We start from the raw sequence: 115,343 nt of genomic DNA on the forward strand, positions 1-115,343 counted from the left end.
GAGCGAGCTCGACGAGACCGTGGACGAGCGGGCCGCCCGCGAGGTCGCCGACGGCGCCTCCGGCGAGCGGGTCGCCGCGTCGGCGGAGATCGACGAGGAATCGGGCGTCGTCCTCGAAGGCGCCGACGTCGAGAACACCGGCCTGTCCGCCGACAGCGGTGAAGGCGAGGTGGCGGAGACCTCGTCGTCCGCGCCGGAGGAGAACGCGGAGCGGGTGCGGAATGGCGGAGCCTGAGCAGGTCTCGCTCCCGGCGGTGCACGGCGCCAGCGCCCTCACCGGTGACCTGGCGCTGCCGCACGACGAGGCGCCGCTGGTGATCTTCGCGCACGGCAGCGGCTCCTCCCGGCACAGCGAGCGCAACCGGTGGGTCGCCGCGCGGTTGCAGGAAGCGGGCTTCGGCACGCTGCTGATGGACCTGCTCACCGACGAGGAGTGCGAGCGCGACGCGCACGGCGAGATGCGCTTCAACATCCCGCTGCTCACGGTGCGGGTGCTCGGCGTCCTCGACTGGTGGGGGCGACCGGCCGGGCTGTTCGGCGCGAGCACCGGTGCCGCCGCGGCGCTCGGCGCCGCCGCGCGCAGGCCCGACGGGGTGCGAGCGGTGGTGTCCCGAGGGGGCAGGCCGGACCTCGCGACCGGGCCGCTGGCCGAGCTGCGGGCGCCGACGCTGCTCATCGTGGGCGGTGCCGATCCCGAGGTGCTGGAGCTCAACCGCCGGGCCGCCGCCGGGCTCACCGCGCCGCACGAGCTCCACGTCGTCGACGGCGCGACCCACCTCTTCGAGGAGCCGGGCGCGCTCGACCGGGTCGCCGGGGAGGCCTGCGAGTGGTTCACCGCCCACCTGGCCGCGCCGTCGCCGTCGAGGTGACCGCGCCGCCGCCTTGAGTGCCCCTTCTTGGAATCCACTTCCCGATCTGTGTAGACTTTCCATATAGAAAGTCAACACGACGGGAGACCGCCCGATGTCTGATTCACCCGAGCTCGACCAGGTCGCCGAAGTGCGCCGCAAGCTCGCCGCCCACGCGCAGTACCCCCTGCTCTACTGGGCGCTGCTCGGCGTCGTCGTGATGCTCGTGTCCGGCCTCCCGATCTGGTCGGCCTGGCTGCCCGACGGCGGCTACTACCTCCAGTGGGCGATGGCCGCGATCGCCCTCGGCTCGGCCCTCTACGCGCGGCGGCGGCGGAGCCGCACCGGCGTCCACCTCCCCAAGCGGTCCGGTTCCTACCCCAGCGCCTGGCCGTTCTGGGTGATCAGCCTCGTGATCTTGGCCGTCGGGTTCGCGGTGGTGACCGTGCTGGTCCGCCACGACCAGCTCGTGATCGCGCTGCTGGTGCTCCCGATCCTGGCGGTCGGCGTGGTCGCCACCGAGTTCAAGACCCGGGCGATGATGGCCCGCGACATCGAAGAAGGCCGGGTCCGGTCGTGAGCGGAGACGACCGGGCCGACGGTCGCGAACCGGTCTTCGAGACCGGACCCCGGCTGGCGCTGTGCGCGCTGCTGCAAGGCGCAGACTGGGTCGAGTTCCGGACCGCCCGCGACATGCTGGGCGTCAGCGACTCCGCGATCTCCAAGCACAGCCGCACCCTCGAAGACGCCGGCTACCTCGAAGTCCGCAAGGGCTCGGTGGGCCGCAAACCCCGCACCTGGTTCCGGCTCACGCCGTCCGGGCGGGACGCCCTGCGCGGCCACCTCGACTGGCTCGCGCAACTCCGCCACGCCCTCGACCCGAACTGAGCGCGGGGTTGCCGCGGGCAGTGCGCGGGTAGGCCGGGGCCGTGCCAGAACTGCCGGACGTCGAAGGATTCCGCCGGGTCGCCGAGCGCGCGACGGGGCGGACCGTGTACGAGGTCGAAGTGCGCGACGCGCAGGTGCTGCGCGGAGTCTCGGAATCCGAGTTCCGCGCGGCGATGCGCGGAACGCGGCTCGGCACCCCGTGGCGGCACGGCAAGTGGCTCGCACTGCCCACCGGTGAGCGGTTCCCGCAGCTGCTGCTGCACTTCGGCATGACCGGCCGCCTGCTGTGGTGCGACCCCGGCGACGAGCTCCACGCCCACGACCGCGTGCTGCTGCGCTGCGACGGCGGGGACCTGCGGTACCGGGACATGCGCAAGCTCACCGGACTGCACCTGGCACGCGAGCGGGCCGACGTCGACGCGCTGCTCGGCGACCTCGGCCCGGACGCGCTCGCCGCCTCCGCCGCCGACTACCGGCGCCGGATCACCCGCACCAGGCGCGGCGTCAAATCCGCGCTGATGGACCAGGCGGTGCTCGCGGGTCTCGGCAACCTCACCGTCGACGAGGTGCTGTGGCAGTCGCACATCCACCCCGCCCGCGGCACCCGCGAACTCAGCTCGGACGACCTCTCCCGGCTCAGCAGGCGAGCCCACGCGGTGCTGCGCCAGTCCGCGAAGGTCGCGCACGTCCCGGACCGGCCGTCCTGGCTCACCGGTCACCGCGACGAGCCGGACCCGCACTGCCCGCGCTGCACCACCGCACTCACCCGGAGCACCACAGCAGGCAGGACCACCTACCACTGCCCCCACTGCCAACCCCTGTGAGTCGCCCGGCTTGCGCAGGGGTCGTTTGGCGGGTTCTCAGGTTGCTTTGGTGGTCGCTGCTCAGCGGCTTCGCCGCTGACAGGACAACCACCGGTCGCGACGATCACCTGGGAAGCCAAGGTCAAAGGTAGGTGGTCAGGTGGTGGGCGCGTCTTGGGTGGAGAGTTCTTCTGCCAGTTCCATGCAGCGCAGCCGGGCCGGGGAGATGTCGTAGGGCAGCTTGGTGGTGGCTTCGAACGCGCTCATGGAGTCGGTCTCGTCCTCGGCGGGGTGCGCGGCGTCCCAGGCTTCGAAGAGGGCATCGTCGTCCTCGTCCAGACCGGATCGCTCGATGGCGGCGTGCAGGGCGCTCTCGAAGGCGTGCCGCTCGGCGGCCACTTGCGCCACTCGCGGATCGTCGACGGCGACGCCGTCGTCGAGCGCCTCCTCGGCCGCGTCGACGCGGTCGGATTCCTCCCGCAGCGCGGGGTGCGCGGCCAGCGCGATGAAGCGGGTGGCCCGGACGGCCGCACCGAGCGGGCCGAAGATCCGCTCGGTGACCAGCAGACCGTCCAGGTCCTCCTGGCGCAGGGAGTCCGCGGGCAGGCCCTTGAGGCGATCGGTGACGAAGTCGGAGAGCAGGCCCAACCGGCTTCCTTCGGTGCGCATCCGCTGCACGGCGGTCCGCTGCCGCCGCAATTCCGCCTCCTGCGCGGCGAGGGTCCCCGCCAGCCGTTCCAGGACGCCTGCGACGCCCGCTTCGCCGTCCGCGCCGGTGGTAGAGGCGGTGCGGATGTCGTCCAGGGCGATGCCGGCGTCGGCCATCTTGCGGATCCACAGCAAGCGGATCATGTCCTCGTACCCGTAGCGGCGGCGGCCGTCGCCACCCCGCTCCGGCTCGGGGAGCAGGCCGATCTCGTGGTAGTGGCGAATCGCCCGCGGCGTGGTGCCGACGAAGGCCGCCGCGTCACCGATCTTGACCTGACGGGGCGGCATGAAAGACGAGTGCACGAGCGGGAACCCTTCCTCACGGCATCGGGACGTCGAGTCCACCGGACCACATGCCGTCGCGGAAGGTGCAACCCCGAACGCGCCCGCCGACGCCTGCGCCCCCGCGTTGCGCCGTGGCACCGGTGCGCTTCCCGGCGGCGATCAGCGACGACAGCCCCTGCCACGCCTCCGCTCGCCCATCGCGAGTCGGCGCGGCGAGCCGTTCACCCCGGGGAGCTCGGCAGGGTCGCCGGGCCGCGGTGGCGGAAGTTGCCGCGCCAGGTGGCGGTCTCCGGGGTGACGGCGAGGGAGAGTCCGGGGCGGGCCTCGCGCAGCGCCTCCACGGCCGCCACCGCGATCACCCGGGTCAGGGCCGATGCGGGGCAGGCGTGGATGCCGTGGCCGAGGCTCAGGTGCGGGTTCGGGGAGCGCTCCGGGGAGAACGCCTCCGCGTCGTCGAAGACGTGCTCGTCGCGGTTCGCCGAGGCCAGCGACAGCAGCAGCGTGTCCCCGGCGGGAACGGTGACGCCGTCGACGGTCAGCTCCGCCAGCGCGTAGCGGGGAGCGGCGAGCAGCTGCGGCGGGTGGAAGCGCAGCACCTCCTCCACGCCCTGATCGAGCGAGGCGCCGGTCCCGAGCAGGCGCAGCACCGCCGACGACACCGCGTGCACCATGATCTCGTACCAGACGAACAGCAGGTAGAACACCATGCTGGTGAGCTCGTCGGAGTCGAGCCGCTCTCCGGCGCGAGCGGTGAGCAGCCCGGACAGCAACGTCCCATCCGGCGGTGCGGACCCCAGCGCGCCGCCGATGATCCGCCGCATGTCGTGCATCGTGTCCCGCGCGCGCGGCTCCGAACCGGGGGAGTGGCGCAGCAGCGCGTCCGCCCACGCCGCGAAGTCCCGCCGCGCCTCGGCGGGCAGCGGCAGCAGCTCGGCGATGACCCGCACCGGCAGCACCACGGCGAAATCGGCGACCAGGTCCACGTCCGCGGGCAGCGAACGGGCGAGTTCTCCCGCCACCGCACGCACTTCCGGCGCCATCGCTCGCACCCGCTGCGCGGTGAAGCTCGGCGCGATCTCCCGGCGCAGCCGGGTGTGCCGGGGCGGATCGCTGTTGAGCAGGTGCGCGTCCAGCTGCGGCGGCAGGTCGAAACCCGCGTAGTCCGCGCCGTTCGAGTGCTCCCGGTTCAGCGCGAGCCGCTGATCGCCGAGCAAGCCGCGCACGTCGGCGTAGCGGGTGAGCAGCCACGCCTCCGGGCCGTCCGGGGTGCGGACGCGGTGCACCGGGCCCGCGGCGCGCAGCTCGGCGAGCGCGGCGAACGGATCGGACGCGGTGAAGAGGTCGGTCACGAAGGGGATTCCGTTCCTGCCGTGGGACGAGCCGGGGCGAGTTCGGCCAGCACGTCCCGGACCACCGGGTGCGGGCCGGTGAAGGCCTCGCCGATCAAGCACAGCCAGTGCAGCTCCTCGGCCAGATCACGCCGCGGATCCTGCTCCGGGAAGCGCCACACCGCTGCTTCGGCACCGTCCATGCCGACGTCCTCGCGGATCATGGCGCTGCCCGAACCGGGCCGCTCACCGGCTTCGTGGGCGCGCAGCCCGGCGGCGATGCGCGCGGCCTCGATCGTCGCGGCGCGCTCATCGCCGGTGAGGCCGGCGCGGTCGGCGTGGCGCTCGGCCACCGCGACGACCCGCGGATCCAGGTACGGGCGCAACTCGCGCAGCAGGTCGTCGGTGGCGATCAGCCAGCGGTACTCCGCCGACTCCAGCCGGGTGTTGCGCACCAGCTCCGGATCCAGCGGGCGCAACGCCTGCAGCATCGGGCGCAGGTACCGGCGGGCCCGCCAGCGCCGCAGCAGACGCGGCATCGACGGCAGCACGTAGCCCACCGCCATCACGCTCGCCCCGGCGGTCGCGCTGACCGGCGCCACCACCGTGCTCACCACGGCCAGGTCCCCGCCGAGCCACGTGGCCGCGACCGCGACGACCTTCAGCGCCGAATACCCCAGGCCGAGCGCGACGCCGATCGGCACCAGCGTCACCCCCAGCCGCAGCCAGCGATCCCGCGCGTGCGGGCGGATCCGCAGGCAGATCAGCGCGCTGCGCACCAGGCCCAGCGAGTACGCGCCCAAGTACACCGCGAGGAAGACGGCGATCTCCGCGACGCCCGAGTAGTGCGCGTCGAAGTCCAGCACGTGCGCCGCGTCGTGCACCGGGGCGACCGCGAACAGCAGGGCCATCACGACCAGCACCGCCGTCGTGCCCAGCACCAGCGTCCGGCCCGCGGGCACCGCCGACTCCCTGTCCCGCGCCAGGTTCACCGAGCACACCTGCAACGACGCGGTGCACAGCACGATCGACGAGTACACCGCCAGCGTCGACAGGTTCGGCACCCCGGACGCGGCGCCGACCGCCAGGTACACACCGGGGATGGCGAAGTTGAACCCCGACGCCACGAACAGCAGCGCCAACGTGATCGCGCCCAGCCGCGGATCCCGCGGATCGCGCAGGAAATCGCGCAACTTCCAGAGGAACGCGCTCAACTGCAGCAGCAGGGCCAGCGGGTACAGGACGGAGAACACCGGATCACCCGAGGGTCGACTGGAAGCGGCGCAGGATCTCCCGCGCCTCGTCGGGCACCTGCTGCGCCTGCGGCGACTCCCACGAGCTGATCCGCCGCATCGCGACCGAGGCCATCATCTCCGCCGCGGCCTCCTCCTGCGCCGAACAACCCGTGCGGGTCAGCACGCGGTCGAGCACCTCCGGCGGCAGCTCGCCGAACAGCGAACGCAGCGCAGGAGCGGGATCGGACAGCGGACGCCCGACGTGGCCCCACAGCAGGTGCATCAGCTCATGCAACCAGATGTGCCAGCGGTGCCAGCGAGTGGTGCGCGCGTCCGCCACGATGATCACGCAGCCCTCCGGCAGCAGCGCCAGGCCGCTCGGAGCGCGCGGCGGCAGTTCCACCGCCGCGAAGTAGATGTCGCGGCCCAGGTGCTCGCGCGCCCGCTCCAGCAGCTGCTGCGCGGTGAACCGGCGCGGCAGGCCGAGCGCGTCGAGCCGCTTCCCGCTGCGCCACCGCAGCAATCGGCGCGAACCGCTCCACGCCGAGCTCTTCCCGTCGTCCCACACCAGCAGTCTCACGACCGCCCCGGAGCCGGCGGGTCCGGTTCACCTCGTCCGTCCGCGGCGCGCAGCGCCTTGAACCCCTGCAGCACGCCGAGGATGGCGTCGGTGACGTGCGGCCGGTCCTGCTCGGGGAACTGGTCGGTGAGCTGACGCAGCGCGACCTCTTCCACGCCGTGGCTGCGCAGCTGCCCGGCCAGGCGCCACTGCGCCAGCAGTTCGGGCGCGATCGCCGGGTCGAAGAAGTCCAGGCCCACCCCGAAGAACTCGGCGAACGCCACGACCTCGGTGAGCCGCGGCACGGCGCGACCGGTGCGCAGGTGCCACATGTGCGTGCCGGACATGCGCACCCCGCGGCCGGTCAGCAGCGCGGCCATCCGCTCGCTGCTGTAGGGCTTGCCGGTCTCCGGGTCGGGCTGGCCCTGCAGCAGTTCGGTCAGGCGCTCGGAGAACACGTGCACGCTGATGGAGCTGCCCGAGGCCGGGCCGCCGTCGGAACCGGCGTCGGAGGAGTCGGAGGGGTGCCGCACGTCTCGACTGTAAGGGGTCACGATCTCCGTGACACCGCCGATGTCGTGAACGGGTTCATCCACACAGATGATCGGAAACAGTGGATCTGTCCATCGGCGTTGATGTACGATGACGGCGCCCAGGGGGTCAGGGTGTGAGTCGGGGGGCTTGGGGGAAATCGGGAAGTCGGGCCGGGAACGTGCGGCCCGACTTCTTGAACCGAACTCGCACCGCTCGACGCCCCGCGCTCCCGGACCGCCCGTTCCCGGCTCGTCCGCCGCTGTTTCCGGGTGTCCTACAGCACCTTGTACCGGTCGGTAACCGTTCGTCCTGACATCATCGCGGCGTTGGTCGACAGCGACCCGACGACGAAGTCGAGGACGGAAGGATCGGTGTGGTGACGGGAATCGAACGCGTAGGCGTGGTGGGCTCCGGGCTCATGGGTGCGGGCATCGCGGAGGTCAGCGCCCGCAGCGGGCTGGACGTCATCGTCTCGGAGGTCAACGAAGACGCCGCCGAAGCCGGCCGGGTGCGCATCACCAAATCCCTGGACCGCGCGGTGAGCCGGGGCAAGCTCGCGGAAGCCGAACGGGACGCGACGCTGGGCCGCCTGCGGTTCACCACCTCGCTGGCCGACCTCGCGGACCGGCAGCTGGTCATCGAGGCCATCGCGGAGAACGAACAGCTCAAGACCGGCGTGTTCGCCGAACTGGACCGAGTGGTCACCGACCCCGCCGCGATCCTCGCGTCCAACACCTCCTCCATCCCCATCGCGAAGCTCGCCGGCGCCACCCGGCGGCCCGCGCAGGTCATCGGAGTGCACTTCTTCAACCCGGTGCCGGTGCTCAAGCTCGTCGAACTCGTGCCCTCGCTGGTCACCTCCGAAGAAACCGTGCAACGCATCGAGACCTTCGCCGCCGACGGGCTCGGCAAGCAGAGCATCCGCGCCAAGGACCGCTCCGGATTCGTGGTGAACGCGCTGCTCGTGCCGTACCTGTTCTCCGCGATCCGGATGTACGAGAGCGGCATCGCCACCGCCGAGGACATCGACAACGGCATGGTGCTCGGCTGCGCCCACCCGATGGGGCCGCTGACCCTGTCCGACATGGTCGGGCTCGACACGCTCAAGGCCATCGGCGACTCGATGTACGGCGAATACAAGGAACAGCTCTACGCCGCGCCGCCGCTGCTGGAGCGCATGGTCGACGCAGGCCACTACGGCAAGAAGTCCGGCCAGGGGTTTTACTCGTACTCCTGATCTCGTTTTGCTCTGGTGTCCGGGTAGCGGAACCTCAGCTGTCTTCTCGCTGCGGGATCTTTTTCCCAAGTGGCTCCGCCACGAGGGAAAAAGCTGTCCTCGCGAGAAGACAGCTGAGAACCCGCCGGTGAGGGCTTTTCGACGTGGGCTATGTGCTTCGCACATACAGGCACGGCCTTCGGCCGCCAGGCAGGCTTGCTTCGCCGCCCACGGCACGGCTTCGCCGCTGAGCACGGCTTCGTTTTGCGGGGTGCGTTGTTTGGGTGGGGGTTCGGGTCAGATGGGGGTGCCGATGGTGTGGCGGAGTGAGTCGACGGCGTGGTTGCGGTGGTCGGCGAGGAGGGTGACCAGGCGGTCGGCGTCGGCTTCGGTGGCCGCTCGGACGATGGCGTCGTGCTCTGCTCGGACCCGTTCCCGGTTGGTCTCGGAGTTGTAGTACACCGCGCGGTAGGCGTCGGTGGCGTCCCACAAGGTCCGCACGATCCGCAGCAGGCGCGGCATCCCGCACGGCGTCAGCAGCGCGAAGTGGAAGCGGCGGTTCGCCGTGATCATCTCCACCAGGTCGGCCGCCTCGGCCGCGCGCTCCACGTCCCGCGCGGCCTCGCCGATCACCTCCAGGTCCGCCGCGGTGAACCGGCCCGCCGCGACCGCCGCCGCGTCCGATTCCAGCAGCCCGCGCAGCCGGTACACCTCCAGCAGGTCGTCCAGCGACAGCTCGGCCACCGCGTACCCGCGGTGCGGCCGGTAGACCACCTGCCCCTCGGCTTCCAGCGTCTTGAGCGCCTCCCGCAGCGGGACGCGGCTGACGCCGAGCTCCGCGGCGATGGCGTCCTGGCGGATCGGCCTGCCCGGCGCCAGCGAACCGGTGGTGATCGCCCGCCGCAGCGCGTCCAACACGAAGGCCTGCGTCGTCGGTGGTCTTTCCGGCGCGTGCCAGCGCAGATCGGCGCGCGGCGCCGCCTCGCGGTCGTCGGGTCGCGGGTTCGGGTCTGCTGGCATCGGCTCCCGCCGGTCGGTCGTCGCTGCTGGTCCGGAGTCGCGGTCACCGGCCTCGCGATCACTCCTTCGATAAGCGCGAACCTTGTTGACCTGACGCCCGATCACTGTATATTGGATCCAATTCCGAAATCGCGCAACACCGGTGCGCGCGAGCACCGGAAACGGGAACCGGGAAGGTGAGCGATGGGGCGCGCGCTGCCGATGGACGGTGTCGTCGTGGCGGACTTCAGCAGGGTGCTGGCCGGTCCGTACGCGACGATGGCGCTCGCCGACCTCGGCGCCACCGTGATCAAGGTCGAACGGCCCGGTGCAGGTGACGACACCCGCGGCTGGGGACCGCCGTGGACCGACCGCAGCTCCGCGTACTTCGAATCCGTCAACCGCAGCAAGCGCAGCGTGGTGCTCGACTTCGACGACGAGCAGGACCGGGCCGCCGCGCGGGAACTCGCCCGCCGCGCCGACGTGCTGGTCGAGAACTTCCGCCCCGGCGTGCTCGACCGCTGTGGGCTGGACCCGGAGTCCGCGCTGGAGCTCAACCCCCGGCTGATCTACGCCTCCGTCTCGGGCTTCGGCAGCGGACCCGGCGCGGACCTGCCGGGCTACGACTTCGTCGTGCAGGCCGTCGGCGGGCTGATGAGCATCACCGGCGCACCGGACGGGCCGCCGACGAAGGTCGGGGTGGCCGTCGTCGACGTGCTCACCGGCAAGGACTTGAGCCTCGGCATCCTCGCCGCGCTGCGGCAGCGCGACGCCACGGGCCAGGGCCAGCGCGTCGAGGTGAACCTGCTCTCCAGCCTGCTCGGGTCCCTGGTGAACCAGATGAGCGGCCTGCTCACCACCGGCATCGCCCCCGAGCGGATGGGCAACCGGCACCCGAGCATCGCCCCGTACGAAACGCTGCGCTGCGAGGACGGGCTGCTGGCCGTCGCAGTCGGCAACGACGAGCAGTTCCGCCGGTTCACCGAGGCGCTCGGCCTGCTCGGCCTGGCCGACGATCCCCGGTTCGCCGCGAACTCCGAACGGGTCGCGAACCGGGCCGCGCTGGTCGAAGCGCTGGAGAACGTGCTCGGCGCGCGCCGAGCCGCCGACTGGCAGGCCCGGCTGCACCGCGCGGGCATCGCCTGCGGCCAGGTCAACGACCTGGCCCGCGCCGTGCACTACGCCGAATCGCTGGGCCTGAACCCGGTGGTCGACCCCGGTGACGGGGGCGTGGCGCAGGCCCGGATGCCGATCGAGTTCTCCGGTATCGACGTGGCCGAACCGCTCGCGCCGCCGCGGCTGGGCGAGCACACCGACGAGGTACGCGCCTGGCTGGCCGGTGATCCGTCTCCGCTGGCGCCGCTGTCCGACGATCCGTCCCGAGGAGGTCACCGATGAGCGCCCGACCCGACTTCGATCCCCGCGACCCGCTGGGCATCGACGCCGAGCTCACCACCGAACAACTCGCGCTGCGCGACAGCGTGCGCGCCCTGTGCCGGGACCTGGTGCGGCCGAACGTGGCCGACTGGTTCGAGCGCGGCGAGCTGCCGCAGGCCAGGGAACTCGCCCGCGAACTGGGGAAGCTCGGCGTGCTCGGCATGCACCTGGAGGGCTACGGCTGCGCGGGCGCCTCCGCCGTCGACTACGGCGTCGCGTGCGAGGAGCTGGAAGCCACCGACTCCGGGCTGCGGTCGCTGGTCTCGGTGCAGGGATCGCTCGCCATGTACGGGATCTGGCGCTGGGGGTCGGAGGAGCACAAGCAGCAGTGGCTGCCGAAGATGGCCGCGGGCGAGGCCATCGGCTGCTTCGGCCTCACCGAACCCGACCACGGCTCCGACCCGGCGTCGATGACCACCCGCGCCCGCCGCGACGGCTCGGACTGGGTGCTCGACGGCCGGAAGATGTGGATCACCAACGGCAGCATCGCCGACGTCGCCGTGGTGTGGGCGCAGAGCGAGGACGGGGTGCGCGGTTTCGTCGTGCCGACCGACACGCCGGGCTTCTCCGCGCCGGAGCTCAAGAAGAAGCTGTCGCTGCGCGCTTCGGTGACCAGCGAACTGGTGCTGGACGGCGTCCGGCTGCCGGAGTCGGCGGCGCTGCCCGAGGCGGTGGGCCTGCGCGGGCCGTTGAGCTGCTTGAACGAGGCGCGCTTCGGCATCGTGTGGGGCGCCACCGGCGCCGCCCGCGACTGCCTGGAGACGGTGCTGGACTACGCGGGCACCCGCGAGCAGTTCGGCAAGCCCCTCGCCGGATTCCAGCTCACCCAGCAGAAGCTCGCCGACATGGCGGTCCGGGTGCACAACGCGCGACTGCTCGCGCTGCACCTCGGCAAGCGCAAGGACGCCGGAACCCTGCTGCCGCAGCAGGTCAGCTTCGGCAAGCTGGACAACGTGCGCGGCGCACTCGACGTGGCCCGCACCGCCCGCACCATCCTCGGCGCCAACGGGATCTCCCTGGAATACCCGGTGATCCGGCACATGACCAACCTGGAATCAGTGCTCACCTACGAAGGCACCAGCGAAATGCACGCCCTCACCATCGGCCAGGCCCTGACCGGTACCTCCGCCTTCCGCTGACGGAGTGCGCCGCCGTCTCGGCTCCGTGCGGGCGGGGGCGATCCCCGCACGGAGCCGGGTAGCCGCACGCCACGTTCGTGGCGATGCGCGCTGCTAGCGGGAAGTCAACGTCCCGGCGTCCGGTAGCGGGTCGCCGGGACGCGCGTGCTGCTTGTGATAGGCCGTGGGCGTCGTGCCGACCTCCCTGCGGAACAGGGCGCGGAGGTTCGGCGCGGTGCCGAATCCGGTTTGCTCCGATGCACTCCACGGACCAGTCTGAGGTTTCCAGGAGCCTGCGGGCGCTGAGGATTCGCTGTCGAGCAACCCAGCGCATCGGCGGCATCCCCACCTCCCGTTCGAAACGCCGGATGAAGGTCCGCCGGGCAAACCCGCTGCGATCCGCCATCCGCTGCACCGTGATCGGGTCCCGGATGTTCTCCAGCACCCACTCGCGGGTCGCGCGCAGCCCCGCCCGGTCAGGGGCGTTCGGATCCACGTACTGCGGTTCGGTGGAACCGCGGGCGGAGGAGAAGACGAGTTCCTTCGCGACCACATCGGCCGCCGTGGCACCGAAATCGGCCCGGACCACGTGTAGGCAAGCGTCGATCAACGCACCAGCACCCGCCGAGGTCACCACCGTCCCGGTTTCCACGAACACCCGGTTCTCGACCACGTCGACCAGCGGATGCCGCCGGCGCAGCAGGTCGGTGTGCTGCCAGTGCGTGGTCGCGGGCCTGCCGTCCAAGATCCCGCCGGCCGCCAGCGCGAACGTCCCCGTGCAGGCCGACACGATCCGGGTGCCCCGCTCGGCGACCCCGTGGATCGCCGCCACGTGCTCGTCCGGAACGGGCAGCTCCGGATGCTCGTAGCTCGGCACCACCAGCAGGTCGGCGCGTCGCAGCTCGGCGAGGGAGTGCGTCGGGCGGATTCCCCCGGTCGCCTCCGAGCCCGTCCCGCACACGAGCAGTTCGTAACCGGGATGCGTGCCCAGCACGTGCGCGGGAATGCTGAAATCCAGCGTGATCAGCCGCGGCAGCACGAGAATCGCCGCGACCTTCCTGCCGTCCGCTGCAACCAAGGCCGCTCCTCCGGTCCACCTCGAACCAGATTACGGGGCAGCGGACCGTCCTCGGCTTGGCACGATGCTGTCCAGAACTGGCACGCGAACGACTGGCAACCCGTTGACCAGCGTCGATACCGTTCGTCTCGGCGTCACCGAGGCGCCTCGACGATCGGAGCGTGATGAGCATGGGGTTTCGGACCGAACGCCACGGGGTCTCGTGGGAAGACGTCTTCGGCTACGTGCAGGCCGTCCAGCGTGGGGACACCATCTACATCTCCGGCCAGCTGTCGCACGACGGCGACCGGCTCGTCGCTCCGGCACCGGTCGCCGACGACGGCTCGGTCACCGACTTCGGCAACATGGGCGAGCAACTCCGGCGCAGCTACGCCAATGCCGCCGAACTGCTGGGGCGCTTCGGCGCCTCGCTGGACCACGTCGTCGAAGAGGTCATCTACGCGCTCGACTGCGACGCGCTGTTCGCGGTGGCCGGACCGGTGCGCAAGGAGGCATACGGACGGCCGGACCCGCAGGTCGCGAGCACGATGCTCGCCACGCCGCGGCTCGCGTTCCCGGAGCAGCTGGTCGAAGTGAAGTTCACCGCCCGCGTGTGAGCGTCGGGAACCCGGCCGGTCGTGATCGTCGACCAGGACCGGCCGGGAAGCCGGCGCGAGCACCTCACCAGATGGTGAAGCCGCCGTCGGCGACGACGTTGCTGCCGGTGACGAAGCTGCTGGCTTCAGAAGCGAGGAACACCGCGACGGGGCCCAGTTCCTGCGGCGTGCCGGCCCGGCCCATCGGGGTCTGCTCCATCCAGCCGTCGAACAGCTCCGGGTCCTTGTCCCGCACGCCCTGCAGCAGGTCGGTGGCGGTGTAGCCCGGCGAGATCGAGTTGACCCGCACGCCGCGACGGCCCCACTCGCCGGCCAGCGACTTGGTCAGCATGATGACGGCGGCCTTGGAGGAGTTGTACGAGGCCTGCGGCTGCGGGTGGTTCGAGATCATGCCCGACATCGACGCGATGTTGATGATCGAACCGAAGCCCTGCGCGAGCATCTGCTTGCCCGCTTCGCGGGAGCAGTAGAACACCCCGTCCAGGTTCAGCCCGATGACCTTGCGCCAGGATTCGTCGCTCATCTCCTCCGCGGGCTCGTTGCGGACCATGCCCGCGTTGTGCACGGAGATGTCGAGGCGGCCGTGATCGGCCACGATCCGCGCGATCCCGGCGGCGACCTCGGCGGAGTTCGTCACGTCGAGCGGGAGGAACTCACCCTCGACCTGCTCGGCGGCGGCCTTGCCGGTCTCCGGGTTGATCTCCCCGATCACCACGTGGGCCCCGGCCGACCGCAGCGACTTCGCGATCTCCAGACCGATGCCCTGCCCGGCGCCGGTCACCAGCGCCACCTTGTCCTGCAGGGAAAAAACCTCGGTACCCAATTGTCACCTTCCCGAAATGCCGACCTATCGGGGTGCAGCCTTGCACATCTTCGCCGCAGTTCGAAAAACCCGTCGCCTCCACGCGTTTTGTTCTCAGAAATGCGCTGACTTCGTGAGAAATCGAGGGCGGTGCGCGTCCCCGCGCCGGCCTTCGCGCTGATCGGGAGGCCACCGACGCGCCCGTTCAGGTCAGCGGCGGCGGGAGGACCGTGTGCACCCAATCGCTGGCCTGCTCGTAGGCGTGGCCGAGTTGCAGCAGCGACCATTCGCCGTGCCCCGGCCCGATGAGCTGGACGCCGGTGGGCAACCCCGAATCGTGGAAACCGGCGGGCAGGTTCAGCACCGGATGCCCCGACAGCGTCCACGGCGCCGTCGTCTCCATCCAGCGGTGGTAGGTGTCCATCGGCCTGCCGTCGATCTCCGCGGGCCAGCGCAGCTCCGCGTCGAACGGGAACACCTGGGCGCTGGGCGCGAGCAGGAAGTCGTAGCGGTCGAACAGGTCCGAGACGCGGCCGCGCCACTCGTCGCGCCCCGCGCGGGCCGCCGCGATGTCGTGCACCGTCAGCTCCAGGTAGCCCTCGACCTCGAACCGCGCCTCCGGCTTCATCCTGTCCCGCGCGGTGGGGGAGCGGTACACCTCGTGCAACTTCTCGCCGACCATCCAGCGCCGCCACAGCAGGAACGTCTCCCACGCCCGCTCCACCGGCAGCCGCGGTACCGGTTCGACGACGCAGCCCAGCGACTCGAACAGCCCGGCAGCGTCCCGGCACAGGTCGAGCACGCCCGGCTCGGTCGCCAGGTAGCCGTCGAAGTCGCCGATCCAGCCGATCCGCAGCCCGGACACGTCGCGCTGCGGCGCCCCGGTGAACAGCTCCGGGTCCTGCGGCATGCTCAGCGGCGACCGCTCGTCCGGTCCGGCCATCGTGGACAGCAGCATCGCCAGGTCCCGGACGGTGCGCGCCATCGGGCCCGGCACCGACGGGTCGCTGAGGAAACCGGGCGCGGGGATCCGGCCGAAACCGGGGCGCAACGACAGCACGTTGCAGAACGCGGCGGGATTGCGCAGCGAGCCCATGAAGTCGCTGCCGTCGGCGACCGGCAGCATCCGCATCGCCAGCGCCGCCGCGGCCCCGCCGCTGCTGCCGCCCGCGGTGCGGGTCTGGTCGTAAGGGTTCGTCGTGGTGCCGAACAGCGAGTTGAAGGTGTGCGAGCCGAGCCCGAACTCCGGCACGTTCGTCTTGCCCACGACGATCGCGCCCGCTTCCTTCATGCGGCGCACGAACAACGCGTCCTCGGTGGCGTCACCGGAGCGCTGGAACCCTTGCGTGGTGGGAAAACCGGCCGCGTCGCTGAGGTCCTTGACCGCGATCGGGAAGCCGTGCATCCACCCGGCGTGCTCGCCGCGGTCCAGCTCGTCGTCGCGGGCGCGGGCCTGCGCTAGCACGTCCTGCTCGTCGGCGCGGGACACGAGGGCGTTGACCAGCGGGTTGAACCGGTCGATCTGGGTCAGGAACGCTTCGGCGACCTGCACGCAGGACAGCTCCCGCTGCCTGATCGACCAGGACAGCTCGACCGCGTCCAGCCGCACCGGCTCGGGCACGCTCGCCGACGGGATCCCGCTCAACTCGGTCCCCACCCGGCCTCCCACCCGAACCGCCCGTTGTGACCGGATTCGGTCACCCGTTGACCGTGTCGTGCGCACGGGTACTCCGTCAAGGCCGAGTGCGAGCGCATTCGAGTGCTCGCTCCGGAGGCATGCGTCACGTTAGCGTTGCTAAACGCTTCGCCGGTTCACACGCTGGTGACGAGCCTGCCCGGCTCCGAACAGAGGAGGACCGATGCCCGCAGCGGTGGTCAACGGCAGTCACCCGCGCGCACTGCCGGTCGGACCCGTTCGGGTGCTGTCCTCGGTCGCGGCGGTCGTCACCGTCGGCGTGTTCCCCGTGTTCCTCGTCGGTGGTCTCGGCGTGCAGCTGCAACGCGAACTCGGTTTCGGCGCGGCGCTGCTCGGCGGAGCCGCCGCCGGGTTCTTCGCCGTCGCGGCGATCGCCTCCCGCTTCATGGGCTGGGTCGTGGAACGCATCGGTTCGCGCCTGGGCATGCGCATCGGCGCCGCTGGCAGCGCACTGTGCCTGCTGGGCATCGCCTCCGTGCAGAACTCGGGCTGGTTGCTGGCGTTGCTGTGCCTGTCGGGGCTGCCGAACTCGTTGGCGCAGCCCGCCGCGAACCTGCTGATCACTCAGGGCGTGCCCGCGAACCGGCGCGGCATGGGCTTCGGCGTCAAGCAGTCCTCCATCCCGGCCGCGACGCTGCTGGCCGGGGTCGCGGTGCCCGCCATCGCGCTCACCATCGGCTGGCGCTGGGTGTTCGTGTTCGCCGGCGTGATCGGCCTGCTCGCCGCGCTCGCGGTGCCGTCGCTGCCCGCGGCGGAGCGGTCCACCAAGGCGTCCTCGACCGCGGCGAGCGCGGAGTCCCGGTTCGGTGCGCTGCTGCTGATCGCCATCGCGGGCGGTCTCGGTTCGGCCGCGGCCAACGCGCTGGGGGCCTTCGTCACCACCACCGCCGTCGACGTGGGGTTCAGCCCGTCGGCGGCCGGGCTGGTGCTCTCGCTGGGTTCGGCGGCCGGGCTCACCATCCGGCTGCTCGCCGGAGTGGTCGCCGACCGGTGGGACGTGAACCTGCTGCGGCTCATCACGATCATGCTGATCGTCGGCTCGCTCGGGTACGGGCTGATGGCGCTGGATTCCCCGGTGCTGTTCCTGATCGGCGTGTCCGTCGGCTTCGGCGCCGGCTGGGCGTGGCCGGGGCTGCTGAACTTCTCCGTCGCCAAGATCGCGCCGGACCGGGTGGCGAGCGCGACCTCGTTCACGCAGACGGGCATCTACTTCGGCGGTAGCGCGGGCCCGCTGCTGTTCGGGTTCCTCGGCGAGCACGCGGGCCTCACCTCGGCCTGGCTGGCCGCGGGCGTCGCCGCGATCGTCGCCGGGATCCTGCTGCTGTTCGTGCGGCCGACCGGGTCGGCGGGAACGCCCTAGCGGGGTTTGCGCGCGACGCCGCCGTGCATGATCCGGTAGCGCGGATGCCGGTGGGCCGGCTGGTCCGGCTCCGGGCGCCAGTCGCCGATGTAGCAGGCGCCGGGTGCCTGCGGCTCGAACCCGGCGAAGCACTCCGCGATCCACTCCGCCGGGCGGGCCACCATCGGGTCCGCCGTCTCCGAGTAGAACGCCGTGAGCAGGTTCATCGGCTCCGGTTCCTCGCTGCCGGTCAGGTGCGAGATCATCAGCGCGCTGCCGGGCGCGACCGCGTCCTGGTAGGTGCGCACCAGCCGGAGCGGATCGTCGGCGTCGTCGAGGAAGTGCAGCACCGCCGACATCACCAGCGCCACCGGCTGCTCGAAGTCGATCAGGTCCGCAGCCTCCGGTGACCGCAGGATCGCCTCCGGCTCCCGGATGTCGGCGTGGATGATCGCCGCGCGCGGCTCGTCGTCGAGCAGCGGCCTGCTGTGCGCCACGGTCAACGGCTCGTTGTCCACGTACAGCACGCTGAACCGCCGGGTGCGGCGGAGCGCGACCTCGTGCACGTGACCGATCGTGGGGATGCCGGAGCCGAGCTCCACGAACTGCCGCACGCCGCGCGCCAGCAGGTGCTCCACGGTGCGGCGCAGGAACGCGCGGTTCTCCCGGAAGACCCCGGCGACACCGGGCATGGCCGCCTGCAACCGCTCGGCGAACTCGCGCTCCACGCCGAAGTTGTGGCCACCGCCGAGGAACGCGTCGTAGATCCGCGCCGCGCAAGGCCGGTCGATGTCCATCTCCCTGGACAACAGGCGTTGCGCGTCGACCATGGTGTGCTCCTCGTTCTCCGTCGGCGACACCGTACAGTAGTCGCAGGTTCACACAACGTGTCGAAGCGGCCCTGTCGCGCGGCGCGTTCCCACAGACGGAACCGCAGTCGAGCGCCCGGGGGCTACGGCCGATCGGGGGGTATGGTCGGTGATCGTCCGGAGATGTCGATATGCGCATTTCCGGCCATGTTCGCGACAGCGCCCGCGACCGGCCCGTTCCGGCCGGACAAGCAGCGGAAAACACAGTTCTGGAGGTGTTCGTGACCGAGGTTCGCGCGGTCGTGGCGACCGGCAAGGGAGCGCCGGTCGAGGTCGTCGACATCCGCGTCCCCGATCCGGGACCGGGTGAGGCGGTGGTGCGGGTGCAGGCGTGCGGCGTCTGCCACACCGACCTGCACTACCGGGAAGGCGGCATCAACGACGACTACCCGTTCCTGCTCGGGCACGAAGCGGCCGGTGTCGTGGAGGCCGTCGGCGACGGTGTCCACGACGTCGAACCGGGCGACTTCGTGGTCCTCAACTGGCGCGCGGTGTGCGGCGTGTGCCGCGCCTGCAAGCGCGGACGTCCGCAGTACTGCTTCGACACGCACAACGCGTCGCAGCCGATGACGCTCACCGACGGGACTCCGCTGTCCCCCGCGCTGGGCATCGGCGCGTTCGCGGAGAAGACGCTGGTGCACGCGGGCCAGTGCACCAAGGTCGACCCGGCGGCGCGGGCGGCCGTGGTCGGCCTGCTGGGCTGCGGCGTGATGGCCGGCATCGGAGCGGCCGTCAACACCGGCGGCGCGGGTCCGGGCGACACGGTCGCCGTCATCGGGTGCGGCGGCGTCGGCGACGGCGCGGTGGCCGGGGCGAACCTGGCCGGCGCGCGGCGGATCATCGCGGTGGACACCGACCCGGCGAAGCTGGAGTGGGCGAAGCAGTTCGGCGCGACCCACACCGTCAACGCCTCCGAGGCGGACACGGTGGCGGCGATCCGCGACCTCACCGGCGGGTTCGGCGCGGACATCGTGATCGACGCCGTCGGCGTCCCCGCGACCTACCAGCAGGCGTTCTACGCCCGCGACCTCGCGGGAACCGTGGTGCTCGTCGGGGTGCCCACCCCGGACATGAAGCTGGAACTGCCGCTGCAGGACGTGTTCTCGCGCGGGGGCTCGCTGAAGTCGTCCTGGTACGGGGATTGCCTGCCCAGCAGGGACTTCCCGATGCTCACCGAGCTCTACCAGCAGGGCAAGCTGCCGCTGGAGAAGTTCGTGACCGAGGAGATCTCGCTGGACCAGGTCGAGTCGGCGTTCGCCAAGATGCACGACGGCGAAGTGCTGCGTTCGGTGGTGGTCTTCTGATGGCCGCGCGGATCGACCACACCACGACGTCCGGCACGTTCTCGCTGGACGGCCAGACCTTCGACGTCGACAACAACGCGTGGGTCGTCGGCGACGACACCGAGTGCGTCGTCATCGACGTCCCGCACGACGTCGAGGCGATCAAGGAGCTGATCGCCGGGCGCACCGTGCTGGCGATCCTCGCCACGCACGCCCACGACGACCACGTGCGCAAGGCGCCGGAGCTGGCCGCGGAGGTCGGGGCGCCGATCTTCCTGCACCCGGAGGACCTGGAGCTGTGGCGGCTCACCCACCCGGACCGGGAACCGGAGCGCGGGCTCGCGGACCGGCAGGTGATCGGCGTCGCGGGCACCGGGCTGCAGGTGCTGCACACGCCGGGTCACGCGCCGGGTTCGGTGTGCCTGTACTCGGCGGACCTGGGCACCGTGTTCACCGGTGACACCTTGTTCGCCGGTGGGCCGGGTGCGACCGGGCGTTCCTACTCGGACTTCGGCGTGCTCGTCGAGTCCATCCGGGACCGGTTGCTGACGCTGCCCGAGGTCACCACCGTGCACCCCGGACACGGGGAGAGCACCACGATTGCCGAGGTTTTGCCCCAGTTCGACGATTGGGTCGCCCGCGGCTACTGATTATCGCGGGTTCGTGTGCGCATACTGCTGGGCGTGCCGAATGCCTTGGTGAAGCGAGCGTTCCTGCTCGACCTCGCGATGGTCGTGCTGTTCACCGTGATGCACGCGCTGATCCTGCATCTCGAATCACCAGGGCCGCCGGGTCGTCCCTGGTGGTCGATGATGCTGATCAGCGTGTCCGCGTTCACGCTGCTGATGGTGCGGCGCAAGTGGCCGTGGGTGTCGCTGCTGGGCTGCCTCGCCGCGGCCACGACGCTCACCCTGGTCGGGGTGCCGGAGAACCCGCTGAACTTCGCGATCCTGGTGGGCGTGTACTCGGTCTGCCAGCGGGGTGGGATCGTGGGTGCCGTGGTGGCCACCGTTCTCGCGATGCTCTGGCCGGTGCTGTACTCGTGGGGCGAACCGCCGCTGTCCGCGGTCGTGAGCACCGTGATGGCCTCCATCGACCTGTTCATGGTGGTCGGGCTCGCCTACGCGGTGCGGCTCGGCCGACGGCGGGCGGCTCAGCTGGAGCACACGGTGGAACTGCTCGACCAGGCGCGGGACCAGCTCGCCGCGGAGGCGGTCGCGGGGGAGCGGGCGCGGATCGCCCGCGAGTTCCACGACATCGTCTCGCACAACCTGTCCGTGGTGGCGTTGCGCGCGGGTGTCGCCCGCGCGCTCGTCGACCGCGACCCGGGCCACGCGGAGCAGACGTTGCGGGAGCTGGAGCACACGTCGCGGGCCGCGCTCGGCGAACTCCGCGGCCTGCTGGGCCGGTTGCGCGAGGACCCGGAGCCGGGGTCGGCCGTCGGCGCCGACGACGGACCCGGACGGCAGCCCGCGCCCGGTCTGCACCGGGTGGACCACCTGGTGGAATCGGTGCGCGGCACCGGTGTGGTGTGGCGGCTGGACCGGCGCGGTGAGGTGCGCGAACTGGGGCCCGGTGTGGAGATGGCCGCGTACCGCATCGTGCAGGAGGCGGTGACCAACGTGCTCAAGCACGCGGGCACCGGGTACGCGCGGGTGCTGCTGGACTACGGCAACGGCGGCCTGCGGCTGGAGGTCACCAACCACGCCACCGGCCCGGACAACTTCGCTCGTTCGCTGGCGGTGAAGGTGCCCGCGCTGTCACCGGCTCGCGGCGGCGGTTCCGGGCGGGGCCTGATCGGGCTGCGGGAACGGGTCGCGTTGCTGGGCGGCACGTTCACTGCGCACCCGGTTTCCAACGGATTCCACTTGGCGGCCGTGCTACCGTGCCCGGAACATTCGGACCTTGCCTGACCCGTAAATACGCCGGTTCCGACCGGCGAGCGGCGGCCCGAACGGAGGAGGTCCGTGGTGGAGTCCCCCGCGGAAACGACCGTGCTCGTCGCCGACGATCAAGCGATGATCCGCGCGGGCCTGGTGGCGCTGCTGTCCGCCGAACCCGATCTGCGAGTCCTCGCCGAAGCCGAGGACGGCGCCGCCGCGGTGGCGGCGGTGCGCAGGCGCCGCCCGGACGTGGTGCTGATGGACGTGCGGATGCCCGGGATGGACGGCATCACCGCGGCCCGCGAGATCCTGACCGCCACCGAGGGGGCGACCTCGGTCATCATGCTCACCGTGCACGACCTCGACGAGTACGTGTACGCGGCGCTGCGGGCCGGGGCGAGCGGATTCCTGCTCAAGGACGCCCCGCCGGAGGAACTGGTCCGCGCCGTGCACACGGTCGCCGCCGGGGAGGCGCTGCTCGCTCCGCGCGTGACGCGGCGGCTGCTCAACCGGTTCGCGTCGTTAGGGGTGCGGGACGCGTCGACGGAGCTCAGCGGGCTCACCAACCGCGAGCTGGATGTGCTGCTGGAGGTCGCGCGCGGCGGGTCCAACGCCGACATCGCGCGGAACCTGGGACTGGCCGAGCTGACGGTGAAATCGCACCTGTACCACGTGATGCAGAAGCTGCACCTGAGCTCGCGCACCCAGCTGGTGATCACCGCCTACGAGACCGGGCTGGTCTCGCCCGGCCAGGTCAACGGCCCCGAAGCCCCGGTCTGACCCTCGGCGACCAGCGGCCCCGATCAGCACGTCCACACCCGAGCGGCGGCCTTCGCGGGCACTGAGGGTGACGGGTGCTCGATGTGGTGGTCGTGGTGCCGGGGAGCGTGCGCGGTGGGTGGTGGGTTCGAGGGGCGCTCGGGGGCGTGCTTGATGTAATGGCGGCATGAGTGCTGCGCTGCGGGTCGGATTGGTCGGGTACGGGATCGCCGGGGCGGTGTTCCACGCGCCGCTGATCGCGTCGAACCCCGGACTGGAACTGTCCACAGTGGTCACCAGGAATCCGGAGCGGCGCGCGGAGATCGAGTCCCGCCACCCGGGCACCGCGGTGGTCGACGACGTGCCCGCGATGCTGGCGCGCGGCGACCTGGACCTGGTCGTGGTGGCCAGCCCGAACCGGCTGCACGTCGAGCACACCACCGAGGCGTTGCGCGCCGGGCTGCCGGTCGTGGTGGACAAGCCGTTCGCCCCCACCGCCGCGGCGGCGCGCGAACTCGTCGCCGAGGCGCGGCGCCGGGAGCTGCCGCTGACCGTGTTCCAGAACCGCCGCTGGGACAACGACTTCCGCACCCTCGCCGGGCTCATCGACGCCGGGGAGCTCGGCCGGGTGCACCGCTTCGAGTCCCGGTTCGAGCGCTGGGTGCCGCGGCCGAAGGCGGGCTGGCGCGAGTCGGGCGGCCCGGAGGAGGCGGGCGGCGTGCTCTACGACCTGGGCAGCCACCTGATCGACCAGGCGCTGGCGCTGTTCGGCCCGGTCGCGTCCGTCTACGCCGAAGTGGACGCCCGCAGGCCCGGTAGCGAGGTCGACGACGACTCGTTCGTCGCGCTCACCCACGTCGGCGGTGTGCGGTCGCACCTGTGGGTCGGCAAGTTCACCGCGCAGCACGGCCCCCGGCTGCGAGTGCTGGGCGACCGCGCCGGTTACACGAAGTTCGGCCTGGACCCGCAGGAAGCGGCGTTGCGGGCCGGTGAACTCCCCGGCGCGGACTGGGGCGTCGAACCCGAGCACCTGCACGGCGAGCTCGGCACCGTCGAGGGCTCCGCGCCGGTGCGCACCGAGCCGGGCGCCTACCCGGAGTTCTACGACCTCCTGGTCACGGCCCTCCGCGACGGCGCCCCGCTGCCCGTCGACCCGTCCGACGCCATCGCAGGCCTGGAGATCATCGAAGCGGCCCGCCACTCCGCCACCAAGGCAGAAGTCGTCCACCTCACCTGACACCACCGCCCCGGCCGCCCCAAGTCCGAGCGAAGCAAGGCGCCCCCGCAGCAGAACTCGACGCCCCACCCCGCACAACGAGCCACAGGCCAAGACAAAGCCACACCTCCCGCAGCACTCCCCAACAACCCCGAAGCCGCCAGGCGAGAGACGAAGCATGCCTGCTTAGCGGCCAAACGCCGTGCCTAACGGCGAAGCCGTGCAGTGGGCGGCGAAGCAAGCCTGCCTTGCGGCCGTAGGCCGTGCTTCGCGGCGTAGCCGTGCCTTGGGCGGCGGAGCACGCCTGCCTTGCGGCCGTAGGCCGTGCTTCGCGGCGAAGCCGTGCAGTGGGCGGCGGAGCACGCCTGCCTTGCGGCCGTAGGCCGTGCTTCGCGGCGTAGCCGTGCCTTGGGCGGCGAAGCAAGCCTGCCTTGCGGCCGTAGGCCGTGCCTGTATGTGCGAAGCACATAGCCCACGTAAGCAAGGTGACCACCCGCGGGTTCTCAGTCGGTCTCTCGTGAGGACGGCTTTTTCCCTCGTGGCGGAGCCACTTGGGAAAAAGATCCCGCAGCGAGAGACCGACTGAGGTTCCGCCACCCGGACACCAAAGCAAAACGACCGGCTCCGATTGCCCCAACACAATCCGGGGAACGCTGCGGGGTGAAGGACACCGAACGGCCGTTCCCCGGAGGTCCCGGATGGGCATTCCGACCCTGTCAGCCGACGCTCCCGACCACCTCGACGCCCGCGAGCTCCAGCGCGTGGACACGTGGTGGCGGGCGGCGAACTACCTCTCCGCCGGGCAGATCTACCTGATGGGCAACCCGCTGCTGCGGGAACCGCTGCGGCCGGAGCACGTCAAACCCCGGCTGCTCGGGCATTGGGGCACCACACCGGGGTTGACGTTCCTGTACGCGCACCTCAACCGGGCGATCCGCGCCCGCGACCTGGACATGATCTACGTGACGGGGCCGGGGCACGGTGGTCCGGGCGTGGTGGCCGCCGCTTGGCTGGAGGGCACCTACAGCGAGATCTACCCGGACGTCGCGCAGGACGAGGAGGGGCTGCGGCGCCTGGTCACGCAGTTCTCGTTCCCGGGTGGCATTCCGAGCCACGCCGCACCGGAGACACCGGGCTCCATCAACGAGGGCGGTGAGCTGGGCTATTCATTGGCGCATGCGTTCGGCGCGGCTTTCGACAACCCGGACCTGACCGTGGCGTGCGTGATCGGCGACGGTGAGGCGGAGACGGGGCCGCTGGCGGCGAGCTGGCACGCGAACAAGTTCCTCGACCCGGCGCGGGACGGCGCGGTGCTGCCGATCCTGCACCTCAACGGCTACAAGATCGCCAGCCCGACGGTGCTCGCCCGCATCCCGGAGGACGAGCTGGTGAGCCTGCTGCGCGGCTACGGCTACGAGCCGCACCTGGTGTCGGGTTCGGACCCGGCGACGATGCACCAGCTGTTCGCGACGACCCTCGACACCTGCCTCGACGAGATCGAGCGGATCCGCCGCCGCGCCCGCGAGGACGGCGACGGTCAACGGCCTCGCTGGCCGATGATCGTGCTGCGCACGCCGAAGGGCTGGACCGGGCCGGACGTCGTGGACGGGCAGCAGGTCGAGGGCACTTGGCGCGCGCACCAGATCCCGCTGGGCGATCCGCGCAACGATCCGGACCACCTGCGGCAGCTGGAGGACTGGTTGCGCAGCTACGCGCCGGACGAGCTGTTCGACGCCGATGGGGCGCCGGCGCGCGAGGTCCGGGAGCTCAATCCGCGCGGTGCCCGGCGGATGAGCGCCAATCCGCACGCCAACGGCGGTTTGCTGCTGCGCGGGCTGCGGTTGCCGGACTTCCGCGAGTACGGACTGCCGGTGGCGGAACCGGGGTCGACGACGGGGGAGGCCACCCAGGTGCTCGGCGCGTTCCTGCGCGACGCGATGCAGCTCAACGCTTCCGCCGCGAACTTCCGGGTGTTCGCGCCGGACGAGAACAATTCGAACCGGCTCGGCGCGGTGCTGGAGGCGACGTCGCGGGCGTGGATGGCGGAGTCCGAACCGGGCGACGCTTCGCTGGCGCCCGACGGGCGGGTCATGGAGGTGCTTTCCGAGCACCTCTGCCAGGGCTGGCTGGAGGGCTACCTGCTCACCGGCAGGCACGGCTTCTTCTCCTGCTACGAGGCGTTCGCGCACCTGGTGGACTCGATGCTCAACCAGCACGCGAAGTGGTTGAAGGTGAGCACCGGGCTGGCGTGGCGGCAGCCGATCGCTTCGCTGAACTACCTGCTGACCTCGCACGTGTGGCGCCAGGACCACAACGGCTTCTCCCATCAGGACCCCGGGTTCATCGACCACGTGATGAACAAGAAGGCCGAGATCGTGCGGGTCTACCTGCCGCCGGACGCGAACACGCTGCTGTCGGTGGCCGATCACTGCCTGCGCAGCAGGGACTACATCAACGTGATCGTCGCGGGCAAGCAGCCCGCCGCCCAGTACCTGGACGTGGACGACGCGGTGGTGCACTGCACCAAGGGCATCGGGATCTGGGACTGGGCGAGCAACGACCAGGACGGTGAACCGGACGTGGTGCTGGGCTGCGCGGGGGACGTGCCGACGATGGAGACGCTGGCCGCCGTGGACCTGCTGCGGCGGCGCTTCCCGGAACTGCGCGTCCGCGTGGTGAACGTGGTGGACCTGATGCGGTTGCAGGATCCGCGCGAGCACCCGCACGGACTGCCCGACGTGGAGTTCGACGCGCTGTTCACCTCGGACAAGCCGGTGATCTTCTGCTACCACGGCTACCCGTGGCTGATCCACCGGCTGACCTACCGGCGTCACGGCCACGACAACATCCACGTGCGCGGCTACAAGGAGGAGGGCACCACCACGACCCCGTTCGACATGTGCGTGCTCAACGAGATCGACCGCTTCCACCTCGCCATCGAAGCGATCGACCGGGTGCCCGGTCTGGGCGAGAGCGCCGTGTACGCGCGGGAGGAGCTCAGCCGCAAGCTCATCGAGCACCGGCACTACGTCTCCACGCACGGCGAGGACATGCCGGAGATCCGCGATTGGAAGTGGTCCTGAACCATGCGCGTGCTGACGGTGAACGCGGGATCGAGCAGCCTCAAGCTCCGGTTGCTGCACGACGACGAGCAGGTCGCCGGGCACGACGTGCAGCGCTGGCGCGGGGAAGCGGAGCCGATCCGGGACTTCTTCCACGAGCACGGCGCGCAGGCCATCGGGCACCGCGTGGTGCACGGCGGGCCGAAGGTGCTGGGCCCGGCGTTGCTCGACGACCGGCTCGTGGACCACTTGGCGGGCCTGACGGATCTGGCGCCGTTGCACCAGGCCCGCGCGCTGGACGGGATCCGGGCGGCGGGGGAGTGCGCGCCCGCCACCCCGGCCGTCGCGTGCGTGGACACCGCGTTCCACACGACGTTGCCGGAGGCGGCCCGCACCTACGCGCTGCCGAAGGAGTGGAACGAGCGCTGGACGTTGCGCCGCTACGGCTTCCACGGCCTGTCCCACGCCTACGCGTCGCGGCGCGGCGCTGAGATCGCCGGGATCGCCGCCGGGAGGGTGCTGAGCTGCCACTTGGGGGCGGGCGCGTCGTTGGCGGCGGTGCGCGGCGGCCGGTGCGTGGACACCACGATGGGTTTCACCCCGGACGAGGGCCTGGTGATGGCGACTCGCAGCGGGTCGATCGATCCGGGGCTGCTGGGCTGGCTGCTGACCAGCGGGAAGGTCGGCGTGGACGAGCTGTGCACCACGTTGCAGAAGCGCTCCGGTCTGGCCGGGTTGTCGGGTGGCTCGGGCGACCTCCGCGACGTGCTCGCCGCCCGAACCGACTGCGACCTGGACGCGGAACTGGCCTACGACGTGTACGCGCACAGCCTGCTGCGCCACGCCGGGGCGATGGTGGCGGCGATGGGCGGGCTGGACCTGCTGGTGTTCACCGGCGGCGTCGGCGAGCACCAGCCGCCGTTGCGCGCCGAACTCGCCGAGAACCTGGGATTCCTGGGCGTGGAGGTCGATTCGGAGCGCAACGCGGCGACGGGGACCGACGCCGACATCAGCACGAATTCCGCCGCGGTGCGCACCGTCGTCGTCGAGTCCAGGGAGGACGTGGAGATCGCCCGGCAGACCCGCGAGGTGCTCACGAGGCCGTCACCGTGAGCTCGGTCCGGGCTTCGCCCGCCGAGGGGTGCAGCGCCCGCAGCCGGACGCGTCCGGTGCCGCTGCGGGCGCTGCGCAGCCACACCGCGCCCACCCCGCCGGTCTCCGCCAGCGGGAACCGCGCGGGGCCGACGAGTTCGGCCGGTCCGGTGAGGTCCAGTTCGACGTCACCGGCGGTGTGCGGGCGGTCCGCGCCGTAGCGGTCCACCACCCGGATCTCGACGCGGGTCGCGTCGGCGCCCCCGGCGACGAGCTCCCGGTCGTCGGGCCGCAGCACCAGGCGGTCCGCCGACCTGTCCGCCGAGAACCGGCGGGTCAGCACCATCCGGTCGTCGAGGTACCCGTCCACGCGCAGCTCCGGGATGCCGCGCACCGCGCCGAAGTCGGCGAGGAACGGCGGGTAGGGCAGGTTCGGGTACCGCTCGCGGGCGGCGGTGAGCGCGCCGAACGGCTCACCGCCGACGAACAGCTCCAGTCTGTCCACATTGGACCAGATTGCGGCCTCGCCGAGTTCCCGCACCGGACTCGGGCCGGTGAGGTCCCAGTGGAACGACGGCTCGATCACCGGGCGGCGGCGCGGATCCACCTGCGCCCGGTACATCGCCGCGCCCGGCTTCGGCACCCGGAACAGGTCGACCACCCCGGGCCACTTCACGCCCCGGTCGATGTTGCCGTGCCCCGACGGGTAGTCGAAACCCGCCCACGCCAGCACTCCCGCGTAAGCCGGATCGGCGCCCGCCAGGTCGTGCACCTGCGCGTGCGCCAGCGCCTGCCCCTGCTGCACGGCCTGCGGATCGGTGCGCCGGTAGAACCTCGCCGGGCCGGACAGCGTGCCGACCGCCTCGCTGATCAGGTACGGCAGGTCCCGGCGCGGTGGTTCCGGCTCCGGCTGCGGCAGGCCGTCCGGGCCGGTGCTCGCCGAGTAGTCGTTGTAGCCGAACACGTCGTGCTGGAAATCCGTGGTGGCGTGGTCGGCGCCGAGGATCGCGCCGGTCGTCGGCCGCGAGTCGTCCAGCGACTTCGCCAGCCGCTCCGTGCGGCCGTAGAACTCCGCGTCGCCGGGAGTCTCGTTGAGCCGCGCCGCCCACAGCACCACCGACGGGTGGTTGCGGTCTCGCACGATCATGTCGTGCACGTCGCGGTGCGCGCGTTCCAGCCAGCGGCCCGAGCCGAGGTGCTGCCAGCCCGGCGGCTCGTCCCACACCAGCAGCCCCAGCTCGTCGCAGGCGTCCAGGAACGCCTCGTGCGGCGGGTAGTGCGAGCAGCGCACCATCGTGCAGTTCAACTCGCGGCGCAGGATCTCCGCGTCGCGGCGCTGCACCCGCGCGGGCATCGCCGCACCGGCGAACGGGAACAGCTGGTGCCGGTTCACCCCGAACAACCGCAGCCGTTCGCCGTTGAGCCGGAACCCGTCGCGGTCGAACCGGACCTCGCGGAACCCGGTGCGCACCCGGTGCTCGTCCACGACGCGCCCGGCACGCCGCAACGTCACCACCACGTCGTAGAGGTGCGGCGAATCCGGGTCCCACAGCCGCACGCCGCTGAGCCCGTCCAGCACCAGCTCCGCGGTACCCCGCCCCGGCCCGAGATCCACTTCGCGTTCGGCCTCGGCGACCGGCCGGTCCGCGTCGCGCAGCTGCGCCCGCAGCTGCGCGGGACCGCCGTCGACGAGGTCGAGCTCGCAGCGCACCACCAGACCGCGGCGGGCGTCGTCGAGCACCCGCACGGGTTTCGCGAACACGTCCCGCACGTGATCGGCGGGCCGCGCCACCAGCGCCACCTCGCGGTGCAGGCCCGCGGGTTGCCAGAAGTCCACGACGTCGCTCGGGCGGTCCGAGTTCGGCGGCACGTCCGCGTCGAACCGGCCGTCCACCACCACGTCCAGCACGTTGCGGGCCGCCAGCAGCCCGGTGACCTCCCGATCGAACGGCAGGTAGCCGCCGCCGTGCGGCTCCAGCGGACGCCCGTTGAGGATCGGCCGCGTCGTGGTGAGCACGCCCGCGAACCGCAGGAAGTACCTCCGGCCGGGCTCGCCCGCCCCGGCGAAGCGCTTCCGGTACAGCCAGTCGCGCTCCCAGCTCGCCGGGTCCCAGTCCCGCCACGACAACTCCGCGACGACGTGCGGCACGATCGCGGTGCCGAGCAGCTCGTCGGGCACCGCGCCCGGGTCGGCGCCCGGCTCCAGCGGCCCGAACGACCAGGCACCGTCCAAGGCGTTCACTCGTCGAGCCGTCATCGGGGTCCGACCTCCGTGGGCAGCGCGGATCGCCGCTCACCATGCGAGCACGGCCGGGAACGTCCCGGCTAGCGCCCGTCAGGGGGTTCCCGGTAGGTGGTCAGCCCCACCTGGTCGGCGGCGACACGGTCGTCGGGTCGTCCCGGTGCACGGCGGTGGCGCCCAGCTCCGGCCGCGTGTCCGAGCGCCGCGCCGGGGCGCCGCGGTGGACGTCGCGCCGCGGCGCGCTCGCGCTGATGTGCCGCCACTGCAGCACCAGCACGGCGATGCCGAGCAGCAGCGCGGCGAGCGCCGCCCACCCGGCGGGGACCGCGCCGGTGGACCACCACAGCGTCGCCGCGATCCCCAGAGCGGTGCCGCAGAGCAAGGTGAGCGCGTGGAAGAGCAGATGCACCGCGTAGCCCTTCACCGTGTACCTCCCGGCTCGACCTGCTCGTCCTCGCGATCACTGGGTGCACGCACCGCGGCGGGCATCCGTTGCCCCGGTCCGCGGACCGTCACGACAACGGGGGCCGTGCCGACTACGGATCGCCATGGGGCCGCGCTGCGGGCACCATCACCCGATAGTAGCGCCGCTTAAGGTCGAATTGCCTGATCAAGGACGTTCGCCACGTCGTCGAGATCACCCGGCGGAGGGTCGCGCTCAAACCGCGATCGCGCCGAATTCCTCCGATCGGAGTGCGCCCCCGGTCGATGTCCGGCACTGGTGTGGGACCCGCCCTACGGTGAATTCCGGCGAGCCGCTCGCCGTCCCGGCCGACCGCGGCCGGGCCGGCGGGAATCGGCGCCGCGCACGGTTTCTCTCGGGGGTGAGGTCGGTGCTGAACACGTTGGCGGTCTTCGTGCTGATGGCTTCGCTGGGCATCGGAACGATCATCGGATCGCTGATCGCGATGTGCTGGTTCGAGCGACGCATGCTCGGTGAGGAACCCCTCCCGAGCCCGGCCCGGCACCACTGCACCGAACCGGAACCGGCGGAGCCGCAGGTCACCGAGCCGCAGATCGCTGAGCCGTCGGCCGCCGAACCGCAGGTCATCGAATCGCGGACCGCCGAGCCGGAGGTCGTCGAGCCGCGGGCCGGTGAGTCGCGCCCGCAGCGGATCGCCGTGCCGACGCCGAGCGCCGGCCCTCGCGTCCCCGTGCTGGCGGCCGACGCGGATCAGTCCGGCGTGCTGAAGTCCGCGAAGTCGAACCCGGGCGAGACCACGCAGGTCACCAGCGACTCGACCGTCGCCGAAGCGACCGCCCGCTGCCACGTCCCGGCGGGCACCAGCACCTGAGGGTCCTGCCCGGCGCCCGCGCCGAGCACGTGGTGGCGCGGCTGTTCCGAAGGCGCGTCCCCGTCGCCGCCGAGCGACAGCGTCAGCGGCCCGCCGCGGTGCCACAACCACAGCTCCGCCGAGCCGACCGCGTGCCACGCCGAGGTGTGCCCGGCGGCCAGCAGGTAGTAGATCGCCGTCGCGGTGGGCCGCACGCCCCGATCGTCCGGGGACACCTCGACGTCGCTGGTCCAGGTCCGCCGGTACCAGCCGCCCTCCGGGTGCGGCAGCAGGTTCAGCTCCTCCGCCGTGCGACTGCGGGTCTCCAGCGCGGTGAACCGCCCGTGCGCGTCGCGGCGGGCGTAGTGCACGCCGATCACCGCGGACCGCTCCAGCTCCCCGTAGACGTGCGGGAACAGCACGTCGCCGGCGACGCCCGCCGGGGGAGCCGGATCGGCGGCCTCCCAGCGCACCGGGGCGGACAGCCGCCGCGGATCGAGCTCCAGCGCGACCAGCTGCTCGGTCGCGTCCCCGTACAGCGAGTTGGCCACCGCGAGCGTGGTGTCCACGTCCGGCGAGCAGTGCACGAATCCGCTGGTCCCCAGGGACGGAGCGCCGATGCGGTCCGAGGCGGCGTGGAACGAGCTCAGCGGCAGCAGGTGCAGGAGTCGGGATCGAGTCACGTCGCGCAGTCTGCCTGGGCGGAGCACGGGTTGTCAGGTCGCCGGGGCGGGGCAGCGTGGGGCTTTTGCGAGGTTCCACCGGCCGGGTGCGCGAGGTGATCGCACTACGATCGTGCGGGCAACAAGCGTCGAAGGAGGAGTGCATGCGCATCGCGGTGCTCGATGATTACCAGGGTGTCGCGCGGGATCACGCGGACTGGGACTCGCTGGCGGCCGACGTCGAGGTGTTCCACGACACCCTCACCGACCACGACGAGCTGGTGCGGCGGCTCGAACCGTTCGACGTGATCGCCGCGATGCGGGAGCGCACCCCGTTCCCGCGGGACCTGCTGGCCGCGCTGCCGAAGCTGAAGCTGCTGGTCACGACCGGTATGCGCAACGCGTCGATCGATCTGGACGCCGCCGCCGAGCTCGGTGTCGTGGTGTGCGGGACCGGCAACGGCTCCGCCCCGCACCTGGCGTGGGGGCCGACCGCCGAGCTGACCTGGGGATTGATCTTCGCCGTCACCAGGGACATCCCGCTGCAGGACCGGGCGATCCGCGAGGGCGGCTGGCAGCGCGGCGTCGGCCTCGAACTGGCCGGGCGCACGCTGGGCGTGCTCGGTCTGGGCAGGCTCGGCAGCCAGGTCGCGAAGGTCGGCGCCGCGTTCGGCATGGAGGTCGTCGCCTGGAGCGAGAACCTCACCGACGAGGCCGCTGCCGCCGTCGGAGCGCGACGGGTGTCCAAGGAGGACCTGTTCCGCGAAGCCGACGTGCTCACCATCCACACGGTGCTCAGCAAGCGCACCCGAGGTCTGGTCGGCGCGGCGGAACTGGCGCTGATGCGGCCCACCGCGTACCTGGTCAACACCTCGCGCGGGCCGATCGTCGACGAGGCCGCGCTGCGCGAGGCGCTGCACGCGGGCCGGATCGCCGGTGCGGGCATCGACGTCTACGGGCAGGAACCGCTGCCGGTCGACGACCCGTGGCGCAGCACGCCGCGCACCGTGCTCACCCCGCACATCGGGTACGTCACGAAGGGCACCTACGAGGCGTTCTACCCGGAGACCGTCGAAGACATCCGCGCCTACCTGGACGGCGCGCCGATCCGGGTGATCGTCGGCTGACCTGGACGCGGCCGGGCGCGGTGGCGCGCCCGGCCGCGGTGGCGGATCAGAGGTCGTCGGCGATGCCGCGGACCTGCTCGATCAGCTTGGTGCGCTCCTCGAAGCTGCCCGCGAGCGGTGTGACGTTCATCGTGGTCACGCCGGACTCCTTGAACGCCGCGAGCCGCTCGCGCACGTGGCCTTCGGAGCCGATGAGGGTGCTCTTGGCGACGAGGTCGTCGGGGACCTTCGCCGCGGCCTCGTCCTTCTTGCCGTCCAGGTAGAGGTCCTGGATCTCCGCGGCCTCGGCCTCGTAGCCGTAGCGGCAGGCGAGGTCGTTGTAGAAGTTCTTGCCCTTCGCGCCCATGCCGCCGATGTAGAGGGCCAGCATCGGGCGCATCGAGTCGACGAGCGCTCCGACGTCGTCGCCGATCGCCAGCGGCGCCTGGCCGACGACGTCGAGTTCGCCCAGCTCGGGGTTGCGCTTGGCCTTGCCCGCGGCCAGCGACTCGCCCCAGACCTCGTGGGCCTTCTCCGGCACGTAGAAGATCGGTTCCCACGCGTCGCCGATCTCGGCGACCATGGCGACGTTCTTCGGGCCGATGGCCGCGATCATGATCGGGATGTTCGGGCGCACCGGGTGGTTGATCAGCTTCAGCGGCTTGCCCAGGCCCGTGCCCTGCCCTTCGGGCAGCGGGATCTGGTAGTGCTTGCCCTCGTGCTGGACGCGTTCGCGGCGCCACACCTGGCGGCAGATGTCGACCAGTTCGCGGGTCCGGCCCAGCGGCGCGTTGTAGGGCACGCCGTGGAAGCCTTCGATGACCTGCGGTCCGGAGGCGCCGATGCCGAGGGTGAACCGGCCGTCGGAGACGAAGTCCATACCGGCGGCGGTCATCGCGGTGAGGGTGGGCGTGCGGGTGTAGATCTGCAAGATCCCGGACGCGATCTGGAGCCGCTCGGTGCGGGCGGCGATGAAGCCCATCTGGCTGACCGCGTCGAACGAGTAGGCTTCGGCGACGTAGACGATGTCCAGCCCGGCCTTCTCGTAGGTGGCCAGCTCGTCCACGGTCTCTTTGAAGCCCCCGCTGTAATTCAGCGGCATCCCGATGCGCATGGTGGTCCTCTCGGTCGCTGGCGAGCGAGCGGCCGCACCATCGCGTACCAGCCGCGTCGCCGGGTCACCCCGGATGTTACCGCCGGGTAGCACTGCTCCGGGACCCCCTGTTTTTAACACTGCTCGTGTGACATCGGTAGTGCAAAGATGAGGAGTGACATTAATTACGGATCAAGAAAATCCGAACGGGCGATGAACAAATCGTGTGCGTACGGCATGATTCGGCCATGTCGATGGTTCCGCATTGCTGCGCACGGGTGTTTGCCGTTCGGCTCGACGGCCTGTCGGAACTACACGTGAGGGTGGTATGAGGCTCGGACTTCTTGATATCGGCTCCACCGCGGCACGCCTCGAACTGGTCGACCTCGACCGAGGCCGGCTGCCCCGCGCGTCCTGGAGCCACAAGGCGCGCACCCGCCTCGCCGAGCACACCCGCGCCGACGGCTCCGTGACCGAGCAGGGCATGGCGCGCGCGGTGCGCGCCGTCGAGGACTGCATGAGCGCCGTCGGGTCCGAGCTGTCCGGCCCGCTTGTGGCGTTCGGCACGGCCGCCGTGCGCGACGCCGCCAACGGCGCCGAGCTGCGCGACCGCCTCTCCGCCGCCGCGGGCACCCGCATCGGGTCGATGACGCCGCATGCCGAGGCCGCGCTCTGCTACCACGCCGCCCGCCGCTGGCACGGCCAGTGCGGCACGCCGCTGACCACCGTCGACATCGGTGGCGGCACCGCCGAGGTCGCCACCGGATCCGGGCAGATCCCGGAGCAGGTGGTGTCGCTGCCGATGGGCGCGGCCCGGCTCACCCGCGAATACCTGCCCACCGATCCGCCCCCGGCGGAGCAGGTCGAGGCGCTGCGCGCGGCCGTCGAGCGCATCGCTCTGCCGGCGCTGACCCCGTTCCGGAAGCTGGACCTCGGCCAGCCCGTCGCCCAGTCGAAGGTGCTGCGGCAGCTGGCCGTGCTCGCCGCGAGCTCGGACGAGCGCCTGGTGCGCCACCCCGACCACCTCGCGCGGGAGAACCTGAAGCGGTGGATCCCGCGACTCGCCGCGCTCGGCCAGGCCGAGCGGGCCAAGCTGCCCGGCGTGTCCCGCAGCCGTGCCCGGCGCATCCTGGCGGGCGCGGTCGCGGCCGACGCGCTGCTGCGCGCCATCGGCGTGGACGAGCTGGACCTGTGCCCGTGGGGGCTGCGCGAAGGCCTGGTGTTCCGCTTCGTGGAGGTCTACGAGCAGGCCGGGCGGCGCGCCCGCGCCGACGCGATCCGCGAGCTGACGGACGAGATGTTCGCCTGATCAGGCGTTCCTCGTGGTCGTGCGACGGGTCGTACCCGGCTCGCGCCGGAGCGGTACCGTTCGCCGACTAGATCGACGGCGAACCTGGGAGAGGGGCACCTCGTGGCGGTATTGCTGCACATCCTGATCACCGCGGTCGCGGTGTGGGCGACCACGCTGCTGCCCGGCATCCAGCTGGGCGACGCGAGCACCGACGCCGGGACGAAGATCGTGACGCTGCTGGTGGTCGCGATCGTGGTCGGTGTCGTCAACGCCGTCCTGAAGCCGATCGCGAAGACCTTCGGCTGCCTGCTGTACGTGCTCACCCTCGGGCTGTTCGGGCTCGTGGTGAACGCGCTGCTGTTCTGGCTGTCCGGTTACGTCGCGGGCGAGCTGGACCTGCCGTTCCACGTGGACGGGTTCTGGGCGGCGTTCTGGGGCGCGCTGATCGTCACCATCGTCAGCAGCGCCCTGCACGGAGTGGTGCGCCGCATCGCGATCAACGCCGCGCAGAACCGCGAACGCGACTACCGCGAACGCGGCTACTACTGATCGGCCGCGCGGCATCGGCGTCCGGCATCAGCCGAGATGGGCGGTGACCCTCTCGGCGATGTCGGCGCCGATGCGCAGCGACGCGGTCGCGGCGGGCGACGGGGCGTTGAGGACGTGGATCCACCGCTCGTCCTCGTGCACCAGGAAGTCGTCGACGAGGGTCCCGTCCGGGCGCACCGCCTGCGCCCGCACGCCCGCCGCCGCGGGCACCAGGTCGGCACCGCGCAGCGCGGGCAGCAGCTCGCGGGCGGCTCGGACGAACAGCGGCTTGGCGGCCGAGCGCGCGATCTCCGCCGCGCCGGTGCGCCAATACCGCTTCGCCAGCGAGCGCAGGCCGGGGTCGCCCAGCAGCCGCCGCAGGTGCGGGCCGGACCAGGTCCGCCAGTCGTAGCCCTCGCGGGCCAGCGCCGGCACGGCGTTCGGGCCCACGTGCAGCCCGCCGTCGATCATGCGCGTGAAGTGCACGCCGAGGAACGGGAACGCCGGGTCCGGCACCGGGTACACCAGCGCGCGCACCAGTTCGTGGGCTGCCGCGGTCGTCTCGTAGTACTCGCCGCGGAACGGCAGGATCCGGGCGGCGGGCCTGGTCCCGGCGAGTTCGGCGACGGTGTCGCTGTGCAGGCCCGCGCAGTTCACAGCCAGCCGGGTGCGGACCTCGCCGGTCGTGGTGGTGAGCACCAGCCCGTCCCCGTCGCGCCGCGCGGCGACCAGCTCGGTGCCGCGCCGCACCGCCACCCCGCGCTCGGCCAGCAGGTCGGCGAGCACCCGGGACACCGCGCCGAAGTCCGTGATGCCCGCGTCCGGGACCAGCAGCGCGCGCAAGCCCCGGACCCGGGGTTCCCGCTCGGCGATCCCCGAACCGTCCAGTTCGGACAGGCGGACGCCGTTGGCCGCGCCGCGCCGGGCGAGCTCGGCCAGCCGGGGGAGCTGCTCGGCGCGGGTCGCCACGACCAGCTTCCCGAGGCGCCGGACCGGCACGCCGTGCTCCGCGCAGAACCGGTACATCTCCTCCGCGCCGGCCCGGGCGAACCGCGCCTTCGCACTGCCCGGCGGATAGTAGAGTCCACTGTGGAGCACACCGGAGTTGCGGCCGGTCTGGTGCGAGCCCACCGCGGATTCCTTCTCCAGCACCGTGATCCGCTTGCCGGGATCAGCCCGCAGCAGCGCGTGCGCCGTCGCCAAGCCCACGATGCCGCCGCCGATGATCGTCACGTCGTCTTCGGCCATGCCGGTCATCCTGCCCGTCCCGGCCCACCCGTTCCAGCACCGGCGGTAGGGTTCGCTGCGGTCCACGGACGCGGGGAGGGAGAGCCGTGGTGCAGCTGCTCCTGCTGTCGAGTTCGCGAGTGCACGCCTCGCCCGGTTTCCTCGGGCACGCGCTGCCCGCGATCACGGAGCTGATGGCAGGCCGGGAACGCATGTTGTTCGTGCCCTACGCCCGCCGCGACTTCGACGACTACGCGCGCACCGCGCACTCGGTGCTGAGCTCCATCGGCATCAAGGTCGACGGCCTGCACCGCGCGGCCGACCCGGTGCGCGCCATCGCATCGGCCGAGGCGGTGTTCCTGGGCGGCGGCAACACGTTCCGCCTGCTCGCGACCCTGCAACGCCAAGGGCTCGTGCGGGCGCTGCGCCGCGCGGTGCTCGCCGGCGTGCCGTACCTGGGCTCCAGCGCGGGCACCAACGCGGCCTGCCCGAGCCTGCGGACCAGCAACGACATGCCGATCGTGCAGCCCGCCTCGTTCGCCGCGCTCGGCCTGGTGCCGTTCCAGATCAACCCGCACTACCTGCCGCCGGACCCGGCGAGCACGCACCGCGGCGAGACGCGCGACGAACGCCTCACCGAGTTCCTGGAGCACAACGACGTCCCGGTGCTCGGCCTCCGCGAGGGCGCGTGGCTGCGCGTCCGGGACCAGCGCGCCGACCTGGGCGGCACCGAACCGGCCCGCCTGTTCACCCGCCGCGCCCCGGCGCACGACCTCGCCCCCGGCACCGACCTGTCCCACCTCCTGCGCACCACCCCCCGCTACGACCTCTGCTGAACCCCGGGAGTCCGAGTCAGAGGGCGCGACGCCAGGTTCGGTCGTCGTCGACTCGGTCGCCGAGGGTGAAGGTGCAGCGTCCGACCTCGGCGAAGCCGTACCGGCGGTAGAAGCGCTTCGCGCGCTCGTTGTGGTCGAAGACCGTGAGGTGGATTTCCGGCGCCTGCTCCGCGGCGGCGGTGCGCAACGCCCACTCCATGAGCCGAGCGGCCACACCGCGGCCGTGCCAGTCCTGCAGCACGTAGATCTGCTGCAACTCGACGGCACCGGGCGAGGGCGCCGGGGCCGGAGCCCGCAGCGGCGTGAGCTTGGCGTACCCGATCGGCTCGGGCCGGTGGAACCCCACCAGCCAGCGGACCGCCGGGTCGGCCAGATCCCGCTGCATGTCGCCGCCGGGCCCGTAAGCGCGGTCGAGGAAGGCGGCGAACGGCGCGGCGTCGTAGAGGTGCCCGAACGTCGCGGCGAACGACGCTCTCGCCATGGCGCGCAGCGCCTCGTGATCGCTCGCCCCAGGCGGGGCGTAGGTGATCGCGTGGTCCGAGTTCTGCGGCACTGCCGTCTCCTCCGCGTCGAAGACGCCCTTGGGGAGAACGAAAGTCCGAGCGTGGCGGGCTCCGGCCGCTGCAGCGTCCCTCGGACTCGATCAGCGAGCCTACGCCGATCGCGCGGGCCGGGGCGGCGACTTCGGCCGGAGGTCGTCGACCACGCCGGGTCGTGCGGTGGTCAACTTTCTTGGACCGCTTGCCGCGCAACGCTTCCGAGTCGGGCGAGGACCGGGAGGGGCTGAGGATCAGCCGATCTCCGGTGCTGGGACCGCGTTCCGCCGACCGGTGTCCATGCGTTCGCACGCCGTCGAGGTCGAATCCGTTGTGCTCCAGCAGGATTCGCGTTCCGCGACGCGGTCGCCGTGGGAGGTGAGCGTGTGCAGCCGCGATTCCGGTACTGCGGACCGGACCCCGAAAAAGCGAAACGGCCAGGTCCGAGATTCCCTTTCGGGGCTCTGACCTGGCCGTTTTCTTGTGGGCGATACTGGGATCGAACCAGTGACCTCTTCGGTGTGAACGAAGCGCTCTCCCCCTGAGCTAATCGCCCGGTGCCGCCGTTCCCGGCGACATGGAGAACTCTACAACACCGTTTTCAGTGCCCGAACAGGGGGGAGGTCAACCACGGCCAGCGCACTCCGAACCAGTGTCCGATCGTGGCGTACATGCCGAGCAACCAGAGCGTCAGGACCACGATGACGCCGGTCAGGGCGGCGATGCCGAGCTTGACCGTCCAGTGCTGCCTGCCGAGCCAGTTGACCCAGCGGCGGTAGTGGCGCTTGGTGAACATGTTGACGCGGTGCGCCCAGTGGAACTCGGTGGCGAGGATGCCGAGCCCGGCGAACACGATGAGCCAGCCGGGGCCGGGGTACGGGATCGCGATGATGCCGACGATGAGCACGATCGTGCCGAACCCGCCGAGTGCGACCCGGTAGGTCGTGTTCAGCGTGGGGTTGGCGCGGATGCGTTCGCGTCGAGCTCGCAGGCCCCGGCGGAGCCTGTGCCACCTGCGGCGGGGCTGCGGGGTGTCGTCGTCCGGGGCCATGTCGATCTTCTCCGGTCCCGGTTCGGCTGTCCTGCTCAGGGTCCACCTGCCACGTGTCGTTCTGGGTGCTGCCGGGGTCTGCGGCGCTGTGATCAGCGTGTTCGCCGGGTCGTGCCCGCTGGTCCGTCGCAGCGCCGTGCCACGGTTCAGAGAATACGGGCCGACTCGGGGCGGGCCTGGTGGAGCACTCCCGGAAGGGGGTTGCGACGCCGGACGAAATGTGACGTGCGTCATGGGTCGGTTTTTCCCAGTTGTGGCGCCGAGATCGGGTGCGGGCCTTCGACCCTGGTCACACTGTGGCACCGCTCTCCTCGACCGGGTGGCGGCCAGGCGTGTGCGGTTGCGCGTCCGGATGTCGGGGTTAGTCCGTCTCGGCGAATGCTCGTGGCGAGTGTCTCAGCCCCGCCCGTTGAAACCCGTATGGACGCAGGTCCATCGCTTATCCTCGATGGGTGTCCGGCAGTGCCAAGGGAAAAGTTCAGCGACGCTGTCGGGCGCGTTGTGGGGATGGCTCGGTCTCGCTCCGGTCGGAGCCGAACGCCGGTACCGGGGGAGTCGGGCTGATGTTGGTCGGGGGATGCGATGCGACCACGCTGCGCAGTTTTCCGATCGCGTTACGAAGTTCAGTATGCCCCGACCGGGTGATGTAGGGCCTGGTGGCGAGCATATGACCCCGCATAGGCGTCACAACTGTGTTGCTCGGTCGATAAGCGGACCGGGAGGGAGTTAGGAAGGCGAGGACGATGCGAAACGATCACGTGACACTCCGTTCGACGGCGGTGTTCGATCTGCTGGCCCCGCAGACACCTGCGGTGCCCGTCCAGGTCGAACTGCGCTACGACACCCGCGACCCCTACGCGGTGGTGGCCGCGTTCCGCACCGGCCGGGCCGGTTGGGTCGAGTGGGTGTTCGCCCGCGACCTGCTCGCGGACGGCCTGATCGCGCACGCGGGCGAAGGGGATGTGAGCATCCGGCCCGCGGTCGACGACCCCGAGGTCGTCGCGATCGAGCTCAGCTCGCCGTCCGGGCACGCGGTCTTCGAGGCCTCGGCGCAGGAGCTGGCGGACTTCCTGGACCGCACCTACGACGTCGTGGTGCCGGGCAACGAGAACCTGTGGGTCAACGTCGACGACGCGCTGACCCGGTTGCTGCCGCACGACCTGTCCTGACGTGCCGTCCTCGCCGCTGCGGCCAGGCTCGGCATGGGTCGCGGGGCCGGCGATCGACCCCCCTTTGATCGTCGGATGCGGCGTGGTTTAAAGTTCTCTGTGCAACGCAGCGGTGACTCCGGAGCCGAGCCGGAGCATTCACCGCAGTGCAGGCGGATGTAGCGCAGCTGGTAGCGCATCACCTTGCCAAGGTGAGGGTCGCGGGTTCGAGTCCCGTCATCCGCTCTGGGAAACCGATCGGGTCGATCTCGGGTTTCCGGGTATCGGCACCCGGTCACCCGGACGTTCGGCCCGGACGCGCCCAACGCGGCGGAGTGGCCGAGTGGCTTAGGCAAGGGCCTGCAAAGCCCTGTACGCGGGTTCGATTCCCGCCTCCGCCTCGCGCGATTAGCTCAGTGGGAGAGCGCTACCTTGACACGGTAGAGGTCACTGGTTCAATCCCAGTATCGCGCACCAGATTTTCTTGCAAGACCAGAACCCCTGTCGGTGATTTCGCCGGCGGGGGTTTTTCGTGCGTTCGTTGATGGGTCTCGCAGCGCTTTTCGGAAGGCTGGTCAGGGCTCGACGGTGATGATCACCCTGGGGAGTCGTCGGGACGTCGAGCGTCGGCCGAGTCGGTGGCGCTCGATCGCTCCCGCGGACCCGTTTCCTGCACGGAGCCGGAGGAGTTCGTCGTCGATCCGCTCGCGCGCAGCGGGGTGGCCGCGAGCACGTCCGAGGTGGACGGCCGGGTTCGGGGGTGCCATCGGCTCGCACGTTCGCAGCATCCGCGCGCAGGAGTTCGCGGAGTTCCTATTCCGGATCGTCGGAGCCGAAAAGGCGGGCGGTGACGGATTTCGCGGTGGATTCCTTTTCCCCGATTCGCCCGGTGGTGGCGAAAAGCGCCCGGCCTTCGGCGTTCGCGGAGCGGCGTTTGATTTCGCCGTGGATCGGGCATCACTGCTGGCGAGGCGGAGGAGGCTGAGGACATGGTGCAGCTCGGGGCGGAGGCCGGTGCGGAGGTCCCTGCCTTCGATCGTCCGCCGGGGACCGAGCTGCGCCGGCTGGTCGCGGAAGGCGATCTCGACTTCCCGATGCCGGGCGAGGGCGGCACCCGGCGCCGGTGGTCGTTGCTGGCCGCGCACGGCCGCCGCGACCTGTCGCTGGCCAGGCTGGTGGAAGGGCACACCGATGCGGTGGCGATCTTGCACGAGGCCGGGCGGAAAGCGGTGCCGGGCGCCGTCTACGGGGTGTGGGCCTCCCGCGCGGGAGGGCGGGGCGCGTGGTGCGACGACGCGCGCCGCGTGCTCACGGGAACGGTGCCGATGTGCTCGGGAGCCAACGCGGTCGACCGGGCGCTGCTGGTGGCTCGTCCCGGTGCAGCGGAGGATTCGGGCTGCGACGTGCTGTTCGACCTCCCGGTCGAACCCGGCACCGCGCGTCCGGTCGTCGGTAGTTGGCGAGCGGCGGGCATGGCCGAGTCCGACACGCTCGACGTCGTGCTGCGCGACCTGCCGTGGTCCGACGACTCGGTGGTCGCCGAACCGGGTTTCTACACCGAGCGCCCCGGGTTCCGGCTCGGCGGCGCCGGAGTGGCGGCCGTGTGGTTCGGCGGCGTGCTCGGGCTGTGGGACTCGGTCGTCGCGAACCTCCGGGCTTCGAGCCCGGATCCGCACAAGACGGCGAACCTGGGGGCGCTGCGGTTGGTGGTGGAGCAGGCCGACGCGGTGTTGGCGCGCGCCGCCGACGAGGTCGACGCGGGTGCCGAGCCCGCAGCGCGGTCGGTGGTGCTGCGATGCCGCTGCGCGGCCGAGGACGCCGCCCGCCGGGCGCTGGACCTGGCGCCTCGCATCACCGGTCCCGCCGCGTTCGCGCGGGACGCCCGGTTCTCCCGGCATCTCGCCGACCTGCAGGTCTACGTGCGCCAGCACAGCACGGAACGCGAGCTCGCCGACTGGGGCGGGCAGGCGCTCGACGGTGATCCGGGAGCGGACGCGTGACCGCGGGCCCGGGGCGCGCCCTGCCTCTGCTCGACACCGGCGGGTGGGGCCGCGTCGCGGTGGTCTCGGCGCACCCGGATGACGAGAGCCTCGGCGTGGGCGGCCTGCTGCAGGTCCTGCGCGAGCAGGGAACCCGGTTGGACCTCGTGGTGGCCACCGATGGGGAGGCGGCCTACCCCGCGCTCGACGAACGGGGGCGCCGGGAACTCGCCGCCACCCGGCGCCGGGAGCTGCACGCCGCGCTGGAGGTGCACGGCATCGACGAGTCGCCGGTGTGCTGGCTGGGGTTTCCCGACTCGGAGCTCGCGCAGCACGAGGACGACCTGGTCGAGCAGCTGCGCGGGCTGCTGGTCGATGCCGACGTCTGCCTCGTCCCCTGGCCGGGGGATCCGCACCCCGATCACCAGGCGATCGGCCGCGCCGTCCTCCGCGCGGCGCGGCCCTCGGCGCGGGTGTGGGGCTACCCGATCTGGGCGTGGCACTGGAAGGACGGGCCCGCCTTCCCGTGGGGCGATGCGGCGGAGCAGCCGCTGAATCCGGTGCACCGGCAGCGGAAGGCCGCCGGGCTGGCCGCGTTCACCTCGCAGACCGCGACCGGGCCGAACGGGGAAGACCCCGTCCTGCCCGCCGACGTGCTGGCGCACTTCGCGGGGGAGCGCGAAGTGCTGTTCGCGCAGCCCCGCCAGGGCACCCCGCCGGAGCGATTCGCCGAGCTCTACGACTCCCACGCCGAACCCTGGGACGTGCACTCCTGGTACGAGCGGCGCAAGCAGCGGCTCGCCGTGGCGTGCCTGCCCGAACCCCGGTACGCGACCGCGCTCGAACCCGCGTGCGGCACCGGTGAGCTCACGCGGTTGCTCGCCTCCCGCTGCGACCGCGTGCTGGCCTCGGACGCCGACGGCGCCGCGGTGGAGCGGGCCCGCGCCAAGCTCCGCGACCACCCTGCGGTCCACGTGGAGCAGCGGGCGCTGCCGGGGCGCTTCGGGCGCGCGGAGGTGGATCTGCTGGTGTGGAGCGAGATCCTCTACTACCTCGGGGACGACGCGCTGACCGAGACCATCGGCGAAGGCCTGCGGGCGCTGCGCCCCGGCGGCGACGTGCTGGCGGTGCACTGGCGGCACCAGGCCCACGACGCGCCGCACGACGGCCCCGAGGTGCACCGCAGGCTCGACGCGCATCCGGAGCTGGTGCCCGTGGCGTTCTACGCCGACGCCGACTTCCTCGTCTCCGCGTTGCGGCGCCGATGAGCGGCGAAGTGGACGCCGTCGCGGTGGTCGTTCCGGCGCACGACGAGGCGGCGACCGTCGAAGCCTGCGTGCGCAGCGTCATCGCCGCCGCGCGCCGCTCCCGCCTGCGCCTGCCGGTGTCGGTGTGCGTGGTCGCCGACCGCTGCACCGACGGCACCGAACGCCTCGCGCGGGACGCGGGGGACGGGTTCGACCGGTTCGCGACCGTGCCCAGGGCCCGGCCCCGACCGCTCGGCGACGTGCGCAACCTCGGCGTCCGGTGCGCGAGGGCGCTGCTGCCGCGAGTGCGCGCCGAGCGGCTCTGGCTGCTGCACACCGACGCCGACGGCACGGTGCCGGTGACGTGGATCGACGACCACCTGCGGCACGCGTTCGACGGAGCCGACGCCGTGGCCGGGCGGGCCGACGTGCAGGACTACAGCGCGATCACCGTGCGCGCGCAGCACCGCTACCAGGAACACGTCCGACGCGGTGAGGACCGGTTCACGCATTCCCACGTCTACGGGGCCAACCTCGGCGTGCGCGCGGACGTCTTCCGCGCCGTCGGCGGCTTCCCCGAGGTGTTCACCGGCGAAGATCACGGCCTGTGGCTGAAGCTCGCCGAAGCGGGGGCGGCGGTGCGCCAACCGAACGACGTGCGCGTGCGCACCAGCGGGCGCACCCGAGGGCGGGCGCCGGGTGGCTTGGCGGCGCTGCTGCGGACGTTGACTTGCGAGGGAACGATCAGCTCGCCGCGTTGACCGGGACGGGCCGCGTCCTCGGGAGCGCGGGGTGGTTCGCGACCGAGCGCTCGGTCAGTACGTCGTGATGCGCAGCGATTTCATGCGCGCGTAGAGGGTCGTGCGCGACATGCCCAGTTGCTCGGCCGCCCGAACCTTGTTGCCGTCCGCGGCCTTGAGCGCCGTGACGATCACGTCCCGCTTCGCCTGGTCCAACGCCGTCAACGGGTGCTCCGGCGAGGTCGCCCGGTACTGCTCGGGAAGATCGGCCACCGTGAGCGCGCCGACGGACCGTTGCCGCGTCAGGTGGTGGATCACGGCCTTGAGCTCGCGGAGGTTCCCCGGCCACGACTGGGCGGCGAGTGCTCCGATGAGGCTCGGGGTCATGTGCAAAGCCCGATCGGGGGCGATCTCGCTCATCATCGTCGCGGCCAGGCTGGGAATGTCCGTGCGCCGGGCCGAAAGCGGCACGAGTTCTTCGCGGATCATCGCCGTACCCGCCAATGCCGCCGCGCGGCCGGTGAGCCCTGAGATCGGTCCCGCTATGAACATCAGATCCGGTCGGCCGTCGTGATCGACCCAGTTGACGACGAGGTCGAGCAATTCGTCGGGGAGCAGGTCGATGCCGTCCACGCACACCGTCCCGTTCGGACGGCGCATCGCCCTCTCGAACTCGGCGGCCCATTCGGCGTGCCCTTCCAGCAAGGCCGCGCCCGGCCGCATGACCCTCAACGGGGGCTGCTCGGCGGCCAGCTCGCGCGCTCGGGTCGACCGGCCGGTTCCCGGGACTCCGGTGATGAGGCGGGGAGCGCCGACCTCCTCCAGCCGCGTCCGGGAGCGACTCCGCACGGCCCGTGCCCGATCACCGCTGACCCGGTCCACCCGCACCAGCGCGCCGCGGCGGGCGTTGCCCACCCGGGAGATCTCGATGCTGACGGGGGCGCCTGATTCGAGCGTGAGCTCGAAGGTCTGCTCTTCGCGCTGCACCTCTTCCAGGAGGGCGCGCAGCAGCGCGACATCGCTGGGGCCGAGCAGATCGTTGGCCGCCTGGTTCGACAGCACGATGTCCTCACCGATGGCGACTATCGCCCGCCGCCGCAGGCCCGCCGCGCCCTGGAACGCCTGCAGCAGGTCCTTCTCCGAGGTCCGGCTTCCGTCCAGCAGGCGCTGCTCGATGTCGTGGGCCGCGCGGGAGATCAACGGCGGCAGCAGGGGGCTGGCCTGGTCGGTGATCGCCGTGATGTCGAGGACTCCTTCGATGCGCTTGGTCAGCGGATGCCTGATCGGATGGCCGTAGCAGCTGAAACCTTGCAGGGACTTCGCGAAGTGCTCGCGTCCGTTGATGCTGATGGCCTGCCGGATGGCCATCGCGGTGCCCAGCGCGTTGGTGCCGATCGTCTCCTCGAGGAGACTGGCTCCCGGAACGAGGGCGAGCGAGTCCAGGCCGCTCTCGACACGTGGATCGTCGAACCACCGGCGCACGACGCGGCAATCTCGATCCACCAGCAGGGTCGAGTAGTTGCTCCCCCGCAGGCTCTGCTCCAGATCTTCCAGCACCGGGGCCGCGCCGACCAGCAGCGAGCTGCGCGGATCGATCTCGTGGGCGACCGTCTTGAACTCCGCCGACGGGTCGAGCCCGGCCATCTCCACTCGCCGCCAGGACATCGCGATGTCCTGGCGAACTCGTGTGCCCGCAGGTCCAACGCACCAACGTGGGTCCATCTGGTCGGGTCCCTCCACACAGCGGCATCGGTGTGCTCGTCGACACACAAGGTAATAACCGCCGCGAACTCGACCTGTCCAGACTTTGAACGGAGTTCTCTTCGCATCGCAGGCGGGGGAGCCCGGTGGGGCGGGCGGGGAGCGCGACGCTGGACCGATTCTCCCGTGATCCGCATTTGCGGTGCCTTGATCCACTGTGGCCCGCATTTTCGGAAGTCGTTCCATGGTCCGGGAAACGCGCTGATCGCTGTACAGAACTTGAACACCCGCGCGAGTGATCCGCCGCCGATACTCGCGGGTGCCACGCCAACGGTGTGACGTGGCGCACTAGGGGAGGCGGAATGTCAGAGCGTGCAACAGAACGGCACCGCGCGCAGGAAACGGGCATGGCAAGGCGGAAGTTCCTCGGATACCTGGTCGGGGGCTCCGGTCTGGTCGCCGCGGCCAACGTAGGACTGCTCGGTTCGCCGCCGGAGGCGGCGGCAGCGGTACCCACCGCGCCCGTTCCCGCCGAGCTCGCGGACCTCAACGACGTGCTCAGCGCAGCCGCGCTGCCCACCTCGCAACTGATCACCGTCGAGGTGCACGAGGACGGCACCGCGTCGTTCGAGCTGCCGCGGGCCGAGGTCGGCCAGGGCATCACCACCTCGATCGCGATGATCGTCGCCGAGGAGCTCGAACTGCCGCTGGACAAGGTCGACGTATCGCTGGCCCCGGCCCGCCCGGAGTTGCTGTTCAACCAGCTCACCGGTGGGTCGAACACCATCTTCGCGATGTACACCCCCGTCCGGGTCGCGGCGGCCATCGCCAAGGGGGCACTGCTGGAAGCCGCGTCGAACCTGCTCGGCGACACCGTCGACGCGCTGCAGGCGAAGGCGGGCGAGATCATCGGCGTCGGCGGCAAGAGCGTCACCTACGGCGAACTGGTGTCGAAGGCCGCGGTGCCGCGGACGACGCCGCGGGAAGTCGTGCTCAAGCCGGTCGCCGAGTACAACGTGGTCGGCACTCCGCAGCCGCGCAAGGACGCCCGCGCGGCGATCACCGGCCAGAAGCAGTTCGCGATGGACCTCGCGGTCGACGGCGCGCTGCCCGCGATGATCTGCCGTGCGCCGACGGTCCACGGCACCCCCAAGGCGGTGCGCAACGCCGCTGAGGTCAAGGCCATGAACGGCGTCACGCACGTCGAACAGGTCCCGACCGGTGTCGCCGTCCGGGCGCAGACCTTCGGCCAGTGCATCGACGCCATCCGGGCGCTGCAGGTCGATTGGAACCCCGGCACGGCCGAGGGCGAGTCCGACGAGTCGATCCTGGCCGAAGTCCACGGGGCGGAACTGCCGATGGTGGTGCCGCAGGTCCCGGTGCTGACCGAGACGTTGGACTACGGCTTCGAGTTCTACACGCGCAGCGGCTCACCGCTCGAACCGAACTGCGCGGTCGCCGACATCCGCGCGGACGGTGGAACCGTCTGGGCCTCCGCGAAGTCACCGATCGCGGCGCGGGAGGAGATCGCCGCCGCGGTGGGATTGCCCGTCGACAAGCTCGTGTTCAACGTGGTCGAGGGCGGCGGTTCCTTCGGCCGGAAGCTGTTCTTCGACGGGGCGCTGGAAGCCGCGCACGTGTCGAAGGCGTGCCAGGCGCCGGTGCGGCTGATGTGGCACCGCGCCGACGAACCCCGCCAGGGCCGCTCGCACCCGATCACCACCTCGCGCATCCGGGTCACCCGGCTCGCCGATCAGGTGCTGACCTACGAACACCGGCACACCGGAGTGGCCGTCGACCTGACGCACGGTCTCGGTGAGGCGATCACCGCCGGAGCCGCGAAGCTGCCGGTCGCGGGCAACCTCACGTTCGCCGAGACGATCTTCACGACGACCCAGTACCTGCCGTACGACTTCGGCGTCGTCGATCAGCTGCTCCTGGAGACCGGTGCCCACGACCGGTTCCCGACCAGCGCCGTGCGCAACGTCTACTCACCGGATGTGCGTGCCGCCAACGAGCTGGTGGTCGACCGGCTCGCCGAGCGCATGGGCAAGGACCCCTACGAGTTCCGGATGGGTTTCCTGCGCGAGGAGCGCGTGCGGCGCGTGCTGGAGAAGGTCGCCGAGGAAGGCGAATGGGGCAAGCGGATGCCGGAGCACTGTGCCCAGGGCATCGCGATCCACGAGGAGTACAAGGGCGCGACGGCCTGCTTGGTGGAGATCGACTGCCGGCCGGAGACCGTGAACCGGCGGATTCGCGACGCGCGGACGGGCCCGCTGGTCACCAAGGTGACGTTCGCCGTCGACCCCGGCCTGGCCATCAACCCCACCGGCGTCGAAGCGCAGATGCAGGGCGGCATCTCCGACGGGATCGCGTTGGCCCTGACCAACTCCAGCCATCTCGCCGACGGTCACTTCCTGGAAGCCAGCTGGGACAACTCGGCTTACACGAGGCAGTGGAACACCCCGCGCGACATCCAGGTGTTCGTCATGCCGTCCGAGCATCCGCCGGGCGGCGCGGGCGAAGCCGGTGTCGCGGCGACCTTCGCGGCGACGGCGTGCGCCTACGGCCGCGCGGTCGGCGAGATGCCGACCTACTTCCCGATCAACCACAAGGAACCGCTCCACTTCGAACCGAAGTCCTTCGTCCCGCCGGTCCCGGAGTCCCCGACCGACGGCCTCACCCACACCTTCTGATTCGAGGGAGCGCACTGATGTCCACACACACCTTCATCGTCAACGGCGAGTCGGTGACCGTCGACGTCGACGACAAGGAGCGCATGCTCTGGGTGCTGCGCGACGTGCTCGGCATCCGCGGACCGAAGTACGGCTGCGGGATCAACGTCTGCAAGGCGTGCACGTCGCACATCAACGGCAAGGCGTTCAACCCGTGTGCGGTGCCCGTCGGCGACCTCGAACCGACCGATGAGGTGACCACGATCGAAGGCCTGCCCGACACCGTGGGCAAGGACCTGCACCCGATGCAGGAGGCATGGCTGGAACACGACGTCGCGCAGTGCGGCTACTGCCAGCCCGGCCAGATCATGGCCGCCGTCGCGAAGGTGAACCAGGCGCGCGCCGAAGGCCGCGAGATCGACGACGCGCTGCTCGACGAGATCCGCAACGTCTGCCGGTGCGGCACCTACTTCCGCATCCGCCAGGCGATCAGATCGGGCGCCGAGAACATGTGACCTGGCCACGGCACGGCGGTGGTGGACGGCGGGGCGCCGCGCGGTTCACCACCGCCGTGTTCTCGCGCTCCCGCGGCAGCACGAGCCCCGTCGGTGCTGCCACCGGCGGGGCCGCGTCGCGGCGGGTCCGAACGCGACTCCCGGCTGCTGGCGGGGCCGTGCGGGACGAGGCGCGGTCGTCGGTTGCTCTGATCGGTTGGTGTGCGGGCGATGCTGCGGCGAGGGTTTATTTTGGCACCGGATGTCATTAACGTCGTGGCTGCCGTCACACCCGACCCGAGGGGCGATCCGCGATGAGCAACGGTTGGTTCGAGAGCGTCGCCGAAGCCCAGCGGCGGGCGCGCAAACGCCTGCCGTGGTCGGTCTACGGGGCGTTGATCGCGGGATCGGAGAAGGGCACGACGCTGGCCGACAACCGAGCGGCGTTCGGCGAGCTGGGATTCGCCCCGCACGTCGCCGGCCTGTCCGCCGAGCGGGACCTGGCCACCACCGTGCTGGGGCAGCCGATCTCGATGCCGGTGGTCATCTCGCCGACGGGCGTGCAGGCGGTGCACCCGGACGGCGAGGTCGCGGTGGCCCGCGCCGCCGCGGCGCGGGGGACGGCGATGGGGCTCAGCGGCTTCGCGAGCAAACCCGTCGAAGACGTGGTGGCGGCGAACCCGCAGACGTTCTTCCAGACCTACTGGGTGGGCGGCCGGGACGAGATCGCGCGACGGGCCCAGCGGGCGAAGGAGGCCGGTGCGGTCGGGATGATCGCGACCACGGACTGGTCGTTCTCGCACGGCAGGGACTGGGGCAGCCCGGCGATCCCGGAGAACATGAACCTGGCCACCATGCTGCGCTACGCGCCCGAGGCGCTGCGGCATCCGCGCTGGTTGGCCGAGTTCGTCAAGCACCGCACGATCCCGGACCTGCGGGTGCCCAACGTGGACGGGCGCGGCGAGCAGGGCCCGACGTTCTTCGGCGCCTACGGGCAGTGGATGCAGACGCCGCCGCCGAGCTGGGACGACATCGCCTGGATGCGCGAGCAGTGGGACGGTCCGTTCCTGCTCAAGGGCGTGTGCCGGGTGGACGACGCCAAGCGCGCCGTGGACGCCGGAGTCACCGCGATCTCGGTGTCCAACCACGGCGGCAACAACCTGGACGGCACCCCGGCGAGCATCCGGGTGCTACCCGCCATCGCCGACGCCGTGGGCGGGCAGGTGGAAGTGCTGCTCGACGGCGGCGTGCGCCGGGGCAGCGACGTCGTCAAAGCGCTCGCGCTCGGTGCGAAAGCGGTCATGATCGGCCGCGCCTACCTGTGGGGCTTGGCCGCGAACGGTCAGGCCGGGGTGGAGAACGTCCTGGACATCCTGCGCGGCGGCATCGACTCCGCGCTGCTCGGCCTGGGCCGCTCCTCGATCCACGAACTGGACCGCACCGACGTCGTCATCCCGCCCGGCTTCGAGAGGGCCCTCGGAACCTGACGGGCGGTTTTCGCCCTGGCCTGAGTAGGGGTCGGGTGGCGGAACCTCAGCGGTTTCCTCGCTGCGCCCCTGGTCGGGTGTCACAGCTTTTTCCCGAGTGGCTCCGCCACGAGGGAAAAAGCCGTCCTCGCGAGGAAACCGCTGAGAACCCGCGGGTGGTCGGCTTGCTCAAGCTGGTCGCTGCTCAGCGGCTTCGCCGCTGACAGGACGACGACCACGAACGCGGCTCACCAGGAACGCGGGGGTGTCAGCGGCTCGGCTTGGTGATGGTGCCGTAGTTGAGGCCGCCGTGGGTGAAGGTCGGGACGACCGGCCACTGGCGCTTCCAGGGGGCGCACTCCGAGGACGGGATGATCTGCAGCCAGCGGGAGTCCTTCGGCGAGCGCGACGCCATCGCCTTCTCCTTGACCATCGAGTCGTACTGGTCGAGCGAGTCCTCCAGGGTGTTGGCGTTGAGCACCACTTCCCGGTTGAAGAACCGCGCCTGCTGCTTCACGCCGGGGATCTTGGACAGCTCGGGCTGCCAGCTGTCGGCGGCCATGCCGTTCTCCGAGGAGACCCACACGCCGTCGGGCGTGTTCACCACCAGCGAGTGGTTGCCGTCGGTGTGGCCGGGTGTCCACAGCAGGCTGACGCCGACGCCGAGCTCGACGTCGCCGTCGATGACTTCGAGCCGTTCGGCGGGCACGCCGTCCATGCCGCCGTCGACGTACCAGGCCCACTGCATCGGGTGCGGCGCCTCGAAGGTGCCGAGTTCCTTGCGGTGCACCAGGAGCTTGCCGTTCGGGAACAGCGGCGCGCGCGGTTCCCGCTCGCCGGGGATGACCTGATCGCTGCCCATGATCATCCGGACGTCCTGGACGTGCAGGTGGTCGAAGCTCACGTAGTCGACGTCGTCGTTGTGCAGGCCCAGGCGGGGCAGCACGGCGTCCGGGTCGTTGTAGTACTTGGCGAAGACCTTGTCGGAGAGGAAGTCGCCCGCCATCTTCTGGAGCTTGCCGTAGAACGGTGCTTCGGCGGAGCCCGCGGCGACCGTCGGTTCCCACACGAGCGTCTTGAGCTCGCCGTCGAAGCCCTCGAACTGGATCACGAACATCCGGTTGATGATCGAGATCATCGGGTTGATCGACAGGTTGTATCCCTGGAAGGCGTACCGGGAGGGGTAGGGCGCGGCGGCGATGTCGACGCTGCGGATGCCCGCGACGGTGCCCTGCCGGACGAACCGCTCGCGGTAGGCCTCGGCCGCCGAGCGCACCGCTTCCAGGCGCTTGCCGCGCGGCCAGATGTCGTGCACGCCGTCGAACTCGGGGATCGGGCGGACCGTCTGCGGGGTGACGTTCGCGGTCATCGTTCGGAGCTCCCATCGGGGTCGGTGACGGCACGGTTCTCGTAGCTGTGCCGGGCCGTCTTGTCGGTGACGGCCAGGACCTGGTTCGGCACCGCGGTGCGCAGCAGGCGGAAGCGGGCCGGGTCCGGCAGCACCGCCGCGAGTCGCGCGGCGAGGCCCATGCGCCGCGGCAGGGCCACTTCGAAGCGCGGACGCCGGATGACGCCGAGCACGGCGCGCGCGACCTCCGCGGGGGTCAGCCTGCGCACCGGCCCGGTGGCGGTCCCGGCGGCGAGTTCGGTCTCCACGACTCCCGGCAGCACCACGGAGAGCCGGACGCCGCTGCCGTGCAGCTCGGTGCGCACGGCGTTGAGGTACCCGTAGACGGCGTGCTTGGTGGCCGCGTAGGTGGCTTCGCCCGCGGGGGCGAGCTTCGCGGCCCCGGAGGCGATGGTGACGATCTGGCCGCGCCCGCGCGCCCGCATCGCGGGCGCGGCGAGCCGGACCCCGCGGATCACTCCGAGCAGGTTGACGTCCACCTGGCGCCGCGCGGCGTCCTCGGGCTCCTCGTCGAACGGGCCGACCCACATCACGCCCGCGTTGTTGACCAGCACGTCGACCGGGCCCCAGCGCTGCTCGACCGCGTCCAGGAACGCGGTGAACGAGGGGGTGTCGGTGACGTCCACGGGGAACGCGGCGACGTCGCCGGGCAGTGCGCGCGCGGTGTCGCGGGCGGCGTCGAGGTCGCGGTCGCCGAGCGCGACGCGGGCGCCCGCCGCGGCCAGTTCGCGGGCGATCTCGCGCCCGATCCCCCTGGCGGCGCCGGTCACGGCGATGACCAGTCCGGCCGGTGTCGGCTGCACGGTTCCTCCTGGTCGTCGGAGCACATTCTGACACGGCGTCATGTCAGATGGCCGGTAGACTAGCCGAGTCCGATCGGCGGTGGAAGGGGCGAGATGGTGCGGGAGAACGCCGGTGGCGGGCGCCGGTACGCGGGGCTGGCCCCGGCGGAACGGGCGCGGCAGCGCCGGACGGCCCTGCTCGACGCCGCCGAAGACCTCTTCGGCACCCAGGGGTACCGGGCGACCTCGGTCAAGCAGGTGTGCACCCGGGCCGGGCTGACCGAGCGGTACTTCTACGAGTCCTTCCGCGGCCGGGAAGCCGCGCTGGTCGCCGTGTACGACCACCTCGTCGACGGCCTGCGCTCGGCGACGCTGAACTCGATCGCCGGCGTGGCGCGCTCCGAGTTCGCCGACCGCGGCCTGGCCGCCTTCATCGACTTCCTCACCGCCGACGAGCGGCGCGCCAAGATCGTGCTCATCGAGGTCGTCGGCGTCTCACCGGAACTGGAGGTGCGGCGCCACGCGGTGCTGACCGAGTTCGCGGGCCTGGTCGCCGAGATGTGGCTCGCCTCGGAGGAGGTCACCGCGCTGCACCGGACGACGGCGATGGGTCTCGTCGGCGGCGTGAACTACCTGCTCGTCGACTGGCTCAACACCGGCACCCCGCAGCGTCCCGCCGAACTCCTCGCGGCGTGCAAGGTGCTGTTCCTCGGAGCGAAGGAGCAGCTGGCCTCGGGATCTTCTCCAGCCCGGCCCGCTTAGCGAGGTCGAGTTTCGGCCGTCCTCTTAGGACGACAGCCGAGGTGGCTGCTCCGGCGGATCTGCGGCTGCCGGCCGGAAGGCCGGTGCGGGCTCAGTCCCCGGCGTCGTCGGCGGGCGGGGTGGCGGGGGCGAGCCACATGCCGGTGATCGCGTCGACCAGGCCGCAGGACGCCTCGTGCCAGCCCGAGCGGGGCGTCGGGGTCGCTTCGGCGAGGGCGCGCTCGCGTTCGGCGCACATGTGCATGATGAGCTGGCGGACCATGTCGTAGCGCTCGGCGCGCACCTCGGCGGGCAGCTCCGGCAGGCAGCGGTCCATCCCGGCCAGCACCTCGTGCAGCGTGGGCGAGGTCAGCGCCTCCTCCACCATGATCGGGCGGAAACCGGGGTCGGTCATGACCTGGGCGGCGAACCGGGCGAACCAGGTCGGGGCGCCGAGTTCGTCGAGGTGCCGGGTGAACGGGTGGACGAAGCACGCGACCCAGTCCCGCACGTCGGTGGAGTCGCCGGCCTGCTCGACCAGCCGCACCCGCAGCCGCTCGACGTCCTCGGCGTGCTTGCGCACGATCGCCCGCACCAGATCCGTCTTGGTGCCGAAGTGGTAGCCGACGGCCGCGTTGTTGCCCTGGCCCGCCGCTTCGCTCACCTGCCGGTTGGAGACGGCGAACAGGCCGTGCTCGGCGAACAGGCGCTCGGCTGTGCAGAGGATCCGCTCCCTGGTCGCCTCGGCCCGTTCGGTTCGCGCCGTTCTCTCGCTCACCGCCACCACCTCGCGCCGGTACTTCCGCGCCGCCCCGGTGGCGGCTCTCGTCGGGCCGATCCTATTCCGTGCCGTCCCGCTGCTGACCTGGGCTCCTCGAACGAGCCGAGGGAAAAGTGATATCACTATGCTACTGTTGTGCAAGTTGAACGATCACTACGTGCAGGGGACACCATGACCGCTCAGGTGGAAGCGCGGGAACGCGGAAAGATCCAGATGCCGGAATCGCCGGTGGTGGAACGGCCGGGATTCCGGGCGTCCGGCGTGCCGATGGCCGGGCTCTCGCTGCTGCTCGTCCTCGGCGGGGGAGCGGTGCTCACCTACGGCCTCATCGTCGAGACCGTGCTGCCGCTCGCCGTCGGGAGCGTGGTCGGGCTCATCGGACTGGTGCTGCTCGGCGGGCTCGTCGCCGTGGCTCCCGGTGAAGCGCGCGTGCTGCAGTTCCTCGGCAACTACACGGGAACGGTGCGCCCGGCCGGACTGCACTGGGTGAACCCGTTCAGCAGCAAGACGAAGGTCTCCACCCGGATCCGCAACCACGAGACCGCCGTGATGAAGGTCAACGACTCCGACGGCAACCCGATCGAGATCGCCGCCGTCGTCGTCTGGCAGGTCGCCGACACCGCGCAGGCCTCGTTCGCGGTGGACAGCTTCGTGGAGTTCGTGGAGACCCAGACCGAGACGGCGGTGCGCCACATCGCCACCAGCTACCCCTACGACGGCGAGGGCGAGCACCCGTTCTCGCTGCGGGAGAACGCCGAGGAGATCACCGGCAAGCTCTCCGCCGAGATCGCCGCGCGCGTCGAGGCCGCCGGCGTCGACGTGGTCGAATCCAGGCTGACCCACCTCGCCTACGCCCCGGAGATCGCCCAGGCCATGCTCCAGCGCCAGCAGGCCGGAGCGGTCGTGGCGGCGCGGGAGCGGATCGTCGAAGGCGCCGTCGGCATGGTCGACCTGGCCCTGCAGCGGCTCTCCGAACGGGAGGTCGTCGAACTCGACGAGGAGCGCAAGGCGGCGATGGTCAGCAACCTGCTCGTCGTGCTCTGCGGCGACACTCAGCCGGTTGTGAACACCGGGTCGTTGTATCACTGACGGTGGTTTTGCTGGTTTGGTGGTCGGGTGGCGGAACCTCAGCTTCCTTCTCGCTGCGGGATCTTTTTCCCGAGTGGCTCCGCCACGAGGGAAAAAGCTGTCCTCGCGAGAAGGAAGCTGAGAACCCGCGGGTGGTCGGCTTTGGGACGTGGGCTATGTGCTTCGCACATACAGGCACGGCTTCGCCGCAAGGCAGGCTTGCTTCGCCGCCCAAGGCACGGCTTCGCCGCTAGGCACGGCCTTCGGCCGCAAGGCAGGCGTGGCTTCGCCGCCCGCCGAGCGGGTTCGCTGGGGGAAGAACGAGGTTGTAGTGCTCTGCTGGAACGATCACTGAGGCGGGACATGGCCGCACGGAAGGGTTTTCTCCTCCGGTTGGACCCGGCGATCCACGATGCGCTGGCCCGGTGGGCGCAGGACGAGTTGCGCAGCACCAACGCGCAGATCGAGTTCGTGCTGCGGCGGGCGCTGGCCGATGCCGGTCGGCTCCCGTCGGACGCGGGCGGTCCCGCCCGGCGCGGGCGGCCGCCGAAGTCCGAACAGGACTCGAACGAACTCGGCTGAACGGCCGGTGCGCGCGGCCTGATGACCGATCCGCGGTGCTGCGGTGGCGGTCGAGGATGGGTGTCGAGCCGGGGACGAACCCCGGCGGTCAGCTCATCCGCACGAAAGCGACGCCATGCCTGAAGCCGAGATCGTCCGCCCCGACCGCACACCACCGGACGCCGAAGCGCGTCCCGCGCCGCGGATCGGTGAGCTCGACGCGGTGCGCGGCATGGCGCTGTGCGGAATCCTCTTCGTCAACATCCCGCCCGCCATGATGATGACGGGGACCCTCGACCTCCAGCGGCTTCCGATACCGCACCTGCTGGACCTGTTCGTCCAGCAGCGGTTCTTCCCCATCTTCTCGCTGCTGTTCGGCGTGGGGTTCGGACTGTTCCTCACGAGCGCCGCGAATCGCTCCGCGCGGCCGCGGGTGCTGCTGGCCCGCCGGCTGCTGGCGCTGCTGGTGCTCGGGGTGGGGCACGCGTTCCTGCACCCCGGTGAGGCGCTGACGCCGTACGCGGTGTTCGGGCTGCTCCTCCTGCTGCCGCTGAGCTGGGCGAGCCGCTGGGTGAACCTGGTGATCGGCGCGGGGCTGATCGGCGGCACCACGGCCTGCTTCGGCGGCGGGCTGCTGTCGGTTCCGGGGCTGCTCGTGTTCGGATTCGCGCTCGCCCAGTTCGGAGTGCCGCAGCGGCTGCCCCGGCTCGGGTGGCAGCTCGGCGCGGTGTTCGCGGTGTCGCTGGCCGGTGCCGTCCCCGCGCTGATCGTGCAGGAGCAGCGGCCGCTGGAGGCCGGTTTCACCACCAGCTCCGGCGTCGCAGGGCTCTGCCTGGCCGCCGCTTACGTCACCGGACTGCTCCTGCTGCTGCGCACCCCGCTGCGCCGGGTGCTGGGCGGTGTGCTGGAACCGCTGGGCCGGATGGCGCTGACGAACTACGTCACGGCCACCCTGCTGGTGCTCGCGCTGGGCGGGCTGATCGGGCTGCGCGACTCCAGCGCGTACGGCGTGATGCTGCTGCTGGCAGTGGGAATCCTCGCGGTGCAGCTGCTGTGGAGCAGGTTGTGGCTCGCGCACTTCCGGCAGGGGCCGTTGGAGTGGGCCTGGCGCTGCGTCACCTGGTGGCGGATCGTTCCGCTGCGCCGGGCGTGAGCCTGCGCCCGTCGCGGTCCGGTCAGGAGGTCGCGGGCCGGGCCGTGGCGTGCGCGGCAGGTCGTGATTCCCGCCGACCGGCCCGCGTTGCGCGGAACCGATTCAGCGACCGTGCGCGATCTCGCGCGGCGGCCGGGGCTGCTGCTGGTGCGTCCGGACGGGCACCTCGCGGCGGCGGTGCGCGGCATCGATCCGGAACGGCCGACCGGGTGGCCGCGGGGCCGGCCGGCGCCTGCTCCGGTGCGTCCCGCAGTCGGCTGATCGAGTGGTTCGAAAACCGCGTCGCATTCCCCTCTGCGGCAGGTGGAAAAGAACCGCGCAGGTGGCCGAGGATCTGCGCGGCGCTTTTCGGCGGATTTGCGGGTCCATTCGGCCCACCGCCGTCCGTGTTCGTCGGTCACGGATCGCAACAACGTGGTCTCGTTGGTCCTCGTGGTCTCGGGTCCACTCACTCCTGACCCGCCCGTCGGGTTGTGGCGATCACGGTGTTTTCGCTGCCCTCGCAAGTGAAAACGCTCCGTGACATGCGTCGTTGCGGAAGTGGGGAACGACTCCGGGGCCGAACGCCGACACCCTGATCATCTTCCGATAAAGTGCCTCGCGCAGGGGGGAATGCACTTCCGCTCGTGCTCGGCAGGAGCGGAAGACGACGGTGTGCGGAAGGAGCCGTGTCCCCGGGAAGACGCCTGTACAGGCCATCCATCGGCGAGACCTCCTGCCTGATTCCAGTCGGCTGGAAGAGTCCGGCGCCGCAGGCCGCGCCCGCAGGGACACGCACGCCTCCTCAACACACCACGTCAGATGACCGACAACGTGGAGCGCTGTGAGCACAACAGATCCCGACAACATCACCAAGCCACCTGGTGAACTTCAGAGCACGTCGGAAAGATCGATCCGATCCAGCCTGACCCTGGCGGTCACGATCCCCTGGATCGTCGTGCTGGTGCTGTGGCTCGTCTGGTGCGCGTCGTTCATCACCGACGGTGTCTACACGCGACTGATCGCATCCGGCGTGCGCCAGGTCTCCCTGCCCGCCGTCACGGCGCTGGACGCGGTCCAGACCGAACGCCAGCTCAGCCAGGAACTGCTGGCCAACGGCGCCGGCGGGGACCAGACCGCGCTGCAGCAGCAGCAGGCCCGGACCGACGCCGCGGTCGGCGACCTGAACCAGACGATCGAGTCGGCGCTGAGCTCCGCGCCCGCCGAGATCGCCCTGCCGGTCGAACAGCTGACCACCGAACTCGGCAAGCTCCCGCAGATCCGCTCCCGGCTGGCCGCGGGGCAGATCTCGTCCCCCGAGCTCACCGACTACTACAACAACGTCTTCACGATCGCGACCGAGCTGTTCGACGTCCAGTCCCGGATCGTGCCGGACACCGACGCCTCCCAGGGCGGTATCGCCGCGACCGCGCTGTTCCGCTCCACCGACTTGATGTCGCGGGAATCGGCGCTGATCTCCACGGCGCTCACCACCGGTCAGCTCTCCGCGGACCAGCACCTGCAGCTGATCCAGCAGAACGGGTCGTACCACACCGAGCTGGAGAAGAACGTCTCCTACCTCAAGCCCGCGGTGCGCGAGCGCTACGAGCGGATGGTGGCCTCCCCCGAGTGGGCGCAGCTGGTCATCGCGGAGAACAAGCTGCTGCAGCAGGGCGAATGGGCGGACCCGGGTGAAGCGGGCGTGTCGCTGGCGGAGTGGCGGCGCCTCACCGACGCCGTCGGCGGCGAACTCACCGCGCTCACCCGGGACCAGGCCGACCAGGTCTCCACCGAGGCCGTGGCCAACGGTGACAACGCCATCACCACCGCCGTCGCCGGTGCGATCGCGGCCGGTCTGTTCGCGCTGGGCTTCTTCTTCTGGACGCGCCGCCGGTACCGCTCGGTCATCGACGGCTCGCTGCTGCCCCGTCTGCAGCGACTCAGCGCGGAAGCCCGCGAACTCGCCGAGAAGACCCTGCCGTCGATGATGACGAGGGTGCGGGCCGGCGACCGGGTCGAGGTCGACTCGACCGCGCTGCAGGGCTACGGCAACGACGAGATCGGTCAGGTCGCCGACGCGTTCCGCGCGTTCCAGCAGGAAGCGCTGCAGGCGGCGATCAACGAGGCCGACACCCAGCAGGGCGCCCTCACCTTCTACATCGGACAGACCCGCCGCGTGCAGTCCGCGCTCGGGCCGCTGCCGCAGCGGCTCGACGCGCTGCTGCAGAACGAGGAGGACCCGGACCGCCTCGGCGCGCTGTTCGCGCTCGACGAGTCCGTCACCCAGGCGCGGCACGTGGTGGAGAACCAGCTCGTGCTCTGCGGCGCAGCCCCCGGCCGCCGCTGGAGCAGGCCGCGCGACCTCACCGAGATCCTGCGCGCCTCCGCCGCCGAGACCAAGCACCACGACCGGCTGCGGCTGGGCCACGTGCCCAGCGTGGGCGTGACCCCGTCGGTGATCGGCGACATGCTGCGCATGTTCGCCGAGCTGTTCGCCAACGCCGCCTCGTTCTCGCCGCCCGGCACGGACGTGCACGTGGAGGCCGTGTCCGTGGGCAGCGGGCTGGTCGTGCAGATCTCCGACCGCGGCGTCGGCATGACCCCGGAGGCGCGCAACAGCGCCAACGAGACGATGAAGGCCCCGCCCGGATTCGCCGCGCTGGTGCGGCTCGGTGACCGCGGTGAGCAGCTCGGCCTGTTCACCGTCGCCCAGCTGGCCGAGCGCAACGAGTGGGTCGTCGAGTTCGGCACCTCGATCTACCAGGGCGTGCGGGCCGAGATCTTCATCCCGCAGGCGCACCTGGTCACCGAGGACGACGAGGAACGCCGCGACTCGTGGAGCGGCGACGTGCCGGTGGCGAAGGCCGCCGCACCCGCGCAGCCGCTGCCGACCAGGGTGCCCTCGGCGGCCGGCAGCACCGCGGTGGCGGAACCGGTCGTGCGCGAGGAGCCGAAGGCCGACGCAGCGCCGCGCCCGAGCGCGGAAGGGAAGGACATGGACCGACCTCCGCTACCGCAGCGGGTTCCCTACGCCGATCTGCCTGCCGGGTTCGGCGAGGACGAGCCGACCGACCGGCAGAGCAAGCCGGAGTTCGCGCCGGGATTGATGACTTTCTTCAACGCCGACAGGAAGTCGCGCGACGACTCCGGCGACAAGCCCAATTCCGACGACGACGTGCAGTGAGGAAAGCGTGAACGACGTGATGAACTCCAGGAAGCCGGACCTCGACCTGGCCTGGCTCCTCGACCAGATGCTGGACAACGTGCCCGACACGTTGCACGCCCTGGTGCTGACCCACGATGGTCTGCCCGCCGCGTTCTCGAAGAACCTCGACCAGGACCGGGCGGACAAGATCTCGGCCGCCTGCGGCACGCTGCGCGCCACGAGCAAGGCGCTCAGCCACGAGCTGGAGGGCGGGGACATCGACATGAACCTGCTCGCCACCGAGAGCCAGTCCATGTACGTGCTGGCCGTGGACCCGCGCAACTCCGTGCTGGTCGTCGCGGGCCGCAGCGTCGACGCCGAGCAGCTGCAGTACGAGATGCGGCGTCTGATCAAGAACGTGGGTGAGCGGCTCGGCAAGGGCGCGCGCAACCCGGTCGGTGCGGAGAAGCATTGACCGCGCCCGACTCCGACGCGTGGTACGACGACGACGCCGGCCGGATGGTGCGCTCGTACGCGCTGACCGGCGGCCGTACCCCGGACGCGGCCCTCAACCTTGACCGGGCGACCCAGGTCGTCGCGACGCTCGCCGACTCCGGACGCGGAGCGGCGGAGACGCCCGAACACGAGGCGATCCTGCAACGGTGCGGAGCGCCGCAATCCATCGCGGAACTGTCCGCCTCGTTGAAGCTCCCCCTGGGCGTCATCCGGGTGCTCTGTTCCGACCTGCTCGAACACGGATCACTGGCGCGTTCCCGCATGGTGCAACCGCGCGATCGAGACATTTTGGAGGCAGTGCTTGCCGGACTCAACAGGCTCTGACGGCGCACCACCCGTGATGCCCGATTCGGTGAAGCTGGTCGTCGCGGGCGGGTTCGCCGTGGGCAAGACGACCTTCATCGGATCGGTCAGCGAGATCACGCCGCTGAGCACCGAAGAGGAAATGACCGAGGCGAGCGTCGGCGTCGACGACCTCACCGGTATGGAGATGAAGCGGACCACCACGGTGGCGCTGGACTTCGGGCGCATCACGATCTCGCAGGAGATCGTGCTGTACCTGTTCGGCACCCCGGGCCAGGCCCGGTTCGGTTCGCTGTGGACGGAGCTGTCCACCGGCGCCATCGGCGCGGTGGTGCTGCTGGACACCCGTCGACTGGCGATGGGCTTCCCGTCCATCGACTTCTTCGAACGGCGCGGAATCCCGTTCGTCGTCGCGGTGAACTGCTTCGACGACACGGAGTTCAGCTACACCGAGGAGGAGGTCCGCGCCGCATCGGCGATGGGTCCCGACACCCCGATCATGTTCTGCGACGCGCGGGACCGGGAATCCAGCAAGAAGGTGCTCGTCACGCTCGTGAAGCACGCGCTGCTGCAGCGGGACCTCGCCGCCGCGGGCGGCTGACCCGCTGACGTGCGGAACGGGGCAGGACGGTCGCGTCCTGCCCCGTTCTCGGTTTCACGGTGCGGTGCGGGTCAGTTGGGCAGGGGGGTCAGCCTGCAGTCGAAGTGGCGCAGGAGGGGCGGGGCCTCGGTGAGGCGGTAGCCGGGGACCTGTTCGGGTTCCTTGGCGATGTCGTCCAGGACCGAGCCGACGAAGCGCAGGTGCGTCTCGTCGTAGGAGCGCCGCGGGATGGCCAGGCGGATCAGTTCGAACGGCGCCGGCTCGCGCAGCCGGAGGTCGTCGTCGAGCTCGCCGAGGTAGAGCGAACCGAGCTCCGCCGCCCGGATTCCGCCGCGCCGGTAGAGCTCGCAGGCCAAGGCGTGACCGGGGAACTCGGCGGGTGTGAGGTGCGTGAGCAGCCGCCCCGCGTTGAGGTAGATGGCGTGCATCCCGGACGGGCGCACCGTGCTCACCCCGGCCTGGTGCGACAGCTCCGCCAGCAGCGCCGCGGCGCTCTCCCGGCCCGCCAGGTGCTGCGGGTCGGTCACCTCCCGCAGGCCCTGCGCCACGACTTCCAGGTCCCGCCCGGAGATCCCGCCGTAGGTGACGAAGCCTTCGCCCGCGATCACCAGCGCCTTGCACCGTTCGGCCAACGCGTCGTCGCGCATGGCCAGCAGGCCGCCGGCGTGGCCGAGGCCGTCCTTCTTCAAGCTGATCATGCAGCCGTCGGCGAGGGCGAACTCGCGCCGCGCCACGTCGCGCGGATCCCAGTGCGAGTAGCCCGGTTCCCGGCGGGTGATCAGCCACGCGTTCTCCGCGAAGCGCGCCGCGTCCAGCCAGAACGGCACGCCGTGGCGGCGGGCGATCTCAGCCGCCGACGTCATGTTCGCCAGCGAGACCGGCTGCCCGCCCAGCCCGTTGTTCGTGATCGTCATCAGCACGATGCCGACCTTCGAGCCCTCCGGTCCGGACAGCGTCCGCTCCAGCGCGCCCAGGTCGATGTCGCCCTTGAACGGGAACTCCGAGTCCAGGTCCGAGGAGGCGGGGCACGGGAGGTCCAGCGCGCGGCCACCGGCGATCTCCACGTTGGCGCGCGTGGTGTCGAAGTGGGTGTTGCTGATGCTGATCTGGCCCGGCGAGAGCAGCGAGGAGAACAGGACGCGTTCGGCGGCGCGGCCCTGGTGCACGGGGAAGACGTGCCGGTACGGCACCAGATCACGTACCGATTCCTCGAATCTGTACCAGCTCGACGAGCAGGCGTAGCTCTCGTCGGCCTGCTCGGCGGCGGCGCGCTGCGCGGTGGACAGCGCGCCGGTGCCGGAGTCGGAGAGGAAGTCGACGCTCACGGTGCGGGCGTCGATCTTGAACGGGTTGTACCCGGCCCGCTCGATCTCGCGTTCCCGCTCCTCGCGGGACAGCGCGGGGGCGGGCTTGACGACGGCGGACAGGGTGGTCGGGAAGTCCAGCATGGTGACTCCTCAAGGCAGGGCGCGGCCCTGGGTGCAGGGCTCGGGAGTGCGGTGCGGGGCAGGGGCGTTACCGCGGCGGGTACGACGGGCTCTGGTAGGCCTCCGAGGAGAGGTACAGCGTGACCCCCGAGTGGGAGCCGCCGATCCGCAACGAGGTGTGCGCCAGCAGTCCCGCGCCGTCGCCCAGGGGGCGCGGGGCGACCGCCGAGAGCGCCTGCTCGAAGATCGCGGTGTCCAGTCCCTGGTGCCGAAGCGCCCGCCACACCCGCTCCCGCGCGACCTCGTCGTCGGGCACGTAGCTGCGGATGGGGACGTAGATGCTGTAGTTGCTGGGGATCGCGGTGTCGTCGCCGGAGAACGCGTAGCTGGAGATCAGCGGCCGGCCTTCGAAGTAGTCCGCGTCGCCGCCGGTGTGCCGGCAGAAGTCGATCACCTGCTGCGGGTCGACGCCCGGCACGGCCTTGGCGGCCCGCGCCGCCGCCTCCGCGGTCGCCGCGTGGTGGCTCAGGTACACCTTCACGCGGGCTTGCGGGCTGTCCGAGATGTCCACGGCGAAGAACGTGAACTGGTCGAGTTCGCCGCGCAGCAGCGCGTTCTCCCGGATCGTGTCGTAGGCGCCGGTGAGACCCAGCCTGGAGAGGCCCTCGGCGACGAGTTCGCCCGAACGCTCCCGGCCGCTCACCAGCGGGTTCAAGTACACCTTGATCGCAGGCGGGCCGTCGGGGGCGAAGATGAAGGAGAACCACAGGGTGAACTGGCCGGACGGGTCCTCCGGGAGGAACAGGTCCCGGACGGCGTTGAACCGGTCCAGCGGAAGCCCGTAGGTCTCCGCGAGCTCTTCGAGCAGGGCGACCGCGGCACCGGGGTCGAGGCTCGACCCGCCGCTCGGCGGCGTCTCGCCGAGCATGCGGATGCGGCATCGCCCGCTGTTGTCGACGGCCAGCGAGAATTCGGCGGGAGTGTGGTCGTCGGCGACGTCCGACGGCCATGCCGGGACCATCGACAGTGGTCTCGAATTTTCTTTTCCGAGTAGTTTTGCCAGCATGGCGAGAGGGGTTGAATCTGCGATCCCGACCGAATCGCATAGATTTGATAATTGTTTTTCGGTGTACTCGCCGAGTGTTGCACCGGCCGCGCCCACAGCGCCTCCGATCGTGGGGCTAAGAATTACTTGGGAGTCAGGTTACCCGGCGAAGTCCACCTTTTGGAGATTCCAAAAACCTCGCTGAGGTGGTAAGACATGCGTGAGTAGTTGATCAGGAAATCGTCACTCACCGTACCGGCGAGCCCTTATGCAGCCGGTTTTCCGAGGCGTGCGGCAACCGGCGGCAAGGCGGAGGGCTGTTCGGCGTGTTCCGCGGCATGAAAATGATCACCCGTTTGGCAGACCGCGATACCAGGTCGTAACGACCGCGTTCGGCCTCAACGTCGAGCGTGGTGCCCACGTGGTGGTCAGCACGTCGATCCTCGGCCGCCGGAGGCCCCCGCGGTTGCCGAGAGGTTGATCACTCGAAGGGGCTCCGGGAGGTACGACGGGGGCGTCGGCCCAACGCCGGGGCGGGTGTCTGCCGTTCGCCTCAGCGACGGCCGCCGTCCGTTCTCCGGCGAATCGGAGGCGGTGTGGTAAGCCGACACAATCGGCCTAACGTCGAGGCTTCGCGCTGCTCCATCCGATGTCCGGCGCGATTCGGGCAATCGTGGACGAGTTGCGATCCGCATTGCGATTATGGAATCGATGATGAGCGGTTTTGAAACCCTGAAATGATTGATGGGCGGATTCATGAACTGATTGGTGATCTCTTTGTTGATCCAGAATTGAAGTGGGGACGGAGGTAGCCGCCGGAGTTCGGTTTGCAGCAGTTGGTCTCGGCCATCGCGCCATCGGAATAGACCGAAAGGCTCAGCGGAGGCGGAGACGAAGCGGGGCCGACCGGGCGAATCGCCCGGTCGGCCCCGCTTCTGTGGTGCTGCCGGTCAGCCCCGGCCGAGCAGCGAGCGGGCGAAGAACACCAGGTTCGCCGGACGCTCGGCCAGCCGCCGCATGAAGTACCCGTACCACTCGTCGCCGTAGGCCACGTACACCCGCAGCCGGTGACCGTCGGCGGCCAGCCGCACCTGCTCGGCCGGGCGGATCCCGTAGAGCATCTGGAACTCGAAGCTCTCCGGGCTCCGCCGGGCGCGGGCGGCCAGGTCGGTCGCGATCGCCACCATCCGCGGATCGTGCGTCGCCACCATCGGATAACCCGCGCCCTGCATCAGGATTCGCAGGCACCGCACGTAGGCCCGGTCCACTTCGGCCCGTTCCTGGAACGCCACCGACGCGGGCTCGGCGTAGGCGCCCTTGCACAGCCGCACCCGGGAGCCCGCGGTGGCCAGGTCCCGGCAGTCCTGCTCGGTGCGCCGCAGGTACGCCTGCAGCACCGCACCCGTCGACGGGAAGTCCACCCGCAGGTCCCGCAGGATGTCCAAGGTGGAATCCGTGGTGGTGTGGTCCTCCATGTCGAGGGTGACCGTGGTGCCCGCCGCGGCCGCGGCCTCGCAGATCAGCCGGGCGTTCTCCAGCGCGATCTTCTCGCCGTCCTTGGGCAGGAACTGCCCCACCGCGGACAGCTTCACCGACACCTCGGCCCGCGCCGCCGATCCCTCGTCGCTGAGCGAACCGAGGACCGCCCGGTACGCGTTGACCGTGTCGGTCGCCTGCCCGGAATCGCGGGTGTCCTCGCCCAGGTGGTCCAGGCTCACGTGCAGTCCGCGCGACGAGAGCGCGCGGGTCACCTCGACCGCGTCCTGAGCGGTCGTCCCGGCGACGTAGCGGTCCACGACCGGACCCGTCAGCGGATTGGCCTCCACGAGCCGGCGCACGTTCGCCGAACCCGCCGCAGCCAGCAATGCCGAGCGCAGCATCGGATCTCCTCGAATGCGTGGGGGAACGGGTCAGTCCATGTGCGGGTAGCCGAGCCGCGTCGGCGCGACGAAGGTCTCCTTGATCGCGCGCGGGCTCGTCCACCGCTGGATGTTGAACATCGAGCCCGCCTTGTCGTTGGTGCCGGACGCCCGGCTCCCGCCGAACGGCTGGCGCGACACGATCGACCCGGTGGGCTTGTCGTTGACGTAGAAGTTCCCCGCCGCGTGCCGCAACTTGCGGTGCGCCTCCTCGATGGCGGCGCGGTCGGTCGAGAACACCGCCCCGGTCAGCGCGTACTGGCTGGAGGAGTCGACGACGTCGAGGATCTCCGAGTACCGCGCGTCGTCGTAGACGTGCACCGCGATGATCGGCCCGAAGTACTCGGTGGTGAACACCTCGTCCGCCGGGTCCGAGCAGACCAGCACCGTCGGCTCCACGAAGTAGCCGACGGAGTCGTCGCACCCGCCGCCCGCGAGGACCTCCACCGAGGCGGTGCCGCGCGCCCGCTCCAGCGCGGCCTTGTGCTTGGCGAACGCCCGCGCGTCGATCACGGCGCCGCCGAAGTTCCCGAAGTCGGTGACGTCGCCGAAGCTGATCGACCGGGTGAGGTCGGCGAGCTCCTCGCGCAGGCCCGACTCCCAGATCGACCGCGGCACGTAAGCGCGCGAGGCCGCCGAGCACTTCTGCCCCTGGTACTCGAACGCGCCGCGCGCGAACGCCGTCGCCAGCGGCGCCGGATCGGCTGAGGGGTGCACGACGATGAAGTCCTTGCCGCCGGTCTCCCCGACGATGCGCGGGTAGCTGCGGTAGGAGTCGAGGTTGTCGGACACCGTGCGCCACAGCTTCTTGAACGTCGCGGTGGAACCGGTGAAGTGCAGCCCGGCGAAGTCCGCGTCGCCCAGCGCGACCTCGCTGACCGCCTGCCCGTCGCCGGTCACCAGGTTGATCACGCCCGGAGGCAGTCCCGCGGCCTCCAGCATGCGCATCGTGAAGTGCGCCGAGAGCTGCTGCGACGGCGTCGGCTTCCACACCACGGTGTTGCCCATCAGCGCCGGAGCGGTCGGGAGGTTGCCCGCGATGGCGGTGAAGTTGAACGGGGTGATGGCGGTGACGAAGCCGTCCAGCGGCCGGTACTCCATCCGGTTCCACTCGCCCGCCACGGAGCTCGGCTGCTCGGCCAGGATGCGCCGCGCGTAGTGCACGTTGAACCGCAGGAAGTCGATGAATTCGCAGGCGGCGTCGATCTCGGCCTGCTGCACCGACTTCGACTGCCCGAGCACGGTGGCGCCGTTGATGGTGTCCCGCCACGGCCCGGCCAGCAGGTCCGCGGCGCGCAGCAGCACCGCGGCGCGCTCGTCGAAGGACGTCGCGGCCCAGCCCGGTGCGGCCTCCTTCGCGGCCCGCACCGCGTCGGCCACGTCCTCGCGGGTGGCCTGGGCGGAGGTGCCCAGCACGTGCGCGTGCTTGTGCGGCTGCACCACGTCGAAGCGGTCGCCGCCCGCCATGCGCTGCGTGCCGGCGATGGTGGAGGTGAGTTCGAAGCGCTCGGATTCGAGTTCGGCGATGCGCTTGTGCAGCGACTCCCGCTCGGCCGAGCCGGGGGCGTAGGACTTGACCGGTTCGTTGCTGGGGGCCGGAACGGTGGTGATGGCATCCATGGCCTTGTCGCCTCCTTGCGCGTCGATGGCTCGTGGTTACCCAGAACACTAGGAGCGCGACGGCCACGTGCGGCTGTACGATCAGCCATCTTTGAGGGGAGCGTGTTGTTCGATTGAACAAGGACCCGCGCGGTCCGGCGGCGAGCCCGGGAGCACCGTTGCGGCAGCTGCTCGTCGCCGTCGGGGAGCCGCTGATCGACCTGCTCGCCGCCCCGGCAGGACTCGACGCCGACGTGCGCGACGTGGTGATCGTGGAACCGGAGGAGGACTCCACCACGCATCCCGGTGACCTGGTGCTGGTGATCGGCGTCCGCGGCCGGTCCGCGCTGCGCCAGGTTCGAGCCGCGGGCCGGGACGGCGCGACGGCGGTGGCGGTCAAGACGCAGACCGAGCAGGACGCGCGAGCCCTGCGCGATGCCGCGCGCGACGCCGGGATCGCGCTGTTCGGGGTGTGGCCGGAGGTGCGCTGGGAGCAGTTGGAGTCGCTGGTGCGCTCGGTCGTCGACAACGCCCGGCTGACCGTCGAAGCCGACGCGGGGGAGTCCCTCGGCGACCTGTTCTCCCTGGCCCAGACGGTCGCGGCGATGACCGACGGCATCGTGAGCATCGAGGACACCGCCAGCAGGGTGCTCGCCTACTCGCGCTCCGACGACGACGTGGACGAGCTGCGCAGGCTGTCCATCCTCGGCCGCCGCGGCCCCGAGACGTACCTGGCGATGCTGCGCGAGTGGGGCGTGTACGAGCGGCTGCGCTCCGGCGAGGAGGTCGTGCGCGTCGACGAACGCCCCGACCTGGGCATCCGGCGCCGGATGGCGGTCGGCATCCACGCGGGGTCGCAACCGCTGGGCACGATCTGGGTGCAGGAAGGCGCGACGCCGCTCGAAGAGCGCTCCCGGCGGGCGTTGCTCGGCGCGGCGCGGGTGGCGGCGGTGCAGCTGATCCGGCAGCGCGCGGAGGCCAGCGCTGCGCCCCGCCTGCGGGAGAACCTGCTGATCGGGCTGCTCGACGGCAAGGTCGACGCGGCGAGCGTGGCGGGCGACATCGGTGCCGACGCGGCCCGGCCCGCGGTGGTCGTGGTGTTCACCTTGCGCGGCCGGGCAGGGGTGTCGGACCGCCCGGAGCTGGAACTGGAGCGCACCGAGATGACCGGCTTGATCTCGGTGCACGCCGCGGCCTACCGGCGCAGCGCCCTGGTGACCACGCTGAGCTCGCGGGTGTACGTGCTGCTGCCGGACCTCCCGTCGCACGCGATGCCCGGAGTGCTCGGCATGACCAGGGAGATCGTGGCCGCCGCCGGCCAGCACCTGCGGGCGGCGGTGCAGGCCGGGGTGGGCTCGGTGGTGAGGGCGCTGGACGAGGTGGCGCACTCGCGCGCGGAGGCCGACCGCGTGCTGGACGCCATGAGCCACGACCTGGACACCCAGGTCGCCACCATCGCCGACGTGCGCTCCCGAGTGGTGCTCAGCGAGCTGCTCACCGTGCTCGGCGGCAACGAGCGGTTCCGCGATCCGCGGCTGGACGCGCTGTTCGAGCACGACGCCGAGCACTCCGGTGCCCTGGCGAGGTCGGTGCTGGCGTACCTGGAGCACTTCGGCGACGTGCGCGCCGCGAGCTCCGCGCTGCACGTCCACCCGAACACGCTGCGGCACCGGGTCCGCCGCGCCGCCGAGATCACCGGCCTGAACCTCGCCGACCCCGCCGAACGCCTAGCCGTCCAACTCCACCTCCTCCTGCACCGCCGCCTCACCCGCTGACTTCCATCGGGCTCGTTCTGCTAGGGGAGTCCGGTGGCGGAACCTCAGTTGGCCTGTCGCTGCGGGATCTCTTTCCCAAGTGGCTCCGCCACGAGGGAAAAAGCCGTCCTCGCGACAGGCCAACTGAGAACCCGCTGGTGGTCGGCTTTTCGACGTGGGCTATGCGCTGTCGCGCATACAAGCACGGCTACGCCGCAAGGCAGGCTTCGCTTGCGCCGCCGAGTGCTTGCGGTGACGCCCAGGCTCAAAGTTTGCGGAGGCGGACGCGGTTGATGGTGTGGTCGGAGTCCTTGCGCAGGACGAGGGTGGCGCGGGGGCGGGTCGGGAGGATGTTGTCCACCAGGTTGGGCCGGTTGATGGTGTGCCACAGGTGGCTCGCCTCGGCGCGGGCGTCCTCGTCGGAGAGGTCGGCGAAGTGGTGGAAGTGCGAATCGGGATCGGCGAAGGCGGTGCCGCGCAGCGCGAGGAACCGATCGGTGTACCAGCGCTCGATGTGGTCGGTGTGGGCGTCGACGTAGATCGAGAAGTCGAACAGGTCGGACACGGCGAGGCTCGGTCCGGGCTGGAGCACGTTGAGGCCCTCGACGATGAGGATGTCGGGCTGCCGCACCACCTGCTCCTCACCGGGCAGGATGTCGTAGGCCAGGTGCGAGTACACGGGAGCGCTCACGGCTTCGGCGCCGGACTTGACCGCGGTGACGAACCGCAGCAGCGCCCGCCGGTCGTAGCTCTCCGGGAAGCCCTTGCGGTGCATGATGCCGCGCCGCACCAGTTCGGCCTTGGAGTGCAGGAACCCGTCGGTGGTGACCAGGTCGACCTGCGGGTGGTCCGGCCAGCGGGCCAGCAGCGTGCGCAGGATGCGCGCGGTGGTCGACTTGCCGACCGCGACGCTGCCGGCGAGGCCGATCACGAACGGCACCTTCGGCGCCGTCTCCCCGAGGAACGTGGTGGTGCTGTCGTGCAGCCGCTGCCGCGCCGCCACCTGGAGGTTGATCAGCCGGGACAGCGGCAGGTAGACGTCGGCGACCTCGTCGAGGTCGACGGGTTCGCCGAGCCCGCGCAGCGCCGCGAGCTCGGAGTGCGACAGGGGCAGCGGGAGCGAGTCGCTGAGCTCCCGCCACTGCTTGCGGTGCAATTCGACGTACGGGCTCAGTTCGCGGACACGCGTCACAGCGCACACCCCTCGACGTTGAGGACCGGCCCGGCCGAAGCGCTCTCAGCCGGTCCGCACCGGTGCCGCCCGACCCGGCGGCACCGGCAACCCTAGATCTCGGGTACCCGCGCACGCTGTGACGCAGTGCACCGTCACCGGCACTGATCAGGTGATCGTCGACTCATGACGCGTCGTCGGACCGCTGGTTCATCCGGGAGTGGCGGTAGCCGTACGCCGCGTACACGATCAGGCCGATCACGAACCAGACGCCGAACCGCAGCCAGGTCTCCGGCGCCAGGAAGGTCACCAGCCACAGCGAGAACACGATGCCGACCAGCGGCACGATCGGCATGCCCGGCGTGCGGAAGCCGCGCGGCAGGTCGGGGCGCTTGTAGCGCAGCACGATCACCGCGGCGCACACCACGACGAACGCCAGCAGGATGCCGATGTTGGTCAGCTCGGCGGCCTCCTCGATGGGCAGCAGCCCGGCGAACACGGCGGAGACGATGCCGATCAGCCAGGTGAACCGGGACGGCACCTTGCGGACCGGGTGGGTCCGGGAGAACCACTTCGGCAGCAGTCCGTCGCGGGACATGGCGAAGCCGACGCGGGTGGCGCCGAGCATGAAGGTGAACAGCACGGTGAGGATGCCCAGGATCGCGCCCACGGCGATGATCGCGCCCACCACGGGCAGGCCGACGTCGGCGAAGGCGGTGGCGAACGCGCTCTCCTCGCTGATCTGCTGGTACGGGATCATGCCGGTGAGCACCAGGCAGGCCAGCACGTACAGCACCATCGAGATGATCAGCGAGTACAGGATCGCCTTGGGCATGTGCTTCTGCGAGTCCTTGGACTCCTCGGCGGCCGTGCTCATCGCGTCGTAGCCGAACACCGCGAAGAACACGGTCGCCGCGCCCGTCACGGCGCCGCCGATGCCGAACGGGAAGAACGGCGTGTAGTTGCCCGCGTTGATGTGGAACGCGCCGACGATCACCACGAGCAGCACGACGCCGACCTTGAGGTAGACCAGTGCCGTCTCGAACTTGGCCGCGCTCTTCATGCCCTGGTTGAGCACGAACGCGATCAGCAGGCACAGCAGCATCGCGAAGAGGTTGACCTTGTAGCTGCCGGGCGGAGCGTCGCCGCCTTCGGTGCCGGGTGCGCCGACCATCCACAGCGGAAGGTCGATGTGCAGGAATCCGAGCAGTTCGTTGAAGTAGCCGGAGATGCCGATCGCGACGACGGACGCGATGGCGGTGTACTCCAGCAGCAGGTCCCAGCCGATCAACCAGCCGACGACCTCGCCGAGCACCGCGTAGCCGTAGGTGTAGGCGGATCCGGCTTTCGGGATCATTCCGGCGAATTCGGCATAGGAGAACGCCGCCGCGGCACTGGCGATGCCGGCGATGAGGAATGAGATCAGCACCGCGGGACCGGCTTTGCCGTGCGCGACGGCGCCCGCCAGCGAGAAGACCCCCGCTCCGATGATGCCGCCGACGCCGATGGCGGTGAGCTGCCACAGGCCCAGCGTGCGTTGCAGCCCGGTGCCCGATTCGCCGTCGTCGGCGGTGATCGAGTCGATGGGCTTGCGCCGCAGCATTCCTCTTCCAGGGCTGAGCCCAGGTACTGCCATCGCGTCCTCCTAGAGGGTCCGTAGGTTGCGGCGAAACGTACGCTCTTGATCAACCCCGCAGGTTTGTGGGGCACGACGACGTTTCCGGTCGTCCTTTGTCGACCCGCACGATGATCGATCGAGATCACGGTTCGGGATGTGGCTCGAACCTTCCGCAGTCCTCGCCCGAATTGCGTGACGATTCGGCCGGACGGTCGTTAGTGTTCACGTCCGCGCGGATGCGTGCGTCACGCAACGGAGGGTGATCTGCAGATGTCGAGCTACCGCAGTGTCGTTGTCGGAACCGACGGGTCGCCCCCTTCGCTGCGGGCCGTGTCGAAGGCGGCGGCGGTCGCGGCGGACACGTCGGCCAAACTGGTCATCGTGTGCGCCTACTACCCGAGCAGCGACCGGGAGGTCGAGCACGCCCAGGACGAGCTGGGCGGCGAGGCCTTCCAGGTGATCGGCTCGGCTCCCGCGGAGCAGACGCTGCTGGAAGCGGCCGACCACGCCCGGCAGTCCGGTGCTCCCGAGGTGGAGACCGTGGCGCTGGTGGGTGCTCCGGTGACGTCGCTGGTCGAGGCGGCCGAGAAGGCCGACGCCGATCTGCTGGTCGTGGGTAGCAGGGGCCTGAACACGCTCAAAGGCCGATTGCTCGGGTCGGTGCCTTCCGAGGTCTCCCGCCGGGCGGATTGCGATGTGCTCGTTGTCCGGACCTCACGATGAGGACGGGCCTCGTGGCGGAGCGGAGTCCCCGCTCGGCCCCGAGGTCGAGAAGGCGCTGCTGGGCAGCGAGTTCCGCTACACCAAGGCGGAGGTGGCGGCGCGGGCGGACGTGGACCTCGTGCGCCTGGAGCGGCTGTGGCAGGCGATGGGCTTCGCTCACGTCGAGGACGACGAAGTGCTGTTCACCGACGCGGACGTGCAGGCCGTGCGGACGCTCGTGCAGCTGGTCTCCGCCGGGGTGATCACCGAGGAGGTGGAGACCGCGGTCGCGCGCACCCTCGCGCAGACGATGTCGCGGCTCGCCGAGTGGCAGGTCGGGATCTTCCGTTCGGTGCTCGGCGACCGGTTCGCCCAGGACCTCGACGTCACCGCGCAGTTCGCCGGGGCGATCGCGCCGGTGATGGAGGACCTGCAGGGTTACGTGTGGCGCCGCCACCTCGCGGCGACCGCGGCTCGTGAGCTCACCGAGCGCGACGGTGCCGCCGACGAGCGCGTGCAGGTGATCGGCTTCGCCGACCTGGTGGGCTACACGCGCTTGATCCGCGACTTCAGCGAGGTCGAGCTGGCCGGGCTGATCGACGAGTTCGAGGAGTCGGCGACGAGCGTCGTCGCGGAGAACCGCGGCCGCATCGTGAAGACGGTCGGCGACGAGGTCCTGTTCGTGACCGACACGGCGGCCGACGCGGCGGAGATCGCGTTGACGCTCAACGAGCGGATCACCGGCGCGGGCAAGTTGCCGCCGCTGCGGATCGGCTTGGCGCAGGGGCCGGTGCTGGCGAGGTTCGGCGACGTCTACGGCTCGACGGTGAACATCGCCAGCAGGCTCACCTCGGTGGCCCGGCCCGCGTCGGCCTTGGTGGACCGGGAGCTCGCCACCTCGCTGCGCTCACACCCCGCTTACTACCTGACCTCGATCGGGCCTACGAAGGTGCAGAGTTTCCGCAATTTGCGGGCCTACGCGCTGCGTCGCGCTCGCTGAGCGAAGTCTTGCCCGAATCGACTGGTCTGTTCGAGTGATCCCGGGTGGGTTCGGTTGCCGACGTTCTCGCGGCACCTCTAGCTTCGGGTTCGGCGAGGTCGACGATCTCGCCGAACCCGTAGGGGAAACGGGGTCACCGGCACTGGCGGACTTCCGGGGAGGAAACGTCCGCTCCGCTCGACGGCGCTTCTGCTGATCGCACCGGCGTTCCGGCCGGTTCTCGTGATCGGTTCCGTCGAATCGTGCGCGAATGTCCTGGGTGAGTCGTGCCCGGAGCCGGTGGCGCATTCACGCAATGGGGGTTCGACGAATGGCATCACACGGTCAGCGGGGACGCGGTCAATACGTGGCACCCGGGAACGAATCGGCGGGCGGGCGTTTCGGACGGCTGTTCCCGACGGTTCCGCCGCGAGAACCCACCGGATTGCCGATGGCCGAGGAATTCGGCCTGCCCGGTGGGAAGGTCGACGGTGGTGAGACCCTCGACGAGCAGCAGAGCACCGTGCTCGACTCGGGTTTCACCTATTTCGGCCAATTCGTGGATCACAACGTCACCTTCGACCCGACGAGCATGCTCGGGCAGGAGGTCGATCCGAACGCGCTGCGCAGTTTCCGGCCGCCGAGGCTGGACCTGGACCACCTCTACGGCGGCGGTCCGGTGGTCAACGAATACCTCTACGATCCCGAATCCAGCGGTACGAAGCTCGCCTTGGATCCCGGTGGTCACGATTTCGCCAGGACCAAGGAGGACATCGCGCTGATCGGTGATCCGCGCAACGACGAGAACCTGCTCTTGGCGCAATTGCACTTGGCGTTCATCAAGTTCCACAACCGGGTCGTGGACGATCTGCGTTCCGGGCAGATCACCGACGTGTTCGGCACCGGTTTCCCGGCCCAGCCGGCGCCGCCGCCGGACGACGTGGCGGGCGCGCGGCTGGAGGACCTGCTCGACCTGGGCGACTACTACGGCGATCTGCTGCGCAAGGCCCAGCAGATCACCCGCTGGCACTACCAGTGGATCCTGCACCACGAGTTCCTGCCGCTGGTGGTGGGCGAGCAGCTGATCGAGGACATCGACGAGAACGGCCTGCGCTTCTACGACGTGGAGCGCCCGTTCATCCCCGTGGAGTTCGCGGTCGCGGCCTACCGGTTCGGCCATTCCACGATCCGCTCGCGGTACCGGGTCAACGAGCACTTCGTCGCGGACCTGTTCCCGCTGGACCCGGAGGCGGCGGAGGAGCCGCGCACGGACCTGCGCGGCGGTCCGGTGCGCCCGGAGCACGCCGTGGACTGGCGGTACTTCTTCCAGCTGGACCCGGAGATCAAGGCGGCGCGGGCGAAGCGCCTGGAGGCGAAGCTCAACCGCAGGCTGCTGGACCTGCCGGTGAAGGCTGTGCCGGGCGCCGTGGCGGGGGCGCTGCCCTCGCAGCTCGGTTCGCTGGTGGTGCGCAACCTGCTGCGCAGCGAGACCCAGCAGCTGCCGTCGGGCCAGGACGTGGCGCGCAAGATCGGTGAGATCCCGCTGACCGACGAGGAGCTGGACAGCGAAGGGCCGATCTACCTCTGGTACTACGTGCTCAAGGAGGCAGAGGTCCTGCACGCGGGCAGGCAGCTGGGTCCGGTCGGCGGCCGGATCGTCGCCGAGACGCTGATCGGGATGCTGCAGTCCGACCCGGCGTCCTACCTGTCGGTGTTCCCGCGGTGGGAGCCGACGGTCGGCGGGGTCGGCCAGGAGTTCGGCATCGCCGACTTCCTGACGTACGCGGGTGTCGTCCCGAAGCGGTGATGACCGGCGGTTCGTGGGCGGGCGTTCGGGGGCCCGCCCACGGCCCCGCCCGCGTCGACGCGGCGTAGCCGGGCGCTCACGGGCTGGGCCGTTCGGGCGGCTCCGGCGGCCGCTGTGATCAATATCGCTCGAACGGAGCAATCGGGCTGGTCCGCGCCTCGCGCAAGCCCTCGGCGAGGGCGTTCCGGCCGGTGATCGCCGGGTCGGATGACCTGCGAAATCAGTTGCGTGACGCAACTTGTTGGCGCTTTTCGGGGTGGCGGCGAGCCGCTCGGATTTTGGGTGTTTTGACCGGCCGTTCGGGCGGTCGCAGCGCCACGAGCTCCGGGAAGTGGGATGCCGCGACCCCGTCGGCGCCATATGGTCGGACGCATGGGAGTCGATCCGGGAATCTCGGGAGCAGCGCCAGCCGACCACTCCGACGAGGTCGCCGCCCTGGTCGACGAATACGCGAAAATCCCGCCCGGACAGCAGGTGCGGCTGGCCAAACCCACCTCCAACCTGTTCCGGTTCCGCGACTCCGCCACCACCGGCCTCGACGTCGGCAGGCTCAACCGGGTGCTCTCGGTGGACCCCGAGACCCGCACCGCGCAGGTGCAGGGCATGGCCACCTACGAGACCGTCGTCGACGCGCACCTGCCCACCGGGCACATGCCGCTGGTCATCCCGCAGCTCAAGACGATCACCCTCGGCGGCGCCGTCGCCGGACTGGGCATCGAGGCCGCATCGTTTCGCAGCGGCCTGCCGCACGAGTCGGTGCGCGAGATGGAGATCCTCACCGGCTCCGGCGAGGTCGTGCTCGCCCGGCCGGACAACGAGCACGCCGACCTCTTCCGCGGCTTCCCGAACTCCTACGGCACGCTCGGCTACGCGCTGCGCCTCGAAGTCGAGGTCGAACGCACCGAACCCTTCGTGCGGCTGCGCCACATCCGGTTCTCCACCGCCGAGGAGTGCGCGGCGGCCATCGAGCAGATCTGCCGGGACCGCGCCTTCGAAGGCCACCGGGTGGACTTCGTCGACGGCACCGTGTTCGCCGCCGACGAGCAGTACCTCACCGTCGGCACCTACGTCGCCGAGGCGCCCGCGACCAGCGACTACACCGGCCAGCGGATCTACTACCGCTCGCTGCGCGAGCACCAGACCGATCACCTGCGCACCCACGACTACCTGTGGCGCTGGGACACCGACTGGTTCTGGTGCTCCCGCGCGTTCGGCGTCCAGCACCCCGCGGTCCGCAAGGTGTGGCCGCGCAGGTACCGGCGTTCCGACGTGTACCGCCGCATCGTGGCCTGGGACCGCAAGGCCGGGCTCTCCGACCGCCTCGCCCGGCGCCGGGGAGCGGCCGGCAGCGAACCGGTGATCCAGGACGTGGAGATCCCGGTGCGGCGGCTGCCGGAATTCCTGGAGTTCTTCCACCGCGAGATCGGCATCGAACCGATCTGGCTGTGCCCGGTGCGGCTGCGCGACCCGCAGGGCTGGTCGCTGTACCCGATGGACCCGGACACGCTCTACGTCAACGTGGGCTTCTGGTCCGCGGTCGACACCCGCCCCGGAGACGCGCCGGGCAAGTACAACCGCGCCATCGAAGACGTCGTCGGCGAACTGGACGGGCACAAGTCGCTGTACTCCGACTCGTTCTACGAGCCCGAGGAGTTCTGGCGGCTCTACAACCGCCCCGCCTACGACGAGCTGAAACAGCGATACGACCCCGACGACCGGCTTCCCGGTCTGTACGAGAAGTGCGTCGGCGAGCGGTAGGGGCCGGTAGGGAGGAGAACCGAACATGGGTTGGGCAGAGGTGTTCCCGCGCATCCTGGGGGACGGGCTCGACGTGGAGTTCCGCGCCTACGACGGCAGCCGCGCGGGACGGGCCGGAGCGGACATCGGGGTGGAGCTGCGATCTCCGCTGGCGCTGTCGCACCTGGCGGCCTCCCCGGACGAGCTGGGCCTGGTCCGGGCCTACGTCACCGGGGCGCTGGAAGTGCACGGCGACATGCACGAGGCGTTGTCCCGCTTCCCGGCCATCGCGATCAGCGAGGTGCCGGCCCGAACGAAGCTCGACCTGATCGCCCGGCTCGGCGCGCAACGGCTGTGGTGGCCGGTGGGCCCGCCGCCGGAGGAGTACCGGCCGCGCGGCGGCCTGCGCCATTCGAAGCTGCGCGACAGCAAGTCCGTCTCGTACCACTACGACGTGTCGAACCGGTTCTACGAGTGGGTGCTGGGCCCGTCGATGGCCTACACCTGCGCCGTGTACCCGGAAGCGGGCTCCAGTTTGGAGGAGGCGCAGTACACCAAGCACGACCTGGTGGCGCGCAAGCTCGGCCTCGGCGAGGGCATGCGGCTGCTCGACGTCGGCTGCGGCTGGGGCGGCATGGTGATGCACGCCGCGGAGCACTACGGAGTGCGCGCGCTGGGCGTGACCTTGTCGCTGCAGCAGGCGCAGTGGGCGCAGAAGGCCATCGTCGACCGCGGCCTCGCCGACCTCGCCGAGGTGCGGCACCTGGACTACCGGGACGTGCCCGAGTCGGACTTCGACGCGATCAGCTCCATCGGCATGACCGAGCACATCGGACTCGGGCAGCTACCCGCGTACTTCTCGTCGCTGCGCGAGAAGCTGCGCCCCGGCGGCCGGTTGCTCAACCACTCCATCACCCGACCCGACGGCACCCGCGGCTCCAAACCGGGCAAGTTCATCGGCCGCTACGTGTTCCCCGACGGCGAGCTGGAGGGACCGGGCACGCTGATGTCGGCGATGCACGACAACGGTTTCGAGGTCCGCCACACCGAGGACCTGCGCGAGCACTACGCCCTGACCCTCCGCGACTGGTGCGCGAACCTGGAGCAGCACTGGGACGAGGCGGTGGACGAGGTCGGCCCCGCGCGGGCGCGGATCTGGCGGTTGTACATGGCGGGTTCGCGGCTGGGCTTCGAACTCAACAACATCCAGCTCCACCAGATGCTCGGAGTCCGGTTGGACGAAGGTCGTTCGGGAATGCCGCTGCGCCCTACCTGGTGAGGGGCTGGTTCGCCGGTGTTGGAAACACAGCGTGATGGGTTTCGCTACCCTCTAGCGTGAGTCTTTTCCGACGCGGGTGAACTGAATGCGGCCAGGGGCGGTGGTGAAGTGACCGGGAAGGGCCGGGCGCTGCTCATCGCCACGGACGGCTATTCGGACGACACCTTCCGGCAATTGCGGGCACCGCGCGCCGACGCCGAGGCGCTGGCCGCGGTGCTCGCCGACCCGGCCGTCGGCGGGTACGAGGTCCAAACCCTGCACAATCCGCCCGCGCACGAGGCGAGCCTGGCGATCGAGGACCTCTTCGCGGCGGCGTGGCTGGACGACCTGGTGCTGCTGTACATCTCCGGCCACGGCGTCCGGGACGACTTCGGCCAGCTGCACCTGGCGATGACGAACTCGCGCCACGACCGCCTCAACGCCACGGCGGTCAGCGCCCAATTCGTCCGCAACCAGATGGACAACACCAGATCCCGCCGAGTCGTGGTCGTCCTCGACTGCTGCTTCGCCGGGGCCTTCCCGCCCGGTACCGCGCATCGCGCGGGAGAGAGCGTCGGAGTCCTCTCGCAGTTGGGCGGACGCGGTAGTGCGGTGATGACGTCGTCGTCGGCGCTGGAGTACTCCTTCGAATCAGGTGGATTCGCCAGCTCGACGGTCGTGGGGACGGCCAGCCCGTCGGTGTTCACCGGAGCGCTGATCGAAGGACTGCGTTCCGGCGGCGCCGACCGCAACGGCGACGGCCTGATCGACGTGGACGAGCTCTACGACTACATCTACGAGCAGGTCCAAGCCGCGGGCAAACCCCAGACACCCGGACTGGACAGCCAGTTCCAGGGACGCTTGATCATCGCCGCGAGCTCGGTCGCGGCGGACCTCCCGCCGGAGTTCGCCCACGCCCTGCGAAGTCCGTTGCCTGCCGTGCGGCTGGCGATCGTGGATGAGTTGTCCGAGCGGTTGGCATCGGGCGGCGCCGGTTCGGCAGAAGCGGCCAGGATTGCGCTGGAGCGATTGGCCGAGGATGGCACCGATTCCATCGCGAATGCCGCCCGCGCAGCGTTGGAACGCACCGGTGACACCAGGCGGCCGGGCGAAGCAGCCGGTGCGCGCATCGGGGGCTTCCAGGCCGGTTTCGTTCCGGGTTTGTCTCCGACCGCGAACTTGCCACGATCGGCCGCCGTGGAACAGCCGAACTCGGCTGTTCGCAACTCGATCGGCTCCTACGGGTTCGTTGCGGAGCCCAGCGGCCGCGAAGATCCGGTTCGGTCCTCTGGCCTTCGGCGGAAGCTGTTCATCACTGCTGGGATCGTGGCCGGTGTCGCGGCCGTGGTCGCAGTGCTCTACCAAGCGGTAGAGTTCGCCGCATCACAGAACGCCGGTCATCCCTCCGGTGTGCCGCAGCAACGGCGGACCGAGGAAGTGCGAATACCACCGGGCTTCGTGCCGCTGCCAACGCGCCAGACACCCTCCGCTGACCCGGTCAAGTGCGACTACCGGCCGGATGGAAGTGAACGGCTTGCACCCGAGGGCGCTCAGGCCAGTGGTGACGTGCCCGCGAAGGGCATCGTGCGGGCCACCATCAACACCAACGTCGGTGCCATACCGGCGATCTTGGATCGGTCGTTGGCGCCGTGCACGGTGAACAGTTTCGTCCACTTGGCCGAACACGGCTTCTACGACAGCACCCGTTGCAGCGGTGGCAACGTTCCGTCCCTCGTTTGCGGTCCCGTCCAGGACGGGCTAGATCCGGGTTTTACCTGGACTGAGAAGGGCGAGTTCAATAAGAGCGCCCACCTGCGCGGGTATCTGACGATGAGCACCTCCGACCAGCCGGACTTCGGCATGGACTTTGAAGACCACCAAAGTCTCTTCGCCGCGACGATCTTCGGCGCGATCTCAGAGGAGGGGCTCGAGGTCATCGATGGGAAGCGGGGGGGAAGTGGTGACCCGGACAATGACAGCCTTGACAGCCTAATGATCAACACCGTTGATGTGGAAGTCTGACCGGTGGGATTGTCCGGCTTGGCCGGCGATAGCGGGACTGCTGGGACCAGGCGAAGACAGGGTCAAAGCGGTGCGCACATGTCGAAGACGAGGATGAGATCCGGGCTCAGCCGGGAAGATCCGCTGTGGACATCGCCGGGATCAGTTCGCCCGCTGACTCACGTACCCACCACGCTCCGCGCAGGTGTTCCTGCCGGTTCGCGAAGTGGTAGCGGTACAGCCGAACCCGGACGAGCGCCGGTGGTTCGGCGGGGAAGGGGGCGTGGCGTAGCAGTCGGCGGATCTGGTGGTCGCCGTGCAGCAACCCTCGCAGGAGGGTGGGGAGCCAGGATCGGCCGTAGTTCGGGGAGATGGCGACGAACCACAGCAGCCAGCCGAGCCGGTGGTGGTACGGCGCTACCTGCGGTGGTCTGCGGTTCGGATCTCCTGGTTTGCCGGGGAATTCGTACTCGCGCCAGCCGGATTCGCCGCTGTGGTCGGACGTTCCTTCGATGACCACTTCGTAGCGGGTGCGGGTGACCGTGCCGAACGCGCCGTAGGTGTTGCCGAGGTGCAGGGCGTTGAAGCTGCGGTTCATCACCTGGTTCCGGCCGATCATGTTGCGCACCGGGTCGTGGGCGAGCGCCAGCATTCCCGCCGCCACCACCAGGACCAGGATCTGGTGCCACAGCGGTGAATCCCGCGTCTCCGGGACGGGGAAGCGCAGCAGCCGGTCGTCCATCGCGGCGAAGGCCAGCGCGATCGTGATCAGGTTCAGCCACGCGAAGTTGCCGCTGAGCAGCAGCCAGCACTGGGTGAGCACGATGAGCACCGCCGCCACGTTCGCGATCGGCTGCGGCGCGAACAGCGCGAACGGCACCACCAGCTGCGTGCCGTGGTTCGCGAGCACTTCGGCCTTGTGCAGCGGACCCGGCAGCCGGTGGAAGAAGCGGCTGAGCGGCCCCGGCATCGGTTGCGTCTCGTGGTGGTGGTGCAGCGCCGTCAGATCACGCCAGCAGGAGTCGCCGCGCAGCTTGATCAGCCCGGCGCCGAACTCCACGCGGAACAGCAGCCAGCACAGCAACCACAGCACCGGCGCCGGGGGAGTGGTGTGCGCGGGGCCCAGGAACACCACCAGGAAACCGGCCTCCAGCAGCAGCGACTCCCAACCGAAGCCGTACCAGATCTGCCCGATGTTGACGATCGACAGGTACAGCACCCACATCGCCAGCCACACCAGCGTCCACGCCCACAGCGGCAACGCGCTCACCACGCCGAGCAGCGCGGCGGAGCTCAGCAGCACGCCGGCCCACGCCACCGCGCCGAGCGCGCGGTCCGAGTAGTGCAGGTGGAACAGGCTCGGGCTGCGGCGGAAACCCACCGCCCGCAGGAACCGGGGCGCGGGGGTGAGCCCGTGCTCCCCGGCCAGCGGGCGGAACTGGCGCAGGGCGTTGACGAAGCCGAGCAGGTACACGGCGGCGACCAGGTGCGCGCAGACCGCGCGCGCCTGCCGGTACTCCGGCGCCCAGTACCAGGAGCCCACCAACGCCTCCTCCGCACTCCGGCCTCGTCCCGGAGTGTTCCCACCCGGCCACCGCACCACGCAACCCGTGCGGCTTCTCCGATGACTATCGCTTCGCCCGGTGTGCCTGGTCCCGTTCGCCCAGTGGCGTCCGCGGAGGCGACCGGTGGAATCGGGCGAACGAGCCGTTGGCCTCGGGGGCTGTTCGCGTTGGCCAGGTGCGAGCCGCGGTGCGGCGAGGCCGCCACCTAGGATTCGGTGCAGGGGAGGCGGAAAAGTGTTGGACGAAGTCGCGCGGCTGCTGGCGTGCCCGCACTGCGGTGGTGGGCTGGAACCGGCCGATCGCACCTTGCGCTGTCCCGCGAACCACGCGTTCGACCTGGCGAAGCAGGGCTACGTGAGCCTGCTGGGCGGACGCGGCGCCCCCGGGCCGGGCGACACCGCCGAGATGGTCGCCGCCCGCGCGGACTTCCTGACCGCCGGGCACTACGCCCCGATCGCCGACGCGCTCGCCGAGCACACCGCCGACGTGCACACCGGCGGTCCGCTGCTGGACCTCGGCGCGGGCACCGGGCACTACCTGGCGCACGTGCTGGACCGGGTGCCGGACGAGGTGGGCGTGGCACTCGACGTCTCCAAGTACGCCTCCCGCCGCGCGGCGAAGGCGCACCCGCGCGCGTCGGCGGTGCTCGCCGACGCCTGGCAGGCGTTGCCGGTGCGGGATGCGGCGATCGGCTCGGTGCTCAACGCGTTCGCCCCGCGCAATCCCGCCGAGACGCACCGCGTGCTGCGACCGGGCGGGCACCTGCTGGTGGTCACCCCGAACTCGGGGCACCTGGCCGAACTCGTCTCGGCGCTGGACTTGCTCAGCGTGGACGAGCGCAAACCCCAGCGCCTCGCCGACCAGCTCGCCGGTCACTTCGAACCGCTCGCCGCCACCACCCGCGAGTTCCCGCTGCACCTGGGCCCGTCCGAGCTCGCCCCCCTCGTCGGCATGGGCCCCAACGCCTGGCACACCGCCGACACCCTCCCGGTCCGCATCGCCGAGCTCTCGAACCCGTTCCCGGTCACCGCCTCGATCACCCTCTCGACGTACCGCCGCCGCTGACGGAGCATTGCTTTCCGCTGATTCGGGCACGCTCTGCGTCGGCATATTCCATTCATTCGTCTGAATGGGGAAATGAAATCCTAGGCTGCTAGCACCAGTAGTGTTCGCATTCGTCGCAGTCAGTGTGCCGAATGCTGAAACGAGGTGCGGTGTCCGTGGAAGAAGACCTGGGGCGCGAGATCATCCGGCGGATCGAGGAGCTCGACGAGCCTTCCGAGGAGGAGGTGAGGAAGATTGTCGACGGGCTCACTGCCGACCACGAACCACAGCCGCAACCGCCGTTCGACGGGCACATCGAATCCATCCGAGTGCAGGGAATCCGCTCCTTCGGCGAGGAACAGGAACTGGAACTCTCCCGCGGCCTCACGATCGTTTACGCCGAGAACGGAACCGGGAAGACCAGCTTCGTCGATGCGGTCGAGCTGCTCACCGCAGGAGTGACCACTCGTGCCAAGCAGGTGCCCGACCTGAAGAACGAGGTCAAAGACGAGGACCACATTCCGCATTCCACGGTGGACGGGAAACAGCTCTGCGATCCGCGAGTGTCGGTGAGCTGGGTGGACGGGGGCCGCAGTCTGGAGGCGAGCTGGGCAGGTGAATGGGGTGTTGGGGCAGTGAATGTCCCTTCGATCCAGCTCCTCGCTCGGCGTCGACTCCGGGAGATCATTAATTCGAAGGGTGTTGATCGGGCGGTCATAATCGGGGACGCGGTCGGATTAGCTTCCACGGACGAGAAGTGGGCCAACGCCCAGAAGTTCGTGAGTAATGCGGCTGGCCAGCTGACGTCGTCCGGGATTTCTCCTGTTGCTAGTTCCGTCAAAGAGGCAGCGGCGGAATTTCTGGAGAAGAATGGATCTCAAGCAGGGCGCGAAGTCGACGAGATCGCTAAAATGATCGAATTGGAAGCGCTGGCCAAAGTGGACGCTCTCCGTCGTGGTCTCGGCGATCAAGCTCTCCCTGATGTCTGGAACCGCAGGTTTGACCCGCCTCCATCGGTCCCCGATGTCACTGATTTGAACGATCTCGCGAAGCGCCTTGGTGAACACGACGCGAATGCTCCGGGGGTCGTGGTCGACGACGGCCTCCTGCAACTGCTTGAGTCATTCCTGGCCGTTGCGGAAGAGGGCGAGACGTGTCCCGCATGTGCGGTCGGCACGGTGACCACGACACGGATCGGCGAGGTGCAACGGCAACTGGCCGCCACCGCGTCCGAACGTGAGCGCCTACGCCGGCACGAACGGCTCCGCAACGACCTCCGAGATGAGCTGAACAGGATCTCAGGACGGGATCTGGCCTGGCACCTGCCGGTGTGGGACGAGCAGGCTTTGCATCTCTTTACCGGTGGTGCTGGGTTCGATACTGCTTATCGAGAGCTGCGGCAGTCCGCAGGTGCGTGGGCCGAGCATCGGACGAGGCTGCGCGCGTCGATCGAACTGGCTAAGGAGCAGCTCTCCCAGGAGTTCCTGCACGACGTCACCCGGGTCTTGAGTGAACTGATCGTTGTTCGCCCTGCTGCCCAAGAACGGGCGAACGAGCTGGAAGCGCAGAGATCGGAAGCGGTGCACGCACTTCGGGGGGACGAATTGCGGGCTGCTGAGCAAGCGGTGAGGGACGCTCGGCGCGTGGCCGAAGTGATCGTCGAAGACGGCAAGGTCCAGGCTTGTGCAGCCGCCCTCAACGTTGCGGCCGGTCATCTCAAAACGCGGCGCGCTGAGGTGCTGGAGGCAAAGCTCGTCGACTTGGCGGAACCGATCAACTCGTGGATTCGTAAACTGGCCCCGGAGCGGACTCCGCCGATCAGGTTGAAGGTCACACAGGGGAGCGGAGCTCCGCGGTTAAACGTGTTGATCGAAGGCGGCAACGTGAAGGCGATCGGCCGGTTGTCCGATTCACAACTCGACATGCTCGGACTCGCCAGTCACCTCGCGACAATCGAGCGGGAGCACGTCGGCGCACCGTTGATCCTCGACGATCCGACGGACATGCTCGATATCGGGACTGTGGAGAAGCTCGCCAAGGAAGGCATTAACAGCCTGATGGAGCCGGATTCGGGGTACGGGCGGCAAGTGGTCGTGCTTACTCACGACGATCAACTGATCAAGTTGTTGTGGGAGAATCATGGTCAGCGATTTCCCTGTACTGTGCAATGGTTTATTGAATTGGATCAGAGCGGCGGCTTAGCTTCTCAGTCCCGGTTTAAACCCCGATCCGCACATGAATACGCGGATCGGCTCCGTAGGCTTCTAGGGAAAAATGCTGAATCGAGCAATCTATTTTGGTTGCGTAGTGCGGCAGGAAATTTGGCTCGACAGACCCTGGAGGCTGTGGTCAGCGACCTTTTCGAGGTTATGGGGCCGAATGGGTTGCGGTACATGACATCCCTGGCTCGCGTCGAGGAAAGCCGCAAAAAAGGTTCACTATTCAAATGCTCTGATCTTCTGGAGGAGCAGTTTGAAAAGGTTCGTGAGATGCATGGTGACTGTGGTGAATCTCGCCATGAAAATGCCGGGAAGTTCATGGAAGAGGTCGAAAAGGCGATTTCTACCCGCGGGCAGTATTTACTGAACGAGGCAAGTCATGCCAATCACGTCTATCCGCGGGTGGCGAAGATCCGCGAATATCAGAAGTTGTTGAGTGGCATTGCGGGCCGATTCGGGCATGCTGACGATGACAAGAAGACCAGGGCTCGAAGCGCTGTTCCTGACGACTGGCCGAGGACCTCGCAATGGAGTAGTGCGCTCCGGCCATGCGAACAAAACTGCCACCCAGATTCGTTCTTTCCGCATTACCGACCCTGAAACCCAAAACGGCCCGCCGGACCCCCGGCGGGCCGTTCCGGTTGCGTGCTCAGCCGTCCTTGCGGGAGATGTCGATCATCTCGTCGCGCTCGACGACCTTGATGCGCTCGCGACCCTGGGCCTCGCCGAGGGCCTGCTCGTGCGCGTCGAGCAGGTTCCAGCCGTCCCAGGTCGTGTAGCGGACGCCGTTGTCCTCCAGCAGCCGCAGCACGCTGTCGCGGTCGGGCTCCTCGGCCGAGGGCATCGAGTCCAGGTCGGACAGCAGGTTGTTGATGGTCTCCAGCGCGTCGCCCTTGGTGTGGCCGATGAGGCCGACGGGGCCGCGCTTGATCCAGCCCGTCGTGTAGACGCCGCTGATGTGGTCGCCGTCGAGGTCGAGCACCCGGCCGCCCTCGTTCGGGACGGTGCCGGTGCCGTGGTCGAACGGCACGTCCGGCACGGGCGAGCTCAGGTAGCCGACGGCGCGGTACACGGCCTGCGCGGGAGTGGTCTCGAACTCGCCGGTCCCGCGCACGTTGCCGTCGCCGGTGAGCTCCATGACCTCGGTGCGCAGTCCTTCGACGCGGTCGGTGCCGAGGACCTCGACGGGGCCGCGCAGGAAGTGGAAGTGCAGCCGCCGCGGGGTGTCGTTCTTCGGGTCCCGCAGCGCCCAGTCCTGGAAGGTCTTGACGATGGTCTTGACCTGGTTGCTGCTGCGGATGGCCTCTTCGCTGGCCTCGTCGAGCTCGAAGCCCTCCGGGTGCACGATGAGCTCCACGCCCGGCTGGTGGTCGAGCTCGCGCAGCTCCAGCGGCGTGAACTTGGCCTGCGCGGGACCGCGGCGGGCGAACAGGTGCACGTCGGTGACCTGCGAGTTCTTCAGGCCTTGGTAGACGTTGTCCGGGATCTCGGTGCTCAGCAGGTCGTCGGCCTGCTTCGCCAGCACCCGCGCCACGTCCAGCGCCACGTTGCCCGCGCCGATCACGGCGACTTCCTTGGCGTCCAGCGTCCAGTCGCGGGTCGCCTCGGGGTAGCCGTCGTACCAGTAGACGAAGTCCGCGGCACCGTGGCTGTGTGCGAGGTCGATGCCGGGGATGTCCAGCGCCCGGTCCTTGTCGGCGCCGGTAGAGAAGATCACCGCGTCGTAGTGGTGCTGGAGCTGGTCGAGCTTGATGTCCTCGCCGTAGTTGACGCCACCGAGGAACCGGATCTCCGGCTTCTCCATGATCCGCCGCAACGCGTTGACGATGCCCTTGATCCGAGGGTGGTCGGGTGCGACCCCGTAGCGGATGAGCCCGTACGGAGCGGGCATCCGGTCGAGCAGGTCGATGTCCACTGGGGTCTCGGATTTCGTCAGGATGTCCGCGGCGTACACGCCGGCGGGGCCGGCCCCGACGATCGCCACTCGCAGTGGGCGGGTCATGCGTGTCCTCCTGCTCGACTTCACGGGTGGCACCGGGGGATCGGCCCCCGGGCCCGGTTGGGCGCGCCGCGGCGGGTTCCGGGGCGTCCCGAGAGGGGCCCGGCGCGCGCGGTGCGATCCGATCCCTCTAGCTTAGGTTGCCCTTACCGCAAATCTCGAAATGCGGACGGTGAGAAGCCTCATAGCGCGGTTCGCTCGGGAGGGTAGGGGATCGGTTTTTCGATTGATGACCGGACGCGGACCGTCACAGTACGATCACGGGCAGCGTTGAAGCCCCTACCCGAAAAAGATCTTGTAGAGTACCGACTTTAGTCGGTCCGACCACCGTGGACGCCGGCACTCAGGAGGCAACGATGCACCAGCGGCCGGAACGGCTGCCTGATGGTGTGGACCTCGAAGAACCCGCCGCCGCCGGGTGTCCCGCGGTGCGGGCGGAACCGGAGGTCGAGGGGGTATCGCGCCGCGTCCCGGGAGTCCCGGTTCGCGGCGCGCGGCGTTCGAGGAGGCCGGGAATATGCCGAATGCGAGGCGGCGCCTCCGGAATCCTCGCGAAAGGCGCGATGACGTGGACGGTCGATTCCGGCGGTGCCGGATCATGACCGACGGCGAGCGACCCGAGCGCGCGGACTTCGTCCGCCGCTGGACCCGCGAGATCATCCGCACCAGCTACGTCCCGATGGCCCGCGCCGACATCGAGTCCTTCCTGCGCGGCCACCTCGACGCGATCCTCGACGCGCTGGACGACGTCGACCGGGCCGCCGACGCCGCCGCCGAACTCGGCGAGCGCCTGGTGCGCATCCACTTCACCAGCCCCGCCGCCCTCGACCGGACGTTGTGGATGCTCGGGGCGGAACTGCCGAAGCTGCGGGCGGCCGAGACCGATCCCGCCACCTCGGTCGTCGTGCTCGGCTCGGTGGCCGCCGGCTACGCCGGGCAGCTGCGCGAGCAGACCCTCGACGAGCAGGAGGTCATCAAGCGCGCCGTGCTGCAGGCCAGGGACGCCGCCGAGGAGGCGCTGCGCGCGAGCGAGGCGTCGTTCCGCGCGGTGTTCACCTCGTCCGCGCTGGGCATCGCCATCGTCACGCTCGACGGCACCATCGAAGAGGTCAACGCCCCGATGGAGGGCATCTTCGAGCCGGTGTGCCAGGACCTCGTGGGGCGCAGCGTCTTCGACCTCGCCGACGCGGACTGGGTCGACGACCTGGTGGAGCACGTCGAGGCGCTGTCGGTCGGCGAGGTCGACCGGTTCCAGTCCGAGACGCGGCTCAGCGGTGAGGACGGCGCGCACATCTGGACGCAGGTCTCGGCGTCCCTGGTGCGCGACTCGCAGGAGCGGCCCGACTACCAGGTGCTGCTCTACGAGGACATCACCGACCGGCACATGCTCCAGGAGCAGTTCCGCAGGCAGGCCACCCACGACCCGCTGACGGGCCTGGCGAACCGGACGCTGCTCAAGACGACCATGGACGAGGCGCTGGAACCGGCGTACCCGGGTCGCCGGGTCGGGTTGTGCTACTTCGACCTCGACGGGTTCAAGGCCATCAACGACAGCCTCGGTCACCCCGTCGGCGACGAGCTGCTGCGGGCGATGGCGCAGCGGCTCAACGCGCTGGCCACGATGGAGTCCGGGCTGGCGGCGCGGATGGGCGGCGACGAGTTCGTGGTGCTCATCCCCGACTCGCAGGGCGCGGCCCGGCTCGTCGAGATCGTCGAGCACATGCTCGGCGAGGTCACCCGCCCCGTGTCGGTGCGGGGCCACCAGCTCACGGCGTCGGCCAGCGTCGGCGTCGTGGAGACCGCGGTCGCCGACACCGGGCCCGACGAGCTGCTGCAGGACGCCGACATCACGCTGTACCGGGCGAAGAGCGAGGGCCGGGCGCAGTGGGCGCTCTACGACCCGACGCACAACGCGGAGGCGAAGGAGCGGTTCCGGCTGTCCTCGGCGATGCCGAGCGCGCTGCGCGACCACGAGCTGTACGTGGAGTACGAGCCGGTCCTGTGGCTGGACACCGCCGCCCTCGTGGGGGTGCAGGCGCACCTGCGCTGGGACCACCCGGAGTTCGGCGAGCTGGACGCGGAGGACTTCCTCGGGCTCGCGGAGGAGACGGGCCTGATCACCCGGCTCGGGACGTGGATGCTGGAGCAGGTGTGCGCGCACGCGGTGCACTGGCAGGAGCGGTTCGGCGACCGCGGCCCGGTCGCGGCGGTCGGGCTCTCGGCGCGGCAGCTGCGCGACCCGGAGCTGGTCGCCGACATGCGCCGCATCCTCGGTTCGGCGGGGCTGCCCGCCAGCAAGCTGATCGTCGGAGTGCCGGAGACGGCGCTGTTCGACCAGCGCGGCGATCCGATCGACGCGCTGGAGATCTTCGCCGAGATGGGCCTGACGCTGGCGGTGCACGACTTCGGCCACGCCCACCGGGAGGTGGCCCGGCTGCGCGGCCTGCCGCTGCGCGCGGTGCGGCTGACCGGTGACTACCTCAACAGCTTCGCCGAACCGGGCGGCCCGGATCCGCTGGACGAGCACCTCGTGTCCAGCCTGGTCCGTTCCGCGGAGCTGCTGGGGCTGTCGGTCGTCGGCAACGGCGTGCGCACCATCGAGCAGGCCAACCGGCTGCGGAAGCTCGGCGTGGAGGGCGTGATCGGTCCGTGCGCGGGCGGTCTGGCCTCGGCGATGGAGATCGAGGCGATGATCGCCGACGGCGACCTCGGCTGAGGAGCCCCTCGGACCCGCCGGCTCGGCCGCTCGGGTGGCACGAGGACCCGCCCGCGCCGGGAAGGGGCGGAAATCGGGTGGCGGTCGGCCGATAGCATCGAGGGGGCAAGTGCAAGCCGCCTACATTCGCCGGTCGCCGCTCGGCGACCGTCCTTCGCGAGGAGAAATCGTGTCCGTTCAGCCGTCCGAAGCCCAGCAGGTCACCAGGGTGAAGGTTCCGGCGGGCACAACCGCTGCCGCCGCCGTGGCCGAGGCGGGCCTGCCCTCGCAGGGCGCGCAGGCGATCGTGGTGGTCCGCGACGAGGAGGGCGAGCTGCGCGACCTGGCGTGGTCGCCCGAATCCGATGTGGAGGTCGAGCCGGTCGCCGCCGACACCGAGGCGGGCCGCAGCGTCATCCGGCACTCCGCGGCCCACTTGCTGGCGCAGGCCGTGCAGCAGCAGTTCCCGGACGCGAAGCTCGGCATCGGCCCGCCGGTCAAGGACGGCTTCTACTACGACTTCGACGTGGCGCGCCCGTTCACCCCGGAGGATCTGCAGGCGCTGGAGAAGCGCATGAAGCAGCTCATCAAGTCCGGGCAGAAGTTCTCCCGCCGCCGCTTGGACTCCATCGAGGCCGCGCGCGAGGAGCTGGCCGCCGAGCCGTACAAGCTGGAACTGGTCGACCTCAAGTCCGGCAGCGAGGACGTCGACACCAGCGAGGTCATGGAGGTCGGCGCGGGCGAGCTCACCGTCTACGACAACATCGACCGGCACGGCGAGGTCGTGTGGGGCGACCTGTGCCGCGGCCCGCACGTGCCGCACACCAAGTTCATCCCCGCCTTCAAGCTCACCCGCGTCGCCGCCGCCTACTGGCGCGGCGACCAGAGCAACCAGCAGTTGCAGCGCGTCTACGGCACCGCCTGGGAGTCGAAGGAGGCGATGGCCGAGCACCTGGAGTGGCTGGCGGAGGCCGAGCGCCGCGACCACCGCAGGCTCGGCGCCGAACTCGACCTGTTCTCCTTCCCCGAGGAGGTCGGTTCCGGGCTGCCGGTGTTCCACCCCAAGGGCGGCATCATCCGCCGCGAGCTGGAGGACTACTCCCGGCGCCGCCACGAGGCCGCCGACTACGAGTTCGTGAACACCCCGCACATCACCAAGAGCACGCTGTTCGAGACCTCCGGGCACCTGGACTGGTACAAGGACGGCATGTTCCCGGCGATGCACCTCGACGAGGAGCTCGACGAGAACGGCGCGGTGCGCAAGCAGGGCCAGGACTACTACCTGAAGCCGATGAACTGCCCGTTCCACAACTTGATCTTCCGTTCGCGCGGCCGGTCCTACCGGGAGCTGCCGCTGCGGATGTTCGAGTTCGGCTCGGTGTACCGCTACGAGAAGTCCGGCGTGGTGCACGGCTTGACCCGCGTGCGCGGCATGACGCAGGACGACGCGCACATCTACTGCATGCCGGAGCAGCTGCAGGACGAGCTCAAGTCGCTGCTGTCGTTCGTGCTGGACCTGCTGCGCGACTACGGGCTGGACGACTTCTACCTGGAGCTGTCCACCCGCAACGAGGAGAAGTACGTCGGCGACGACGAGAGCTGGCGGGTGGCGACCGAGGCGCTGCGCGAGGCGGCCGAGTCCTCCGGCCTGGAGCTGGTGGCGGACCCGGGCGGCGCCGCGTTCTACGGGCCGAAGATTTCCGTGCAGGCCAAGGACGCGCTGGGCCGCAGCTGGCAGATGTCGACCATCCAGGTCGACTACCACCTGCCGGACCGGTTCGACCTGGAGTACACCGGGCCGGACGGCACCAAGCAGCGCCCCATCAAGATCCACCGGGCGTTGTTCGGGTCGATCGAGCGGTTCTTCGGCGTGCTCACCGAGCACTACGCGGGCGCGTTCCCGGCCTGGCTGTCGCCGGTGCAGGCGGTCGGCATCCCGATCGCCGACGAGCACTCGGAGCACCTGCAGGACGTGGTGAAGGCGTTGCGCGCCAAGGGTATCCGCGCCGAGGTGGACCACGGCGACGACCGGATGCAGAAGAAGATCCGCACCCACACCACGCAGAAGGTGCCGTTCCTGCTGCTGGCGGGCGGCAAGGACGTGGAGGCGGGCGCGGTGTCGTTCCGCTTCCGCGACGGCACCCAGATCAACGGGGTGCCGGTGGCGGACGCGGTGTCCGCGCTGGGCCGTTGGGTGGAGCGCCGGGAGAACGCCTCGCCGACCGCGGAGATCTTCCAGGCGGAACTGGCGGGCGAGGCGGAGACGGCGTGACGGCCGGCGACGGCCCCGTCGACGACGACAGCGGGGTCCGATTCTCGGAGCAGCGCGGCACCGGCGTGCCGGACGCGCTGCAGCGGTTGTGGACCCCGCACCGGATGGCCTACATCCAGGGCGAGAACAAGCCGGAGGGCGAGGCCAGCGAAGGCTGCCCGTTCTGCCGCTTGCTGGAGTCGGGACTGCCGGACGAGGACACGCTGATCGTGGCCCGCGACGAGCTGGTCTTCGCGATCCTCAACCTGTACCCGTACAACCCCGGCCATCTGATGGTGCTGCCGTACCGGCACGTCGCCGACTACACGGAGCTCACCGAGGCGGAGACGACGGCGGTCGCGGTGTTCACGAAGCGCGCGATGCGGGTGATCCGCGAGGTCTCGGCCCCGCACGGCTTCAACATCGGTCTCAACCAGGGCCCGGTGGCGGGTGCGGGCATCGCCGCGCACCTGCACCAGCACGTGGTGCCCCGCTGGGGCGGCGACGCGAACTTCATGCCGGTCATCGGCCACACGAAGGTCCTGCCGCAGCTGCTCGGCGACACCCGCCGCCTGCTCGCGGAGGCTTGGCGGGACTGAGCCCGCACGAGAAAGGCCGAGGACGCACCCCGCGTCCTCGGCCTTCGTCGTGTTCGGGTGAGTCTCACTCGGCCCGGAGGTTCGCCTCGATCTCCAGGGTGATCTTCACCTTCTCGCCCAGCATGGCGCCGCCCTCGGGGCCGACGCCGAAGTCGGTGCGGTTGAGCGTGGTGGACGCGGAGATGCCGAGCAGCGTGCCGCCCTGGCCGTTGTCGGCGAAGCCGCCGATCTCGGCCGCCAGCGACACCGGCTTGGTCACACCGTGCAGGGTGAACTCGCCGTCGATGATGTAGTCGCTGCCGTCCGGGCGGATGCCGGTGGAGCGGAAGCCCGCCTTCGGGAAGTTCTCGACGTCGAGGAAGTCGCTGTTGCGCACGTGCGCGTCGCGGTCCCCGTTGCCGGTGTTGATCGTCGCGGGGTCGATGTTCGCGGTGACCGTGGAGTCCAGCGGGTTCTCGGCGGTGACGATCTCGCCGCCGAAGCCGTCGAAGCGGCCCCGGGAACGCCCGACGCCGAGGTGGCGCAGGGTGAACTCGATGTCGGAGTGCACGCTGTCGATGTCCCAGGTGCCGACGACGTAACCGGGGATCGTGGTAGCGGTGCTCATAGACGTTCTCCTGAAGCAGATGCGGAGGGGTTTCCGCTTCCGGTAACGGTGTTGAACCTTCAACCATTCCGGGTTGTGATCTGATTCACGGAGTTGTGGCGGGTCGCCTGCCGTCCGGCCACCCCGGCGGTTCCGGATACTCTGCGACGGAACAGGCACGACGAACTCGGTGCGCAAGGCGGCTGGCAGAACAGGCGATGCTCAACATCTTCGCGCGGGCTTCGATCTCCCGCTGGACGCACCCGCTCGGCGCCGCGCTGGTCCGCGTCGGTCTCACCCCCAACATGGTGACGATCATCGGCACGGTCGCCAGCGTCGCGTCCGCGCTGTGGTTCTTCCCGCGCGGCGAGCTGTTCGTCGGCACCGTCGTGGTCACCGTGTTCCTGCTGTTCGACGTCCTCGACGGCGCGATGGCGCGGGCGGGCGGCACGTCCTCGGAGTTCGGCGGCGTGCTCGACGCGAGCTGCGACCGCATCGCCGACGGCGCTCTGTTCGGCTCCCTGGTGTGGTGGGCGCTGGTCGTCGCCGACGATCGCGCGCTCGGTGTCGGGCTGCTGATCTGCCTGGTGGGCGCGCAGGTCACCTCGTACGTGAAGGCGCGCGCCGAAGCCAACGGGCTCAGCGCGGACGGCGGCCTCGCCGAACGCGCCGAACGCTTCGTGCTCGTCCTCGTCGGCACCGGGCTGCACGGCCTCGGCCTGCCGTACGTGCTGGACGTCGCGGTGTGGGTGCTGGCGGTGCTGTCCGCGTTCACCGTCGTCCAGCGCCTCCGCGCCGCCGCGGTTCAGGCGGGCACCAGCTCCACGTAGCCGGACCACGTGAAGTGCCGCTCCACCGGCAGCCGATCCAGTTCGAGCAGCTCGTCGGCCGCTTTCCCGTCGGGCTCGCCGCGCTCGTCGAGCGGCAGCAGTGCGGCGAAGTACATCCCGAACCGGCAGTCGTGCGCGCGCAGCTTGGCCAATCCCCACGCCGTCAAGCATTCCTCCCAGACCTGGAGCTCCTCGTCTCCGGGGAGTTCGGCGAGGCAGACCAGCTCTTCGTACGCGCCGACCGAGCCGGGCTGGCGGATCTCGTAGAGCGCGATGCCGCAGCGCATGGGTGTACCTCCTGGTGATCGGGTCGTCGGATCGAGTCAGTACGTTGTGCATTCGCACGATCACTGACAGTGCAGTAAAGATTACTTAGTGAATCTTGCTCGCATAGATCACGACCGGGTGATCTTGTTGACTCGGTCGGCGAGCATGCCCAGCAACGGTGGGGAAGAGAGCATCAATGCGCGACGTCAGCAGCGGTTCCGGAACCGGGGCCGCGCAGCCCGTCAGCCCGACCGTCGGTCGCCGCTGGCTGGCGCAGGAGATCCGACGGCTGCGCGAGAACGCGGGTTTGAAGCAAGGCGACGTGGCGGCCAGGCTGCGCTGCGCGCAAGGAAAGATCGCGCACATGGAGAGCATGCGGAACGCGATCAGCGGTCCCGACCTGGAGATCATGCTCCCGTTCTTCGGTGTGCCGGCGGAACGGATCGGCTGGTACCTGCAATTGGCCGATGTCGCCAAGCAGAAGGGCTGGTGGGACGGAAACCAAGCCATCCCGGACTGGTTCTCGCTCTACGTCGGGCTCGAATGGGGAGCCAGCGAGATCCGCGAATGGGATCTCGGCTTCATCCCGGGCATCCTGCAGACGCGGGCCTACGCGGAGGCCGTGCTCGGTGACGATCTGTCCGTCTCGGAGGAGCGACTGGCGAAGCAAGCCGAAGCGCGACTCCGTCGGCGTGACGCGCTCACCAGGGAAGATCTGCCGTTGTTCATGCACGCGATCATCGATGAGGCCGCTCTCCGGCGCGTGATCGGTGGTGAGCGGGTCATGGTCGAGCAGATCCAGCACCTGCTGGAGTTCTGCGCCAGCCCGCACGTGATCGTGCAGGTCATGACTTTTGATCGCGGGCCGCATCGAGGGCAACTCGGATCGTTCCACCTGCTCGACTTCGCGAATGCCGATGATCGGGGTGTCGTCTATGTCGAGAACCAGGCCGGGGGCACCTGCCTCGAAGAGGTCGCTGAGGTGGAGAGCTTCCGCCAGGTGTTCGAAGAGCTGACAATGAAGGCGCTGTCGATCACGGACTCTGAAGTGTTCCTCCGCGAACTGGCAAAGGATCTCGCATGACAACTGGGCGCCACACCTCGAATACGTCGGGCTTAGCTGGGCTTCACTGGCGCAAGAGCAGCCGGAGCGGGCAGGGCGGTGGTGCTTGCGTCGAAGTCGCCCCTGGACAGGCCGTGGTCGGGGTCCGCGACTCGAAGAACCCCTCAGGTCCGGCGCTGCTGTTCGACAGCGGCGTGTGGGCGGCGTTCGTGCGTTCGCTCTGACCGGAGCGGGCGGCAGGACGCGGAACGCGCTGGATAGGCTGCTCACGGCAGGTGTGCGGTCGCGAGGAGGGTGATCCAGTGGGTTCGACGGGCTACGACGTGCGCATCCGGGCGTGGGCGAGCGGGCAGTTCGACTGGTTCCCCCTCGCCTCGGCGGTTCCCGCCGAGACCGTGGAGGTCTTCCGCAAGACCGCGCTGTGGGACGTCGAAGCCGCCGAATCCGAGGCCGCCGCCGACCCGGTCCCGCCGGTCACCTTCCCGCCCACCGAAGCCGACGAGTACGCGGTGTGGATGCGGTACCCGTCCTCCGGCGGCAAGGTCCCGTGGGGCCTGATCGCCGACCACCTCACCTCGGACCAGGCCCGCGCCTACACCCGCAATCCGCAGACCCAGCTCAACGTCCAGCCGGTCGCCCCGCCGCCGCCCGCCGTCCCCGAACCCGACGCCGAACCGGAGTCCGACACCGACGACGAGTGAGCCGGGTTCAGTCGTCTGCTCGCCATTCGATGCAGTCCGGGAGGCGACGAGTCGCGGCGAATTCGCGCAGGACTTCGAACGCGGTCTCCACGGCGATCTCCCCGCCCGGCGAGACCGGGTAGTGATCACCGGTCGGACCCGTGAAGTAGTCCACGGAGGCTGTGTTGGTCCCGCGCGCCGGCTGCAGCAGTTCGCTCGCGCTGTACCACTGCACGGCACCGGCCGTTCCGCGAACACCTATGACCAGGCCTTCTTGTGCATCCGCGCCATGCTGGACGAACCAAGCGATCCCGGCCTCGGAGTCCTGCCTTCGGCTATCGAGCTTGCGGATCTGCACGATCGCGCCCTCGACGTCGTGCAGTTCGAGGTCGAGCAATCCAGCTCGCGGATCGACGGTCCCCTCATCGAGTGCCCCAGGCGAAGCGGAGTGGACGACGCACGATGGCCGATGCGTCCGCCATAGGGGCGAGCGCATCACTGAGATCGATCACTTCCCGCCCGATCGGTCGTCGAAGATCGCAGCGAACTCCGCCCGCTCCGCGCTCGTGATCTCCGGTGCGGGTGCGGCCTTCCAGCCGACCGCGTCGGAACGCTTTCCAACAGCGAGGAAATCGAGCAGCACCGTCCGAACCGCGTGCGCCGAGACGCGGACATCAGAAGGGAAGTCCGTTTGGAAGAACGAGCTCGATCGTTCCGGCCCGGTGCCGTCGGTGAAGCAGGTCCCGCCTGGCCCCGACATCGCGACCGCTCCGGTGCCGTCGTCGAACGCTCCCGCCACCAGTTGCTGATCACCGGAGAACAACGCCAGAGCACTGATGCGGCCGCGTCGCATCGCATCGAGCAGTGCGTCGAGTTCCGCCATTGAACTGATCGCCCGGCTTTCCGCTCGCCCGGTGTGCGGATACGAGTGCCAGTACTCGGCGCAGATCGACGTCATTCGGGCCTCCTCGGGTGACTGCGGCGAAGTCCTTCGATGACCTCCTGCATCCGAGCCGTCCGCCTTCTTCCAGACCGACGGGGGCTCGGTGCCTCGCGTTGGCCGGGGTGAACGGACTGTTCGCCCCATCAGATTGGTCGATCGGTCCGTTCGCTCCACTCGGAACGCATGTGGATCACCCGGTCAGGTGGGCATCGGGTCGTAGCGTTCGAAGTGGCGGGTGAAGGTGGCGCTGCCGGAGCTGAGCGAGCGGATGTTGATCGAATAGCGGACCAGTTCGCTGGAGGGGACGTGGGCGCGCACCACGGTCCAGCCGGCCTCGTCCGGCTCGGTGCCGACGACCTTGCCGCGGCGGCTGGACAGATCGCCCAGGACCACGCCCAGGTGCTCGTCCGGGATGAACACCGCCACCGCGTCCATCGGCTCCAGCGTCACCAGCCCGGCCTGCTCGGCGGCGGCGCGCAGCGCGAGCGCCCCGGCGGTCTGGAACGCGGCGTCCGACGAGTCCACGCTGTGCGCCTTGCCGTCGACCAGCGTGACCTTCAGGTCCACCAGCGGGACGCCGTCCTCCAAGCCGCGTTCCACCTGCGCGCGAACGCCTTTCTCCACGCTCGTGATGAACTGCTTCGGGATGGCGCCGCCCACGACGCGGTCGGCGAACTCGACGCCGGTGCCGCGCGGCGCGGGCTCCACCTCGATGTCGCACACCGCGTACTGGCCGTGGCCGCCGGACTGCTTCACGTGCTTGCCGTGGCCCTTCGCGGCCTGCCCGAACGTCTGGCGCAGCGCCACCCGCACCGGCTCGGTGTCGACCTCGGCGCCGCCCTCGCGCAGGCGTTGCAGCACGACGTCGGCGTGCGCCTCGCCCATGCACCACAGCACCAGCTGGTGCGTTTCGGAGTCCTTCTCCAGGCGCAGGCTCGGATCGGCGGCGATGAGCCGGTTCAGGTTGCGCGCCAACGCCTCCTCGTCGCTGCGGTTGTGCGCGACGACGGCGATCGGAAGCAGCGGCTCCGGCATCGGCCACGGCGACAGCAGCAGCGGCGCCGCCGGATCGGACAACGTGTCGCCCGTTTCGGCCGAGCCGAGCTTCGTCAGCGCGCACAGGTCGCCCGCCACGCACCGCGACACCTCCCGCAGGCCCGAGCCCAGCGGGGAGTACAGGTGCGCGACCCGCTCGTCCTCGTCGTGGTCCGGATGCCCGCGCTCGGCCATGCCGTGCCCGGAGACGTGCACCGCCCGCTCCGGCAGCAACGTCCCGGAGAACACCCTGGCCAGCGACACCCGGCCCACGTAGGAGTCGACGGAGGTGTGCACGACCTCCGCGGCCAGCGGACCCGCCGGATCCGGGTCCAGCCTGCGCGGACCCCGGCCGCGCGGGTCGGTGAACTCCGGAGCCGGATGTTCCAGCGGCGACGGGAAACCGCGGATCAGCCCGTCGAGCAGCTCCGGCAGGCCCAGTTCGGTGGCGGCGCACACCGGCAGCACCGGGTGCAAGCCGCCGCGGGAGACCGCGGTCTCCAAGTCGCGGATCAGCGTCGCCTCCTCGATCCGCTCGCCCGCGACGTAGCGGTCCATCAAGGACTCGTCCTCGCTCTCGGCGATGATCGCCTCGATGAGCTCGGCGCGTTCCCGCTCGCGCTCGCGCGGTGAACCCGTGCCCGAGGTGGTGCCGGTGAGCACGCCCATCAGGCCGGTGAAGGTGCCGTCCGCCCCGCGCAGCGGCAGGTGCAGCGGCAGCACACCGGCCCCGAACGCTTCCCGGCAGGACTCCAGGGCGGTGTCCGGGTCAGCCCGGTGCTGGTCCAGCCGGGACAGCACCACGGCACGCGGCATGTCGACCTGGGCGCACTCGTGCCAGATCGCTCGGGTGGCCGCGTCGACGCCTTCGGCGGCGGCCACCACGAACAGCGCCGCGTCGGCCGCCCGCAGGCCGGCGCGCAGCTCACCGACGAAATCGGCGTAGCCGGGCGTGTCGATGAGGTTGATCTTGTGGTCGTCGTGCCGCACCGGGGCCGCCGAGAGCGCGACCGAGCGCTGCTGCTCGATGGCGGCGCTGTCGTGGTCGCACACCGTGGTGCCCTCCACGACCGAACCGTTGCGCGGAATGGTGCCGGTCGCGGTCAGCAGCGCCTCCACCAAGGTGGTCTTGCCCGCGCCGGACGGGCCGACCAGGACGACGTTGCGGATCGTCGCCGGATCGGTGGGAGCGGGCGCGGCCTGCACTCCCGGAACGCTCTGCTTGCTGCCCATCGCTGCCCCCTCGGACGGTGTCGTGTGTCACCGATCACACACCCGAGTGATGGCGTGTGCAATGCCGTTCACCACCGACGATGTTCGGCGGAACGCGAAGTGGACTACTGGGAAACCGGGTGAGTGGACCGTGGAAGTGGTCCAGTTCGCGCCTACCGTCGACGGTGCACGCGGCGCTCCCCACCGCCGCACCGGACCAGAGGGAAGGCAGACGTTGACCGACACCGCAGCCACCGCGCAGGCCACCGGCACCGACGGAGTGAAACGGGGCATGGCCGAGATGCTCAAGGGCGGGGTGATCATGGACGTCGTGACCCCGGAGCAGGCGAAGATCGCCGAAGCCGCCGGGGCGGTCGCCGTGATGGCCCTCGAACGGGTGCCCGCCGACATCCGCGTCCAGGGCGGCGTCGCCCGCATGTCCGACCCGGACATGATCGACGGCATCGTCGAGGCGGTCTCCATCCCCGTGATGGCCAAGGCGCGCATCGGGCACTTCGTCGAAGCCCAGGTGCTGCAATCGCTCGGCGTCGACTACATCGACGAATCCGAGGTGCTCACCCCCGCCGACGAAGCGCTGCACATCGACAAGTGGGCGTTCACCGCGCCGTTCGTCTGCGGGGCCACGAACCTCGGCGAAGCGCTGCGCCGCATCGCCGAAGGCGCCGCGATGATCCGCTCGAAGGGTGAGGCGGGCACCGGCAACGTCGTCGAGGCGACCCGGCACATGCGCGCCATCCGCGCCGAGATCCGGCGGCTCGGCACCCTCGACGGCGAGGAGCTGTACGCGGCGGCCAAGGAGCTCCGCGCCCCGGTCTCGCTGGTCCAGGAGGTCGCGGCGGCGGGCGAGCTGCCGGTCGTGCTGTTCACCGCGGGCGGCCTGGCCACCCCGGCGGACGCGGCGATGATGCGCCAGCTCGGCGCGGAGGGCGTGTTCGTCGGCTCCGGCATCTTCAAGTCCGGTGACCCGGCCAAGCGCGCCGAGGCGATCGTGAAGGCCACGACCTTCTACGACGACCCGGACGTCATCGCGAAGGTCTCCCGCGGCCTGGGCGAGGCCATGGTCGGCCTCAACGTCGAATCGCTCCCGGCGGACCAGCGCTACGCCCAGCGCGGTTGGTGACGCCCTCGCCCCGCCCCGGGTGTCGCGTTGTGGACGATTCCCGCAATTTCGCGAGAAATTGAACCATCTGAACGTGGCAAGATCGCCGATCGCGGGCTCCAGCGGGCCCATGACCAGGGTGAATGGTTGTCCACATGGGGTGTCCGGCACGCGGGGCGCGTTCGATTTCTCGCGAAATCGCGGCCCTGGTGGTCACACGTGCTCCATGAGCAGGACCGCCGTGGTGTCGGGTTCGAGGGCCTCGTAGGTGTGCGGGACGTCGCCCGCGAAGGAGGCGTAGTCGCCGGGCGCGAGCTCGACCTGCGCCTCCTCCGGGCCCGCCCGGAGCCGGCCCGCGGTGATCAGCAGGTGCTCCACGGTGCCCGGCAGGTGGCCTTCGGCGCGGCGGGCGTTGCCGGGCTGCGCCTCGATGAGGTGCAGGTCGCGGCGGGCTCCGCTGGGGCACGCCGAGATCATCGCGGCGGCGAAGGGGGAGTGCTCGGAGCGGATCAACATCGTCTCGCCGGCGCGCACGACGCGGATCTGCGGAGCGCGCTGTTCGACGAGCCTGCTGAACGGCACGCCCAGCGCCAAGCCGAGCGCCCACAGCGTCTCCACGCTGGGGTTGCCGGAGCCCGATTCGAGCTGGGAGAGCGTGGACTTCGCCACGCCGGCGCGTTTGGCCAGTTCGGACAGCGTCAGTCCGGCGCGGGTGCGTTCGCGGCGCAGCGCCGCGGAGATGATCTCCAACGGTGAGGTCATGGCTGCCGTTCGTCATATCGGTCGTCGCGTTCGATTTGACGAACGCTCGGGCTGGTGTTCAGTATATCGGACCATGAGGTCGTTATGGCGAACGATGCGTTCGTTGTGGAAGGACAAGCTGATCAGGGACCTGGCGGCGCTGATCCCGGCGCTCGCCGTGGTCGCCGTCTCGCTCGGCGCCATCGCGGTGACCAAGGGAGTGCCGGTCTGGCTGATCACGTTCACCGCCGCCGTGGTGTTCGCGGGCGGATCCGAATTCATGCTCGTCGGCCTGCTCACCGGCGGCGCCGCCCCGGCGACCGCGGTCGTGGGCGGCCTGCTGCTCAACTCCCGGCACTTCCCGTACGGGCTGGCCGTCGGCGACCTGATCGGCACCGGCTGGCGACGGCTGCTCGGCAGCCACCTGATGGTCGACGAAGCCGTCGCGTTCGCCCTCGCCGAGACCGCCCCCGACCGGCGGCGCCGCGCCTACTGGATCACCGGAGCCGCGCTGTACGTCACCTGGGTGCCATCGGTGCTGCTCGGCGGCCTGCTGGGGCAAGTGGTCGGCGACCCGAACGCGCTCGGCCTGGACGCGGCGCTGCCCGCCGCGATCCTCGCGCTGCTCGTGCCCGCGCTGCGCGACGCGCCGACGCTGCGCGCGGTGCTCGCCGGGGTGGTGCTCGCGCTGGTGACCACACCGGTGCTGCCCGCCGGGATGCCGGTGATGGTCGCGCTGCTCGGCGTGGCCCTCGCGCTGCCCGTGCGGCGCGCACCGGAGCAGGAGGTCGCGGCGTGAACCCGGCCGTCGTGCTCGTGCTGGCCGCCGGGACCTACGCGCTGCGGCTGGCCGGACCGCTGCTGCGCAGGCGGATCACGATCTCGCAGCGCTGGGAGCGGTTGCTGGGCATCGCCGCGACCGTGCTGCTCGCCGCGTTCGTCGCCACCGGCGCCGCGGTGGAAGCAGGAGGATTCGCCGGCGTCGCCAGGGTCGGCGGCGTCGTGATCGCCGGCGTGCTCGCGTTCCGCGGGGCGCCGTTCGTACTGGTGGTGCTGGTCGCCGCCGCCGTCACGGCGGTGCTGCGGCTGGCCGGGGTGGGATGAACGGAGCAGCAGAAGTGCACGACAATCGAGGGGTGTCCACCGCAGCACCCGTGATCGGCGTCCTCGCGTTGCAAGGGGGCGTCGCCGAACACCTCGCCGCGCTCGACCGCAGCGGCGCGGTGGCCAAGCCGGTGCGCAGGCCCGAAGAGCTCGCGGACCTGCACGGCGTGGTGCTGCCCGGCGGGGAGTCGACGACCATGAGCCGGTTGCTGCACTCCTTCGAGCTGTTCGAACCGTTGCGGGAACGCCTCGCGGCCGGTCTGCCCGCGTACGGCTCGTGCGCGGGGATGGTGCTGCTCGCCGACGACGTGCCCGGAGCCGCGGAAGCGGGCGTGACCCCGCTCGGCGCGTTGGACATGACCGTGCGGCGCAACGCCTTCGGCAGGCAGGTCGACTCGTTCGAAGCCGACCTCGACTTCACCGGCGTGGCAGGGCCGGTCCACGCGGTGTTCATCCGCGCCCCCTGGGTGGAGCGGATCGGCCCGGGAGTCCAGGTCCTCGCCGAGGTCACCCCGCGCGGATCAGGCGACCAGCCCGCCGCCGGTAGGATCGTCGCGGTTCAGCAGGGGCGCGTGCTCGCCACCAGCTTCCACCCGGAGCTGGTCCGCGGCGACGAGCGCGTGCACCGGCATTTCGTGCACACCGTTCGCGCAGGCTGAAGGCCTCGGTCTCGCCTGGCGCGGCGTGGAAAGACGGAGGAAAGATGAGCGGCCACTCCAAGTGGGCGACCACCAAGCACAAGAAGGCCGCCGTCGACGCCAAGCGCGGCAAGCTCTTCGCGAAGCTGATCAAGAACGTGGAGGTCGCGGCGCGCACCGGCGGGGGAGACCCGGACGGCAACCCGACGCTCTACGACGCCATGCAGAAGGCGCGCAAGAACTCGGTGCCGGTCGACAACATCGAACGGGCCCGCAAGCGCGGCGGCGGTGAAGAGGCGGGCGGCGCCGACTGGCAGACCCTGATGTACGAGGGCTACGGCCCGAACGGCGTCGCCGTGCTGGTCGAGTGCCTGACCGACAACAAGAACCGCGCGGCGGGCGAAGTCCGCACCGCGATGACCCGCAACGGCGGATCGATGGCCGACGCCGGATCGGTGTCCTACATGTTCTCCCGGCGCGGCGTGCTGATCGTGCCGAAGAACGGCCTGACCGAGGACGACGTGCTCGGCGCGGTCCTGGAAGCCGGTGCCGAAGAGGTCAACGACCTCGGCGAGAGCTTCGAAGTGCTGTGCGAGCCGACCGACCTGGTCGAAGTGCGCAAAGCGGTGCAGGCGGCCGAGATCGAGTACGACTCCTCGGAGCTCAGCTTCCTGGCCTCGGTCAACGTCCCGCTCGACGTCGAGGGCGCGCGCAAGGTCTTCAAGCTGATCGACGCGCTGGAGGACTGCGACGACGTGCAGAACGTCTACGCGAACTTCGACGCCTCAGACGAGGTCATGGCTGAACTCGACGCCTGAGTCGTTGCTCCGGCGTTCGGTTTGGCGTGGTGGTCGGGTGGCGGAACCTCAGCTTCCTTCTCGCTGCGGGATCTTTTTCCCGAGTGGCTCCGCCACGAGGGAAAAAGCCGTCCTCGCGAGAAGGAAGCTGAGAACCCGCGGGTGGTCGGCTTTTCGACGTGGGCTATGCGCTGACGCGCATACAGGCACGGCCTCCGGCCGCAGGGCAGGCTTGGCTTCGCAGCCCACTGCACGGCTTCGCCGCGAGGCACGGCTACGCCGCCGAGCAGGCTTGCTTCGCCGCCCAAGGCACGGCTTCGCCGCTAGAGGCGCGGCCTTTGGCCGCGAGGCAGGCGTGGCTTCGGTTGTCGGGGGATCGGGTTCCTCGGTTGCGGGTGTTCGTGCTGGGGGGAGTCCTGGTGTCGGGGGTTCCCCCGTTCGGATGAGAATCGGCAGAATGGGGCTCGTGGCCGAGACGGAAGAGCAGTTGCGGCAGTGGTTGGTGAGCACCGCGGAGCGGCAAGGGGCCGCGGTGGTGCACGTGGCGGCGGACGAGGCCGGTGCCGCGTACGCGTTCTCCGTCGGGGCGTGGAGACGCTTCGGCAAGCCGGAGGTCGTGGTTATCGGCCTGCCCCGCGACGTGGCGCAGGCGGTGGTCGACACCTACGTCGCCCGCGCGTCCGCGGGGGAGCGCTTCACGCCCGGGCAGCTCTACGCCGGGTTCCTGGAAGGCTGCCCGGTCACGTTCGAACGGGTGGCCACGCGGCACTTCCCGGAGTTCCTGGGCAGCGCGTTCGCCGTCTACCAAGGCGCGACCTTCCCCGCCCTGCAGCTGATCGTGTCCGCGCCGGACGGCACCTTCCCGTGGCAGCCGGACGCGCCGGGCGGCTTCGCCGAGTACCAGCCGGTGCTCACCGACAGCGGCGCTCCGGAGTACTGGACGCCCGGCGTCGACGGCCCCTGAGCGTCCGGAGGGGGCGGTGCGGCGCGGACCGCGCGGACGGGTGATCATCGGGTGTGTCGTACGGGGGGACCGGCGCGGTCGGCGCGTAAGGTGTCGAACGGGTGTTCCCGCCTCGTCTGAGGGGGCGGGCCCGTCGCGCGGACGACTCCGAACGCGGATGATCGACCCCCGATGATCCTGAGCCTGATGATCCCGACCCCGATGTTCGAAGTGCCGAGGAGGAAGTCGTGCGTGTGCTGGGAGTCGACCCGGGGCTGACCCGCTGCGGGATCGGCGTGGTCGACGGCGGGCGGAACCGGCACATCTCCTGCGTGGCGGTCGGTGTCGTGCGCACCCCGCCCGGCGACGAGCTCCCGATGCGGCTCAAAGCCGTCGCCGACGCCGTCGAGCAGTGGATGGACGCCCACCAGCCCGAGGTGGTGGCCATCGAACGCGTCTTCAGCCAGCACAACGTGCGCTCCGTGATGGGCACCGCGCAGGCCTCCGGAGTGGTGGCGCTCGCCGCCGCCCGCCGCGGACTGCCCGTCGCGTTCCACACGCCCAGCGAGGTCAAGGCCGCCATCAGCGGCTCGGGCCGGGCCGACAAGCGCCAGGTGACGCTCATGGTCACCAAGGTCCTCGGGCTCAGCGAGGCGCCGCGGCCCGCCGACGCCGCCGACGCGCTCGCGCTGGCCGTCTGCCACCTGTGGCGGGCGCCGATGACCTCCCGGCTGGCCGCGGCGGAGGCCAAGGCCGCCGAACTCGCCAAGGCGCACCGTCAACGGCTGCGGGACGCCCGGCGTTCCTCGGCAGGCAGAGGAGACCCCACACGATGATCGCTTCGGTACGCGGCCCGGTGCTCTCGATCGGGCTGGATCACGCCGTGGTCGACGTCGGCGGCCTCGGCTACGCCGTGCACGCCACCCCGGCCACGCTCGCCGGGCTGCGCCGCGGTGAGGAAGCGCTGCTCGCGACGACGCTGATCGTCCGGGAGGACTCGCTCACCCTCTACGGCTTCGCCGACGCGGAGGCGCGGGACCTGTTCGTCCTGCTGCAGACCGCCTCCGGCGTCGGGCCCAGGCTGGCGTTGGCGACGCTGGCGGTGCTCTCGCCGGACCAGCTCTGCCACGCGCTCGCCGACGGGAACCTGACGACGCTCACCCAGGTGCCGGGCATCGGGAAGAAGAGCGCGGAACGGCTGATCCTGGAACTGCGCGACAAGGTCGGCACGCTCGCCGGCAGCGGTTCCGGTGTCCAGGCGGGCGCGCCCGACCGCGGGCGGGTCCGCTCCGAGGTCGCCGAAGCGCTGGTGGGCCTCGGCTTCTCCGCGAAGCAGGCCGACCAGAGCGTGGAGGCGGTGCTCTCCGCCGACGGCGCCCCCGCCGACACCTCGGCGGTGCTGCGCAAGGCGCTCGCCACGCTGGGGCCGCGATGAGCGACGCGTCCTTCGACGACGAGTCCGTCGACGACGAACCCCTGCCCGGAGCGCTGCCGGGTGAGGGACCGCTGGACCCGCAGCAGGAACCGGCCGAGCAGGACGTCGAGAGCACGCTGCGCCCGCGCAGGCTCGCCGAGTTCGTCGGCCAGCCCCGGGTGCGCGAACAGCTGCAACTGGTGCTGCACGGCGCGCTCAACCGCCGGGAACAGCCCGACCACGTGCTGTTCTCCGGGCCGCCCGGCCTCGGCAAGACCAGCCTCGCGATGATCATGGCGGCGGAGCTCGGCGCGGCGATCCGGGTGACCTCGGGCCCCGCGCTGGAACGGCCCGGCGACCTCGCGGCGATGCTGTCCAACCTCGCCGAGGGCGATGTGCTGTTCATCGACGAGATCCACCGCATCGCTCGGCCCGCCGAGGAGATGCTCTACCTGGCGATGGAGGACTACCGCGTCGACGTCGTCGTCGGCAAAGGTCCCGGCGCCACCAGCATTCCGCTGGAGATCGCCCCGTTCACGCTGGTCGGCGCCACCACCCGCTCCGGCACGCTCACCGGCCCGCTGCGGGACCGGTTCGGCTTCACCGCGCACATGGAGTTCTACACGCCGGACGAGCTGGAACTGGTGGTGCGCCGCTCCGCCGGGATCCTCGGCGTGGACCTGCGCCCGGACGGCGCCACCGAGATCGCCCGCCGCTCGCGCGGCACCCCCCGGATCGCCAACCGCCTGCTGCGCCGGGTCCGCGACTACGCGGAGGTGCGCGCCGACGGAGCGGTGACCCTGGAGGTGGCGCGAGCCGCGCTGGAGGTCTACGACGTGGACGAGTTCGGCCTGGACCGGCTCGACCGCGCGGTGCTGTCCGCCCTGGTCAGGTCCTTCCACGGCGGTCCGGTGGGCGTAACCACCCTCGCCGTGGCCGTGGGGGAGGAACCGACCACGGTCGAGGAGGTCTGCGAGCCGTACCTGGTCCGCGCGGGCATGCTCGCCCGCACCTCCCGCGGGCGCGTCGCGACCGTCGCGGCCTGGCAGCACGTCGGGCTCACCCCGCCCCCGCACGCCCCCGGCGAGTCCCAGGCGGCCCTGTTCGAGTAGTCCGTCGGGGCTTGTGAGTCCGGGCACTCCGCTAGCGATAGGCTGCGCCGCGTTGACGGCCCCGGTGGCCTCGCCGGAGATCGGTTCGGCCCCTCGCGGTCGGCGGGCGGCGCAGGGCCCATCGACATGGCTGGCACACTGGAAGCGCTATATCCGAACAATTCGGGCGCCCCCGGCTGGTGGCCAGGGCCGTCCCCACGGCATCCGCCGAACGGAGCATTATGTCTTTGGAATCCTTGTTCCTGCCCCTGCTGATCGTGCTGCTCGCCGTGCCGATGTTCCTGCAGGCGCGCAAGCAGAAGCGGGCCATGCAGGAGCAGCAGAAGCTGCAGAACTCGCTCGAGGCGGGTGACCGGGTGATGACGACCTCCGGCCTGTTCGGCACCGTCGTGTCGAGCACGGACGACAGCATCGACCTGGAGATCGCGCCGGGCGTCGTCACCACCTGGGTGCGCGCCGCGGTCCGCGAAAAGGTCGTCACCGACGCCGAGGACACCGCGACCACCGAGGACGCCGAGACCGAGCGGGACGAGGCTTCGGTCGCGGAGAAGACCGAGGTCAAGGACGAGAAGGACACCACCGAGGTGCCCGCCTCCGAGTCCACCGCCGAGGTCGCCGAGCCGATCGAGAAGCAGAAGACCAGCTGAACCGGAACGGCCGGTGACCGCACCGGCCGCCCGCCGCGCTCCCGGTGACCGACAGGTGCCGGGTTTCGGCCGGAGCCGTCGAGTCGCCGCCGTGGTGGCGGCGACTCCGGCTCCCGCCTGTTCCGGCGCCGATTCGCGGAATTCACGCGGTGAAGTCGGAGTCGCCGGAAAATCGAGATCTCATCGATGCGAATTTTCGGTGTCGCTGCCGAATTTGCTCCGTCCCGCTCGTTGAGACGTGGCGTGTTTACGAACCGCGAGGTGCCTGGCCCGGCCCGCTCGCGCCGCTCGTCCGCTCTGCCCGTTGCGGGCGGTATTCGCAGATCGCAGCCTTGCGGGCCCGCCCCTCGCGACCCCGGTCAGGGCTCACCTGGCAGACTGGAAGCGGGCTTTCCTAGATCGTCCGGCGTGCTCGTGCTGTTCGGGCGCGTACTGTGATCAACGGTCGTTCCGGCCTTCCGGCGTGACCGATCATCCGGGGCATCAGATCGCGGGCGCTTCGCCCTGCGCATCCGGTGTTCCGACCGATTCGTAGACCGTGGACAGGAGACCGACGCACCGTGGCACCTCCGGCCGGGCAGATCCGCCCAGGGCGTTACCTCGCGATCTTCGCGCTGATCGTCGTGGCGCTGTATGGACTGGTGTTCCTCACCGGCGATCAGAAGCCCCACCCGAAGCTGGGCATCGACCTGCAGGGCGGCACCAGGGTGACGCTCACCGCGCGCACCCCGAACGGGGAGCCGCCGCCGCAGGAATCGCTGAACCAAGCGCGGCAGATCATCGAGACCCGCGTCAACGGCATGGGCATCAGCGGTTCCGAGGTCAACCTCGACGGCTCCAACCTGGTGATCACCGTGCCCGGCGAGGGCGGTGACCAGGCCAAGCAGCTCGGTCAGACCGCGGAACTGGAGTTCCGCAAGGTCGTGCCGAACATGGTGGCGCCCGTGCAGGCGCCGCCTCCGCCGGGACAGCCGTCCGGGACGGCCCCGCAGGCCGCGCACGCCCAGCAGCCGCCCTCGCAGGCGGACCCGGAAGCGCAGCGGGCGGCGATCGACGAGGCGAAGAAGACCCGCCAGAGCACCGACCCGAACGTGCAGATGCAGGCCTTGCAGGCCCTGGACTGCAACGCGGAGGACCCGCTGCGCGGCAACGCCGACCCGAAGCTGCCGCTGGTCGCCTGCGACCAGGAGAAGACGCAGAAGTTGGTGCTGGAGCCGGTGTTCATGCCGGGCACCGACATCGCCAACGCGGCGGCCATGCCGCCGAACGAGCAGAACCCCGGCTGGACGGTGAACCTGGAGTTCACCGGTGAAGGCGGCAAGCGCTGGGCGGACTTCACCTCGGCGAACGTCGGGCAGCAAGCCGCGTTCGTGCTCGACGGCGAGGTCGTGTCCGCGCCCCGGATCAACGAAGCACTGCTCGGCGGCAGCGCCAACATCAACGGCGACTTCAACCAGCAGACCGCCACCGACCTGGCGGACGTGCTCAAGTACGGCTCGCTGCCGCTGGCGTTCGACCAGTCCGAAGCCGAGACGGTCTCCGCGACGGCGGGCGTCGCTTCGATGGAAGCGGGCCTCATCGCGGGCGGCATCGGCCTGATCCTCGTCGCGGCGTACTGCCTGGCCTACTACCGGCTGCTCGGCGTGCTCACCGTGCTCTCGCTGGTGCTCTCCGGTGGCGTCGTCTACGGCGTGCTGGTGCTGCTCGGCAGGTGGATCGGCTTCACCCTCGACCTCGCGGGCATCGCCGGTTTCATCGTCGCCATCGGCATCACCGCCGACTCGTTCATCGTGTTCTTCGAACGCCTCAAGGACGAGATCCGGGAAGGCCGGACCTTCCGGTCCGCGGTGCCCAGGGCGTGGATCCGGGCGCGGCGCACCATCTTGTCCGCCGACGCGGTGAGCTTCCTGGCCGCCGCCGTGCTCTACGTGCTCGCGGTGGGCCAGGTGAAGGGCTTCGCGTTCACCCTCGGCATGTCCACGGTGCTCGACCTCGTCGTGGTGTTCCTGGTGACGCACCCGCTGGTGGCGCTGGCATCGAAGAACAAGTTCCTGTCCAAGCCCTCGGTGTCCGGGCTCGGCTCGGTGCAGCGCCTCGCCGCTGAGCAGCGGTCCGCGCGCCGCCGGGGAGCTTCCACCGCGAAGGAGGCCTGACGGTGGCCACGCAGAGCACCGCCGATGACGGCGGCACCCGGCGCACGAGCGTCTTCGAACGCCTCTACATCGGCAACGGCGCGTTCGACATCGTCGGCAAGCGCCTCCGCTGGTACGTCTCGCTGGGCCTGCTGGTCCTGGTGTGCATCGCCGGGATGGGCATCAAGGGCTTCAACCTGGGCATCGACTTCGAAGGCGGCACCAAGCTCCAGGTGCCCGCGGTCGGAGCGCAGGGGCCGATCAGCACGGACCAGGTCCAGGACGCGTTCCAGGACGCGCTCGGGCACCGCGCCGAAACGGTGCAGCTCGTGGGCACCGCGGGCAACCAGACCATCCAGGTCCGGACCGAATCGCTGACGCCGGCGCAGGTCTCCGACGTCAAGGAGACCCTGTTCGACCAGCTCAAGCCGCTGGGGACCGACGGGCAGCCCAGCCCGGCCGCGGTCAGCGACAGCGCCGTCAGCGGTACCTGGGGCGGCGAGATCACCCAGCAGGCTCTGCTGGCGCTCGGCGTGTTCCTCGTGCTGGTGACGGTGTTCCTGGCCTTCTACTTCGAGAAGTGGATGGCGGTCGCCGCGCTCATCGCGCTGCTGCACGACGTGGTCGTCACGGCCGGGCTGTACGCGCTGATCGGGTTCGAGGTCACGCCGAGCACGGTGATCGGCCTGCTCACGATCCTCGGGTTCTCGCTCTACGACACGGTCGTGGTGTTCGACAAGGTCAAGGAGAACACCCGCGGCCTGCTCGGCCTGACCAGGCGCACCTATCCGGAGGCCGCGAACCTGGCGGTGAACCAGACGCTGATGCGCTCCATCAACACCTCGGTGATCGCGCTGCTGCCGGTGGCCGGTCTGCTCGTGGTGGGTGCGTGGCTGCTCGGCGTGGGCGTGCTGCGCGACCTGGCCCTGGTGCAGCTGGTCGGCATGATCGCCGGTGTCGTGTCGTCGATCTTCCTGGCCACGCCGCTGCTGGTGGACTTCAAGATGCGCGACCGCAAGTACCAGCAGCAGGCCGCGAAGGTGCGCCAGCGCCGGGCGAAGGCCGCGGCGAAGGAGGCGGGCGAGCCCGTCCCCGACGAGCCGCAGCAGGACGCTCCGGAGCGGGAACTGGCCGGCGCGTCCTCGGTGACGAGCGTTCCGGTCGGCAAGAAGTCCGGGGAGCCGGGGCCGCAGTCCCGCCGCCGCCCGGCGGGCAAGTCGAGCCGTCCTACCGGGAAGAAGCGTCGCTGATGGCGGATTCCGACGTGGTGCGGGTGATTCATCCCACCTTGAGCAAGGCGTCGCGGTTGATCCGGGAGGTCCCGGACTTCCCGGAACCGGGTGTGCTGTTCCGCGACATCAGTCCGCTGCTGGCCGACGGCGAGGCGCTCTCGACGGTCGTCACCGCGCTCGGTGAAGGCCACGAGTTCGACGTCGTCGCCGGGGTCGAAGCACGCGGTTTCCTCGTCGGCGCGGCCGTCGCGCAGGCCTACGGCACCGGTGTCGTGGGCTTGCGCAAACCGGGCAAACTGCCGGAGGTGGCCGACCGCATCGACTACGCGCTGGAGTACGGAACGGCAAGCCTGGAGCTCGCCGCCGACACCATCAGCGCTGGTCAGCGCGTTCTGGTCGTCGACGACGTGTTGGCGACCGGCGGCACCCTCAACGCCGCGTGCGAACTGCTCGGGCGAGCGGGCGCGAAGGTCTCGGCCGCGGCGGTGGTGCTGGAGCTGACGGCGCTGGGCGGCCGGGACCGGGTGCTCGGCGCGGACGTGCACGCGCTGCTGGCGGTGTGACGATCTTCAGCGAAGCTGATCGGCTCCGGTGAAGTGTTGACGTCGCCTCAAAGCTGAGAGTGACCGTTCAACGTTTCGGGGGACGGCCGGGGAGGGGCGGTAGCCCGAACGGCGTTATTCTCGATGCCCGGGTCGTGACCACCTCAGGATCCGGGTGCAACGTCCCCTCCATGCCCGGGAGCGAGCGGTGAGCCAAGACGTCGAGTCTCCTGTCTCAGCAACCGAGCAGGTGCGTCCCGCCTCGGCTACCAGGCGGGTACGTGCCCGCTTGGCCAGACGGATCACGGCGCAGCGCGCCGCGGAGGTCAAGCAAGTGCTGGAGCCGCTGGCAGCGGTGCACCGCGAACTGCATCCGCACGCCGACCTGGCACTGCTGCAGCACGCCTACGACGTCGCCGAGGACAAGCACAGCCACCAGCGCCGCAAATCGGGTGATCCCTACATCACCCATCCGCTGGCGGTCGCCACCATCCTGGGTGAACTGGGGATGGACACCACGACGCTGGTGGCGGCGCTGCTGCACGACACGGTCGAGGACACCGACTACTCGGTGGAGCGGCTCAGCGCGGACTTCGGCGACGAGATCTCGCACCTCGTGGACGGCGTCACCAAGCTCGACAAGGTGAAGCTGGGCGCGGCGGCCGAAGCCGAGACCATCCGCAAGATGATCATCGCGATGGCCCGCGACCCGCGCGTCCTGGTGATCAAGCTGGCCGACCGGCTGCACAACATGCGCACGATGCGCTTCCTGCCGCCGGAGAAGCAGGCCCGCAAGGCCCGCGAAACCCTCGAAGTGCTGGCCCCGCTGGCGCACCGGCTGGGCATGGCCACCATCAAGTGGGAGCTGGAGGATCTGGCGTTCGCCATCCTGCAGCCCAAGAAGTACGACGAGATCGTGCGCCTGGTCGCCAACCGCGCCCCCTCCCGCGACACCTACCTGCGCACCGTCACCGACGAGCTCTCCGCCCAGCTCGGGACCGCGCGGCTCGCCGCGAAGGTCGAAGGCCGCCCCAAGCACTACTACTCGATCCACCAGAAGATGATCGTCCGGGGCCGCGACTTCGACGACATCCACGACCTGGTCGGCGTGCGGATCCTCGTCGACGAGGTGCGCGACTGCTACGCCGCGATGGGCGTGGTGCACGCGCTGTGGCAGCCGATGCCGGGCCGGTTCAAGGACTACATCGCCCAACCCCGCTTCGGCGTCTACCAATCGCTGCACACCACGGTGATCGGCCCCGAAGGCAAGCCGCTGGAAGTGCAGATCCGCACCAGCGAGATGCACCGCACCGCCGAGTACGGCATCGCCGCGCACTGGCGCTACAAGGAGACCAAGGGCCGCAACGGCAGCGGCGGCCAATCGGCCGTCGAAGTCGACGACATGGCCTGGATGCGCCAGCTGCTGGACTGGCAGCGGGAAGCCGCCGACCCCGGCGAATTCCTGGAATCGCTGCGCTACGACCTCGCCACCCGCGAGATCTTCGTGTTCACCCCCAAGGGCGACGTGATCACGCTGCCGTCCGGGTCGACGCCGGTGGACTTCGCCTACGCGGTGCACACCGAGGTCGGGCACCGCTGCATCGGCTCCCGCGTCAACGGCCGCCTGGTCGCCCTGGAGCGGAAGCTGGAGAACGGCGAAGTCGTCGAGATCTTCACCTCCAAAGCCGAAGGCTCCGGGCCGAGCCGGGACTGGCTGTCGTTCGTCGCCTCCCCGCGCGCCAAGGCGAAGATCAAGCAGTGGTTCGCGAAGGAACGCCGCGAAGAGGCCATCGACAGCGGCAAGGAAGCCATCACCAAGGAGATCCGCAGGCTCGGCCTGCCGGTGCAGCGCCTCGTCACCGCCGACTCCATCGCGGCCGTCGCCCGCGAACTGCACTACGTCGACGTCACCGCGCTGTACGCGGCGGTGGGGGAGCGGCAGGTCTCCGCGCACCACCTCGTGCAGCGGCTCGTCGCGCTCATCGGCGGCGTCGAACAGGCCGAAGACGAGATCGCCGAACGCTCCACCCCGTCGACCGTGCAGCAGCGGCGCCGCAGCACCGGCGACTCCGGCGTGGTCGTCAAGGACGCCGGCGACGTGTGGTCCAAGCTCGCCCGCTGCTGCACCCCGGTGCCCGGCGACGAGATCCTCGGATTCGTCACCCGCGGCGGCGGCGTCAGCGTGCACCGCACCGACTGCACCAACGCCGACGACCTGCGCAAATCCCCGGAACGGCTGGTCGAGGTGTACTGGGCGCCGTCGGCGTCCTCGGTGTTCCTCGTCGCCATCCAAGTGGAAGCGCTCGACCGGCACCGGCTGCTCTCCGACGTCACGAAGGTGCTCGCGGACGAGAGGGTGAACATCCTGTCGGCGTCGGTGACCACGTCGAAGGACCGGGTGGCGGTGAGCCGGTTCTCCTTCGAGATGGGCGACCCGAAGCACCTCGGCCACGTCCTCAAGGCAGTACGCAACATCGAAGGCGTCTACGACGTGTACAGGGTTACGTCTGCGGCGTGACCGGGCCCGCCCGGTCGTTTTGGCTTGGGTGTCCGGGTAGCGGAACCTCAGCGGCTTCCTCGCTGCGGGATCTTTTTCCCGAGTGGCTCCGCCACGAGGGAAAAAGCTGTCCTCGCGAGGAAGCCGCTGAGAACCCGCCGGTGGTCGGCTTTGGGACGTGGGCTATTCGCTGCGCGAATACAGGCACGGCCTTCGGCCGCCGGGCAGACTTCGCTTCGCTCGTCCAAGGCACGGCTTCGCCGCGAGGCACGGCTTCGCCGCGAGGCTGCTGGGGTTGTTGTGGGGTGGGTGTTCCGTCTGGGCAGGTGCCCGTGGCCGCGCTCAGGTTGTGATGTTTATTCGGGTGTAGCCGCGGATGGTGAAGGACGGGCCTCGTGGTGGCGGGGTGGGGAGCTCGTAGTGCGGGAGGCGTGCGGCTAGCGCTGCTAGGA

At 70.3% G+C, this 115,343-nt stretch carries 102 protein-coding genes and 4 tRNA genes (2 of these 106 only partly in view); 69 read left to right on the top strand and 37 right to left on the bottom strand.

Annotated features, from left to right (window positions below):
- The 5 genes from BJ969_RS07065 to BJ969_RS07085 form a co-directional block, all read left to right on the top strand.
- Positions 1-235: the 3' portion of a hypothetical protein gene (locus BJ969_RS07065; RefSeq protein WP_221315730.1), read on the top strand. 290 nt of this gene lie to the left of the window's left edge; the window shows 235 of its 525 coding nt (coding positions 291-525); the start codon falls outside the window, past its left edge; its stop codon occupies positions 233-235.
- Positions 222-869, top strand: coding sequence for a dienelactone hydrolase family protein (locus BJ969_RS07070; RefSeq protein WP_184478024.1), 648 nt, complete (start codon positions 222-224; stop codon positions 867-869). The genes BJ969_RS07065 and BJ969_RS07070 overlap by 14 nt, the downstream gene beginning before the upstream one ends.
- A 94-nt stretch (positions 870-963) precedes the next feature.
- A complete protein-coding gene (locus BJ969_RS07075; protein ID WP_184478025.1) occupies positions 964-1,428 on the top strand; it encodes a hypothetical protein in 465 nt (154 codons plus the stop codon).
- The gene (locus BJ969_RS07080) at positions 1,425-1,736 is read left to right on the top strand and encodes a transcriptional regulator (protein ID WP_184478026.1); all 312 of its coding nucleotides are present in this window, start codon (positions 1,425-1,427) and stop codon (positions 1,734-1,736) included. The genes BJ969_RS07075 and BJ969_RS07080 overlap by 4 nt, the downstream gene beginning before the upstream one ends.
- A 41-nt stretch (positions 1,737-1,777) precedes the next feature.
- Positions 1,778-2,560: a DNA-formamidopyrimidine glycosylase family protein gene (locus BJ969_RS07085; RefSeq protein ID WP_184478027.1), complete on the top strand. Its 783-nt coding sequence runs from the start codon at positions 1,778-1,780 to the stop codon at positions 2,558-2,560.
- A gap of 135 nt (positions 2,561-2,695) precedes the next feature.
- Here the strand turns inward: BJ969_RS07085 and BJ969_RS07090 are convergent, their stop codons facing one another.
- The 5 genes from BJ969_RS07090 to BJ969_RS07110 all read right to left on the bottom strand — a co-directional run bounded on the left by BJ969_RS07090 (position 2,696) and on the right by BJ969_RS07110 (position 7,187).
- Complete coding sequence (locus BJ969_RS07090) at positions 2,696-3,535, bottom strand: MerR family transcriptional regulator (protein WP_221315731.1); 840 nt, start codon at positions 3,533-3,535, stop codon at positions 2,696-2,698.
- Between the two features lie 218 nt (positions 3,536-3,753).
- On the bottom strand, positions 3,754-4,881 hold the full coding sequence (locus BJ969_RS07095) for a cytochrome P450 (protein WP_343071275.1): 1,128 nt from the start codon (positions 4,879-4,881) through the stop codon (positions 3,754-3,756).
- On the bottom strand, positions 4,878-6,113 hold the full coding sequence (locus BJ969_RS07100; protein ID WP_184478029.1) for an MAB_1171c family putative transporter: 1,236 nt from the start codon (positions 6,111-6,113) through the stop codon (positions 4,878-4,880). The genes BJ969_RS07095 and BJ969_RS07100 overlap by 4 nt, the downstream gene beginning before the upstream one ends.
- 4 nt (positions 6,114-6,117) lie before the next feature.
- Complete coding sequence (locus BJ969_RS07105; protein WP_184478030.1) at positions 6,118-6,675, bottom strand: hypothetical protein; 558 nt, start codon at positions 6,673-6,675, stop codon at positions 6,118-6,120.
- Positions 6,672-7,187, bottom strand: a complete 516-nt coding sequence (locus BJ969_RS07110; RefSeq protein ID WP_184478031.1) for a hypothetical protein — start codon at positions 7,185-7,187, stop codon at positions 6,672-6,674. The genes BJ969_RS07105 and BJ969_RS07110 overlap by 4 nt, the downstream gene beginning before the upstream one ends.
- A 377-nt stretch (positions 7,188-7,564) precedes the next feature.
- Here BJ969_RS07110 and BJ969_RS07115 point away from each other — a divergent pair, with 377 nt between their 5' ends.
- Positions 7,565-8,425, top strand: coding sequence for a 3-hydroxybutyryl-CoA dehydrogenase (locus BJ969_RS07115; RefSeq protein WP_343071276.1), 861 nt, complete (start codon positions 7,565-7,567; stop codon positions 8,423-8,425).
- A gap of 276 nt (positions 8,426-8,701) precedes the next feature.
- On the opposite strand, the gene BJ969_RS07120 is transcribed toward BJ969_RS07115, so the two are convergent.
- Complete coding sequence (locus tag BJ969_RS07120) at positions 8,702-9,424, bottom strand: GntR family transcriptional regulator (protein ID WP_184478033.1); 723 nt, start codon at positions 9,422-9,424, stop codon at positions 8,702-8,704.
- Positions 9,425-9,607: 183 nt separating this feature from the next.
- Between BJ969_RS07120 and BJ969_RS07125 the strand changes: the two genes are divergently transcribed.
- Both BJ969_RS07125 and BJ969_RS07130 read left to right on the top strand, forming a co-directional pair.
- Complete coding sequence (locus tag BJ969_RS07125; protein ID WP_184478034.1) at positions 9,608-10,801, top strand: CaiB/BaiF CoA transferase family protein; 1,194 nt, start codon at positions 9,608-9,610, stop codon at positions 10,799-10,801.
- Positions 10,798-11,979, top strand: a complete 1,182-nt coding sequence (locus tag BJ969_RS07130) for an acyl-CoA dehydrogenase family protein (protein WP_184478035.1) — start codon at positions 10,798-10,800, stop codon at positions 11,977-11,979. The genes BJ969_RS07125 and BJ969_RS07130 overlap by 4 nt, the downstream gene beginning before the upstream one ends.
- On the opposite strand, the gene BJ969_RS07135 is transcribed toward BJ969_RS07130, so the two are convergent.
- Positions 11,936-13,036, bottom strand: a complete 1,101-nt coding sequence (locus BJ969_RS07135; RefSeq protein ID WP_221315732.1) for a GlxA family transcriptional regulator — start codon at positions 13,034-13,036, stop codon at positions 11,936-11,938. The genes BJ969_RS07130 and BJ969_RS07135 overlap by 44 nt on opposite strands.
- 170 nt (positions 13,037-13,206) lie before the next feature.
- Here BJ969_RS07135 and BJ969_RS07140 point away from each other — a divergent pair, with 170 nt between their 5' ends.
- A complete protein-coding gene (locus BJ969_RS07140; RefSeq protein ID WP_221315733.1) occupies positions 13,207-13,632 on the top strand; it encodes a Rid family hydrolase in 426 nt (141 codons plus the stop codon).
- A gap of 64 nt (positions 13,633-13,696) precedes the next feature.
- Here BJ969_RS07140 and BJ969_RS07145 read toward each other — a convergent pair whose 3' ends face one another.
- On the bottom strand, positions 13,697-14,455 hold the full coding sequence (locus BJ969_RS07145) for an SDR family NAD(P)-dependent oxidoreductase (protein ID WP_184478037.1): 759 nt from the start codon (positions 14,453-14,455) through the stop codon (positions 13,697-13,699).
- A gap of 184 nt (positions 14,456-14,639) precedes the next feature.
- Positions 14,640-16,091, bottom strand: a complete 1,452-nt coding sequence (locus BJ969_RS07150) for an amidase (RefSeq protein ID WP_343071277.1) — start codon at positions 16,089-16,091, stop codon at positions 14,640-14,642.
- Between the two features lie 202 nt (positions 16,092-16,293).
- Between BJ969_RS07150 and BJ969_RS07155 the strand changes: the two genes are divergently transcribed.
- The gene (locus BJ969_RS07155; protein ID WP_184478038.1) at positions 16,294-17,490 is read left to right on the top strand and encodes an MFS transporter; all 1,197 of its coding nucleotides are present in this window, start codon (positions 16,294-16,296) and stop codon (positions 17,488-17,490) included.
- Here the strand turns inward: BJ969_RS07155 and BJ969_RS07160 are convergent.
- On the bottom strand, positions 17,487-18,329 hold the full coding sequence (locus BJ969_RS07160) for an SAM-dependent methyltransferase (protein WP_343071278.1): 843 nt from the start codon (positions 18,327-18,329) through the stop codon (positions 17,487-17,489). The two genes, BJ969_RS07155 and BJ969_RS07160, sit on opposite strands and share 4 nt — an antisense overlap.
- 230 nt (positions 18,330-18,559) lie before the next feature.
- On the opposite strand from BJ969_RS07160, the gene BJ969_RS07165 reads away from it, so the two are divergent.
- The 7 genes from BJ969_RS07165 to BJ969_RS07195 all read left to right on the top strand — a co-directional run bounded on the left by BJ969_RS07165 (position 18,560) and on the right by BJ969_RS07195 (position 27,654).
- The gene (locus tag BJ969_RS07165; protein WP_343071279.1) at positions 18,560-19,642 is read left to right on the top strand and encodes an S-(hydroxymethyl)mycothiol dehydrogenase; all 1,083 of its coding nucleotides are present in this window, start codon (positions 18,560-18,562) and stop codon (positions 19,640-19,642) included.
- Positions 19,642-20,271, top strand: coding sequence for an MBL fold metallo-hydrolase (locus BJ969_RS07170; protein WP_184478041.1), 630 nt, complete (start codon positions 19,642-19,644; stop codon positions 20,269-20,271). The genes BJ969_RS07165 and BJ969_RS07170 overlap by 1 nt, the downstream gene beginning before the upstream one ends.
- A 33-nt stretch (positions 20,272-20,304) precedes the next feature.
- Positions 20,305-21,534, top strand: a complete 1,230-nt coding sequence (locus tag BJ969_RS07175) for a sensor histidine kinase (protein ID WP_343071280.1) — start codon at positions 20,305-20,307, stop codon at positions 21,532-21,534.
- Positions 21,535-21,591: 57 nt separating this feature from the next.
- Positions 21,592-22,284, top strand: a complete 693-nt coding sequence (locus BJ969_RS07180) for a response regulator (RefSeq protein ID WP_343071281.1) — start codon at positions 21,592-21,594, stop codon at positions 22,282-22,284.
- A gap of 166 nt (positions 22,285-22,450) precedes the next feature.
- Positions 22,451-23,500 carry a Gfo/Idh/MocA family oxidoreductase gene (locus BJ969_RS07185; protein ID WP_184478042.1) on the top strand — a complete coding sequence of 350 codons (1,050 nt, stop codon included), beginning with the start codon at positions 22,451-22,453 and terminating at the stop codon, positions 23,498-23,500.
- Positions 23,501-24,177: 677 nt separating this feature from the next.
- On the top strand, positions 24,178-26,562 hold the full coding sequence (locus tag BJ969_RS07190; RefSeq protein WP_184478043.1) for a phosphoketolase family protein: 2,385 nt from the start codon (positions 24,178-24,180) through the stop codon (positions 26,560-26,562).
- A gap of 3 nt (positions 26,563-26,565) precedes the next feature.
- A complete protein-coding gene (locus BJ969_RS07195) occupies positions 26,566-27,654 on the top strand; it encodes an acetate/propionate family kinase (protein WP_184478044.1) in 1,089 nt (362 codons plus the stop codon).
- Here BJ969_RS07195 and BJ969_RS07200 read toward each other — a convergent pair.
- The 3 genes from BJ969_RS07200 to BJ969_RS07210 all read right to left on the bottom strand — a co-directional run bounded on the left by BJ969_RS07200 (position 27,635) and on the right by BJ969_RS07210 (position 31,832).
- Positions 27,635-29,890 carry a glycoside hydrolase family 2 protein gene (locus BJ969_RS07200; RefSeq protein WP_184478045.1) on the bottom strand — a complete coding sequence of 752 codons (2,256 nt, stop codon included), beginning with the start codon at positions 29,888-29,890 and terminating at the stop codon, positions 27,635-27,637. The two genes, BJ969_RS07195 and BJ969_RS07200, sit on opposite strands and share 20 nt — an antisense overlap.
- Before the next feature lie 100 nt (positions 29,891-29,990).
- Positions 29,991-30,299, bottom strand: coding sequence for a hypothetical protein (locus BJ969_RS07205; RefSeq protein ID WP_184478046.1), 309 nt, complete (start codon positions 30,297-30,299; stop codon positions 29,991-29,993).
- Between the two features lie 750 nt (positions 30,300-31,049).
- Positions 31,050-31,832 (bottom strand): cupin domain-containing protein, encoded by a 783-nt coding sequence (locus BJ969_RS07210; RefSeq protein WP_184478047.1) that lies wholly within the window; start codon positions 31,830-31,832, stop codon positions 31,050-31,052.
- Between the two features lie 143 nt (positions 31,833-31,975).
- Here BJ969_RS07210 and BJ969_RS07215 point away from each other — a divergent pair, with 143 nt between their 5' ends.
- Complete coding sequence (locus BJ969_RS07215) at positions 31,976-32,938, top strand: D-2-hydroxyacid dehydrogenase family protein (protein ID WP_184478048.1); 963 nt, start codon at positions 31,976-31,978, stop codon at positions 32,936-32,938.
- 46 nt (positions 32,939-32,984) lie between these two features.
- On the opposite strand, the gene BJ969_RS07220 is transcribed toward BJ969_RS07215, so the two are convergent.
- Positions 32,985-34,031 carry an LLM class F420-dependent oxidoreductase gene (locus BJ969_RS07220; protein WP_184478049.1) on the bottom strand — a complete coding sequence of 349 codons (1,047 nt, stop codon included), beginning with the start codon at positions 34,029-34,031 and terminating at the stop codon, positions 32,985-32,987.
- Positions 34,032-34,338: 307 nt separating this feature from the next.
- Between BJ969_RS07220 and BJ969_RS07225 the strand changes: the two genes are divergently transcribed.
- Both BJ969_RS07225 and BJ969_RS07230 read left to right on the top strand, forming a co-directional pair.
- Positions 34,339-35,319, top strand: a complete 981-nt coding sequence (locus BJ969_RS07225; RefSeq protein WP_184478050.1) for a Ppx/GppA phosphatase family protein — start codon at positions 34,339-34,341, stop codon at positions 35,317-35,319.
- Between the two features lie 102 nt (positions 35,320-35,421).
- Entirely contained in the window at positions 35,422-35,850 is a 429-nt protein-coding gene (locus tag BJ969_RS07230) for a phage holin family protein (protein WP_184478051.1), read from the top strand.
- A 27-nt stretch (positions 35,851-35,877) separates the two neighbouring features.
- On the opposite strand, the gene lhgO is transcribed toward BJ969_RS07230, so the two are convergent.
- Entirely contained in the window at positions 35,878-37,077 is a 1,200-nt protein-coding gene (gene lhgO, locus BJ969_RS07235; RefSeq protein WP_343071282.1) for an L-2-hydroxyglutarate oxidase, read from the bottom strand.
- An 86-nt stretch (positions 37,078-37,163) separates the two neighbouring features.
- Between lhgO and pepE the strand changes: the two genes are divergently transcribed.
- Positions 37,164-37,892: a dipeptidase PepE gene (gene pepE, locus BJ969_RS07240; RefSeq protein WP_343071283.1), complete on the top strand. Its 729-nt coding sequence runs from the start codon at positions 37,164-37,166 to the stop codon at positions 37,890-37,892.
- Between the two features lie 16 nt (positions 37,893-37,908).
- Here pepE and BJ969_RS07245 read toward each other — a convergent pair whose 3' ends face one another.
- The 3 genes from BJ969_RS07245 to BJ969_RS07255 form a co-directional block, all read right to left on the bottom strand.
- Positions 37,909-38,445 (bottom strand): GNAT family N-acetyltransferase, encoded by a 537-nt coding sequence (locus BJ969_RS07245; protein ID WP_184478053.1) that lies wholly within the window; start codon positions 38,443-38,445, stop codon positions 37,909-37,911.
- 467 nt (positions 38,446-38,912) lie between these two features.
- A tRNA-Val gene (locus BJ969_RS07250) sits at positions 38,913-38,984 on the bottom strand.
- A 45-nt stretch (positions 38,985-39,029) separates the two neighbouring features.
- On the bottom strand, positions 39,030-39,479 hold the full coding sequence (locus BJ969_RS07255) for a TIGR02611 family protein (protein WP_184478054.1): 450 nt from the start codon (positions 39,477-39,479) through the stop codon (positions 39,030-39,032).
- Between the two features lie 743 nt (positions 39,480-40,222).
- Here BJ969_RS07255 and BJ969_RS07260 point away from each other — a divergent pair.
- The 7 genes from BJ969_RS07260 to BJ969_RS07290 all read left to right on the top strand — a co-directional run bounded on the left by BJ969_RS07260 (position 40,223) and on the right by BJ969_RS07290 (position 44,614).
- Positions 40,223-40,648 (top strand): SsgA family sporulation/cell division regulator, encoded by a 426-nt coding sequence (locus tag BJ969_RS07260; protein ID WP_184478055.1) that lies wholly within the window; start codon positions 40,223-40,225, stop codon positions 40,646-40,648.
- A gap of 152 nt (positions 40,649-40,800) precedes the next feature.
- Positions 40,801-40,873 (top strand) — tRNA-Gly (locus BJ969_RS07265).
- 83 nt (positions 40,874-40,956) lie between these two features.
- Positions 40,957-41,028, top strand: a tRNA-Cys gene (locus BJ969_RS07270).
- Position 41,029: 1 nt separating this feature from the next.
- Positions 41,030-41,104 (top strand) — tRNA-Val (locus BJ969_RS07275).
- Positions 41,105-41,616: 512 nt separating this feature from the next.
- Positions 41,617-42,627 (top strand): acyl-CoA dehydrogenase family protein, encoded by a 1,011-nt coding sequence (locus BJ969_RS07280; RefSeq protein WP_184478056.1) that lies wholly within the window; start codon positions 41,617-41,619, stop codon positions 42,625-42,627.
- Positions 42,624-43,874, top strand: coding sequence for a PIG-L family deacetylase (locus BJ969_RS07285; RefSeq protein WP_343071284.1), 1,251 nt, complete (start codon positions 42,624-42,626; stop codon positions 43,872-43,874). Before BJ969_RS07280 ends, BJ969_RS07285 begins: the two co-directional genes overlap by 4 nt.
- Entirely contained in the window at positions 43,871-44,614 is a 744-nt protein-coding gene (locus BJ969_RS07290; protein ID WP_184478057.1) for a glycosyltransferase family 2 protein, read from the top strand. The genes BJ969_RS07285 and BJ969_RS07290 overlap by 4 nt, the downstream gene beginning before the upstream one ends.
- A 54-nt stretch (positions 44,615-44,668) precedes the next feature.
- Here the strand turns inward: BJ969_RS07290 and BJ969_RS07295 are convergent, their stop codons facing one another.
- Complete coding sequence (locus BJ969_RS07295; protein ID WP_184478058.1) at positions 44,669-46,258, bottom strand: sigma-54-dependent Fis family transcriptional regulator; 1,590 nt, start codon at positions 46,256-46,258, stop codon at positions 44,669-44,671.
- Positions 46,259-46,701: 443 nt separating this feature from the next.
- Here BJ969_RS07295 and BJ969_RS07300 point away from each other — a divergent pair, with 443 nt between their 5' ends.
- The 3 genes from BJ969_RS07300 (at position 46,702) to mftD (ending at position 50,950) form a co-directional block, all read left to right on the top strand.
- Positions 46,702-48,990 carry a molybdopterin cofactor-binding domain-containing protein gene (locus BJ969_RS07300; RefSeq protein WP_246456703.1) on the top strand — a complete coding sequence of 763 codons (2,289 nt, stop codon included), beginning with the start codon at positions 46,702-46,704 and terminating at the stop codon, positions 48,988-48,990.
- Between the two features lie 17 nt (positions 48,991-49,007).
- The gene (locus BJ969_RS07305; RefSeq protein ID WP_184478060.1) at positions 49,008-49,484 is read left to right on the top strand and encodes a (2Fe-2S)-binding protein; all 477 of its coding nucleotides are present in this window, start codon (positions 49,008-49,010) and stop codon (positions 49,482-49,484) included.
- Positions 49,485-49,777: 293 nt separating this feature from the next.
- A complete protein-coding gene (gene mftD, locus BJ969_RS07310) occupies positions 49,778-50,950 on the top strand; it encodes a pre-mycofactocin synthase MftD (RefSeq protein ID WP_184478061.1) in 1,173 nt (390 codons plus the stop codon).
- A gap of 247 nt (positions 50,951-51,197) precedes the next feature.
- On the opposite strand, the gene BJ969_RS07315 is transcribed toward mftD, so the two are convergent.
- The gene (locus tag BJ969_RS07315) at positions 51,198-52,298 is read right to left on the bottom strand and encodes an MBL fold metallo-hydrolase (RefSeq protein ID WP_184478062.1); all 1,101 of its coding nucleotides are present in this window, start codon (positions 52,296-52,298) and stop codon (positions 51,198-51,200) included.
- Positions 52,295-53,140: an SDR family oxidoreductase gene (locus BJ969_RS07320; RefSeq protein WP_343071285.1), complete on the bottom strand. Its 846-nt coding sequence runs from the start codon at positions 53,138-53,140 to the stop codon at positions 52,295-52,297. Before BJ969_RS07320 ends, BJ969_RS07315 begins: the two co-directional genes overlap by 4 nt.
- A 93-nt stretch (positions 53,141-53,233) precedes the next feature.
- Here BJ969_RS07320 and BJ969_RS07325 point away from each other — a divergent pair, with 93 nt between their 5' ends.
- On the top strand, positions 53,234-53,881 hold the full coding sequence (locus BJ969_RS07325; protein ID WP_184478064.1) for a TetR/AcrR family transcriptional regulator: 648 nt from the start codon (positions 53,234-53,236) through the stop codon (positions 53,879-53,881).
- Positions 53,882-53,972: 91 nt separating this feature from the next.
- On the opposite strand, the gene BJ969_RS07330 is transcribed toward BJ969_RS07325, so the two are convergent.
- Positions 53,973-54,638 (bottom strand): TetR family transcriptional regulator, encoded by a 666-nt coding sequence (locus tag BJ969_RS07330; RefSeq protein ID WP_184478065.1) that lies wholly within the window; start codon positions 54,636-54,638, stop codon positions 53,973-53,975.
- A gap of 174 nt (positions 54,639-54,812) precedes the next feature.
- Here BJ969_RS07330 and BJ969_RS07335 point away from each other — a divergent pair, with 174 nt between their 5' ends.
- From BJ969_RS07335 to BJ969_RS07365, 7 genes are all read left to right on the top strand, one after another.
- On the top strand, positions 54,813-55,730 hold the full coding sequence (locus tag BJ969_RS07335) for an SPFH domain-containing protein (protein ID WP_184478066.1): 918 nt from the start codon (positions 54,813-54,815) through the stop codon (positions 55,728-55,730).
- Between the two features lie 342 nt (positions 55,731-56,072).
- Positions 56,073-56,291: a type II toxin-antitoxin system antitoxin gene (locus BJ969_RS07340; protein WP_184478067.1), complete on the top strand. Its 219-nt coding sequence runs from the start codon at positions 56,073-56,075 to the stop codon at positions 56,289-56,291.
- Positions 56,292-56,406: 115 nt separating this feature from the next.
- Positions 56,407-57,423 carry a DUF418 domain-containing protein gene (locus BJ969_RS07345; RefSeq protein ID WP_246456704.1) on the top strand — a complete coding sequence of 339 codons (1,017 nt, stop codon included), beginning with the start codon at positions 56,407-56,409 and terminating at the stop codon, positions 57,421-57,423.
- 823 nt (positions 57,424-58,246) lie between these two features.
- Positions 58,247-60,586: a nitrate- and nitrite sensing domain-containing protein gene (locus BJ969_RS07350; RefSeq protein WP_184478068.1), complete on the top strand. Its 2,340-nt coding sequence runs from the start codon at positions 58,247-58,249 to the stop codon at positions 60,584-60,586.
- Positions 60,587-60,593: 7 nt separating this feature from the next.
- Entirely contained in the window at positions 60,594-61,022 is a 429-nt protein-coding gene (locus BJ969_RS07355; RefSeq protein ID WP_184478069.1) for a roadblock/LC7 domain-containing protein, read from the top strand.
- Entirely contained in the window at positions 61,019-61,387 is a 369-nt protein-coding gene (locus tag BJ969_RS07360) for a DUF742 domain-containing protein (RefSeq protein WP_246456705.1), read from the top strand. The genes BJ969_RS07355 and BJ969_RS07360 overlap by 4 nt, the downstream gene beginning before the upstream one ends.
- A gap of 16 nt (positions 61,388-61,403) precedes the next feature.
- Positions 61,404-61,967, top strand: coding sequence for a GTP-binding protein (locus BJ969_RS07365; RefSeq protein WP_184478070.1), 564 nt, complete (start codon positions 61,404-61,406; stop codon positions 61,965-61,967).
- Positions 61,968-62,038: 71 nt separating this feature from the next.
- Here BJ969_RS07365 and BJ969_RS07370 read toward each other — a convergent pair whose 3' ends face one another.
- The 4 genes from BJ969_RS07370 to pruA all read right to left on the bottom strand — a co-directional run bounded on the left by BJ969_RS07370 (position 62,039) and on the right by pruA (position 67,978).
- Positions 62,039-63,415: a tryptophanase gene (locus tag BJ969_RS07370; protein WP_184478071.1), complete on the bottom strand. Its 1,377-nt coding sequence runs from the start codon at positions 63,413-63,415 to the stop codon at positions 62,039-62,041.
- A gap of 67 nt (positions 63,416-63,482) precedes the next feature.
- Entirely contained in the window at positions 63,483-64,556 is a 1,074-nt protein-coding gene (locus BJ969_RS07375; RefSeq protein ID WP_343071286.1) for a tryptophan dimethylallyltransferase family protein, read from the bottom strand.
- A gap of 833 nt (positions 64,557-65,389) precedes the next feature.
- Positions 65,390-66,319, bottom strand: a complete 930-nt coding sequence (locus tag BJ969_RS07380; RefSeq protein ID WP_184478073.1) for a proline dehydrogenase family protein — start codon at positions 66,317-66,319, stop codon at positions 65,390-65,392.
- Between the two features lie 30 nt (positions 66,320-66,349).
- A complete protein-coding gene (gene pruA, locus BJ969_RS07385; RefSeq protein WP_184478074.1) occupies positions 66,350-67,978 on the bottom strand; it encodes an L-glutamate gamma-semialdehyde dehydrogenase in 1,629 nt (542 codons plus the stop codon).
- A 158-nt stretch (positions 67,979-68,136) separates the two neighbouring features.
- Between pruA and BJ969_RS07390 the strand changes: the two genes are divergently transcribed.
- Positions 68,137-69,732, top strand: a complete 1,596-nt coding sequence (locus tag BJ969_RS07390; RefSeq protein WP_246456707.1) for a helix-turn-helix domain-containing protein — start codon at positions 68,137-68,139, stop codon at positions 69,730-69,732.
- Between the two features lie 244 nt (positions 69,733-69,976).
- On the opposite strand, the gene coaA is transcribed toward BJ969_RS07390, so the two are convergent.
- The gene (gene coaA, locus BJ969_RS07395) at positions 69,977-70,903 is read right to left on the bottom strand and encodes a type I pantothenate kinase (RefSeq protein WP_184478076.1); all 927 of its coding nucleotides are present in this window, start codon (positions 70,901-70,903) and stop codon (positions 69,977-69,979) included.
- A 163-nt stretch (positions 70,904-71,066) separates the two neighbouring features.
- Complete coding sequence (locus BJ969_RS07400) at positions 71,067-72,518, bottom strand: amino acid permease (protein ID WP_184478077.1); 1,452 nt, start codon at positions 72,516-72,518, stop codon at positions 71,067-71,069.
- 252 nt (positions 72,519-72,770) lie between these two features.
- On the opposite strand from BJ969_RS07400, the gene BJ969_RS07405 reads away from it, so the two are divergent.
- From BJ969_RS07405 to BJ969_RS07430, 6 genes are all read left to right on the top strand, one after another.
- Entirely contained in the window at positions 72,771-73,223 is a 453-nt protein-coding gene (locus BJ969_RS07405; RefSeq protein ID WP_184478078.1) for a universal stress protein, read from the top strand.
- Positions 73,204-74,202, top strand: coding sequence for an adenylate/guanylate cyclase domain-containing protein (locus tag BJ969_RS07410; protein ID WP_246456708.1), 999 nt, complete (start codon positions 73,204-73,206; stop codon positions 74,200-74,202). The genes BJ969_RS07405 and BJ969_RS07410 overlap by 20 nt, the downstream gene beginning before the upstream one ends.
- A 430-nt stretch (positions 74,203-74,632) precedes the next feature.
- Complete coding sequence (locus BJ969_RS07415; RefSeq protein WP_221315735.1) at positions 74,633-75,988, top strand: peroxidase family protein; 1,356 nt, start codon at positions 74,633-74,635, stop codon at positions 75,986-75,988.
- Between the two features lie 372 nt (positions 75,989-76,360).
- Positions 76,361-77,746 carry an FAD-binding oxidoreductase gene (locus tag BJ969_RS07420; RefSeq protein WP_184478081.1) on the top strand — a complete coding sequence of 462 codons (1,386 nt, stop codon included), beginning with the start codon at positions 76,361-76,363 and terminating at the stop codon, positions 77,744-77,746.
- Between the two features lie 25 nt (positions 77,747-77,771).
- Positions 77,772-79,004, top strand: a complete 1,233-nt coding sequence (locus BJ969_RS07425; protein ID WP_184478082.1) for an SAM-dependent methyltransferase — start codon at positions 77,772-77,774, stop codon at positions 79,002-79,004.
- Between the two features lie 108 nt (positions 79,005-79,112).
- Complete coding sequence (locus BJ969_RS07430; RefSeq protein ID WP_184478083.1) at positions 79,113-81,005, top strand: caspase, EACC1-associated type; 1,893 nt, start codon at positions 79,113-79,115, stop codon at positions 81,003-81,005.
- Between the two features lie 106 nt (positions 81,006-81,111).
- Here BJ969_RS07430 and BJ969_RS07435 read toward each other — a convergent pair whose 3' ends face one another.
- Complete coding sequence (locus BJ969_RS07435; RefSeq protein ID WP_184478084.1) at positions 81,112-82,530, bottom strand: lipase maturation factor family protein; 1,419 nt, start codon at positions 82,528-82,530, stop codon at positions 81,112-81,114.
- A 253-nt stretch (positions 82,531-82,783) separates the two neighbouring features.
- On the opposite strand from BJ969_RS07435, the gene BJ969_RS07440 reads away from it, so the two are divergent.
- Both BJ969_RS07440 and BJ969_RS07445 read left to right on the top strand, forming a co-directional pair.
- Positions 82,784-83,614: a putative RNA methyltransferase gene (locus tag BJ969_RS07440; protein WP_184478085.1), complete on the top strand. Its 831-nt coding sequence runs from the start codon at positions 82,784-82,786 to the stop codon at positions 83,612-83,614.
- 155 nt (positions 83,615-83,769) lie between these two features.
- Entirely contained in the window at positions 83,770-86,412 is a 2,643-nt protein-coding gene (locus tag BJ969_RS07445) for an AAA family ATPase (RefSeq protein ID WP_184478086.1), read from the top strand.
- A 49-nt stretch (positions 86,413-86,461) separates the two neighbouring features.
- Here the strand turns inward: BJ969_RS07445 and BJ969_RS07450 are convergent, their stop codons facing one another.
- Complete coding sequence (locus tag BJ969_RS07450) at positions 86,462-87,814, bottom strand: FAD-dependent oxidoreductase (RefSeq protein WP_184478087.1); 1,353 nt, start codon at positions 87,812-87,814, stop codon at positions 86,462-86,464.
- 595 nt (positions 87,815-88,409) lie between these two features.
- On the opposite strand from BJ969_RS07450, the gene BJ969_RS07455 reads away from it, so the two are divergent.
- From BJ969_RS07455 to BJ969_RS07465, 3 genes are all read left to right on the top strand, one after another.
- Positions 88,410-90,527 (top strand): putative bifunctional diguanylate cyclase/phosphodiesterase, encoded by a 2,118-nt coding sequence (locus BJ969_RS07455; RefSeq protein WP_184478088.1) that lies wholly within the window; start codon positions 88,410-88,412, stop codon positions 90,525-90,527.
- 208 nt (positions 90,528-90,735) lie between these two features.
- Complete coding sequence (gene thrS / locus BJ969_RS07460; protein WP_184484970.1) at positions 90,736-92,778, top strand: threonine--tRNA ligase; 2,043 nt, start codon at positions 90,736-90,738, stop codon at positions 92,776-92,778.
- Between the two features lie 104 nt (positions 92,779-92,882).
- Positions 92,883-93,356 carry an HIT family protein gene (locus BJ969_RS07465; RefSeq protein ID WP_184484972.1) on the top strand — a complete coding sequence of 158 codons (474 nt, stop codon included), beginning with the start codon at positions 92,883-92,885 and terminating at the stop codon, positions 93,354-93,356.
- Positions 93,357-93,420: 64 nt separating this feature from the next.
- Here the strand turns inward: BJ969_RS07465 and BJ969_RS07470 are convergent, their stop codons facing one another.
- Complete coding sequence (locus BJ969_RS07470; protein ID WP_184478089.1) at positions 93,421-93,963, bottom strand: YceI family protein; 543 nt, start codon at positions 93,961-93,963, stop codon at positions 93,421-93,423.
- Between the two features lie 197 nt (positions 93,964-94,160).
- Here BJ969_RS07470 and pgsA point away from each other — a divergent pair, with 197 nt between their 5' ends.
- Positions 94,161-94,772: a phosphatidylinositol phosphate synthase gene (gene pgsA / locus BJ969_RS07475; RefSeq protein ID WP_184478090.1), complete on the top strand. Its 612-nt coding sequence runs from the start codon at positions 94,161-94,163 to the stop codon at positions 94,770-94,772.
- Here the strand turns inward: pgsA and BJ969_RS07480 are convergent.
- A complete protein-coding gene (locus tag BJ969_RS07480) occupies positions 94,748-95,059 on the bottom strand; it encodes a hypothetical protein (RefSeq protein ID WP_184478091.1) in 312 nt (103 codons plus the stop codon). The two genes, pgsA and BJ969_RS07480, sit on opposite strands and share 25 nt — an antisense overlap.
- Before the next feature lie 176 nt (positions 95,060-95,235).
- On the opposite strand from BJ969_RS07480, the gene BJ969_RS07485 reads away from it, so the two are divergent.
- From BJ969_RS07485 to BJ969_RS07495, 3 genes are all read left to right on the top strand, one after another.
- Positions 95,236-96,123, top strand: a complete 888-nt coding sequence (locus BJ969_RS07485) for a helix-turn-helix domain-containing protein (protein WP_184478092.1) — start codon at positions 95,236-95,238, stop codon at positions 96,121-96,123.
- Positions 96,120-96,326: a DUF397 domain-containing protein gene (locus BJ969_RS07490; RefSeq protein WP_184478093.1), complete on the top strand. Its 207-nt coding sequence runs from the start codon at positions 96,120-96,122 to the stop codon at positions 96,324-96,326. The genes BJ969_RS07485 and BJ969_RS07490 overlap by 4 nt, the downstream gene beginning before the upstream one ends.
- A gap of 78 nt (positions 96,327-96,404) precedes the next feature.
- The gene (locus BJ969_RS07495; protein WP_184478094.1) at positions 96,405-96,803 is read left to right on the top strand and encodes a hypothetical protein; all 399 of its coding nucleotides are present in this window, start codon (positions 96,405-96,407) and stop codon (positions 96,801-96,803) included.
- A 7-nt stretch (positions 96,804-96,810) separates the two neighbouring features.
- On the opposite strand, the gene BJ969_RS07500 is transcribed toward BJ969_RS07495, so the two are convergent.
- The 3 genes from BJ969_RS07500 to BJ969_RS07510 all read right to left on the bottom strand — a co-directional run bounded on the left by BJ969_RS07500 (position 96,811) and on the right by BJ969_RS07510 (position 99,993).
- A complete protein-coding gene (locus BJ969_RS07500; RefSeq protein ID WP_184478095.1) occupies positions 96,811-97,179 on the bottom strand; it encodes an Imm1 family immunity protein in 369 nt (122 codons plus the stop codon).
- Between the two features lie 111 nt (positions 97,180-97,290).
- Positions 97,291-97,740, bottom strand: coding sequence for an Imm1 family immunity protein (locus BJ969_RS07505; RefSeq protein WP_184478096.1), 450 nt, complete (start codon positions 97,738-97,740; stop codon positions 97,291-97,293).
- Positions 97,741-97,923: 183 nt separating this feature from the next.
- Positions 97,924-99,993, bottom strand: coding sequence for an elongation factor G-like protein EF-G2 (locus tag BJ969_RS07510; RefSeq protein WP_184478097.1), 2,070 nt, complete (start codon positions 99,991-99,993; stop codon positions 97,924-97,926).
- A 214-nt stretch (positions 99,994-100,207) separates the two neighbouring features.
- On the opposite strand from BJ969_RS07510, the gene pdxS reads away from it, so the two are divergent.
- Complete coding sequence (gene pdxS / locus BJ969_RS07515; RefSeq protein ID WP_184478098.1) at positions 100,208-101,113, top strand: pyridoxal 5'-phosphate synthase lyase subunit PdxS; 906 nt, start codon at positions 100,208-100,210, stop codon at positions 101,111-101,113.
- Positions 101,114-101,305: 192 nt separating this feature from the next.
- Here the strand turns inward: pdxS and BJ969_RS07520 are convergent, their stop codons facing one another.
- A complete protein-coding gene (locus BJ969_RS07520) occupies positions 101,306-101,854 on the bottom strand; it encodes a helix-turn-helix domain-containing protein (protein ID WP_184478099.1) in 549 nt (182 codons plus the stop codon).
- A 94-nt stretch (positions 101,855-101,948) separates the two neighbouring features.
- Between BJ969_RS07520 and BJ969_RS07525 the strand changes: the two genes are divergently transcribed.
- The 13 genes from BJ969_RS07525 (at position 101,949) to BJ969_RS07585 (ending at position 114,912) form a co-directional block, all read left to right on the top strand.
- Complete coding sequence (locus BJ969_RS07525; RefSeq protein ID WP_246456710.1) at positions 101,949-102,632, top strand: AzlC family ABC transporter permease; 684 nt, start codon at positions 101,949-101,951, stop codon at positions 102,630-102,632.
- Positions 102,629-102,937 (top strand): AzlD domain-containing protein, encoded by a 309-nt coding sequence (locus BJ969_RS07530; RefSeq protein WP_184478101.1) that lies wholly within the window; start codon positions 102,629-102,631, stop codon positions 102,935-102,937. Before BJ969_RS07525 ends, BJ969_RS07530 begins: the two co-directional genes overlap by 4 nt.
- Positions 102,934-103,596, top strand: coding sequence for a pyridoxal 5'-phosphate synthase glutaminase subunit PdxT (gene pdxT / locus BJ969_RS07535; RefSeq protein WP_184478102.1), 663 nt, complete (start codon positions 102,934-102,936; stop codon positions 103,594-103,596). The genes BJ969_RS07530 and pdxT overlap by 4 nt, the downstream gene beginning before the upstream one ends.
- Positions 103,597-103,640: 44 nt before the next feature.
- Positions 103,641-104,393 carry a YebC/PmpR family DNA-binding transcriptional regulator gene (locus BJ969_RS07540; protein WP_184478103.1) on the top strand — a complete coding sequence of 251 codons (753 nt, stop codon included), beginning with the start codon at positions 103,641-103,643 and terminating at the stop codon, positions 104,391-104,393.
- A 436-nt stretch (positions 104,394-104,829) separates the two neighbouring features.
- A complete protein-coding gene (locus BJ969_RS07545) occupies positions 104,830-105,336 on the top strand; it encodes a DUF4262 domain-containing protein (protein WP_184478104.1) in 507 nt (168 codons plus the stop codon).
- A 227-nt stretch (positions 105,337-105,563) separates the two neighbouring features.
- Positions 105,564-106,151: a crossover junction endodeoxyribonuclease RuvC gene (ruvC, locus tag BJ969_RS07550; protein ID WP_184478105.1), complete on the top strand. Its 588-nt coding sequence runs from the start codon at positions 105,564-105,566 to the stop codon at positions 106,149-106,151.
- Positions 106,148-106,750, top strand: a complete 603-nt coding sequence (ruvA, locus tag BJ969_RS07555) for a Holliday junction branch migration protein RuvA (protein WP_184478106.1) — start codon at positions 106,148-106,150, stop codon at positions 106,748-106,750. The genes ruvC and ruvA overlap by 4 nt, the downstream gene beginning before the upstream one ends.
- Positions 106,747-107,841, top strand: a complete 1,095-nt coding sequence (ruvB, locus tag BJ969_RS07560; RefSeq protein ID WP_246456711.1) for a Holliday junction branch migration DNA helicase RuvB — start codon at positions 106,747-106,749, stop codon at positions 107,839-107,841. The genes ruvA and ruvB overlap by 4 nt, the downstream gene beginning before the upstream one ends.
- Positions 107,842-108,062: 221 nt before the next feature.
- Positions 108,063-108,488, top strand: a complete 426-nt coding sequence (gene yajC / locus BJ969_RS07565; protein WP_184478107.1) for a preprotein translocase subunit YajC — start codon at positions 108,063-108,065, stop codon at positions 108,486-108,488.
- 560 nt (positions 108,489-109,048) lie between these two features.
- Positions 109,049-110,641 carry a protein translocase subunit SecD gene (gene secD / locus BJ969_RS07570; protein WP_184478108.1) on the top strand — a complete coding sequence of 531 codons (1,593 nt, stop codon included), beginning with the start codon at positions 109,049-109,051 and terminating at the stop codon, positions 110,639-110,641.
- 2 nt (positions 110,642-110,643) lie between these two features.
- Positions 110,644-111,870 carry a protein translocase subunit SecF gene (gene secF / locus BJ969_RS07575; RefSeq protein WP_184478109.1) on the top strand — a complete coding sequence of 409 codons (1,227 nt, stop codon included), beginning with the start codon at positions 110,644-110,646 and terminating at the stop codon, positions 111,868-111,870.
- On the top strand, positions 111,870-112,415 hold the full coding sequence (locus BJ969_RS07580; RefSeq protein ID WP_184478110.1) for an adenine phosphoribosyltransferase: 546 nt from the start codon (positions 111,870-111,872) through the stop codon (positions 112,413-112,415). Before secF ends, BJ969_RS07580 begins: the two co-directional genes overlap by 1 nt.
- A 187-nt stretch (positions 112,416-112,602) precedes the next feature.
- Positions 112,603-114,912, top strand: coding sequence for a RelA/SpoT family protein (locus BJ969_RS07585; protein ID WP_184478111.1), 2,310 nt, complete (start codon positions 112,603-112,605; stop codon positions 114,910-114,912).
- 321 nt (positions 114,913-115,233) lie between these two features.
- On the opposite strand, the gene BJ969_RS07590 is transcribed toward BJ969_RS07585, so the two are convergent.
- On the bottom strand, positions 115,234-115,343 hold the final stretch of the coding sequence (locus tag BJ969_RS07590; protein WP_343071288.1) for a cytochrome P450. It continues 1,081 nt past the right edge of the window; 110 of the gene's 1,191 nt are visible here — the last part of the coding sequence; the start codon falls outside the window, past its right edge — the gene reads right to left on this strand; the stop codon is at positions 115,234-115,236.

It is taken from the genome of Saccharopolyspora gloriosae (genome assembly GCF_014203325.1).
GTDB lineage: Bacteria > Actinomycetota > Actinomycetes > Mycobacteriales > Pseudonocardiaceae > Saccharopolyspora_C > Saccharopolyspora_C gloriosae.

Coding starts and splice junctions, on each gene's coding strand:
- BJ969_RS07070 (WP_184478024.1), top strand. CDS start 222: ATGGCGGAGCCTGAGCAGGTCTCGCTCCCGGCGGTGCACGGCGCCAGC.
- BJ969_RS07075 (WP_184478025.1), top strand. CDS start 964: ATGTCTGATTCACCCGAGCTCGACCAGGTCGCCGAAGTGCGCCGCAAG.
- BJ969_RS07090 (WP_221315731.1), bottom strand. CDS start 3,535: ATGCCGCCCCGTCAGGTCAAGATCGGTGACGCGGCGGCCTTCGTCGGC.
- BJ969_RS07120 (WP_184478033.1), bottom strand. CDS start 9,424: ATGCCAGCAGACCCGAACCCGCGACCCGACGACCGCGAGGCGGCGCCG.
- BJ969_RS07125 (WP_184478034.1), top strand. CDS start 9,608: ATGGGGCGCGCGCTGCCGATGGACGGTGTCGTCGTGGCGGACTTCAGC.
- BJ969_RS07130 (WP_184478035.1), top strand. CDS start 10,798: ATGAGCGCCCGACCCGACTTCGATCCCCGCGACCCGCTGGGCATCGAC.
- BJ969_RS07140 (WP_221315733.1), top strand. CDS start 13,207: ATGGGGTTTCGGACCGAACGCCACGGGGTCTCGTGGGAAGACGTCTTC.
- BJ969_RS07155 (WP_184478038.1), top strand. CDS start 16,294: ATGCCCGCAGCGGTGGTCAACGGCAGTCACCCGCGCGCACTGCCGGTC.
- BJ969_RS07170 (WP_184478041.1), top strand. CDS start 19,642: ATGGCCGCGCGGATCGACCACACCACGACGTCCGGCACGTTCTCGCTG.
- BJ969_RS07185 (WP_184478042.1), top strand. CDS start 22,451: ATGAGTGCTGCGCTGCGGGTCGGATTGGTCGGGTACGGGATCGCCGGG.
- BJ969_RS07190 (WP_184478043.1), top strand. CDS start 24,178: ATGGGCATTCCGACCCTGTCAGCCGACGCTCCCGACCACCTCGACGCC.
- BJ969_RS07195 (WP_184478044.1), top strand. CDS start 26,566: ATGCGCGTGCTGACGGTGAACGCGGGATCGAGCAGCCTCAAGCTCCGG.
- BJ969_RS07200 (WP_184478045.1), bottom strand. CDS start 29,890: ATGACGGCTCGACGAGTGAACGCCTTGGACGGTGCCTGGTCGTTCGGG.
- BJ969_RS07215 (WP_184478048.1), top strand. CDS start 31,976: ATGCGCATCGCGGTGCTCGATGATTACCAGGGTGTCGCGCGGGATCAC.
- BJ969_RS07220 (WP_184478049.1), bottom strand. CDS start 34,031: ATGCGCATCGGGATGCCGCTGAATTACAGCGGGGGCTTCAAAGAGACC.
- BJ969_RS07225 (WP_184478050.1), top strand. CDS start 34,339: ATGAGGCTCGGACTTCTTGATATCGGCTCCACCGCGGCACGCCTCGAA.
- lhgO (WP_343071282.1), bottom strand. CDS start 37,077: ATGGCCGAAGACGACGTGACGATCATCGGCGGCGGCATCGTGGGCTTG.
- BJ969_RS07255 (WP_184478054.1), bottom strand. CDS start 39,479: ATGGCCCCGGACGACGACACCCCGCAGCCCCGCCGCAGGTGGCACAGG.
- BJ969_RS07260 (WP_184478055.1), top strand. CDS start 40,223: ATGCGAAACGATCACGTGACACTCCGTTCGACGGCGGTGTTCGATCTG.
- BJ969_RS07280 (WP_184478056.1), top strand. CDS start 41,617: ATGGTGCAGCTCGGGGCGGAGGCCGGTGCGGAGGTCCCTGCCTTCGAT.
- BJ969_RS07290 (WP_184478057.1), top strand. CDS start 43,871: ATGAGCGGCGAAGTGGACGCCGTCGCGGTGGTCGTTCCGGCGCACGAC.
- BJ969_RS07295 (WP_184478058.1), bottom strand. CDS start 46,258: ATGTCCTGGCGGCGAGTGGAGATGGCCGGGCTCGACCCGTCGGCGGAG.
- BJ969_RS07300 (WP_246456703.1), top strand. CDS start 46,702: ATGGCAAGGCGGAAGTTCCTCGGATACCTGGTCGGGGGCTCCGGTCTG.
- BJ969_RS07305 (WP_184478060.1), top strand. CDS start 49,008: ATGTCCACACACACCTTCATCGTCAACGGCGAGTCGGTGACCGTCGAC.
- mftD (WP_184478061.1), top strand. CDS start 49,778: ATGAGCAACGGTTGGTTCGAGAGCGTCGCCGAAGCCCAGCGGCGGGCG.
- BJ969_RS07315 (WP_184478062.1), bottom strand. CDS start 52,298: ATGACCGCGAACGTCACCCCGCAGACGGTCCGCCCGATCCCCGAGTTC.
- BJ969_RS07325 (WP_184478064.1), top strand. CDS start 53,234: ATGGTGCGGGAGAACGCCGGTGGCGGGCGCCGGTACGCGGGGCTGGCC.
- BJ969_RS07335 (WP_184478066.1), top strand. CDS start 54,813: ATGACCGCTCAGGTGGAAGCGCGGGAACGCGGAAAGATCCAGATGCCG.
- BJ969_RS07340 (WP_184478067.1), top strand. CDS start 56,073: ATGGCCGCACGGAAGGGTTTTCTCCTCCGGTTGGACCCGGCGATCCAC.
- BJ969_RS07345 (WP_246456704.1), top strand. CDS start 56,407: ATGCCTGAAGCCGAGATCGTCCGCCCCGACCGCACACCACCGGACGCC.
- BJ969_RS07365 (WP_184478070.1), top strand. CDS start 61,404: ATGCCCGATTCGGTGAAGCTGGTCGTCGCGGGCGGGTTCGCCGTGGGC.
- BJ969_RS07370 (WP_184478071.1), bottom strand. CDS start 63,415: ATGCTGGACTTCCCGACCACCCTGTCCGCCGTCGTCAAGCCCGCCCCC.
- BJ969_RS07380 (WP_184478073.1), bottom strand. CDS start 66,319: ATGCTGCGCTCGGCATTGCTGGCTGCGGCGGGTTCGGCGAACGTGCGC.
- pruA (WP_184478074.1), bottom strand. CDS start 67,978: ATGGATGCCATCACCACCGTTCCGGCCCCCAGCAACGAACCGGTCAAG.
- BJ969_RS07400 (WP_184478077.1), bottom strand. CDS start 72,518: ATGGCAGTACCTGGGCTCAGCCCTGGAAGAGGAATGCTGCGGCGCAAG.
- BJ969_RS07405 (WP_184478078.1), top strand. CDS start 72,771: ATGTCGAGCTACCGCAGTGTCGTTGTCGGAACCGACGGGTCGCCCCCT.
- BJ969_RS07415 (WP_221315735.1), top strand. CDS start 74,633: ATGGCCGAGGAATTCGGCCTGCCCGGTGGGAAGGTCGACGGTGGTGAG.
- BJ969_RS07420 (WP_184478081.1), top strand. CDS start 76,361: ATGGGAGTCGATCCGGGAATCTCGGGAGCAGCGCCAGCCGACCACTCC.
- BJ969_RS07425 (WP_184478082.1), top strand. CDS start 77,772: ATGGGTTGGGCAGAGGTGTTCCCGCGCATCCTGGGGGACGGGCTCGAC.
- BJ969_RS07450 (WP_184478087.1), bottom strand. CDS start 87,814: ATGACCCGCCCACTGCGAGTGGCGATCGTCGGGGCCGGCCCCGCCGGC.
- BJ969_RS07455 (WP_184478088.1), top strand. CDS start 88,410: ATGACCGACGGCGAGCGACCCGAGCGCGCGGACTTCGTCCGCCGCTGG.
- BJ969_RS07465 (WP_184484972.1), top strand. CDS start 92,883: ATGGCCTACATCCAGGGCGAGAACAAGCCGGAGGGCGAGGCCAGCGAA.
- BJ969_RS07470 (WP_184478089.1), bottom strand. CDS start 93,963: ATGAGCACCGCTACCACGATCCCCGGTTACGTCGTCGGCACCTGGGAC.
- pgsA (WP_184478090.1), top strand. CDS start 94,161: ATGCTCAACATCTTCGCGCGGGCTTCGATCTCCCGCTGGACGCACCCG.
- BJ969_RS07480 (WP_184478091.1), bottom strand. CDS start 95,059: ATGCGCTGCGGCATCGCGCTCTACGAGATCCGCCAGCCCGGCTCGGTC.
- BJ969_RS07485 (WP_184478092.1), top strand. CDS start 95,236: ATGCGCGACGTCAGCAGCGGTTCCGGAACCGGGGCCGCGCAGCCCGTC.
- BJ969_RS07490 (WP_184478093.1), top strand. CDS start 96,120: ATGACAACTGGGCGCCACACCTCGAATACGTCGGGCTTAGCTGGGCTT.
- BJ969_RS07505 (WP_184478096.1), bottom strand. CDS start 97,740: ATGACGTCGATCTGCGCCGAGTACTGGCACTCGTATCCGCACACCGGG.
- BJ969_RS07510 (WP_184478097.1), bottom strand. CDS start 99,993: ATGGGCAGCAAGCAGAGCGTTCCGGGAGTGCAGGCCGCGCCCGCTCCC.
- BJ969_RS07520 (WP_184478099.1), bottom strand. CDS start 101,854: ATGACCTCACCGTTGGAGATCATCTCCGCGGCGCTGCGCCGCGAACGC.
- BJ969_RS07525 (WP_246456710.1), top strand. CDS start 101,949: ATGCGTTCGTTGTGGAAGGACAAGCTGATCAGGGACCTGGCGGCGCTG.
- pdxT (WP_184478102.1), top strand. CDS start 102,934: ATGAACGGAGCAGCAGAAGTGCACGACAATCGAGGGGTGTCCACCGCA.
- BJ969_RS07540 (WP_184478103.1), top strand. CDS start 103,641: ATGAGCGGCCACTCCAAGTGGGCGACCACCAAGCACAAGAAGGCCGCC.
- BJ969_RS07545 (WP_184478104.1), top strand. CDS start 104,830: ATGGGGCTCGTGGCCGAGACGGAAGAGCAGTTGCGGCAGTGGTTGGTG.
- ruvA (WP_184478106.1), top strand. CDS start 106,148: ATGATCGCTTCGGTACGCGGCCCGGTGCTCTCGATCGGGCTGGATCAC.
- ruvB (WP_246456711.1), top strand. CDS start 106,747: ATGAGCGACGCGTCCTTCGACGACGAGTCCGTCGACGACGAACCCCTG.
- yajC (WP_184478107.1), top strand. CDS start 108,063: ATGTCTTTGGAATCCTTGTTCCTGCCCCTGCTGATCGTGCTGCTCGCC.
- BJ969_RS07580 (WP_184478110.1), top strand. CDS start 111,870: ATGGCGGATTCCGACGTGGTGCGGGTGATTCATCCCACCTTGAGCAAG.